We start from the raw sequence: 115,343 nt of genomic DNA on the forward strand, positions 1-115,343 counted from the left end.
AGTTTTGAGCCTCATTGCGAATGCCGGAGGAGTGCGGCAATCTGTTTATTGAAGCAGCAAGATTTGAGCATCAGGTCATATCAAGATGAAAGAATCAATAACCAAGATTAAAGAAATATGGAGACAAAACTTCCAACCTCAAAACCATGCCACTTTCCAACTTCATAACCATTCAATCCCTATATAATGTTTTACCACTATCTCAAAATCGCATCTAGGAATCTCTGGCGAAATAAAGTGTTTTCGCTGATCAATATTATGGGACTGGCAATCGGAATGGCTGCCTGTCTGCTTATTTTTAGGTATGTGGATTTTGAGCTAAGTTACGATGACTTCCGAAAGCCCACGATTTACCGTTTATCGAGTAATGCCTATATGCATGGGGAAATAGTGGGAAAACGGGCCCAGACCGCTCCTGCGCTGGCACCAGCCTTTCATAGGGATATTTCGGAAGTGATTCAGGCAGCCCGCATCGTACATACAGCTCCATTGATGTCAGATCCCGTTTTTCAGGTAGGAGATCGGAGTTTTCATGAAGAAAAGATCTATTATGCAGATGCTTCATTCCTCTCCATGTTTTCCTATCAGATGTTGCGGGGCGATGCCAAGTCGGCACTTACGCAGCAGGGAAGTGTAGTCTTGTCTGAATCAATGTCCCAAAAATATTTTCCCGATGGGGATGCGGTGGGAGAATCCCTTGATTTTCATATGGGGGAGATGGGGCAGACGCAGTTGCTTATCAGTGGGGTTTTTGAGGATGTTCCTAAGAATTCCCACCTGCAAACTGATTTTATTATCTCCTTCAATTCCCTGCCCTGGAACCTCAATGAGAACTGGGATTGGGGGAATTTCTATAATTACATAGAGATTCTACCGGAAAGTGACCCAGAGGCAGTAAAACAAAAAATCCATGGGGTGCTTGAAAAATACAGAGGGGAGACAATAGCCGAATGGCGTAAAGAAGGCTATTTCGAGGAGTTTGATCTGCAGCCCATCCAGGGAATTCACCTGGACTCAAATCTGGAAGCAGAGGCAGAAGTAAATGGCAGCCGACGTACGGTGTCATTTTTAACCCTTATTGCATTTTTTATCCTCGTGATTGCTTGGATCAATTATATAAACCTGACCACTGCCAAAGCTATGGAGCGGGTAAGGGAAATCGGGATACGAAAAGTAGTGGGGTCAAGCAGAGCACAATTGATGCAACAGTTTTTGGCAGAATCATATTTGATCAACTTGGTGGCGGCACTGCTGGCAGTGATAGTTTCAAACCTCCTGATGACTCCCTTCCACGCCCTGACCCTGGGGCACTTTGCAACAGGATTCGATTTAAAAATGGGATTGGGCATCATCGTCTTATTTGTTTTCGGGACATTTATTTCGGGATTGTATCCTGCGATAGCACTGTCCTTCCAGCCTGTGCGGTTGATAAAGGGGGATTTAAAAAACTCCAAGGGGGTTCAGCTCAGAAAAGCATTAGTGGTGTTCCAGTTTGCGGCGTCTATTGCGCTTATAGCAGGAACTTTCGGTGTACGGGAGCAATTGCACTTTATGCGGCATCAGGACATGGGTCTGGATTTGGAGCAAACGCTTATCCTGAAGGGACCCGGTATTAAAGATTCAACTTATCAGAGCCAGCTTGCCTTTTTTAAAAATGAAGTACAAATGCTGCCAGAAGTTCAGAGGGTGAGTGTGTCCTCCAATATTCCTGGACAACAACTTAGCTGGGGAAGGCCTTTTTATCCACCTGCAACCCCTGAGTTCAGAAAAGGAGTGAATATCGTAGCGGTAGATGAGGATTTCTTCGAATTATATGGCAGTACATTTCTTGCGGGACGCAATTTTTCCACAGAAATCCTCTCTGATCGGGGTGCTGTGATTTTTAATGAAACAGCCATCCGCCAGCTAGGTTTCAGCAGTCCGGAGGAAGCGGTCCAACAAAAAATCATTTGGGATGAAGCCGAAAACGATCAGCACACGAAGGAAATCTTGGGGGTGGTTAAGGATTTTAATCAGCAATCTCTGCATAATGAAGTGGAACCCATGGTCTTTGCATTGAAAGAATATCTGAATGCTCCTTGGGCTGGGGAATATTATTCTTTGAAAATCACTTCAACCGATTATCCCAATGCATTAAAACAAATCCAAGCTAATTGGAGCGAGGTTTTTCCGGGCAGTCCCTTTGATTACTTTTTTCTTGATGCCTATTTTGATAGCCAGTATAAATCTGACAGGCAATTCGCAAAAGTTTTCAGCTTGTTCGCAGGTTTGGCTATACTGATAGCGTGCCTGGGTTTGTTTGGGCTATCCTCATACATGACTTTGCAGCGCACAAAGGAAATAGGGATACGGAAGGTTTTGGGAGCTTCAGTGCTTACCATCATGTCCCTACTTTCCCGGGAATTTCTCAGGCTCATAGGCATAGCCAGTATAGTCATACTTCCGGCCGTATGGTATTTTATGAAAAAATGGCTGGAAAATTTTGCGTACCGGATGGAGATTCATTGGTGGTTACTGGTGTTACCAGTGGTTCTGGTCTGGTTCATGGCTTTGCTTACGATCAGTTTCCAATCTGTGAAAGCAGCACTGATGAATCCGGTGAAGAGTCTGAAGAGTGAGTGAGGAGAGTACCAATGATCAAGTATCAATGAGCAATTTTCAATGCTCAGGTGTTGAGACCCTTGAACATTGAACATTGAGTTTGGGCATTGAACCTTTGGATCTTTATCCAATGAGTTTTTCGGAGTTTTTGATTGCCTTGGGCGAAAATGATTTATTGGATCTTTTGGAAAGTGAGGATTGGGTTTTGATCAAAACCTTCAGTTCCAAATTTATTCAGTTGCTAAAGCAGTATTATTATATCGGAGGCATGCCTGAAGCTGTTCTGAGGTTTTCAGAAAATGCTGATTTTGACGAAGTGAGGCAAATACAAAAGCGGATTTTAGATGCTTATGAACAGGATTTTTCCAAGCATGCACCTCATGAAATTGTGCCTAGGATCAGAATGCTCTGGAATTCCATCCCGGCACAATTGGCCAAAGAAAACAAAAAATTCATTTATGGAATAATCAAACAGGGTGCCCGAGCAAAAGATTATGAATTGGCAATGTCCTGGCTGATTGATTGTGGCTTGGTACATAAAATCAACAGGGTTGCCAAACCGGCGATTCCTCTTAAAGCCTATGAGGATTTAAGTGCCTTCAAGTTGTTTGTGGTGGATGTAGGCCTTTTGTGTGCGATGGTGGATGTGGATGTGAGAACTTTGCTGGAGGGAAATAACTTGTTTGAAAAATTTAAAGGGGCATTGACTGAACAATTTGTAATACAGCAATTGATCCTATTGAAAGAAATATCAACCTATTATTGGTCTGCGGAAAAGGCTACTGCTGAAATAGATTTTTTGGTACAGTTTAATGGTCAGATTATTCCTATAGAAGTAAAAGCGGAGGAAAACCTGAAAGCTAAAAGCTTAAAACTGTTTTGTCAAAAATATAAACCAACTACAGCAATCAGAATATCTATGTCTAATTTCAGAAAAGAGGATTGGCTGCTTAATTTGCCCTTATATGCAATTGGTAATTTGCCAAAGGTGAAGTAGCAACACCGTAGAACGAAGACGTTGGCCGACTCCCCCTTGGACTTCGAAATTCCACATGAAAAAGGGTTTTCAGTAAAAGTGGCAGGGGGATTTTATAAGTATTTGAGAACTTTCAACTCCTACACCCATGCCCGTGTCTTCATAAAAAATGTACAGCCTTATCTGGATAAGCTAAATCCTCTCATGCTTGAGGTAATATTTTTAAAGCAAAAAATCATTGATTCCCAGCAGAAAATAAATCATGTCTCTCAAGAAATTAGAATGGGGAATATGATGAAAGTGGATTGGGTACTTTTGTTCAGTATTCTTTCAAAAACCGGATACCATGAGCTTTAAAAACATTGAGTTTGGCAGAGATTTTTTGGTCTTTGCGGCCGTACTGATAGCCGGCTTATCGTCAGTTGGATGTTCAAAAGACAGCGATGCCAATCCCCAACCAGAATATTATTTCCGTTTCAAGGTAGACGGTAGTACGGTGGACTATTCCGACTTGGTATCCCAGGCCTTTTATCCCGGTACTACATCCGTAAATTACTATGTTGAAGAAAGTGATATCTACCAATCGATGATTTTCTCCACGGCCAATGTTAATGAAGTCTTGAAAAATGCCCTTCAAATTGTGACTTGGCACCGGGAACCCTTCAGCGTCAACGTTACCTATAGCACTACCGGATCTGCCTCCAGCCAAAACGTTCCACATTTCTTTCAATTTGGCTATTACGACAGCAGCGGCACGCTTTATTTTGCTAGGGAGCAGAGCTATTATGAGCCAATAAGCCTGACCGCCACGGATGCAACCATCCGGTTTACCGAAATCAGTGATACCCGTATCAAAGGCACTTTTTCGGGCATGTTGCACAATCACAACCAGACCGTGTGGATAACCATTACAGAAGGGGAGTTTCAGGTGCCTTCCCAGTTCCCACAGTAAGGACATTGTTGTAAGGTTCAGTTCCGGTTTTCGAGGATAACCACTGCATAAGATCATGAAAACAAACAGACATTTCATCAATGCAAAAATCGCAGGATATATCTTGATACTGCTATTGCCCGGCTTCCGCAACATTTATGGACAAACCCCGGAACAAACGCAATCTATAAAAAGAGTCCTTTGGGTAGCTGAAAGACTTGTTCAAAAAAAGAATGCTCCTTGTCATCTTTTTGTGGTTTTCTTCCAAAGTCCACATCTGTCCCCTGAGAGTCGAGAGGCAAGATACAGCTTGTAATGAAATACAATGCAGTTCGTTTTTGATAGTGTCTCCTAATAGTTGAATTGCACGCCTGTGGGCATAATTGTGCGCTTTTTGATTTCGAACTGATTCAAAATGATGTTCTAAGGCTTTTAAAGGCTGTTTTGACTGGCATCGTTGTGGAAAGGATTAATGTGCCCTGATACGGATTATTGATTTGATTCATAGCCCGTTGAGCGATCACATTATTCCGAGTCCTTATGCATTGCTATCACATAAAATCAATAGTTCTGGTCATTGCCCTGACTGCCTTTTTACCAGTACTATCCTGGGCGCAGGTAAGCTATTCGGCAGTTAAAATTCACAACCTTCATCCCAAACCCATAGTGAAAGTTACCATAAACGGCAAGCCAGCTTATCTCCTGCTGGACACAGGCTCAGACATAGACCTCCTGCATAGTAAAGCAATGAAGAAATATGACTTTTCAATTTATACAAGAAACAGCGACTCCAGACAAATGCTTGCCAGCGTGAATGGCGTGGAACGCACTTTTGATTATGTCTATGACCTTGACCTGATGATCGGAGAAAAGCATATTTCCGGTAGTTTTATTTCAATGGATATCAGTAGTATAGTTACTTCTATCAGTAATAAGACCGGGATGACTATTTCTGGCATAATTGGTTCTGAAACGATGAAAAACTATTGCTTTATCATCGATTACGAAAAGGCGGAGGTGATGCTGAAAAGCGGGCGGGAATAGCTATATTCATCATTTAGAGCAATGGTTAAGTCATGCAGCCTTTCGGCATACCGTGATGTGGATAAATACCCCAAACGCTGCCACTGCTCCCTCATGTCTGCGACAACATGTTAGTTGAAATGGAAATATCAGAAAAAATAGCTTTAACCAGGAAGAAGAAAGGACTTAGCCAAGAGCAATTGGCAGAAGCGGCAAAGGTTACGGTTCGGACCATACAGCGCATAGAAAGTGGGGAAAGCATTCCAAGAGCATTTACCCTCAGGACTTTGGCAGAGGCTCTGGAAATAAATTTTGAAGACTTGGTCACCATTGGTGAAGTACATAGTAGTGGTTTTTCAGATGATTCAGTTGCACTTCAGACTAATTTTGACCCGGATGACGAAAAGCATACGCTCCAAGTCATTTGCTTAGCATGCTTTAGTTATCTGGTAGTCCCCTTTGTTCATTTTTTGATCCCCGCTTATTTTTTGAAAAAATCAGGGAGTAGCAATCCCAGAACAATTACTGTTGGACGGACTGTTATCAGACGGCAGATTTATTGGACGGTGGCACTTTCCCTTGTATTGCTGCTTACCTCAGGTTATAATTTTATTGTCGCTGTATATTTTGAAGAATCATACCTGCTGCATTACTTATGGCCCTTTTTTGGAATGTACATTTTGAATTTCTTCATTATTCTCCACAGTCTCATCCGCGTAAATACGAGGGATGATGAACCTGCCCTGGCTGCATAAAACAATCGGAAAGTAAGCAATGTCAGGTGATTGTCGGGTGGATTACGTCTTGTTGCCCCGTTTTCAAGCCTAGTTTTGCACAGGACAAAACACAGACAAAAAATGAGGGAGTTAAAAAAAACAGTACTGGCGATAGTATTCTTTTCCATCTTTTCCGGCAAGGTACTCGTAGCCCAATCTATACCAGCCAATCAACTGGTTTTGCCGTCAAAAACGTTTGTGTTGCCGTTTTTCTGGCAAGGAGATACCATCGGCTCAAAATGGGAAGCGAATGCCGCTATGCTTATTCCCGTGAATTTAAAGGACTGCCCACGTAGATTTTATATGCAGTTTGACTTGGGCGCTCCATATTCTTTGCTGTATGGAAATAAATTGGAGGCCATTGAATCGGAATTCCCTGGCTCATTTCCTCAGGAAGTGATGGACGGAAAGCTTGCAAACTTTTCCTTTAAAGCAGAGCAAGTGCCTATTTTAGCTAAGGAGATTGAAGTGAAGAAGTTCGATGATTCGGCAATCGATTGGCAAAATGAAGATGGTGTGGAAATAATCGGGACTATCGGGGCTGATCTGATTGATGACAGGATAGCAATTATTGATTACCCGGATAAAAAGCTCACCATTTCGCAGGCGATCCCGGAAAAGATCGGAGAGGATATGTCCTTATCCGATTTTATATATTCACATCGGCGTGTGTTATTGCCGGCAAAAGTGAATGGCAAAGAGACCCTTCTTTATTTTGATACCGGCTCCAGCATGTTTGAATTGCTGACTGACAAGGAAACAAGTGAGCGGCTTGCCGCACCTGATGCAAGTCCTATCCAATTCACAGTAAAATCATGGGATAGGTTTTTGACTGCCAATAGCCTGGCATCAAATAGTATCATAGAAATTGCGGGTGTTTCGATTCCCGTCACTTCTTCCACGTATATCGAGGGAATTAGTGATTCTCAGATCGAACAAATGTCTAAAATGGGAATAGGGGGTATGACAGGAAACAAGCTCTTTTTGAACTATAGGTTAGTACTTGATACCAAGAATCATAAGTTTGGACTTATACCTTCATTTTAGAAATAGCAAGGAAACCGAACTCACAGATCATGAAGGTCAGGGCGGAGACTGACCCGATGGAGAAGTCTTTTAATTTTCCAACTACAACCTGTTTTTGATAGTGGAGGCTTATTCTGACCGTAAGCTGTTTACCGGGTTTGCAACAGCGGTTTTTATCGCCTGCACACTGATCGTCAATAAAGCAATGAGAACTGCGCCGGCCGCAGCGGCAATAAACACCCACCATTGAATAGTGATTTTGTATTCAAACCCATTCAGCCAGTTGTTCATTTATATTGCTTAGGGAGAAGGTTTTGCTCTTCAACAGATTTCTCCAACCGATCTTGAAATAGCTTCTGTACATGCTCATGGTAGTATGCTGATTTGGAATTGAAATAGATTTGATGAATCCTGGCCGGAAGTATATGAGCACACTCCAGGAAAATTTCCATCTGGCCTTGCGGGGAGTGTCTTTCACTTCCTTGCTAAACACCTCTATGAGATCCCCTTCGATCTCCTCAAGGTAATCCTCCCGGCAAAACCAGCGGAGAAAGGCGAGCGCTTTTTTGGGAGGTTGCATCAGCCAAAAGTGATTTTGGGAATCCTGTTGTAGATATTGCTTCTCAGGGCAAACTGCTCATCCAAAACCCGCTTACCCAATGCTGTAATGACATAATACTTCTTCCGTCTGCCGCCACGCGCTACGGTAATGCCGCCAAATCTTGATTTGACGTAATCCTTTTCCTCCATTCGCTTCAACGCAACATGCACCGCACTGATGTTCAGGGATTTTCCCAGTTCTTTTTCTAATCCGGAAAGGATCGATACGCCGTATGCCTCATCGTGCAGTGCTGCTACCATCAGCAGTACCAGCTCTTCAAATTCGCCCAGTGAATGTTGTGCCACTTTGGATTTATTTACTTAACAAAAGTGAATGTAATATATTTGATTCATATTTGTTAAGTAAATGAAAAAATATTTTTTCTGTTGCGCTGCTTCAACGGGCTAAGACAGATAAGCCTTCGAGGCCTTTCAATTGCTGTGCCTAGGTTTGTGTCCGCACAAACCGCATTTCCACTATCCAGCTTCTCCCAAAGCCGTGTGGTTCGGAATTACGAAACGGAGAGAGAAATATCGAATGCAGAACGTCGAATAACGAATGTGAGTGCCGTAATGCACTTCGATATTCATTATTGGGAGCACGGTGTTCGATATTCCTGAATTGATGATTTTGGCTAGTTCAGTCATGAAGGCTAGTACGGACACTGACCTCGGCAGAGTGATTGTGGCCAGTGGGACACGGAGAGTTAACTGTTTGACCCATAGTTGGCAACCTGCAACTGAATTGATTTGCCCGACTGCGGACATTATTGTCCGAACTTTTTCCATCCAAGAACGACCCTGACCCTTTGAATGCGGGTTTTGGCCGATTTGGCATGGCATGAATGTGGACAGACAATTCTCTGACTCTTAATCTCTCTTCGTCAGACAGACTCTATCAACAAAACTATGTGGATCAATTACTTTAAAATCGCCTATCGGAATCTACTTCGGAACAAGGGGTTCTCGCTGACCAATCTGCTTGGACTGAGCATAGGCTGTACCAGTGCGATATTTATTCTGCTGTGGGTGTACGATGAACTTACCTATGACAAGTTTCATGAAAACTACGGGGAGATCTACCAGGTCATGGCACACCGGGACTACAACAATCAGATCTTTACCGATCAAAACATGGTGTTTCCGCTTGGTCCCGCCATTGAACAAGAGCTGCCGGAGGTAAAGCATGCGGTGGTTTCCACTTATCCCGAATCGCACATTTTGTCAAATGGAGACCGTAAATTCCGGGAGAACGGGATCACAGCCAGTGAAAATTATTTTGAGGTGTTTTCCTGGCAGTTTCTGCAGGGAAATCCCAAAACGGCGCTTCCTGATCCCAGTTCCATCGTGCTGACAGAATCATCTGCCAAAGCCCTTTTCGGAGAGGAAGACCCCCTGCATAAAACAGTGAAAATAGACAACTCCCATGAATTGACAGTCACTGCTGTCCTCCAAGATCTTCCGGGAAACTCCACCTTTCAGTTTGACTACATCCACGCATTCAATCTTTCCGATGCAACACTGACCCGGGCGATGAGCAACTGGACCAGTTCGTCCTGGAATATTTTTGTGCAGACCGTACCGGGGACTGACCCGGAGATCTTGTCCGAAAAAATAAGTGAGCTGAAGATTCAGAACAATCCCGGTGATAAGGGAATCAGTGAATACTTCGTCTTCCCGATGGCCAAGTGGAGACTCTATGGAGAGTTTAAGGAAGGAGTCAACACCGGAGGGATGATCCAGTATGTACGGCTTTTTTTCTTTATCGCTGTGATCATACTCCTGATTGCCTGTGTCAATTTTATGAACCTTTCTACAGCCCGGTCCGAGCGCAGGGCAAAAGAAGTGGGGATCCGAAAAACACTGGGCTCGGACAAAAAACAACTGATTCTTCAGTTCTTTTTTGAATCTACCATTTTGACAGTAATGGCCTTCTTTTTATCAGTACTGGCTGTTTCCCTACTGATGCCCACATTCAATCAGCTGGTCGAAAAGTCCCTTTCCTTGGAGATCACTTCTTCTGTTTTTTTGATGATTGCCCTGGCAATCCTGCTCTTTACCGGAGTGATAGCAGGTAGCTATCCCGCCTTGTATCTTTCTTCGTTCAATCCGGTCAAGGTCCTGAAAGGGACTTTTCTAGTGGGTAAAAAAGCGGCTTTGCCCCGGAATATTCTCGTGGTGGCCCAGTTTGTGGTCTCTATACTGCTGATTTCCTGTACCCTGATCATCTACCAACAAATCCAGCATATCAAAGACCGGGAAATGGGATATGATCCCAATAATCTCATCATGGTTTCCACTACAGATGACACCGGGAAAAACTTCGACGTAATCAAAGATGAACTCCTCAAGACCGGGACGATCCAAGCGGTGACCCGGACGTTTTCTCCCATTACCAGCATCTGGTGGAGATCTCCAGCGCCTGAGTGGGAAGGCAAACCCACCGATATGAATCTGCTGATGACTGGAATGAACTCAGATCTGGATTTTGCTGAAACGATAGGGGTCAGGATGCTTCAGGGCACTGACTTCACCGGGATGCCGACCGATTCATCGGCTTTGATACTCAATTTGGCTGCCGTGGAGGCCATGGGACTGGAGGAACCCGTCGGGATGCAAATGAGATACAACAATTCTACCTATACCGTCATCGGAGTCACAGACAATGTGGTCATGGATTCTCCATTCAAACCTGTAGATCCGATGATGATATTTTTTAATCCGGATCAAACCTACTCCATCAGCATACGGCTCAGGGAAGGGACGCAGGTACAGGCTGGATTACAGGCTGTAGAGGAAGTTTTTATGAAATACAATCCATCCGCACCCTTTGAATATCAGTTTGTGGATCAGGAATTCGGAAGGAAATTTTTGGCCGAGGAGCTGGCCAGTAAGATTACGACTATTTTCTCCGGTCTGGCGATTTTCATCTGCTGTATCGGTTTGGCAGGACTTGCCTCTTTCACCATAGAAAAGCGTTTTCGTGAAATAGGCATCAGAAAAGTCTTGGGGGCTTCCATTTTCCAGGTTTTATTGCTGATTTCAAAGGATTTCCTCAAGCTGGTGCTGATTGCATTTTGTCTTGCGGTACCTTTTGCCTATTGGAAAATGGACCAATGGCTGGAAAGTTATACTTATCATATCAGTATCAGTCTCTGGGTCTTTGCAGGAGTGGGAGTGATGGTGATGATGCTGTCATTGGCAGTGGTCAGTCTGAATACCCTCAGAGCGGCTCTGGCCAATCCTGTGGACAGCCTGAAGAGTGAATAATGGAACAAAGTAAATGTGTCAAGTAATAGGAAACTGAGTGGAGCATGCGCCTTGGAGCCTCCCAATCTTGCAACTTTAGAATCCGCTCAGAACAGACAAGCCATTGCCTCCTTTAAATTCTCATAGAGATCATGTGGAAAAACTATCTTAAAATCGCCTTTCGAAACCTAAGGAAAAACAAATTGTTTTCCCTGCTGAATATTTCCGGCCTTTCTATAGGAATGGCCGTCTGTATCCTAATCATGCTGTTTGTGAGCTACGAGCGGGATTTTGACGGGATCCATACCAAAAACATCTACCGGCTCAACGAGGTGCAGAAGTGGGAAGGCATGGTGGCTCCCCAGAATGTAGCACTGTCCATGTTTCCCATGGGGCCCACATTACAGGAAGAGTTTTCCGAGATCCTCAATTACGTCAGGGTCAGGGAAGGTGGGGAGTTGAGACTTCTCCGGGATGATACACCCTTGATATTGGAGAGGAACTTCTGGGCGGATTCTTCTTTTTTCCGGATTTTTGATTTCAGACTGATTGAGGGAAACCCAGCTACAGCCCTGGCCGAACCCAAAAGTCTAGTCTTGACAGAGAAAAAGGCGAAACAGATTTTCGGAGACCAGTCCCCTATGGGCAAGGTGCTGACAGTAGCCGAACAGGACAGCGCCTATTTTACAGTCACCGGAATTGTGGCAGATATCCCGGAAAACTCCCATCTGAGATTTGATGGTCTGACCTCTTTCAGTACCTATGTGGGACCTCAGCATATGGAAAACTGGGGTGGCAATTGGTTGACCACCTATCTGGAACTCACACCTGGTGCTGATCTTTCAGCTTTGGAAGCCAAGTTTCCGGATTACCTCCTTTCACATATGGGGGAGGAAAGGGCCAAGGGATACGAGCTTTTCCTGCAGCCTCTCAGGGAGGTTCATGCGGGCTCCACTGACATTACCCATGACTACATCAATTACCAAAAATTTGACGGAACCTACACCCGGATATTTTTCTACATCGCGCTGATTGTGCTGTTCATCGCCGGGATCAATTTTGTCAACCTTTCCTCCGCCAAGTCCATCAGCCGCGCAATGGAAATCGGGGTGCGCAAAGCTTCCGGAGCTTTGAAATCCCAGTTGTATTTTCAGTTTATCAGCGAGTCGATCCTGATCAGTACACTGGCGATGATGCTTGCTGTGATCATGGTCTATCTGTCTTTGCCTTATCTCAATGAGTTCAGCCAGCGAAAGCTTGAATTTCCGTTGTTTAGCGACCCGATCGTTTTGACATCTCTGATTTTTGGCGCGGTTGCCGTGGGAATACTCTCAGGAATATACCCAGCGGTGTATCTGTCAAACTTTCATCCGGTCAAAGTCCTGAAAGGTTCGCCGGTGTCAGGAAAGCGAAAGTCCGATTTCCGAAATGCACTGGTCGTTGTCCAGTTTAGCTGTGCCATTTTCCTGATCATTTCGACCTTCTTTGCCACTCGGCAAGTGCGTTTCATGCAGGAGAAAGACCTAGGGTTTTCGCATGATCAGGTTGTTACGCTTCCAATGGGAGGGCGCTATTCCCCGAGGTACGATGTGTTGAAAGAAAAACTGCTTTCCAATACCCTGATTGAAAATGTGACCGCATCGGGTCAGCGTCTAGGCAATAATCTACACCAGTCGGGAATAACTTTTCATGGGAATGGACCTGCCAGAAGCCTTACCACCTCAAGGGTAGTTGTGGATCATGATTTTCTGGACGTTTATCAGATCGAACTGATCGCCGGCAGGAATTTCAGGGATGACGAAGCGGATTATGGAAAGGCCTATATTATCAACGAGTCACTTGCTCAGGAACTGTTGGAGGATGTAGGGGAAGTCAAGCCCATCGAATCTCTGATCGGTCACAGATTTGGCTTTAGCGGGATGGACTCTGCTGCGCAGATCGTCGGTATCGTACGGGATTTTAATTTTAATTCCCTGCATCACAAGATCGAGACGCTCACGCTTTTTAACCATAAACAGTGGGGCTATGACGAAGTCTCTGTGAAGATAAGCGGAAATCGGACTGCCGAAGCTCTCGCTCATATCGAATCAGTCTGGAGTGAGGTGATCCCGGAGCGGGATTTTGATTATGAATTTTTGGATGACCACTTTACTGAACTGTACCGTGCAGACCGTACTGTAAACGCAATAGTCGGAATGCTGACCTTGCTGTCGATCCTGATTTCCTGCCTGGGACTCTTTGGACTTGCGACCTTCACCACTGAGCTGAGGATAAAGGAAATCGGTATCCGTAAGGTGCTCGGAGCCTCGGTAGGCGGGGTGGCAGCGATCCTTTCCAAAGATTTTGTCAAACTGGTACTGGTCGCTCTTGTCATTGCTGTTCCTGTATCCTGGTATCTGGTGGATCGCTGGATTCAGGATTTTGCCTATAGGATCGATATTGATTGGTGGGTGTTTTTGGTTGCGGGCCTGGCGGCTGTGTTGATTGCCTTGCTTACCGTGAGTTCACAGGCGATCAAAGCGGCTTTGATGAACCCGGTAGACAGTCTGAGAAACGAATGAGCAGTAGCAATTCAGCATCAAGAAGCAAGAGGGCCTTGATCCGAAACACAAGATAAAAACAATCCCTTTAAACCCCATGCACCATGTGGAGCAACCTGACTAAAGTATCGATAAGAAACCTGCTCAAGCATAAGTCGCTTACCCTGATCAATGTATCTGGCATGGCGGTGGCGCTCACGGCGTGCATGCTGATTGGACTATACATTTTTGACGAGTTGCAGGTGGATTCCCGACTGGCGGATGGAGACCGTATCGTGCGGGTATCGACTAAGGTGGAATCCACCGACTGGGCAGGAACTCCCGCACCTCTCTCCTTAGGCCTGTCTGAGGATTTTGCTGAGGTAGAGGCGAGCGCCCGGTTGATGAAGTTTCCGGAGCTGGATCAGATGCTGCTTCGCTATGAGTCAGGGTCGGAAGTGAAGCAGTTTTACGAATCCAGGGGTTATTATGCCGATTCAACATTTTTTGAAGTCGTGGCCTTCCCGCTGCTCAAGGGGGACGCTTCCAGGGCTCTAAGGACACCATCCGGCATCGTGATTTCCTCCCAATTGGCAGACAAGATCTTTGGGGATGAAGATCCCATCAATAAACCCTTGACAGTAGGCTTGCCTTTTGGGGACTTTGACTATACAGTGACGGGCGTCTTTGATGCCGACTTTGCCAATTCCCATATCGATGCCAATTTTTTCCTTACCATGGAAAACCAGGACTTTGGCCGTATTATCAGTCAATGGACTAACTGGGCCAGCAACAATATCTTCTATACTTACATCAAACTCAGACCTGATGTTGACCATGACCTGTTTGAGCAAAAGGTAAACAGTTACTTTGTGGTGAAAGCCGCTCAGGATATGAAAGCGATGGGAATCACGAAGACCATATTTTTCCAACCCTTTCGTGATATCTACCTGAAGTCTTACGCCGAATATGAGCTCGGGCGCAAGGGCAACCTGGGCAATCTTTACATCTTTGGCACAATCGCCCTGTTTATTCTGCTGATTGCCTGCATCAACTTTATGAATCTGACCACGGCCCGCTCGGAGCGTAGGGCCAGGGAGGTTGGTATTCGAAAGCTCCTGGGTGCTGACCGCACTGCACTGATGGGACAGTTTCTCACAGAATCGGTGATGGTGGCCCTGATAGGATTGTTGATTGCCGCGGCCCTGGTTCCTTTGGTTTTACCAGTGTTTGGAGAGATGATCGGCCGGAATATTACAGGTCATGTCCACTGGACTCCTTGGACTGCTTCCTTGATTTTGTGTATTGTGGCAGGTGTGCTGGCTGGGATGTATCCGGCATTCTTTCTTTCCGGCTTCAAGCCCGTTGCGATCCTAAAAGGCCGGTTTATGGGTAAGATCTCCGGTATATCCCTTCGTGAGGTCTTGGTGGTCGTACAGTTTTGTATCTCAGCCTGTCTGATCCTGATGGTTTTTGTGATCAAAAGCCAGATGAATTTTGTCCGGACTCAGGATCTGGGCTTTGACAAGGAGCAGCAGATCATCCTTCCTCTCCGAAGCGAAAAGGCCATCCAGAGCTTTGATGCGATGAAAAATAGCCTGACTCAAGGTTCACAGTTCAAATCCGTAACCAGGGCCTCGACCTATCCGGGGGTAGAATCTCTGGAAGATATGCTGTACTACACTGACGGAAAGACCAGCGAAGATGTCGTACATATCCGCCATTCCTATGTAGGTGATGATTTTATTGAAACCCTGGGGTTTGATCTGCTAGCCGGACAGAGCTTCACGCAGGCATTGACTACGGACCGGCCGCTGATCATTCTCAATGAGTCGGCAGTGAAGGCCTTGGGGTACGAGGTGGAGGAGTCGATTGGAAAAAGAATCCACTATGATTGGCGCGGGGAAACGGTGACGCTGGAGATACATGGGGTGGTGAGGGACTTTCACTTCCAAAGTCTGCATCGGGAGATAGAGCCCTTCGGATTCAGAAATGGCGCGAATGGCGGCTATTTGATCGCGAAATTTTCCCCGGGAGCGACTGGTGAGGCCCTGACGGCGGCACGCAAGGCTTGGGAGGCGGCGCAGATTGCAGAGCCCTTTACCTTTTCATTTCTTGATCAGGACTTTCAGCGCAACTATGAGCGTGAGGAGCGTACCTCTAATATCATTGTCTCTTTTGCGTTTTTGGCTTTGTTTATCGCCTGTTTGGGTCTATATGGACTCACTGCGTTTATGACCGAGTTGAAGACCAAGGAGATCGGCATCCGCAAGACACTGGGAGCAAGTGACTGGAGCATCATAAGCCTGCTGTCCAAGGATATCGGGAAAACGGTCCTGTTGGCAGTGATTATGTCTGTGCCGATTGGAATATACCTTTCAAAAAGCTGGCTTGCCAACTTTGCCTTTCAGATCCAGGTGGAGTGGTGGTACTTCCTGTTGGCGGGACTGGTTGCTCTGATTATAGCCATGCTGACGGTAAGCTTCCAGTCGCTCAAGGCTGCATTTATGAATCCGGTGGAGAGCCTGAAGAGCGAGTGATGAGAGTAAATTAGTATCAAGACATAAGTAGGGCTTGCTGAAAAAGTCTCAGCTATACCAGGCTTGCCTGCTCTCAGGGAGGCGAGCCTACCGGACAGGAAGGTTCAAGGCGGTCGAGTGATGATGTTTGCTTATACTTCGAATGATTCCAACTTAGAAGATGGTATGGCTGAGGCTAGCTGGAAAATCTCAGTTATGGGTTTGTCTGATGCATGGATAAAGACCTTTTACCCTCAAAAAGCTTGCACTTGCTGAAAAACTCTTCTCATAAAAAGAATGTCAATCATTCAGAATTATAGTTTTTGATTAATTAGTAGCGTTTTTCAACATGCCCTAAGTATCAAGATTATAGAGCCGGGATTTAAGAATCCAGAACCAAGATCCCTAGGGTATTTCAGTGCGAACGACGGACGAGTTCCACAAACTTGAAAATTGATTTCATACCTTTTCATTCCTTATTTCCGAAACATATGGAATTTTCCAAGCACATCGGGAAGACCATCCTTTTTACTGTTTCGGGCATAGATCTGACCGCAACAGTCCAAAATAAGGTTCAGTATGGCATCGTCCATATTGTGATTTTCGGAAATATTCCTGGGGATTTCTGCGTCCTTAGAGGTGGATGATCCCCAATGCAAAATAAGATACAGTAGATCAGGAAGAGAATATTTTTCAAAAATATTACGTAGAAAGTGCCAAGGATCAATTTCCGGCATCAACCTGTTTGTTTCCGGAAGAAAAGGGAATGTTTCTGTCGGGTGGCTTCCGGTTTCCGTTTTCCGATTAGCTTGACCAACTAATGGCTCAACAGAAGGCTCGTTTCGGATAAGATGTGCTGCATGGAGAAGTCGGGAAAAATCATTGACAAAAACATTGACACCTTCTTGGGGATCCCAATAGGCAACGCTGCTTTTTCCTTTTACAGAAAGAGAGAGTGTCTCAAGGAGGTAATGGGCTTCATAAATGGTATAGCGGTCTTTGAAGAAATGTAGGATATAGTCCAAAGGAGCGAACTGCTGCCCAGGTGGAATAGCATCTGGTAAAGGGTATCTGACTATCGGAAAGCGATCTTTCGCTTCCATAGCCTGAGTTGACTTCTGCGTGAGGTTGTAATCGATGACAAAGTGCATAATGTGAAAACCTTGGAAGGGTTTTTCTATTCGATTGCGGAATTCAGCTCGAATTTCTTTCGCTCCTCAGCGCATAATCCCAATAATGTGCCCAAGCATTCGTTGATTTCATTTTCTGTGCTATCCGCCACTTTATAAGAGCCATTGTATCGAGCCTTGCAATACGCTCCGTCCAAAACGGAAAGCGCCTCTTCCTTACCGCTAAATAAATCGGATAGCTCAGGGATATACTTCGAGCACAGTCTTAGTAGAACCTTTAGCTCATGGGTCTTCTTCTCTAGTTTTTCCCATGCCACCAACAGCCCTCTTAATGCCAACTCGGCGGATTGATGTAGAAAAAACAACTTCATTTCAGAAGAGGTAGTTTGTGCTATACGGAAGAACTCCTCAGATTTTTCAAGACTTTGGTTGAGGCGGGCCAAGGCAGCAGCCTTGATGGTTTGGAGGTTTTCATCGGAAACCTGAGGCAATCCTTCAAACGCTTTTTCGAGATATACAGGGGATGAAGAAAGGATTTTTTCCAGGAAGAATGGGGTTCCATCGGCCATGCACTTTGTCAAATAACCTACATTGATGCAGTGGATTTGATAGGAGGGTCTGTCCTTTAGGAGCAGACCGATCACCGCTTCAATCTGATCATGCTCGCCTGGGGTATGAAAGGGGAGTAAGACATACAGATCACTTGTGTTTTTGTTTTCGTGCAGATAAATAGCCTTGGGGCACAGCAGTATTTTCAGTGCGTCGCAAAGAATCTGGGACTCCTTTTTGTCTTGGGGGGCATTTGCCAAACCTTGGTTCACCTTCATGCCATAACGGATATAGGCCATCAGCATTTCCCAGAAATACAGGTTGTTTTCCACTTCTTCAGAAGTGTCCAGTTGCTGGACAGAATAGATGACAGAGCTTTTGTGGAGATCCCACAATATATTCTTAATGGATTCCTCGCTATAGCTTTCAAAGAGTTCAAATGGTTCGAAGTCAAAGGCAGTAGGTATCATGATGTTTTTGTTTTTGAGTGGTCAAATAGCCTGGTGTAGATGATATAACAGGCCTCAGTCAGCCTGATAAAGTCCTCAGAATGTTCCATAAAATCTTCAGCGTTTTCTTCCGCACCGCTGAAATTACAGATTGCGTAATCCCTCATCTCGTTCCATTTTTTCACCCATTTTTTTAGGGATTTTTTCAGGAAGAACCTCTTTAGAACAATCCAGGGATTTCTGATTTCCTGTATATCCAATCTGCTGGGCAATAAATAGATGTACTCTGATAGGTTGGGCGAAGAAGCCAATTCTCGATGCGGAACAAGGTCTTCTAAACAGGGGGCATCTACAGGCTCCAAGTAGCAATTTTCGTAGAGATAGTGTGCTGAGTAAATTAGTTTTAGGAACTCATTGCCAAAATAGGCGTGGTCTCCAGGCGTCAAGCCCTTATAGTCCGGTTTTCCGGATAACGCATTCTTAAAGATCCTCATTATCGTGTTTTTCCATGAATCGATATTCATCATGCTGATGAGAAGATCATATAAGACTTCTTTGCAATGCTCATGAGACTTGCATTTAAACTTTGAGGGGTAGGTTTTGTAGAAAGTGTTCATCAGATAGCGGGTTTGATGGTTTTAAGATTACTTCCATATTTTGATTCATTCGGATGTTCGGGTAAAAAGGAGGTATATTTCTTCATGTTTAGCTTATTTTCTACGCTTTGATTTGTTGCAATATTTCAGAAATGTAAATGGGTATCCAGAAATGCTTACTTTGGGAAACCTAAAATTTAATTTGGTGCCTATAATCATTATACTGCTACAGCTAAAGAGTTGAATAAGTATAAAGTGACCTTTTCGCTTGATGTTATGAAACAAGCTGATTGTCCGTAAATATTTATAAATTAGTTCAATCCGGATGATTAAGTGATTGTCGGTGTTTTCCGAGCCATCCGGATGCTGCTGGGGATCCAGCGATTATCGTCGTCTGCCAAAAATGCTTTTTTGGTTCTTTTTGGCTATATTTCTATAGCTGTCTTAAAGATGGTTGTTTTTATCTAATAAATCAAACTATAAAAGAGAAATTTTTCAATTATGTCGGAAATTGTCAAAAGAATTGGTGATTTCGCTCATGAAAAGCGAATCAGCATTCGTCAAATTGAAAATGCGGTTGGCTCCGGCAACGGAACTTTGTCCAAGGCAATCGGGTCAAATAAAGATATTCAGACCAAATGGGTTTCGCTGTTCATAGAGAAGTTTCCAGAAGTGAACCCTATCTGGCTTTTGACTGGGAAAGGGGAGATGTTGAGCACCAGCTTGCCTGTGGCCAGTGACGTGGTGGAAGAGCCCAAAGAGGAGTTTGTGACCAAAGAGGGGATGCGGCAAAAGCAGGAGGTAATCGAAGCGCTTAAAAGGCTTGTGGACTCTATGGAGGGGCAGCTCAAAGACAAAGAGCGACTGATCCACATGAAGGATCAATTGATCAGGGAATTGGAAGGGAAAAGGACTTGATTCGGGATATGCGGTATTGCTGATTTATCCTCCTCCTTATGGTCAACTATCCATGGACATATCTTTCCAATCATATTGGAAGAAAAATCAATTTTAATAGGATCAATGGGCACTGACCACGGCGGGGTGTGGGGAAATACCTTGGATAAAAACTATATCTGGGAATCAATGAACCCTGGAAAAGCTGTTCGATATTTCTTTGCATTTACCCAAAGATTCCTTCATCAGTTGGATTCACTTTTGGTTTTCCCAAAGGCAATCAACAAAGCTGAAAGAATCAAAAAAGACAACAGTGCTAATAGTCCGTTTGTCATCGCAGCGGCAAAGCTCAGTTTGCCCTCATCGATAAACGGATAGGGGTAGAAACCTGAATCCATGGGAAATGGTATAGATGACATATACCAGTGGATAGATCATCCACATAGGAAGCCATTTATAGGAAAGAGAACGTTTTGGAACAAACTTTATCCAAAGGAATAGAAAGAGCAGGGGAACGACGGTGTGAAATATTTCCGGTACTATCAGGTTAAGGCCACCGAAATCAGCGAGCGGTCACAGGATGATGTTATAAACCAGTCCTACGATTGAAATATATACTATGATGGCAGTCTGTGTGGTCTGTTTGCTGAAAAACTTCTTTAATGTGGAATGAGAGGTTCTATTTTGCCATGCCCATTTGGTTGCCCCTATTCACTCTTATTCCAATAGATCTTCAGGTTGTTGGTGGATCTGCCGGAAGCGATCAGGTCCAACTTACCGTCTCCATCCAAGTCTGCTGCCTGTAGGTCCTCGCAGGCCATTCCGTTTTTGTCTATCCAGATTTCCTCATACTCGGAGAAGGAGCCGTTTTTGGGGATAAATAGTTTGATTCCGAATTCACCCGCTTCATTTGGGAGCCGCCACCCTACGGCGATCTGATCCCATCCCAAACCCAAAAAATCACCCACAGCGAGTGCGTGACCGTCTTTGAGCTGGGTGTCAAGGACATTTCTTTTTGGCCCCTTTGATTGTAGATCTTGGCCAAAACCTTCATAGGCGACCAGTGTGGTGCCATGCATGGGCTCTATAGTGGCGAGAAATTGATTTTGTCCCGTTCCCTTCCCTAGCCGAAGTTCTCCTGCACTGGGGGCTGTAGGGAGTCTGAGTTTTTCTTTTTCCCAAAAGGAGGATGAGCGCGTTAAAAGATTTACCCCTTCTTTTCCTCCCAAGAGAACTGCATTGTCCGATGCGTCACCTATAACATCCAGGTTATGGGTAAGATGCATGCTTTCATCAATTACTTCGTAGTCCCATTCTTGCGAAGGATCTTCGGGGAATTCATACGCGATTACTTTGACCCCTGCGCCCTCACCATTTGCATTTCCTCTGCCATGGAGTGGAACTACTATCAGATGGGCTACAGTGCCATTCTTTATCCATCGCATTCGATGTGTGGTCGGTTCATGATGGAGTTGTTTTGGTGACCAGGTTAGTGTTGGATCATCCGGTCGGATGAGGTAAAACACCGCGCCGGACTTCTCAGCGTCCGAAGTTTCACCCGGATTCCATTGGGCGCCTACCGCCACTTCTACTTTTCCGTCTCCGTCTATATCCTGTGCCGCAATGCAGACATTGTCCGACTGGGTGAGATTTTCAGCCATCACATGTCTTTTCCAGTCTCCGTTTCTATACCACACAAAGTCATTTTTGTCAGCCAGAAGTATATCGGGTTTGCCGTCCCCATCTACATCCCCGATGGCAACCCCATAGCCTATTGAGATTTCGGAATCGATGATCTGCGGTTCAAAAACGGGTTCTTTTTGCATTTGAAAAGCTAGAAACAGATAGAATATGGGAATAGACAACATGGTTTTCTGGGCTGGTACTTTTTAAATATAAATAAAGTAAGAGATATTTTTAACTCTTAAAAGGTTAATTGTCAGGTTCCTGTCTTCTTTCTTTTTAGCTTCTATGGGAATAATAAAGCAGGCAGCTCAGGGATTTAGGAGATCGTACGCCTGCGCCTCAAGTGATTGATGCTGATTGAATAATTTCTGGAGCTCTCCGAATAGTTCTTCATCGGATTCCCATTCACTGGAAATTCCGGTAATTATCCGGCGATTGATTTCCAGGGATTTGGTCAATAAACCACAGAGCCGAGAGATGTTTTCCTGCTGGTAGTGGGGTGCGGCATTGAAGGATGGATTGTTGAGATTCGAGATGTTCAAGACAAGAATGGACATAGGCCGTCATGTTTAGATGATAAATACCAATGAATATCCAGAGACAATAATCTACACTATAAATAGTTCATGGATATTTGAAATACTTATAGATCGTCAGACCGAATCATGAGTGGTAGTCCTAAAAATGACAACGGGATCATCTGAATGGAGCAATTCGGAATATGGCTGTAAAGCAGCTTTGGCGTATAAGGTCGATACAAATTGTTGAAAGATCGACTCTTTTTATTATATTTCTATAAGTAGATGAAATATCGTGATTTATATCTATAAAAGCAATAGTAAATAATTTATATTTCTATAATGTCGGTAATTGTCACTAGAATAGGAGAATTCGCTTTTCGGAGCAAAATAAGTATCCGAACCATTGAATCAGCCATAGGGTCAGCAAACGGCACGCTCTCTAAGGCTGTCGGAACTGACAAGGATGTGCAGACCAGATGGATTGTAGGGTTCATGGAAAAGTATCCCGAAGTGAGCCCTACCTGGCTTTTGACCGGGAAAGGGGAGATGCTGAACGCAAACCTGCCAGTCTCTCATGATATGGTGGAAGAACCCAAGGAAGAGCTGGTGACCAAAGAGGCAATACGCCAGAAACAGGAAGTGATAGAGGCACTGAAAAAGCTTGTGGATTCCATGGAGGGACAGCTAAAAGACAAGGAACGGTTGATCCAGATGAAAGATCAATTAATTAAAGAATTGGAGGGGAAGCGTATTTAACAGAGATTTCAAATGTATTCCAATGCCCAATTTGCTGAAATCTTCTTATTATTTACCCTTACAGGTCACTATTGATGACAGGGAGCCTGTTGCGTTGGAAGAAGAATTTCGGAAACTGGGAAATATGATCATTCATCGCCAGCGTTTGGCGGTAGGCGACTACCTTTTTGACAGAGACTTTTTGGTAGAAAGGAAGACGATCCCTGATTTCTGTCTTTCCGTGAAAGACGGAAGATTGTTCAAGCAGGCTGGGAAACTGGCCGGAAGCCGCATTCCCGGATGTATTATCCTGGAAGGGAAAACCAAGGATTTTAAGAATACGGATTTTTCCCCGCAGGCCCTTCAGGGAATCCTACTCTCCATGTCCCTGGCATTCAGACTTCCTGTTTTACGGACTAAAAATATCTGTGAAACAGTACAGGTTATGTTGCAAAGCTTCAAGCAACTTGCGGGGGATGGCCTGGGAGAACATAGATTTTATCCCAGACCCATCTCGGCAAAAAAACGAAAAGACCCTTTTCTGGTACAAAAAATCCACATTCTGGAAGGGTTTCCGGGAATAGGTGCGGATAAAGCAGAAAGGCTGCTGATGAAATTCGGAAATCTTCAAGCAGTGTTGACAGCCTGTGATAAAGAGTTGCTGAGTGTGCCCGGCATAGGGGAAAAGACCGTAAACAGGCTTATTGAAATTTTGAGGAAATGAATGGCATGAGGAAGAAGTGGCCTTGCCTGAAAACAGGAAAACTGCCTGATGTCAGTGGGTTTTCCCAGGTTACTTGGTTCCATAAACATCTTTCTAATGGGGTACAGACTATTTGACATTTCCGGGACTGATGTTACCCATCACGACCTACAAGACAAAGGGGTTTGGTGCATTGAAGGCGCAAGCAAAGAGGAGGCTTTTGTCCGGCTGTACGGAAGCGAGCTTGACTTGGTTATTAATCCTGAAAAAAACACCAACCCTTATGCCCCTGACTTACTGAACACAAAAAATGGGAAACTGGGAGATTTAAAAACCCAAAATACGCCATTCTTTCAGGCGGGCAGTAGATTTGGGCTTAATCCTCAACATACCGTGGTTTTTAATGGGAAAGACAGGGATAGATACAGAGCTCTTTATCCTGAAATTGAGATCTACTTTGCGGTGGACTGGCAGGTTATTTCCTTTGAAAGCGGCAATTCTAAAGTAAATGTCGAAGCAATGGTAGGGGTATGGTTTATACCTTTTGGTGAATTGGACAAGATGTTGGAGAAGGCATCATTCCATTCATACCGACAAAGAGTGTATGACAACAAAGGCAACGCTAAGGGAAGTTACGTGTTGGATTTGAGGGATCCTGCTTTCAGGAACGTTATCAAAGGTTGATACCGCTTGACAGAAATGGGTGTGAATACCTTGCCGATTATAGATAAATTAGCTCAGTTTGGATTGGGAAATTTGAAATAATTCGACAGAACCATTTAGAGTTGTGGGAGAAGTCACAGTCTGGCAAGGACACCCAGCGGAACAGGTCAATACGATGAGGGAGCACCTTATTAAACTTAGGCAACAAGGCATAAATTCGTTAAACGATTAAAAATGAATTATACAATGACAAAAATTATTTCTAGTCCTTCGTGCGGGAATTCCCCCAAAATGGAGTTTCTGAAGGAATTCAATATAGCATTTGCCAAAGGAGACGTAAATTTCCTGATCGAAAGTGTCACTGATGATATTGTTTGGAATATTGTAGGGGACAAACAAATTAAAGGCAAGGTGGATTTTGCCGGGGAGTTGGAAAAAATGAAAGGGTATAAAGCCAGCGAACTGGTTCTTGACCAAATCTTATCGCACGGAAAGGAAGGAGCTGCAAATGGAACAATGAAAATGGAGGACGGGAAAATATATGCATTTTCTGACTTTTACCGTTTCAAGGGAGCCAAAGGCGTGAAAATCCAATCAATCTCCTCGTATATAATAGAGGTTGCAGGTTTTATTAAAGTAAACTCCTGAGGATAGGGTGAAATTATAGGGGCAGATGAAAATATATACGATACTAACATTAGGATAAATGCTTTTTTGCCAAATGGCAAATACCCAAACCAATTTCCATATCGGGGAAACTAAAGGTTTTTGAAGAAAATGCCCCTGTGAAAATCGAGAGAGAAAAACCTTGTTTTGGACAACTGCTATCTCAAAGGGGGCAATTTGAGTTAAGCGGAAGTTTTGAACTAGCGTCCACACCCGTACATCTTGCCATCGGCAATGGAAATGATTTCTTTTACTCCCCTTTATTTATTGGAAATGAGCGGATAGTGATCGAAGAAAATATCGAAGATTTTCCTTTTGATCTTCAAACCGAGGGATCAGCCTATGATGGGTTGAGGTATGACTTTGGTCAACTGGAAAAGGATTTGATTGTTCAAAGAGATGAACACCTTGCCGAAATGTTTTCGCTACGGGTACAGGGCAAATGGAACGACAGTTTGGAAAATGCATACTGGGGCAGATCAGGGCCTTTTGGGAAAATACGGACTCTTGATATCGAATTGGACAAAATCAGGGAGGAGTTTATTGATGACAACATCAATTCCTATTATACGCTGTGCCTCTTTGGGGTGTGCAAGACCGAATACCCCGGACCCAAAATTATAAATCTAATAGAAAAATTAGATCCGGAACTCAATTGACTCAGCCTATGCCAAGTCAATTGAGTCCCGTCTTATAAACCCAGATTTATCTGCCGGCGATACCTACTATGATTTTTCAGCATACAAGAATGAAACACAGATCAAATTTTCGGTTTTTTTTTCAAGGCAAATATGTGTTGCTGGATTTTTCCACTTTTTATTGTGGCTGGTGTCTGAAGGCAATTCCTGCACTAGGGGAAATTAAGCGGTGTCACAATGAAATGCTGGAAATCATCACCTTTTACGTGGACAAGAACCCTGTTGGGCTTTTAGGAGGAGAATTGATCGGGGATTTCACCAATACTCCTTTTGCAAACTGAACGATAGAGTGATTGTATTGTCTTACCAAGCCTATACTACCAATTACCTTTTTTTAACTTTGGCAAGTGAAATCATATAGAACCAACTGCTTGAGAGATGTCAAACAATCTTGAATTCCTCCACTTCGATATTTTTTCGGCAATTATTTTGGCAGGTTCAGTACAAGGGCTGTTTCTGTTTTTGCTGCTTATTACCAAGCAACAAAAACAGCCTTATCACAATTTGATTCTGGCAATGGTAGTCCTATCCTGTTCTTTAATCCTTTTTGAGATTTTTTTGGGTTATAGTGGGTTAATGTATCAGGTATTGTTTTTAGTAGACTATTCAGAACCTTTAATATTTGCTATGGGCCCACTCATTTTTCTTTTAGTCAGAAGTATGGGGGGCGAGCAGTACAGGAAGGCCGAATGGTTGCACTTTTTGCCTTTTGTATTTTATTTCCTTTATCACATGCCCTTTATGTTGGAAAACGATGACGTCAAGTTCAATGCGTTCCTCTGGGCGTTTCATCCTGAACGGGCACCTATAGACGCTGTCCACAAATTCCCATTTGATCCACTGCATATCAGGCGCAACCTGAACATCGTAGCGCTTATTCATTTTATCCTGTACCTTTTCCTTACTGTGTACAAAGGGAAAAAACTCCGGCAGAATGCGCACATCAATCCATATTTTCTATCCTGGATTAAGGTATTGCCAATCTCGCTTTTTGTTGTGGTTATCTTATACTTTGTTGTGAAATCAAGCTTTGAAAATGATCTGGGAGATCACTTACTGGCTTCCTTTCTCACTTTGCTGCTCTTCTTTATCAGTTATAAGATGTTGACAGATTCCGGTTTTTTTCAACCGCTGGCTCAATTGAAATATGAAAAATCCACCCTAACTGATGAAGGTAAATTAACCATCCTGAATAAGTTACAAGCGTTAGAGCTGACAGACTTTTTTCTTGAACCTTCCATCAGTCTTTCTGAATTGGCCAAACGGTTGAATACAAGCCCGCACTATTTGTCACAGGTACTTAATGAGAGTATAGGCAAAAGTTTCTTCGAGTATGTGGGAGCGCTCAGGATCATAAAAGCGCAAGAATTACTTTTGGATCAGAAAACCCGGCATCTGAAGATTGATGAAATTGCCGAGATGAGCGGTTATCTTTCAAAATCAGCTTTTAGCGCGGCTTTCAAAAAACTGACAGGCACCACGCCGGGAGAATTCAGAAAAACAGGCAAAAGTTCAGGTGCTATTTTATAATGCAGTACTCCTAACTGATCGGAAAAGTCAATTGAATCCTGCTGTTTGTCATTTCTTTGTCAAAAAAAGATATGACAACACAGATGAGATTAAGACGCTATGAATTGGATTGGTTAAGGGTAATAGCCTTTGCCCTACTTGTTTTTTTTCATACAGGTATGTTTTTTGTAAGTTGGGACTGGCACATCAAAAATAACGTGATCAGTGAGGCTATTGAATGGCCTATGATTTTTCTGAGTCAATGGAGAATGTCTCTTATTTTTTTGATATCAGGCGCCGGGGTTTATTATGCCATGGGATATAAAAGTCCTAAGATGTTCGTAAGGGATCGTCTTAAAAGGATACTCGTCCCTCTAGTGGCGGGGATAATCCTTGTGGTACCGCCACAGGTTTTTCTGGAGCGCTTGGCTCAGGGCGCCGAATTTGGCTATTTTGAGTTTTATCTGACTTTTCTAAAATTTGAGCCTTACCCCAATGGAAATTTCAGTTGGCATCACCTTTGGTTTTTGGTCTATATACTAGTTTACAGCTTGTGTTTTTTGCCTTTGCTTCATCAAATTCGCCAAAAGAACTTTTCATTTAATTGGGTAAGCAGTTGGATGATCATCGTATTGCCGGGATTGTGGCTCGGTATAGGTGAAAGCTGGTTGAGGCCTCTTTTCCCTACCACAGGTGCATTTATCGATGATTGGGCAAATCATTTTCTTTACATCAGCATTTTTGTTTTAGGCTTCATATTAATAAGTTCCGAATATCTGCAGGAGAAAATCCAACGCTTAAGATGGTATAGCCTTGGAGTGGCTCTTTTGCTTATAAGCATACTCTACAGTCAGTTCTGGCTATCCAACACGGGATTTGTTTTAGTCGGAGAGGTTGTGTACCGGTATATTGTCTCACTCAATCGCTGGTGCTGGCTTATTGCCATTTTGGGGTTTGCAATTCAGCATCTCAATAAGAAAAACCGTTCGCTTAAGGTATTGAATGAAATGGTATATCCATTCTATATTCTTCACCAAACCGTTATTGTTATTCTGGCTTTTTATTTCAAGGATATGCCTTGGTCCGTAGGCGGGAAATTCAGCATTATCTTAATAGGGACCTTTGCTATCTGTTATGTACTTATTCGGTATTTGATTATGAGGGTCAATATGTTAAGGCTTCCTTTTGGACTCAAACCCTATCAGAAACTGAAAAATCGAAATGTGGTCTTGCAATCCGACAAGCAAGTGCTTCAAAAATCGGGCGTAAGTTAAGTTACACTAAAACGTAGGGCTGTTCAAAAATCCTTTAACCGGGCTTTAGGTTTAGTAGTAGCCGCTGTTCCCATTTGATCGATGGGAACAGCGGCTATATGAGGAGCTATATCTCATTTTGGATTCTCGAATGAACTATAGGGAGACTTTTCAGACGGATTAGGCAGGGTGCTTGTAGCAGTAGCATATTCTGCCCTAGTATGAGGATATGAAGGGGGGAGCTGTCACAGAGATAACATTTCCCGGATAAGGACAGCCCAGATGCCTATCTGGTTTATTTCAGTTTTTTTACCGGGGACAAGGTGAGCTATCTTTCTATTTACTCTGTCCAAGTGAAGAATCTGTCAACTATTACTTTCTTAGTTTTTGGGGAGAGGAGAGTCTTTTCGTACCAAGTGCGTATTTCACTAGTCAGAAATCCCCAATACCCACCGTACATCAAATGGATCCGTGAGCTCAATCAGTTTTTGGTCATCGTGATTCCCGTCAAAAGACTTCGTTTCATCACCCAGCAGTTTTTCAATTAGCTCCCTTCTTTCATCCCTGTCTTTGCATCCTAAAAAAATAGAAATATAGTTTCCCAACTTTCTTCCTTCGTTGTGTACCAGATCCGAGCCGTGGATGGTTATCCCCTCTGCAAGCAGTGATCCGCTCACTACAATTTCCTTATTGGCAGGCAACTTATTTTCAAATGATTTCAACCGCAATACACCTCCAAAGCAAGATTGGTAAAAGGTGAGTGCCTTTTTACAATTTCCGGAGAAGGTTATAAAAACGGCACTCATTGCTTTATAATCAGTATGTGCTATCATGTTGGATTAAATCAGGCATCCGGAATTTCAGGTTCGACCAGTTTTATCAATTTCTCCAGGGATTCCTGCCAGCCCAGGTAGCACATTTCAGCTGGTATAACATCTGGAATTCCTTCTTGTAACACCTTGAGCTCAGTGCCACAGGAGACTTTTTGAAGCTGTATCGTGGTTGTCATTTCGCCGGGGAGATTAGGGTCGTCAAACCTATCGGTATATTTAATAAGTTCGTTGGGCTTTATTTCCAGGTATTCACCCCCAAAGGAATGGCCGTTTCCGGTACTGAAATTAATAAAGGTCATTTTAAACGATTCCCCTACCTTAAAATTCATTTCCTGCACCGTGCAGAGAAAGCCATAAGGAGGAAACCAAAAGGAATTGGCTACAGGGTCTGAAAATGCCCGAAATACCTTTTCAGGGCTTGCTTTGATTACTCTGTGTAATGAGACTGAGTTGTTTTTCATGATTTATATAGTTTTATTTTTAACCAGTTCATTTTGATTGTCCATGCTTTTGAATCTTGCCGTTATAGATATAGGAAACTGCAAGGATGCCCAACACTACAAGAGGCATTAACATAAATCCGATGTTTTGATCTACACAGGCATGGCTGATAAACGCATAGATCAAGCTAAAGGTCAAGCCTGCGTAAGCCCACTCCCTAAGCTTGGCGGGCACGCCGGGAACTGAAATAGCTAGTACTCCCAAGACTTTACTGAAAATAAGGGCATAGGCAAAGTAATCGGGGTAGCCCAACGGCTTGGTGCCTGCATTCACATATTCCGGTGCAAATAATACAGTGCCAAGTGGCATTACTCCCTCCCACAGAAGGATGATGGTAGTTGCCGTCCAAAAGATTGTTTTGTTTTTCTTCATGATAAGAGGTGTTGGTTATTGATTTTTTGATTCCACATAGCTTACAAAACTGTTTAAAATAGCCTGCCATCCTTGTCTCTGAAATTCAGGATCATTTTCGGTTTCCGCATCAAAGGTGGTTTCTATAAGGGTCTCACCGTTTTGTCCAGAAAACAACGTGGTAGCCTTTCTTCCATCACTCATTGTATAGGTGATCTCCTTATGCAGCTCCACGGTATCATAGGTTCCTTCAAAATCGAATCCGAAACTCCCATCTTTTGCTTCCATTCTATTCTTGAACTTTCCACCGGATATCAGGTCGTTTTCACTACTTGGGCAATGCCAACTCGGATCCGGGCTGTTCCATTGCACAATGTCGGCAGGGGTATTCCATGCCTTCCAGACTTTCTCCACAGGAGCATTTACTGTGGCTTCTACTTTAATCCTGGTTGTTTTGGTCATGTTATTTAGTGTTTTGTGTTTGTTAGATTTTATGATGTAAAATTACTGCCGCCCAGGCGACCTTATATGTTGTGAAAATGACAATATCAGGGGTGGATAATGCCAAGGCAATGCTTATCTTAGGTTGATTTTTAATTTAAATGCAATGCGGATTTCAGTCTTTGTCCCTCAATATGGGGTAATTGAGGCGGTGACGCCACCATTTCGAAGTTTTAATACAGCCAATGAGTTTTTGACAACCTTCGGTAAGAAGCCCGTTTTCGAGGTGGAATATGTGGGCTTAAATGAATATGTACCTGCCAATAATGGAGAATATACCATTAAAACGAATAGGTTGCTTAAGGAGGTTTCATACACTGATTTACTGATTATTCCCCCCACATTCGGAGATACTGAAAAAGGAATACAAGCTAATCTTGAAGCTATTCCTTATTTCAAAAGCCTGTATGCGAACGGAGCCCGTCTTGCCAGTTTATGCATCGGGGCTTTTCTATTGGCGGAAACAGGCCTGCTAAATGGTAAAAAATGCTCTACCCACTGGGCACATGTGGAGGAGTTCAGGGGGAAATATCCCGAAGTGGAAGTGGCGGACGGAGCGATTATTACAGAACACGACAATATCTACAGCAGTGGGGGAGCCAGCAGTTTATGGAATTTAATTCTGTACCTCATTGAAAAGTATTCCGATAGGGAAACCGCGATATTGATTTCAAAATATTTTGCCCTGGATATGGGGAGGGACAGTCAGTCACAGTTTGCGATCTTCAGAGGCCAACGGTCCCATGAGGATCAGGAAATCCAACTCGTGCAGGATTATATTGAGGCCCATTATGAAGAAAAAATAACGGTGGAATGCCTGGCAAGTTTAATCAATACCAGTAGAAGAACCTTTGAAAGAAGATTTAAGGCGGCCACCAACAATACCCCAATAGAATACACACAGAGAGTGAGAATTGAGGCGGCCAAAAAATTCTTTGAAGCCTCCAGAAAAAATGTATCCGAAATCATGTTTGATGTAGGCTATACCGATACCAAAGCCTTCCGGGATATTTTCAAAAAAATCACAGGACTTACACCCATTGAGTACAGAAATAAGTTTGCGCGTGTGGGGTATGAGGTTTGAGATCTAAATGGGAGTTTTTTAGGGAGCATCTCAGCTTATGTGGAGCATATAAGGGGCATTTTACAGGGTCAAACTCCTTCTCCTAAAGGCAATCCGTTGTATCATTTATCCACCTGTTTGATCAACCGCACCCTCCTTCAATAAAGATGTCACCAGCTCTACGGTTAACGGTTTCTTGCCCGCTTTTTCCCTGAGGGAATCAAAAGCGTATCTAAAGTCACATCCCTCTTTGTAAGCACTGCATCCATAGGCTGTTTTACCCCTGATTATTGTTCCTTTTTTGCACAAAGGGCAGGGAATGACCGGAGGAGTTTTTTTAGAAGCAGGAGAATTGGCCGGTTTCTTTTCTTCCAAAACGAGTTGCAACCTGTCATTGAAGCGTAGCAAACCTTCTTTTTCTCCTGTAGGGGTTTTGAATCCTTTTAAGTGGACAGTGGATCCTTTCTGGAGCAAACGCAAGTATTGATTCTCTGATATTTTCTTTCCTTCGAAGGAAAAAGGAAGTAAAAAACCGCATCCTTTTTTGTAGGCACTGCACCCATAACTCGACTTTCCTTTTAGCAAAGCCCCTTCCTTGCATTTTGGACAAGAATGACCCAATATTGCAGTTGCCGTTGTTTTTTTTTCTTTTTCAGGAGCCTTGATTTCAGTGGGTTGGGATAGTTTGACATGATTTTGCTCCATCATAACTTCGACCACCAGTTGCGCCACCATTTGCTTCATGTTGTTTACAAAAGCACCCGCATGAAAATTCCCTTTTTCTATCTCTTTCAATTGCTTTTCCCACTGTCCTGTCAGCTCTGCTGAGGTCAGCAGGTTGTTCTTGATGATATCGATCAATTGCATGCCTGTTTCGGTGGGCAAAATCTGCTTTTTATTCCGTTCAATGTATTGGCGCCTGAACAGGGTTTCGATAATATTTGCCCGGGTAGAAGGGCGACCAATGCCGTTCTCTTTCATTAGCTCCCGCATCTCTTCGTCGTCCACTTGTTTGCCGGCAGTTTCCATGCCTCTCAACAGGGTCGCTTCTGTATAGTGTTTGGGTGGTTTGGTTTCTTTCTCCAGGAAAGAAGGTTCATGCGGTCCTTTTTCCCCTTTTTTAAAGATGGGGAGCTCATCCTTCTCTTTTTTATCTTTACCGTCAGCTGTCTCAAAAACAACCCGCCAGCCTTTTTCTAAAATCACCTTTCCGGTTGTCTTGAACGGAACAGTATCCACTTTTCCCAATACTGTGGTATTGGCCACCACACAATCATCATAGAACACCGCTATGAACCGCTTTGCGATAATGTCGTACACTTTCAGGTGATTGCCGTGCAAACCAGCTTCCATGCCTGTAGGAATAATGGCATGGTGATCGGTTATTTTTTTATCATTGAAAACCTTGGTGGATTTTTTTAGTTTTTTGCCCAAAACAGCTTGAGTCAACGATTTATAATTCGTTAGTTTCTCTAAGATTCCGGGCGTTTTGGGGTAAATATCATTTGGTAAAAAGATGGTATCTACTCTTGGGTAGGTGATTGCTTTTTGTTCATAAAGTTGTTGGGCAATTTTAAGTGTTTCCTCGGCAGAAAGGCCAAACTTGTTATTGCAGTACACCTGTAATCCTGTGAGATCAAAAAGCTTTGGTGCGTATTCCTTCCCTTTTTTCTTTTCGATGGAGATGACTTCAAAATCATGTTCTTTTACTGTTTTGGCAAAAGCCTCTCCCTCTTCTTTCTTCAAAAACTTTCCTTCCTCACAGTTAAACACAGTTTCTCTATAGACCGTTTGTAACTCCCAGTAAGGTTGTGGCTGAAAATTTTGGATTTCTTTAAATCGGTTCACGATCATGGCCAGGGTAGGTGTTTGGACTCTACCTATGGACAGCACTTGTTTGTATCCGCCATGTTTGACCGTATATAAGCGCGTGGCGTTTATTCCCAACAACCAATCCCCGATTGCCCTGGAATATCCCGCATAATACAGATTATCGTACTTGGCAGAAGGCTGCAGTTTTTCGAAGCCTTCTTTAATGGCCTCTGCGGTCAGCGATGAAATCCATAAGCGTTTGACTTCCCCCTTGTACTCTGCCTGTTCGATCACCCATCGCTGGATCAGCTCTCCCTCTTGACCGGCATCCCCACAGTTGATAACAAGAGTGGCAGTCTCAAACAGTTTTTTTACAATTTCAAATTGCTTCTTGATCCCTGGGTTATCTACAACTTTGGTTTTGAACTTCTGGGGAAGCATCGGAAGGTGACTTAGGCTCCAGCTCTTCCAATGCGGTTCATAATCGTTCGGTTCAAATAAGGTACAAAAGTGTCCGAATGTGTAGGTTACGATATATCCATTCCCTTCATAGTACCCATTCTTTCTATCAGTAGCTCCAAGAACAGCTGAGATTTCACGGGCGACACTTGGCTTTTCGGCAATACAAACTATCATCTGAAGCAAAAATAGCTAAAATAGCATGAGCGTGACGGGCTGCTGGCGTAGTAAAGTATTGGAAAATAAAGTAAACGCTGTGAGCCAAACTGTTAATGATTATTCTTCCAAACGATGATACAGATGGGAAATGCTCATTACATATTCCTGGCCTAAGATTAGGTCGAGATGAAGGGGGGATGATCATTTATCCAAACTTGCCTAAGAAATCTTTTTGACTCAGTCCATATTTTTCTTTGCCACCGTCCAGCCTGAGGAAGTAGCCAATTCCGGAGGATTGGAAGAGAAAAGCTTTCCTGCCTCTTCATCCCCTTTCAGTTGCCACTTATACCAGTTAAGCGCTACCCGTGCAAATTCACCACCATATGGTTGTCCATAGGTCCCACCATGCCCCACGTCCAGATTGCCCATGAATATAGGGATATGATTGATGCGGCTGAAATCGTCCGTTCCGTTTGCATAGGCGATGTCAGATTCCCCACCAAGTAAATAAAGGGTAGGGACTTTGATGTTTTGCAACTGATCCTTGTTGACCTTGGGCATGCCGGCCATTCCTGCGCCTGGGCTCCCCAATACGCCACTGTTGAATACGCCAACCGTAGTGATTCTGGGGTCTCCGGCCACTTCTATGGTTTGCAGCCCCCCGCAGGACATACCGCTCACGGCAATGTGTCCGGTGTCGATTTTTTGGTAATAGGGACTCTTAGGGTCATTATTTTGTGCTGTGGCCCAGTCTATGGCATCCAGTAGTTTTTGCGATTTGGAGCGCACATCCGTCTGTTTGGGCATGGTACCGATTGCTACGACCAAAAAACCATGGGAAGCAATTTCATTCAGGAAGTTGACATGCTCCCAAGGGGAATCGTAGCAGGCACCATTGCCCCAAGCGATCACTTGAAGCTTGTTTGCTCCTCCAAAAGCATCAAGCTTCTGGGGCCTAAAGATGGTATGCGTGGGCAAACTGGGCTCTGATTTCATCAGTGCAGGATAAATGCCAGTACCTCCGTTTTCAATGATTTCGCTTACTGTGCTTTCCTGAAAAACAAGGTTCTCTGAAAAGAAAGGCAAGGCTTTGGTTTCTATACGTTCAGCTATGCGGTTGAGATGGTCACCTTCGTAGCTTTCATAGAGATGCTCGATCTGGTAAGCGTCCAAAACCTCATGTAGCTTTTGGGTAGCCTTGCTGATGCCGCTATCCTCTGTGCCGGCATCCATTCCTATGGCTTTGAGCCTTTTCAGGTTTGGGATGTATTGATCTAGGGTGGTAAGCGTACGGCTGGCGATGATCTTATTGATAATATCCTGTCTTGGTGATTCTTCCTTCACGGGGAGATCCAGATAGAATGGGGGATTTTGGGGATTTGGCGCAAATGCCGCCGATGTGGCGAGAGCCGCAATTTCGAAAAATGAGGCATCCTGTAGTTGATCTGGGGTTAGTTTTTCCAACTTGGATATCATCTCAGGATCGGTACTTGCTCCACCGTCCATACAGCAAGGGCTAAGGGCATAGATCGCGGCAAAAACATCCGGATACTTCATGCCAAGACGTAACGTGCCAAAGCCTCCCATGGAGTGTCCCGCAAGTCCTCTGCTGGCCTTATGGGGCAGGGTTCTGTAATTGGAGTCTATGTAGCTCACCAGCTCTCGGGTGATGAAGGTTTCCCAGTCGCCTATGGTGGCTGAACTTGCGTACATGCTTCCTTTGAATTTGTTGTAAGCATTGGGCATCACCACAATCATCTCTTTGGAACCTCCAGAAGCGAGGGACTGCTCGATCACATCCTGGAGGTTGATCCAATGATTTTCCCACCCAAACCACTGGGAATCTGTATCGGTAAATCCATGTAGCATGTAGAGCACGGGGAAATGTCGGTCAGGATCAGTTTGGTAGGAAGGGGGGAGGTACACAGTCACATCCCGATCTACAGGATCCCCTATGAGGTTGCCTTCCAGTGCGCTGCTGTGTACTTTGATCCGCTCTTTGCTGCCTTTTTGAGCCTGGGCAGCAGTCAATCCAAAGCATAGGAGCAGGGTGAGTAGAAACGTTTTTTGCATGGGTCTAATGGGTTTAGGTTTTACGTAAAAATAGGTCAAACTGAGAAGTTCTCCTATCCACAGGATCAACTATGGGGCATTTATTATGCAAGTTGGGATTGTGACAACAGGATCAAGGGCCTAAATGAAAAATATATGCAACTGGTTGTGCGGCAGCTTAAAAGTCGATACCAAACCAGAAAAACCATCTTGACAAGCGGGCTCTGAATTTAAGAAGGATGGAATTTATCAGGGACAATTTCCAGCATTTTCAAAAAACAGTTTTTCCATTGACTTGGTAAAAGACAAACGATTGGGGTGTTGAGCCTGATTCCGAACTTTTCTGAAATTGACCTGACCTGGCTTTTTCTGAAAATCAATTTCAAAGCTGTTTTGACAGATAGATCTGGCTTTTCTAACAGAAAGGAGATAAACGCTAAGTATTTTACCTTAAGCCCAAAATCAAAAGACGACTGTTTTCTATTAATGCATAACAGAGCAGACTTGACGCTTGGTGGGGGCAAGAAACTTTCGGGACTTACTTCATACAGAAGTTTTAAGTCATAGAAAGTATGATATAAAACGATATAGGGATTGTAGAGCTTACCCGAAAACAGCTTTTGTGCAGGCTCTAACTGAAGGACAATAGACCCTCTAAGGAAATGTTCAACACTCCCAAACATCAGAATTTTGAAAATATCGGAAGTAATACCGTAAGGGATATTGGACACAACCTTAAAGTGCATCTTGGGAACCTCAAAATCTCTAAAATCACAAGCAACAACTTTGACATTATGGGCATTGGAAAACATTTTGCGTAAATGTTCAACTAACGCCATGTCTTTTTCAACAGCTACAACATTGTTGGAGATTTTTGATAAATGAACAGTGAGAAACCCCTTGCCTGCCCCAATATCCAAAACCGTATCTTGACTACTTATATTTGCTTGTTTTATTGCATCTTCTATTAGCGCTTTGTCAATAGTAAAGTGCTGACCCGTAAAACGAACGGGCAATTTCTTTTTTGTCATTGATTACTACTTGCAGGTGAATACTTGAATTCAAATCGCGAAGAAGTGAATAGACAGTATTACCCGACAGAGCAACTACGACAAAGCAATGCCACCAAAAAATGACGGCACACACAAAGCATAGACTGGTTGTCTTGACCTAAAAATTTGATTGGAATTTATTCAGAACCGCCTATCACTTAGATAGAAGTCCATAGTCTGCAAAGACAATACATAGAGATGTTATTTTAAATTATACGACTGCAAATTTAGTAAAATTTAATGGTAAACAAGAGAAAATGAGAGCCGACCGCATAACAACTAGGTTTTTGTATGTACGGGTCTCCCCGTATCAAGTTCGGGTCAGGCTGTATATAGCGGTTTGTAAAGCATAAAGTTACTGCTCTTTGCGCCGCTAGCCTCTTTCTGCTGCTTTTAACAAGCATTTGTCTTGGGGTGCAGTGGATTGTGTTTTTAATCACACCAGCTCTTATACTTGACCGTTGGAAGACACGCTATACCGACTCAACAGTGGATTTTCTTAGCTCATTTGATTTTTTCCTTGGTTCATTTAATTGTGGTTGAGCCTTGCTTTGGTGTAAAATACTTTTACCTCATCAAACATTTAAAATAAGTAGAAAGATGAACAAAGAACTTGTGTTTTTAAGAACATTCGCCGCGGTTACGGCTATTGGTGTGACCATCCTTACGACATCAGCATTCAAAAATTCCGGCAACCAAAGATTCAGTGAGATTGACGTGGAACGCATCAATATCGTGGAAAAAGACGGTACGGTAAAAATGGTCATTACAAATGTGGATCGTTTTCCGAACGGAACTGACATAATCAATGGCAGACCGACTAATGAGGGTAGAAAGAAGCGTTCGGGAATGTTGTTTTTCAACGAAGAAGGCATTGAATGTGGTGGGTTTATTTATGACGGAAGAAAAACGGAAAATGGTCACACAGCTGGACTTTCTTTAACCTATGATCAATACGATGGGGATCAGGTAATGCAATTGCTTACACAAGATGTAGAGCAGGGCGATAAACGATTTGTAAGCAGTACTTTGGCTTTCAACGACCGTCCGAGCAAAGAATCGCAAATCAAAACGATGGAAATTATGAAGGAACTTGAAACGCTTCGTAATTCAGATCCAAAGGCAATGGAGGAAAAATATAAAGAATATGAGAAACAAGGCTTGGTTGGAGGTGTTCCCCGTGTGATGCTTGGCAAATCCAGAAGCCAGAATAACGGGCTTTTTCTTTTTGATGATAAAGGGATGCCGAGGGCAATGTTTTTTATAGACAAGGACAACAATGCCCAGTTGGAGTTCTTTGATGAAAAAGGGAATACGATAGCTTCATTTCCCGAAAAGAAAGACTAAATAAAGACACAGAAAATAGTCCTGTGAAATCATAGGGCTATTTTTTTTGTAAATTGCCCTATCAAATTCTCAATGAAAAATAGTATCCGTAAAATACATCAAAACCGGTATTTTTTGCTGTTCATTTTGCTGTTTGCTTATGTGCAGTCTATATACACACGCATTGTGGGAAGACAGCAAATCAACGCTTATACGTTCACGCCGGAAGCGGCTTTTATGTCCTTGGTTGATGCAGGAATATTGTTTTTGATTATACTTTTCTTTATCAGGAAGTGGCAAAAAAGAGATGTGTCCGACACCAAAACCATGGTTAAGATCTTTGGCTCATCATTGCTTGTATTCGTTGCTTTAATGCTGCTAACGGGATTTCTGATTGCGTTGGCTTTTGGTAACGTAGTGCGAAATTTTAACCCGCAAACATTAACGGTTTCATTGTTCTCAGATTTTTTAAATGGAATTATTTATGGCAGTTTTTTCCTGGTCTATTACTATTATCAAAGCAACAAAACACACCAGCAGAAGCTTACGGCCTACAACGACGCGCTGGCGGAAAGCAAAATCAACCAACTCAAGACCCAGCTCAATCCGCATTTTCTGTTCAACAACCTGAACGTACTGGACCAACTGATAGAGGAAGACAAACATAAAGCGTCCGATTTCCTGAATGAATTTGCGGAGATTTACCGTTACGTGTTACAATCAACGGATAAAGAATTGATTTCCATTGGGGAAGAAATTGATTTTGCACGGCAATATTTCAAACTCATCCTGCATAAATATGGCAATGCTTATCAACTGCATATCGATGGTGAAAATATAAACGGTTTTATTGTTCCGATGACTTTGCAATTGCTCCTTGAAAATGCAGTGCAGCACAATCTGGGAACGAAGGATGATCCGGTTTGTATTCAACTAAAAATTGACGAAAATATAGCTGTTTCCAACAATACAAATCTGAAACGAATCAGCAAGCCCCCATCAGGACGGGCATTGAAGAACCTGGAAGAACAATACGGACTGCTTTCTGAAAGGCCGATAGAAATTCATCAAACGGAAAATGTTTTTTCGGTCAGTATTCCCATCATCCACAAGCAAAACGCATGACAACAATCCTCATCGTAGAAGACGAAATCCCGGCAAGAAAAAAACTCAAACGTTTTATCGAAGGATTGGATTCGCCCACGGAAATCATAGCGGAATTGGATACGGTACAATCTGCCATTGAGTTTTTGAGCCACCGTCAACCCGACCTTGTTTTTTCGGATATAGAATTGCTGGACGGTAATGCTTTTGAGATTTATCGTCAGGTTTCCGTTACCTGTCCCATCATTTTTACCACGGCTTATGACCGGTTCTGGATGGATGCCTTTGACGGCAACGGTATCGCTTATCTGTTGAAACCCTTTTCCAAAGAGCGTTTCCAAAAAGCCTGGGATAAATTTCTGCTGCTCAAACATTCCACCTCGGAAGAACAAAACGCTATCGCCGGTTTGACGCAGCTTATCAGGGAGAACTTTTCGCAGAAGTCCTATAAAAAGCGTTTTACGGTCAACACGCATCAGGGCATTTACTTTTTGGACACGGGAAACATTTTGTTTTTTGAAGCCAACGAAGGTGTGGTGTTTGCTTATGACCATCAAGGAAAGAAGCATCTGCTGACCGAATCCACGTTAAAGGAAATAGAAGGGCAACTTGATTCCTCGGACTTTTTCCGTATCAACCGCAGTGAAATTGTCCATAAACGTTACATCCAAAAAATAGAACGCTACAACAAAAACACGCTTGCCATCAATTTAAAGGGCTTCGAGACCTGCCTCAAAACCAGCCAAAACCAAACGGCCGCATTTAGGGATTGGGTGGAGAAATAAGAGCGTACGTACAACAACCGGGTTTTCTTCGCATGCAAAGCACAGCTTGGCTTGCCCGCAGAGGCCGGGAACGATGAAGCCGTTTCCCGATAGCAATCGAGTCATAATGCCAGCTCCCGATTCCCGGGAGCTGTAGTAAATTTCAAACTCGATTATCTGCCTAAGAAAGCTGCTCTATTGCTACTGCAATCGGTGTAGTGCCATCGTGCATACTTATTACTTTTTTATGCGAGGATGTACTTTTCAATAGTTCTGAAAGCATTTCAGCTACATTTTCTATGGAATTTTCTCCATGATGGTCTATGTTCACCTCGACTAAACCAGATCCTTTGGTCTCTATTAATGCACCAGGCTGCAAAATCGTAAAGTTCAATTTGGTTTGGTTGATCAAGAACAAATCTGCATAATGCTTGGCCAGATAATAATCTGTAAGATTCTTGAGGCCTTCTACTTTCCATTTGGAAGGTGAGAGGGAGTGGATAGCACTTAACATGATGTATCTTTTAATCCCTCTGTTTTCTGCAGCCTGCATTGTTTTTACCGCCCCATGCAGATCTATCTGAAGTAAGTTTTTCCCTCTGGATCCGGATACAAAGTAAACTGCGTCCACATCCTGCGGAAAATTCTTGGTAATTACATCCAGCTCTTCTGTAATATCCAGTTCAATTTGCCTATAATTGGAGTGTGCGAAAAGCTTGTTGTTCTGCCTGGAAGTACCGATTACGGTATGACCTAGGTCTAATAATATTTTGGTTAAGTTTTTCCCAACCCGTCCACTCGCCCCTATTATCAAGATCTTCATACGATTAAGTTTAAGATTAAATTTTATGTGAATATTTCCTTTTTGGATAGCTATGAGATGTAAGCTATTTCTATGTTGATTTTTCTGGAAACTACCATAACTGATGTAGGATTCTAAAAGGTACTCCTAGATATAGTGACTACCAAATGATAATTAAAAACAGAAGCTTTTTAAAACGATCATTTTAACCACCGATCAGGATAGGATTTATTAAAAATCCTGAATGGTTGGTCTAATTACAATTTCGTTGATATCCACATCAGCAGGTTGTTCGATTGCAAAAGTGATTGCACGTGCGACACTTGAGGCAGGAATAGCCACCTTGTAAAATTCATCGACACCTTCCGAACTCTCTTGATGGTTGGTTCCCAACTTTAACTCTGAATCCACTGCGCCTGGCTCAATAGTAGTCGTACGTATGTTACCTCCCACTTCATGCCTCAATCCATCGCTTATTGCCCGAACAGCAAATTTAGTCCCGCTGTAAACACTTCCTCCCGGACTAAAAACTTTAATCCCGGCCACAGAACCTAAATTGATAAAGTGTCCTGAATTCTGTTTTTGGAAAATGGGCAAAGCGGCGGCGATTCCATAGAGAACACCTTTGATATTAACGTCAATCATAGCATCCCATTCATCAGTCCTGACCTCTGACAGGGGAGCAATGGGCATTATGCCTGCATTGTTGATCAATACATCAATTTTACCGTAGGTGGCAATGGCTATATCAACTAAGCGCTGTACTTGCTCCTTACTGGTCACATCTGTTACCTGATATGATGCTGTACCTCCTTTTGAGGTAATATCTGTTACGATTTTTCTCAATCTATCTGCACGTCTTGCCCCGAGCACCACTATTGCCCCCTTTTCAGCAAGATGCTTTGCCGTTTCTTCCCCCAGACCGCTACTGGCCCCGGTAATCACGATCACTTTGTTTTTAATGTTATTTTCCATCTTATTCGTTTTTAAAGATTTATTGGGTTGGTTAAAACAATTTCCCTGGTTTCCAGTAAAGGCACAATTTGTCCTAAGACCAGCTCTTGAAAATGGGACGAGTTACGGTGCTCCGCCACAGCAGCTTCACTACTGTATCCTTCGAATAATACCAACGTGTCCGGGTCTGACTTACTTTGGTGGATTTTATAGAACAGATTGCCATCCTCTTGGATACTCTGATCATGTACTGTCTTAAGTAGGGCTAAAACATTTTTGAGCTGACCTTCCTTTACTTTCCATGTAGCAAACACATGTACTGGATTATGATTTTCCATTTTGATTTTTTTTAAATTAATATTTTTATTTTCACATAGAATGGCAGATGCCACTTGGTAAACATGTATTGACCTCCTAAGATTTTGAAGGAGGCCAATACAGTTCTCCTGTTAATTTTGGACGGACTCCAATAAAGAAATCATTTTTTCAGCCACTCCTTTGGCTGAGGCTGGATTCTGGCCGGTTACCAAGTTGCCATCCACAATGCTGTGATCGGACCACGGTGTCGCGGCATGAAATTTTGCCCCTTGTTGGGTTAGTGCTGTTTCTAGTAGAAAAGGCACATCTGCTAGAGCATAGTTGTTTTCTTCCTCGTCAGTAAATGAAGTAATGTTCTTGCCGTCAATGAGGTAAGATCCATCGCTTAGTTTTACATTTAATAAGGATACCGGGCCGTGACATACAGCACCTATTACAGCATTACGTTCGTACGTTTCCTTGATGATTTGTTTAAGAAGGGCATTTTCCGGCATATCCACCATGGGTGCCAATCCTCCTGGGATAAAAACCGCATCATAACTGCCCACATCTGCATCGGAAAGTTTACCTGCCTTTTGCATCGCTTCCCAGCCCCTACCTGTTAGAAAGGCAAGATTTGCAGGGTCGTTGGCTAAATTAAGAGCGTCCAAATAGGGTGTGTCACCGGTTAAGCTGGCAAAATCTATCTGATAATCCGCTTGTTCAAACTCTGCATAAGGGTGAGCGACTTCAGGAAGAAATGTTCCTGTCCTCCTGTTGTTTGGGCCAATCGAATTGGCATTGGATACGATAATTAGAATTTTCTTTTTCATTTGTGTTTCGTTTTTAATGTTTGTTTTTTGATTTTCTGAGATGCTTTCCTGTTGATTTTGTGCATATGCCGAGAAATAGACAAGTGCCAGGGTAATAATCATGAGTCTTTTCATTTCCGTTATTAGTTAGCTGTTGCTGATTTATTTATAGTACAAATTTACAGTGGCACACCCTCGGAAGACGAGGAGGGAAATCACAAAAAAACTGTGATCGAGATCACGGTTGTGAAGGTCTTGGCCTATAAATCCCTGATATTACCCTTGGTTTTTATAAACCGCAATGCTGTAATAATTCAAGGCATTGGCTTTCAATTTTGTTTTCAAGCCGAAGCTGGTTTAGGTTTTGCCGTACGCTTCCATTAATTTCCAGCTGATTAAGACGATAGCAACGAACCTGTTGAAAAAACCACTAAAGAGTCAAATCAGTCCTTTTTATCGCGATCAGTTAGACTTATCTTCAAAACACCGATGATTTAGGGAAGTGGGTTTTGCTTATTGGATTTTGACAACAGAATCAATGGTTAGAAAAATAGTTGCGGTCATAAGAACAATTCAGTAAATGGATAGATTACGTAAGCATATAGAAGAAATAGTCTCGATTAGTGATCAGGAATTTGAGCATATAAAGACATTTTTCACTTTAAAAAGAGTTCGAAAAAATCAGTTTCTTATTCATGAGGGAGATGAGGTGAAGCACGAGTTCTTGGTTTTGTCAGGGATTTTCAAGGTTTTTTATGTGGATGAACTCGGGAAAGAATACATACTTCAGTTTGCGAAGCAAAACTGGTGGATGTCAGACTATCCGGCTTTTTTTAAAGCACAAAAGGCGGACATGTTTGTGGAATGCATTGAAGCCGGGGAGGTTTTGGTTTCTACCTTGGAATCAAGAGAAAAAATGTCTTCGGATATTCACAAAATGGATCAGTTCTTCAGGGTAAAGCTAACCAATGGTTACGTTGCTTTGCAGCAAAGAATAAGATCTTTGTTGACAAACAATCCACAGCAGCGCTACGAAGAGTTTGCTGTGCTATACCCGGATCTGATGCAGCGTATTCCTAAAAAGCTTATTTCGGAATACTTAGGCGTAAGCCGTGAAACATTGAGTAGGCTTTATTCCAAATAAATAACATGTAGTCATTTATTGATATGAAATCGACAAAGATCCCATCTGGTCTTAGAAAAACAGTTATAAACGGATTAAAATATATGTCCTTTATGATCTGCCAACTTATCCGAGAGAATATTGGAAAAGGAACTTTTTATCTCAAAAAACCTGAGGAGTTCTTTTCCTGATCCAATAGTTGTCGTTAGGCCTTAGCGTTTGGCAAATGGTGGAAATGCTGGCCCGTTCTTGGGCAGATGTAGCTAACTAGCAGTAGAGGAAAATCGGCCTTATTGGATATGAGGTGTTTATTAATGGAAAACTGAAGAAGATTTTTTAGAAATTGAATATGGAGTTAAAAGATCTTGGGCAGAAGATCAGCGATTCGCCAAGCAGTGAGTGGTTTGCCAATGAGGTTATTTAATTTTCCTGAGTTGGAAAACACCGCAATTCCATTACATTTTCTCCTATTTCCCCAAAAAATACCCCAGGATCGACTGTTAAGAAAATGTCTTGGGGACATTTTTAAGGAGAGACCAGACAGCAGGGGAGGAGAGATGAGCCTGCCTTGCCGGTAGGCAGGCGTTAAAAATATCTTCTATGGAGAGATTTAGCGAAGAGCCAGGCTGCGGCAGGTTTCCTATCATTTTATTCCATTGACCTTGATCCCATCTGGAACAGCAAAAAACACCCTGGAACTGGTGAATGAATCCAAGGCCAGGTTGGAGGATATCAGGCAAGTGGATGAGCTGGAATCATTTGTGACCAAAACAATGAAAAACTCAGGCGTAATCGCAAATCTCGATGTTAATTATTTATTAATATATTGGCAATGTTTAAAGAAGGGATTCATTTCTAATTTTGGCCATGAGTCGTAGCTGCGTTATACTGATTGCCCTTTTTCTGTCTTTTGCCCCGATCTCAATTTCCCTTGCCCAAAAACTTAAATTCAGGACGTATCTGGTAGAAGATGGTCTCTCCAACAATTCCGTTAACCTTCTGGCCAATGACCCGTCCGGTGCAATTTGGATAGGGACCTGGAACGGGTTGAATTTATATGACGGCAGGACTTTTCTGGTCTTCCGCCATCTGCCAAATGAGCCCAACAGCCTTCCCGGTAATTATATCTATGGTGTGGAAATAGATAAGGATGACCGGGTTTGGGTATGGTCAGATCCGAATATCCTCAGTTTGTTTCAACCGGACAGTACTTTCTCTCATTACAGATTTGAAGATAGGATAGATCATGTTTTTCTCACTGCCCATAGCAAGATTGCGGTACAGGTAGCTGATTCCCTCTTTGTATATGATGGGGAGATGGATGGGTTTCAGGCATGCCCTTCCTGTACCCCGTTGAAAAAATCCTCAGACATACCCATCCCGGTTTCTATTTCCCACCTGGGCTTCTGGGATTCAAAAAAAGATAAAAGAGGGAATACCTGGTATGCTAGTAAAGATCAGGGGCTGTTTTTCCAACCTTATCACGTGGAGTCCCGGGAGTCTAATCCTGAGCATTATATCGCTGACGCTTTTAACCCTTACGGACTTAGAAGCAATGAGGTCACCGCTGTATTGGAAGACCATTTCGGGAACATTTGGCTAGGCCTCAAGGACGGCGGGGTGGCCAGGGCATTGAGGCATACTGATGTTTTACACCACATCTACCCACACCCCAAAATACATCCCAACCTGCCTGGAGAAGCTGTAAGAGCAGTGGTGGAGGAGGGTGATGGAACACTATGGGTCGGTTACTACAATTCCGGGATTTATTTCAGAAGACCTGGGCAGGAAAGTTTTGAAAAACTGTACATTACTTCTACCCAATCCGGTTCTGACTGGGAGAGGATCAGAAGCCTATATGTGGATCAGAATGGGATGGTATGGGCTGGAACCTATGCCGGAGTGATTAAAATCAGGAATAGGAAAGTAGCAGAATTGGTTGAAGAGGGTAATACAGAATTTTTCCACAGGAGGGTATATGGATTTGCGGAAGACAAACAGGACAAAAAGCTATGGCTAGGTTCTTGGAATGGCGTATCGCTATATAATCAGGAGAAGCAAAGCTTTGAGGGGTTTGCAGGGCAGGATCAGCTGGAAGGGTTAAATATCCGGACATTGCTCTATACGGACAGCACCTTGTTTATATGTACAGAAAAACATGGGGTAGTCTTGTTTAAAGAGGGAAAGGTCACATTTTTTGATCGGTCAAAAGGACTGTTGGATAACAGTGTATATTCTGTTTTTAAAGAAGAGGATACAGATAGGTTATGGATAGGTACCCATAGCGGGGTGACGCTCTGGGATGTGAAAACGGACAGTGTCTCCCATATCACGGAGCAGCAGGGCTTGATGAGCAATTTTGTGTATGGAATGATGCCCCATGCCAATAGCATGTGGGTGGGCACGGCCAAAGGAATTGCCAGAATCAACAGGGAAACCCTGGAAGTGTGGGCATTGGACCCGGAGGAGGGATGGCAATCGTCGGAGTTTTCTGAGGGAGCGTATTTTAGGAGTGGGAGAGGACTGATGTATTTTGGTGGGGTAAATGGGCTGAATAGTTTTCATCCCAATGATTTTCGCTCGGAGATAGCGCTACCTAAAATCCTTGTGTTTCAGCATGAACTCCCGGCCAACGCACCTTATTCAGCGTCTTTTACTGTTTCTACCATTGGTTTTGGAACAGATCCCAACAACAGGATACGCTATAGGGTGCTGCCGGGAGAGCCGGATTGGAGCGAATTGGCCACGAATGGGATCGTGATGTTATCCGGACTGCCGGAGGGATCATATAAACTGGAAGTTAAAAATTCCCTGGCGAAACCAGGCGAAGTCGTGACTAAGGAATTTACCGTTTTGGTGCCCCTGTGGAAGAAACCGTTGTTTTACTTTTTCATGGTGATTTTTGTATTGGGAGTGGCAGGCTGGTGGAGGTTCAGGACGGTGAAAAGAATCCAAAGGAAACTGGAACTGAAAATCCAGGAACGAACCAAGGTGATCGCAAGACAGAAGGCAGATCTGGAAAATGCAAATCAGGTGCTGGAAGCGAAAAACAGGGAAATCGAAGAGCAAAAAAAACGATTGCAGATTCTTCACAGTAAACATCAGAATGCCGGTTTTGAAATGGAGAAGTTTACTGGATATGTAGCGGGGCAAATCAGGAAACCCCTAACAGATCTGAAATTGAGTATAGATAGCGCCACATTCAGAGAACAGAAGATCAAAAACGGGATAAGTCTTCAATTGGACAGAGTAATGGACTTGTTCAATGAAATAAACGGATCGGGCAGATCAATGGAGCTTGGGCAAGTCACCCCTTCTCTGACCATTCTACCTGAGCTGTTCCAGCATCTGAACCTAGAAATTGCAGGAGCGATAAAAGAAAACCATATCCAATACAAATACAGCGAGAATCTGTCAGCAGGTTGGGTTTCGTTGGATGTAATGAGGCTCAAGCTTTTTCTGCGGAATGTATTTAAGGAACTTCTTAAGTTTCTTGATGAGGATGCCGTGTTGGATGTTCGGGTGGTCACATTAGATGCCAACCTACTTATCCGGGTGGATACTACCAGTTCTACCTTAATGGATGCCATAGATACCTTCAGCCAATACGGTATTTATATACAGTCTGCCAAGCATCTTCTGGCAGAGATGTCGGGAGAAATGCAAATTTTGCCCAATGAGTCATCAGTGGCGATCCGGATCCAGATACCAATTCAGGAAATAGAGACAAAAAACCTGAACACATCGGTCAAAAACTGGAAGCATAAGGCTCTGGCTGATGAGATTCCTGAAGGGAAACAGATTATCCTGGTTTATGGTAAGCGATTTGAAGCTGATGGTTTAGTCAAGGTGATGGAAGAGGACTCCTTGTTTTTTATACAAGAGGATGACCCGGACATGGTGTCATCGGCGCTGAATACGATCAGTATTGACATGCTCATACTGTACAATGAAAAGGTAACCGAGAATGTGGCCAAGATTATCAGTGCGGCGAATCTATTTCCCACACTTCCGATTTTGTTCATGTATGAGATCCTTTCCTATGGGCAGCAGGAAAGGTTGCTGGATATGGGGATCAAAGATTTCATCCAATTGCCTACAGGGAAATCCTTGATAAGCAGAAAAATAAAAAGTTTGCTTGCTGAAAGTATCGATAAGGGGCGACCCTTAAAACTGGAAAGCATATTGTCGCAGGATGAGCCAAAAGTAGAGCTGAGCCCAAACGAAAAATTGCTTCGGGAGGCTTTACAGGAGATCAAACAGAATTTTGATAAGCCCTCTTTCAAGGTAGAGACCCTATACGGGCATTTGGGTGTGTCTAAAATCAAACTCTATAGGATTTTCAAGGAGATCCTCCATTTGGCACCCTCTGATCTCATCCAGCAACTTCGGATGGAAAAGGCTAATACCCTGCTTCAAAAAAGCCAGATGAATGTAAGCGAAGTAAGTTTTGCATGCGGATTCAATGATCCCAAACACTTCAGCAAGATTTTTAAGAAATACTATGGGTACAGTCCCAAGACGTTTCAAAAATTGGATGCCACAGGGGATCCTTTAGGCATGGCGTAGGGAGCCGGATGGACTTATATTTTTTAGATTTTGCGGTGATTCGTTTTGGTCTTTGACCGGCCAGTGGATTACGTGTGATTTAAGTCTTTATTAAGGCATTGTGTCTGAAATAAAAGCAGACAAATAAGGTCTGGACGGTACTAATTTTTGCAACAATCCTCCTCTTTATTGCAACAAAAACACCCTAAAACTCCCCATGTGTTCTTGAAATTTGATTGAACCAAAAATTTTAATCATTCTATGAAAGCAAAATTTTACTGCTTATTCCTTTTGTACGTTCTGTCGGGAGGTGGGCTTTATGCGCAATATGTTTTGAAGGGAGTGGTAGTCGGGAAGGCAGACAAGGCACCCTTTCCCGGCGCCACGGTGATCGCAAATGGGGACATATATAAAGGAACGGTGACTGATGCCAAGGGTGAGTTCACACTTGATCTTTCCGAGGAAAGTGGTGAAGTCACTGTCTCGTTTATAGGAATGCAAACAGTGACTGTGCCATATCAGGCCTCGGCCTTTCTGAGCGTGGAGCTGGCGGAGGAGACAAATTCCTTGGATGAGGTAGTGGTGATTGGTTATGGTACTGCCAAGCGTAGTAATCTTACGACTTCTGTTGCTTCCTTGGAAAATGTCCCCAGAACCGTGGATAGGCCTATTTCCAGTCCCCAGGAGATGCTTCAGGGGCAGGTGGCAGGGGTTACTGTAGTTTCAAATTCAGGAGACCCCGGTTCTACTCCCAGTGTTATCATCCGCGGGAGAGGAACATTCAACAATGAAGAGCCTCTTTATGTAGTGGATGGAATGCCATACTATGGATCTAGGATAAATCCCAATGACATAGAGAGCATGGTGGTACTGAAGGACGCCGCGGCAGCTGCTATCTATGGAGCTCAGGCAGCTTCCGGTGTCATTGTAATTACCACTAAAAGCGGTAAATCCGGCGCTCCGAGGGTCTCTTTAGACTTCTATCAAGGATGGCAATCAGCCTACCAGACTCCTCAGGCCTTAAATGCTGCTGAATATTCCCAGGTATATACTCAGGCGGCTATCCACGCAGGAGCCACCCCGAATCCAGCCCATGATCCTAATGTCAATCCTTGGGGGCAGGTGACCAGAACCAATTGGATGGATGAGATTTTTAGGACGGGGGCTATTACAAATGCCAATCTTCAGATAAGTGGAGGAAGTGATAGGGCCAGATACAGTACTTCTTTTGGCTATCATAAAAAAGAAGGATTACTGTTGAATACGGATTACGAATTGTTTTCTCTCCGGTTGAAGGGAGACTACGAAATCACCAACAAGCTAAGGGCGGGACAAAATGTGTACTTGAACCATTCGGCAGCTTATGGGGCAAATACCAGCAGCAGCTACAGTGGGGCGATCATCAATGCGATCTATATGAATCCTGCCGCGCCGGTATATGATGAGCAAGGTCAGTTTCACGGGACAGTTCCTTTCGAGCTTTCACAATTTGCGGGGGCTTATGGGGATACGTATAACCCGGTTTCCTTACTGCTTCGTCCCACTAGGAAGGCACCTAGATTGAATGTCAATGCCATCACCTATGCAGAGTACGATATCTTGGAAGATCTGACGTTCAAATCAAGCTTTTCTCTGGATTTGTGGAACTGGAGTGACCGCACGTTCTCACCAAGAGCCCCTGAAATCGGCCGTCCAAGCAACATGAACTACCTGGATCAGAGTGCGGGAAGCTCTACCCGATGGATCTGGGACCAGCAGCTCAACTACAATAAAACCTTTGGAAGACACAACCTTGGTCTTACGGCGGTATATACCGCACAGTTTAGAAAAGAAGAGTCCCATAGCTTCACAGTTCAGGATTTTGATCGGGAGGACGAGTGGTTCCAATATCCTGGAAACGCCAATACCATACTCAACGTGCCTGGTTACAGCGCATTTGAGGATGCATTGACCTCAGCTATTGGGAGAGCCACTTACGACTTTGACGATAAGTATTTCATCATGGGAAGTATCCGACGTGACCAGACCTCGCGGCTGGCCCCATCTACCAAGACTGATTATTTTCCTGCTGTTTCCGGTGCCTGGAAGATTTCTTCTGAATCCTTCTTTCAGAGTAATTTGATAGATCTTTTGAAGATCAGGGCTTCTTGGGGTCAGGTCGGCAATATTTCATCTGTGGGCTATTATGCGTTTAATGTGCCGATGTCAGCGGGTAACAATGTTATTCTGGGCGAACCGGGAGTAAGAAACAGGCATATTTCCCTCAATGAGATAACCAACTCCAATCTTAAGTGGGAAAGGTCAGAAACCTTGAATTTCGGCCTTGACGCATCCCTTTTTCAAAGCAAATTGCAGTTTACTGCTGAATACTATGAAAAATATACCCGTGGGTTGATTCTGAGAAATTCACCGGATCCTCATTCCGGAGTACCGACCGGGGCGCTCTCCAATGTGGGTACAGTATCCAACAAAGGCTTGGAAATGAGCCTTAATTATAGCGGGAATGTAGGTGAACTGACCTACCAAGTGGGAGGGAACTTCTCAACCATCAAGAATGAACTGGTTGATCTGGATGAATTCACCAATGATTTTATCCAACATGGTGATAACATCAGGGCATCTGTATATCCATTCAGAAGTGAGCCGGGCCAGCCGCTCTATTCCTATCATTTGATCCCTAACACCGGGATCTTCCAGAATCAAGAGCAGATAGATTCTTATCTCAACAGTGATGGGGAGAAAATACAACCAAATGCAAGACCCGGTGATCTGATATTCCAGGATGTAAACGGAGATGGCAGAATCAGTGATTTGGACAGGGTGTTCATGGGTAACGCCATGCCTGATTTCACTTATGGAATCAACATTTCTTTGGAATATAAGAAATTCGATCTAATGGTATTCGGGCAGGGAGTAAGCGGCGTGGAGTTGTTCAATGGCTACAAACACACGGCTTACAATGCGGGACTTCAGGGATACAACCTGGACAGAAGGGTACTGGATGCTTGGACTCCCCAAAATCCAAACGCATCCATCCCTGTATTATCCACACAGGATCCCAACAGCAATTTTGGCACAGCCTCAGACTGGTACCTGGAAAGCGGTGATTATTTCAGGATCAAGAATGTTTCGTTAGGCTATACCTTTTCTCTCGAGCAGTGGAAAACTGGCTCTCAGATAAGACTCTACGGATCTGCTGAAAACCTGGCGACTTTCACCAAATACTCAGGGTTGGATCCTGAAGTAGGATCAGGGACTGTCATAGATAACGGCATTTTCCCATCCCCACGAACCTTTACCGTCGGGTTTAATATGAATTTCTAATCCATAATTAGTACTATCATGCAACTAAGAACATATACATTGATTTTGACCCTTCTGATGTTGGGTTCATGTAGTGATGATTTCACTGATCTCACACCTTTGGGAAATGTAACTACGGGTAATTTCTGGCAAACTGAAGAAGATGCCATTACCGCTGCGAACGGACTCTACCAGCACTGGGATGATGATGACTTGTTTGGAAGGGGGATTATGTATCTCATCGCAGCCTGTGATGATTTTCACCAAGGAAGAAATGACGCTGCTGCTGCGGCAATCAGGAACTTCCAGGCAACAGGACAGGAAGGAAGAATAGCCAATATTTATCCTAAAATGTACACAGTCATCCAGCGAGCCAATACAATTCTACGGTATGTGCCTGAGATGAACATCGATGCCTCACTGAAAAACAGGGTGCTGGGAGAAGCATACTTCGCCAGGGCACATGCCTATTTTTGGCTGGCTCCAAGATTCGGTGACCACAGGGCGGGGATTCCTATCGTAACGGTGGAAAATATGGATGAAACCACCTTTACCAGACCATCCCACGTGGTTGAAAACTATAGCTTGATGGAGCAGGATCTTAAGCAAGCAGCAGAGTTGTTGCCTTACTTAACTGACTACGGATCATCTGATCTCGGAAGGGCACACAAAGATGCCGCACACGCTTATCTGGCCAAAACGTATTTGCTTTGGGCACAGTATGACGATAGCAAATGGGCGAGTGTAGTCACCTACGCTGATTTGGTTATCAGTTCGCCTACAGGAAGATCTCTGATCAATACGGGGAATCCTTCAGAGGATTTTGCCTCGGTTTTCTATGTGGAAAACAACTTCTCCTCGGAGTATATATTCTCCACCGTATCAAGCAATGAACGGGGCCAGATCCTTCCCGGGGTAATGCTTGAAAACACAGGATGGGGACTCTACAATGGTTGGGGCACATTTTCCCCTACACTGGAATTGTATAATGCTTTTGAAGAAGGAGACCCACGGAAGAAGGCCACACTCTTGGAGTTTGGGGATACATTCGAGTTTCTGGGCAACTCCAGAAGATACTATTCAGGCAACTCATGGACGGGTATACAGGTAAACAAATACATGCAGCCCTACAGGACTCCAGAATCAGTGCATTTAAATCCCAATGGTAATTATCCTACCACTAATCTGAATATTCCTCTGATCCGGTTTGCTGAAGTCCTTTTGCTGAAATCTGAAGCACTGATCATGATGGGACAGAATGGTGACGCGCCGCTCAACCTGGTAAGACAGCGAGCAGGATTGGCTCCGATATCAGGTGCTACCCTTGCGGATCTTAAGCAGGAAAGAAGAGTGGAGCTTGCCGCTGAATATGCTGACAGGCACCTGGATCTGGTAAGATGGGGAGATGCCCAGGCCGCTTATTCCAAGCAGGCTACAGGAAGGAACCATTCGGAAAAAACCAATCCCGATTCAGGATTTGAAGTCTATGAGACCTGGCCTGCCAGAAACTTCAATCCAACTATCCATCATGTGTGGCCGATTCCTCCGAATACCATTGCTATTTCCGGAATCTCACAAAACGAAGGCTGGTAAGTTCCATCCGAAGTAACACTTAATTAAAATGACCGGGGAGGGCCCTCCCCGGTCAATCTTCATCTACTCACCTATGCATTCGAATGCCTTATCCTGGAAGTATTGGCTTCTGCTCATCTTATCCGGTTTAGTTTCAGTAGTTGCCTGCGGGCAACAGTCAAAAATCCACAGCCACAACGATTATCTCCGAAAGGCTCCATTTTGGGAGGCTTATGCCAATGGTTGTGCCTCCATTGAAGTGGATGTGATACTGGTCTCAGGAAGCCTCTTTGTGGCGCATGAGCAGGAAAGCATCCAGGAGACCAGAACTCTTGAAAGTCTTTATCTCCAACCGATCCATCAAGGACTGCGGTCAGGCTTGATTGCCAATCCTTTGTCATTTTTCCTGACTGTAGATATCAAATCTGAGCCTTATGAGACACTGGAACAATTGATGCGGAGTGTTAGACCTTATGAGGAGATGATGTATAGTGCTGATCATGGCCGTGGATTAAAACTGGTTGTTTCAGGCAACAGACCTCTTCTGCAGGAGTATGCTGATTTTCCTGAATACATCTTTTTTGACCATCAGGATGTAGAGGATCTGGAGACAATTTCTCTCGACAAAGTCGCAATGGTCAGCCTGCCCTTTGACCGCTATTCCCAATGGGGAGGTAAAGGAAGAATGGTGGCCGAAGAAATTGCCGCTGTCATCCAGACTGTTGAAAAAGTACATCAGGCAGGAAAGCCGATTCGTTTTTGGGCTAGTCCGGATTCCAAATCCGCCTGGAAAGCACTCCATGATATTGGAGTGGATTATATCAATTCGGATAAGCCTTTTGAAGTAAGCAGGTACCTGGCTAATCTGGGACAACGATATGTCGGAAGTTCCATCAAAAGTGAGCTTGTGGAACTGGATTTCGGAAATGATGAAGTACAGCGGCAGGTGGATAATGTGATCCTAATGATAGGGGACGGGAACGGCTTGGCTCAACTGTCCGCAGGAATGTATGCCAACGGGAATGCGCTGAACATCACCAACCTCAAGAATGTGGGATTGGCAAAAACCCAGTCCGCTGATGATTTTACCACGGATTCAGCTGCCGGTGGGACGGCATTGGCTACAGGAAACAAGACAAACAACAGGGGAGTAGGAATAGATAGTAATGGGCGCAATATAGAAAGCTTGGCCCATATCTTATCGAAAAGGGGCTTTGGGACGGGGATAATCAGTTCTGACCATATCACAGGCGCTACTCCTGCCACATTTTACGCACATCAAAAAGACAGGGATTTGATCGGCCCGATAACCGAGGATTTATATGGTAGCAGCTTGAATTTGTTTATAGGAGCAGGGAAGAATGATTTTCTGAGATATCAAAACCATGCCTTGGACAGCCTTGAGGCTAGTGGATTTAGTCTTATGGGAAGTCTGGACCAAGTGGCGGCTTCTACAGACGGAAAAGTAGGATATTTTGCTTCAAATCACGGTCTGCCAAATATTGAGAAAGGGAGAGCAGGATTTTTAAAAAACAGCACAGAGGCTGCAATAAGTTATTTGGAGAATAAGGGAACACCTTTTTTTCTACTGGTGGAAAATGGCCATATCGATGTAGGTGGGCATGTCAATGATGCCAGAATGATTGTGGAGGAGGTAATTGATTTTGATCAGGCAGTGGGAGCCGCTTTAAAATTTGCCAGTAATAACCCCAACACACTTGTGATCATCACAGCCGATCATGAGACAGGTGGAGTCACGATCCCACAGGGCAATGTGGCACATGAGATGGTTGAGTTGGAGTTTTCAACAGAGGATCATACCGGGATTATGGTTCCTGTCTTTGCTTTTGGTCCCCACTCCGGTGATTTTTCCGGAGTATATGAAAATACAGCGGTGTTTGATAAAATCATGACTGTTCTTTTAAAGTATCATGCCAATACTAAAGAATGATAACTTATAAGTAGTGAGGAATTAAAAAAGGAAGTCCTTTTTATCGAAATTGAATCTTTTCTGCACCTACGACAGGACTGTAAATAAATATCGTCCGTGCCCATGGCACTTTCCCAGATCAAATAATCATAACTATTCCAGCCGTTGAAACGACTGGCAATAACTCGAACCGTCCTTACAGGACTTTGACAGAACAATCGATCCTTTCAATTTATCAGGATCTCGATTAAGAAACACTAGAGAACCCTTGGAGGGGGTGGGACATGAGTTACATCAAAGGGACTGGGAAGCTATGATAAATGCCGTTTTCCGAGCATACGTCAGCTGCTGAATAGGTTGATGACGTAGATTTGGTAGTTTATGTAAGGAGTATCGTAATTTATCCTTGTTTGATAAGTATGCGGCTTATTGATGGTGTTCGAACTGGAAAATGTGATTTAGCTTCAGAAAGCTATTTGAAAACAACATAAAATACGCGATTTTTAGAACGGCATGAATCGGAAACAACATGCGCTTGCCGCCGTGTGCCGAATAAGCGAAGCAGGAGCCATTTAGCCACTTTGGGCTTCGCTAGTCAAGCTGGAGTGGATAATGCAAACCTTTACAGTATCGTTTATAGCAGCAGTTTTTATACACTACTAAATCTTAGTAAATGGAAAGGATCGATAGTTGGAAATACAATGAATTCAAGCAGGTAGGCAAGGATTATTCCAGCGAAGAAGAAGTAAACGTATATGAATCAAGTCATGCCGATTTCCGGGATATTAAGCAGGAAAGTGTCGAATTGATAGAAAAACTGAAGCTCAAAGCAAACGATGTCTTGGCTGATTTTGGGTCAGGAACAGGGATTTTTGCCATGGAGGCAGCTAAAGTCTGCAAAAAGGTTTTTGCAGTGGATATCTCAAATAAAATGTTGGCATACTCTAAAAACAAAGCCATCCAAAATTCCATAACCAACATTGAATTCTGTAATTCTGGATTCTTGAATTTTAAAATTGACGACGAGAGCTTAAACTTCGCCACATCTACTTTCTCTTTCCACCATTTGCCGGACTATTGGAAAGGAATCGCACTGGAGAGATTAAATAAAATGCTGGCTTATGGGGGCTGCTTATACATCAAGGACGTTGTCATTGAAAAGAAAAATTCCACAAGAAACATCCAGGGGTTTATTGACAGGCAAGAATTCCTGGGTGGTGATTTTTTAAAAGAGGATGCGGAAGTTCATTTTAGGGAAGAATTCTCTACTTATGACTGGATATTAGATGGATTACTGGAGCGCTCAGGTTTCAAAATATTGGGCAAAGAGCTTTATGACGGGGTTATTGCAGAGTATTTATGCGTAAAGGAATAAACTGAATAGGTCTCGGTAGGGGAATTGATGAGTGGAAAAATACAAACAGCATACCCCTTCCACCTCCTGTGTTTTTTCCTATTTTCAGATGGTAGTTCATATCATGCCTAATACCGAAGGCAGGATAAGTCCATTTGAAGGGCTCCGGTACTACGACTTGAAACGGTGGAAAATCGCAGGTGAAGTCCTCAACAATGTGGAAGACGGTGTCATTCCTTATAATTTTGAAGATAGATTTTATGAATGGCCATTGCCTCAGTCTGAAATAGACAAGAGTAATGGCGTCTTGATCCAAAATGAAAACTATTGATTTTATACCTTTGGTTTCAAGGAATAACCTCATCCGATAAACCACTTCAATCGGAACAGCTGCGGGATAGGGAATCACTGTCCTACAGCTGTTCCTTACTTTATTCAATACTGGAATTACTTACAATTGCTATAACTAATGCTTCATCATAAAATAAAAACAAGCTACGCCGGCCTATTCCTTATTGCTTGCTTTTTCTGGTCAGGGACTATACTTGGTCAGGTGGAAGAAAGACAACGGCCTGAGGAATGGGAAAACCTAGTTAAGGGAGGAAAGTTTATAGACCTATTCCAACCAATTCCTCCTATTGGTCAACTTACATCCAATACTTGGGGAAAAGCAGATGTAGTTCCTAGGTACATCGATAATGGAATTGAGGACAATGAATGGTCTTATTGGGGCGGGAATATCCTGAAAGGGGAGGACGGTAAATTTCATATGTATGTATGCAGGTGGAGAGAGGATTCTCCAAAAGGGCATCACGAGTGGCCAAACTCTATTGTGGTGCATGCCGAATCAGATTCGCCAATGGGGCCTTTTAGGGTGGTAGATGAAATAGGAAAAGGGCACAATCCTGAAATTTATAAAACTGACGCCGGCGATTATGTTCTCTATGTGATTGATGGCAGGTATTCATCCCGAAGCCTATATGGCCCATGGGAATACAGCAAATATGAATTTGATCAACGGGATAGGCCTATAATTGAAGGGTTGTCAAACCTGACTTTTGCCAAGAGAGAAGACGGTTCCTACCTAATGGTGTGTAGGGGAGGAGGAGTCTGGTTTAGTAAAGATGGCCTAAGCGCTTTTTATCAAGTTACGGACAAAAGAGTTTACCCGCCGGTTGACGGCAGATTTGAGGATCCTGTTGTCTGGAGAGACAATATCCAATATCATCTGATAGTGAATGATTGGTTGGGCAGAATCGCCTTTTATTTAAGATCAAAGGACGGCGTGCATTGGAAAACTGATCCAGGGGAGGCCTACATGCCAGGCATCACCATTTATGAAGATGGGACAGCCGAGGATTGGTTTAAATATGAACGGATTAAGATATTTCAGGATGGTCTGGGAAGAGCGACCCAGGCAAATTTTGCGGTTATAGACACACTGAAAAACGAAGACAAGCCAAATGATTCACACAGTTCCAAAAACATCGGTATCCCGCTAGCAGTTGGGCTTCAATTAGAATTGCTCAATAAGAAGCCAATCACGCGCCAGTCCAACAGCATGAAGCTATTGGTGAAAGCGGAAAGAGGATTTAATCCACTGGAAGAATTGGATCTGAATAGTCTTCATTTTGGGACAAGTGAAGAAGTTGATTTTGGAAAAGGTGCTAAAGTAAAAGCATTTAAGGCTAAAGGAGATGATCTTCTAATCACATTCGAGGGCTTGGGAAATGGGTTTAAGGAAGATGATTTTGTGGGAAAACTGATTGGAAAGAATAAGGATGGCCAACTGGTTTTTGGCTACTCAAGATTGCCCTGGGTGGATTATAATCCCGCTATACTATCTACAAGAAAACCTGTGGTCAATCAAAGCACGGTCACTGTTCCGCTTGAGAACTTTGGCCAGGTAAAATCAAAATCCTCTACAATAAAAGTGTGGAGAGAAAATGACGGAGAATTTGAGTTGCTTGCCACAGGTAAGACCAAAAGCTTAAAGCCATTTGAATTAGTAAACAGTAAACTGGATAATCTGACATCTCTCTCAAAAGGGGAAACGATTGATCTCAGAATTTCAGTCACTTCCAAAAATGCGCAGGAAGAGATTTTTGAGATATCCACCGTTGTTGAGTGAGGGAGTCTCAAATTTTATAAAATTATATATATCCGTTTTTTTACCAGTAAATCAATACAGGCGTCACAGGATTCGGAAAACACCAGTGTAGAGCTGGTGTTATTCAGCATGCCCTATAGTACCTGACCCACTAGTAACTTTGCCCACCAGCGGACAAAATTGTTCGGTGGATTTCCTGCAATGCGTTGCCTTTATTGCCAAATAGGCCAATTCGAAGGGTTGCAAATGGCATGGAAGTAGAAGAAAGCAAGAATCAAGAGCCAAGAATCAAGAACCAGGAAGGACAATGAAACCTTCCCGTCTTTCAACAATAGCCATGTGGAAAAATTACTTTAAGCTTTCGATTAGAAATTTACTCCGTAGCAAGACCTCTTCCTTCATCCATATTGCCGGGCTGAGCATTGGGTTGGTTTCCACCTTGATGATCCTGTTCTATGTTGATTTTGAGCGCAGTTATGAAGATATGCACTCCAATGCTGACCGTATCTTTCGCATCACGCTGGATATTTACAATGGAAATGAATTTGTTCTCAATGATGCCCAGACCTACCAGTTGCTGGGACAAGAGCTAACGGAGCAAATGCCAGAAGTAGAAGATTATGTGCGGATGTTTCCAATGGAACCTATAGAGTTTAAAGCTCCTTCCACAGATGTAAAGAGCTATGAGTCCAAAGTTTATCTGGTAGATGAGTCTATACTGGATATTTTCTCATTTGATTTTGTCAATGATCGGGCTATCTCCAAGTTTTCGGAGCCTTTTAAGGTGATTATTTCCGAGACATTGGCCAATAAGTATTTTGGAAAATCTGATGCGGTGGGGGAGATGCTCCAATTTCCTTATAATCCCACTCCGCTGGAAGTAGTGGCGGTGATGCAGGATCTGCCTCAGAATACCCATATGAAATATGATTTGCTGATGTCCCATGTGACACTTCCTATTTTCGAAGAATGGTATGCCGGTAATCTTTGGAATGCTAACAATGAGTTCACCTTTCTTTTGATGAATGAAGGGGTGGATCTGGCTGACTTTAACGAGAAACTGGTGAAATATTCTAAGGACAATGTGCAAATGGAAAATGAGATTGTTCTTGCTGAACCCATCAAGGATATTCATTTGTACTCCAATAAGACCTATGAGCCGGAGGTAAACGGCAGTGCCCAGACCGTTAATTTCATGTTTCTGATAGGGATACTGGTGATGGCTTTGGCTTGGATCAATTACATCAACTTGTCCACGGCCAAGGCAATGGACCGGGCAAAAGAAGTAGGGGTGCGAAAGACGATTGGTTCGAGCAAAATGCAATTGATCATGCAATTTTACAGTGAGGCTTTTTTGATCAACTTGATTTCAGCGGCAGTTTCAGTTATTCTATTCTTATCACTTTTACCCTATTTCAAAAATTTCAGTGGCGTAGATCTTTCGGTACATCATTTCGGTGAACTCAAACTCCTGCTTTTGGTGATGGGATTGGTACTTTTCGGGACCTTGTTCTCCGGATTTTATCCGGCTATCATGCTTTCCGGGTTCAAGCCAATGCTTGTCTTAAAGGGCAAGTTCAGTAATACAGGTAAGGGAGTTGTCCTTAGAAAGAGCTTGGTTTATGTGCAGTTCATCGCATCAGTGGTTTTACTCTGCGTATCATTTGCAGTATTTAAGCAAATGAAATTTCTCAATTCCCAGGATCTGGGTGTAGCAATAGACAATACTTTAGTCATTCGTACTCCGCAAAACGTGGGATCCGATTCCTTGCATACTAACCTGATCCAAAAATTTGAAAACCTGGTTGAACAAAAAAATTGGGTGAGAGCTGTGACCCAAGCCAGTTCCGTACCTGGATCTGAAACAAAGGATATGAATTCTACCGGTAGCGTTAGTAAACTGGGAGAAGATGAGAAGGAGGGAGGTTATACCTATTACCATTATGGTGTAAAGGAAAATTACCCGGAAGTCATGGGACTGGAATTTCTGGCGGGAAGTCCCTTAGAGCCTGAGACTCCTTCCGAAAAAGTGTTGATCAGTGAAACGGCCATGCACCAGCTGGGTTTTAATTCACCTGAAGGGGCAGTGGGTCAGAAAATTTCCTTTTACAGATCTGATAAACCTGCTGAAATTCATGGGGTATTTAAGAATTTCCACCAGCGATCACCCAAGGAAGCTTACATGCCATTGATGCTATGGAAAGATAATACTACACGCAATTTTATTATCAAACTGAATACGCAGGATTCTCAAATGGCTGTTGCAGGTCTGGAGGATCTTTGGAAGCAGGTATATCCGGGGTTCAGCTACGATTATTACTTTCTGAATGATATGTATAATGCCCAATATCATCAGGAACAGCAATTTGGAAAAACGGTTTTGCTATTTACGTTCTTGTCTATTGTGATTGCGGGGTTGGGATTGTATGGTTTGTCGGCGTTTATGGTGCAGATGCGTACCAAAGAGATAGGAGTCAGGACGGTATTGGGAGCTTCGAAACCCTCTTTGATGTGGATTCTATCGAAAGGCTTTCTTGGAATAGTCGGGTTGTCTGGCCTGATAGCTATTCCCATTTCCTACTACCTGATACAATCCTGGTTAGGAAATTATGCCAACCGGTTTGATGTGGGCTTGGACTTGTTTGCTATTCCCTCGGTCTTTATTCTGTTGGTGGCAATGCTTACCGTAGGGAGTCAGACACTGAAGTCTGCCTATGCCAATCCTGTGGATAGTCTGAAAAGTGAGTAGTTAGTAAAAAGTATCTAGTAGCCAGTAGCAAGAATAAAGGTGATAATACAACCTTTAGATCCCAATAACTATGAGGGACTCTTAGGGAGACACTATAAAACCAGAATAAATGTAGCAATAGTACACACCTAAACACACAAACCCATGAGTCACATCGCCATTCCTATCCCGAACCTGCCAGGAAAACAAAACATTGATATCCAAGTGATCATTAACAATGAGGTAAAGTCGCTGCATTATAAAGTAGAGTTATTCTACTGGGATGAATGCCAAAATCCCACTGCCCATCGGGCGGATTGTATCTCCGAGATGCTGACCAAGCATGATCCCAACTGGACCGTGTATTATATCGGAGCCCCCACGGATAAATTTGTCCCCATCACATTTGTGGATAGAGAAAGCAAGAAGTGGATGCAGGTAAGGTGATTAAGTAGCACGCATTAGTAAGCTAGTAGCAAGAGCCAAGAATCAAGAGTCTAGAACCAAGAACAAAGATAAGTTCGCAGTCCACAGATGCCGTTCGTGTGACACGAACGATGGCGTAATAGCAAGAGCCTAGAGCCAAGAATCAAGATGCTGGATTTTCAAGGCAGCTAGAAAGGTAGTGGAGGGGATAATTGAATTGTGTGCTGTAAATGAGATAGGAGTCGGAATAATAAATATCGAATAGTGAAGGCTGAAACCTAGAACCAGCCTCACTATTCAAGTCTCATGACTTAAGCCTATCCAAAACAGTCTCCCGACTGTCGCTGAAAAACCTCATCAAAGTTAACTTCTTGCTTGAGAATCAACTCTAATCCGTGGCCTCTGCGAAATCCTCCGTGACCACCGTGGTTAAATTGTAAACCCGCATGGTTAAAGTTCTATACTTGGCCTTAAAGTCCTCCGGTAGCTTACTTATCCGCTTGTTTGGCATAGCCAAATACCTTTTGGAGCAAAGGCGAAGACCGGGAAGAGATGTCTTCGCGGATTTTCAATTCCTCCTTGGCTATTTCTACAAAGAGCCCGTCAATGGCTTTTCTCGTCACATAAGCGGTGAGGTCGGTATCCACTTTTTTCACAAAGGGCACCTTGTTATAGCGGGTCATCACATCCTCCCAGTACTTGGTGGCATCGGTTTTTTTCAGACTACCATCTATGATGGGTGAGAATTTCTCCGTGAGCGCAGGAGAAGTGGTGGTGTTGAAGTAGTTTGTGGCAGCATTGTCCTCTCCCAAAAGGATATTTTTCACATCGGCAATGCTCATTTGTTTGATCGCATCCGTAAAAATAGGTTTGGCTTCCAGAGCTGCATCTTCGGCGGCACGGTTGAGACCGGTGATCGCCTGATCTACCAAATTGTCCAAGCCCATCGAGCGTAGGGTTTTTTCCACGTTTCTGGCTTCTTCGGGGAAAAGGATCTTCACATCCAGATTTCCCAAGTATCCATCCTTTGCACCTAGACGATCTGCGCTGATTCCCGTTGCTTTTTCCAGCGCTTCTTTCAGACCGGAGTTGATCTCAGCGTTGCTGGGAAGTTTGATCGTCTGACCAAAGGAAGCCGTGGCGGTGGTGAAAGAAACCAAAGAGGCTAAGAATAAAACAAAATAGGAGGTAATTGGAGATTTATGAATCATGGGATAGTGTTTAAGTGGATAGTATGGTGTGGTTTCCGCAGATAGACGCAGAAAAGGTAGCGGATGTTCGAAGGTTTAGATAATTGCGCATTTCCGTAAACCTTCCTTTATCTGAAAGTGTATAATAAGAATTCCCGCAGATTCCCACAGAAAAGGCCGCTGATTTCCGCTGATCTAAATGGACACCACCTCTCATTTGGTCTTTGTTTAATTTAAAAGGTCTAGTTCAAAACAGTCCTGCAAGATTAAGGATTTTTATAGAAAGCACTGTACTAATTCTTACAACAAGCTTTCAATCACCGCCGGAAAATGTTTGTGCTCCAAGATATGAACTTTTTCGGCTATGGAATCAGGTGTGTCTGAGTCGGTAACTGGGGTGGAAGCCTGGAAAATTATTTTTCCTTCGTCGTAGTTTTCATTGACCAGGTGGATAGTGATCCCAGTCTCGGTGTCACCTGCGGCTTTTACCGCTTCGTGTACAAAACTTCCATACATCCCTTTTCCTCCGTATTTCGGTAAAAGAGCTGGGTGTATATTCACCATCCTATCGGGGAAAGCTCTGGTCAAATCGACTGGTATTTTCAGTAAGAACCCTGCCAGAATCACCCAATCGATATTTTCAGATTGGAGTTTCTCCAGTAAAATACCGGCATCCATCTCCTTGCGGGAGAAAATAAATGTGGGAACGTCGAATTTTTTTGCCCGCTCCAGTACAAAAGCTTCCGCCTTGTTGGAGGCAACCAGCGCAATTTCTGCTTTTTCAGAATTCTGGAAATGGGCCATGATTTTTTCGGCATTGCTACCGCTTCCGGAGGCAAGGATTGCGAGGCGTTTCAAGGTGTTTGATTGGTTTGGTCTAGCACGAAATTAATGGAATTCTCCCATCGGGCTGGTCAACCTTTGAGGTTTTTTACCTCCAAGGTTTTTTTATGATCAAATTTCAATACAGAAACCCGAATAGCCATAATGGGATTTTTTTGTCAAAACCTATCTCCAGTTCATCCAGTGCCAAAAAACTATTCTCAACTCCTTTGATTTGTTCTCCGTCTTTTGATTTTCCGCCAATTTCTACTGTCCAAGTTTGATCAATCAGAAAGTCTCCTTTTGTGCTTAGTTCAAGCTTATGGCCGGTATTTGATAATTGATTGGCAAAAAACGTTTCTCTAATTGTTCCGGAATTAGGTTGCGATTGAAGGGCAAAAGCAAAATTTGTGTTTTCGAAATAAATTTTATCAGGCTTTTGCAAATAGTTGATTCCCCGATTTTGTTTGTTAATCATCCGGATGAGCTTAGCGTCTTGCAAATGAGCTAGAAATGAATAGACGGTCGTTCTGCCCAAACCTAACTTTTCTGCAATTTTTGAAATATTTGGTTCGAAAGGCACTGAAACCGAGATTACACCGAGTAGTTTTTTGATTTTGGCAATATTGGATGGGGAATATTCTTTTGCGAAAGCTAGATCGCTTTCAAGTACGGTATTGATGATTTGGAAAACCCGGCTGCTGACACTTTCAGGTGTAACTTGATTCACTATTGGGAAATATCCATAGTTGAGATAGTTCTTGAAATTTGGAATAGCATGGAATTTAGAAAGTAAAGTGGACGCTATTTCCAGATGGTTTGTGATCAATTCCTCTAATGGAAAACTCGGTAAATCTAACTTTTGTGTTAGTCTCAGATATTCTCTAAAAGAAAGCCCCTCTAGGTTTTGGGTGATTAATCTTCTACTCAAATCTGATTCCCCTCTATACAGATCCAAAGCTGAAGAACTGGTGAAAATTACTTTTAGATTTGGAAATCCATCGTAGATAAGCTTAAGTTCTCTGGACCAGTTTTTATATTTATGTACTTCGTCAATTAATAGAAGTTGGCCTGAAACGGAATAAAATTGTGAAGCTAGCTCAAAGAGCGAATTTTGATAAAAATAGGGGTGATCCGCCGTTACATACAGTTTTTGGGTTGGATTGAGCGGGGAAGAAATTAAATATTGAAGCAGTAACGTTGTTTTTCCAACGCCTCGAATTCCCTTTATTCCAAGTAATTTTTCATCGCCTTTTATTTCAGAAAATAGATATCTCTTCCAATCTAAGGAGATTTGGGAAATGAGATTTTGTTGGAATATATAAAGCTCCTCCATTGCATTGTCTTGAGTTCAATACAAATATATGGTAAAAATGTCTTAGGTTCAAGACAAATATTGGGTGGAAATGTCTTGAGTTTAAGACAATTTAATAGTAACCCTTCGATTCCACTCGGTGTGTCTGAATAACCTTTGAGGTACATTTCTAACGCTAAAGATCATTTTTTGCCTATTTTTCAATCTTCAAATCTTCAAATGTCGAATATCCGATGATGAATTTCGAATGTCGAAGTTTTGACAACTGATCAATTGGAAACTGACTACTTTAATCCCTCACTTGTCCATTTCCCCTTATAATCCACTTATAGCTGCAAAGCTCTTTCAAAGCCATTGGGCCACGGGCATGGAGTTTTTGGGTACTGATACCGATTTCGGCTCCCAGTCCGAATTGAGCACCGTCGGTAAATGCAGTGGAGGCATTGGCGTAAACAGCCGAGGCATCTACTTCGAGTAGAAAACGATCAATTACTTCTTTGTTTTCGGCGACAATGGCCTCAGAGTGTTTGGAGGAATATGTTGCTATATGATCCAGCGCCTCGTCCAAATTCGCAACGGTCTTGATGGCTAATTTCAGTCCAAGGAATTCTGTTCCAAAATGTGATTCGTCAGCTGGTGAGATCAGTTCATTACTGTCCAAAGCAGCAAAGGATTTTTCGTCCGCAAAAATCTGAACCTTGCTTTCCAGCATCGGCGCAATTATGTCGTTCAAAACAGGTAGATGAACTTCATGGATCACCAGGCAATCCAAGGAGTTACACACGCTTGGTCGGCGGGTTTTGGAATTGAAAGCAATCTCTGTTGCTTTCTCCAAATCAGCTGATTCATCCACATAGGTATGGACTATTCCGGCACCTGTTTCTATGACAGGCACTTTTGCATTTTCCCTTACGAAATTGATAAGCCCCTGTGAACCCCGAGGTATAATCACATCCACAAAACCCACAGCTTCCAAAAGTGCTTTGGTAGCAGCCCGGTCTGCTGGTAGCAGTTGGAAAGCATCGGTTGGTAGCTCATTAACAGCCAATACTTGATGGATCAAGCTCATGATGGCGCGATTGGAATGATCTGCATTTGATCCTCCTTTCAGAACTAGGCCATTTCCCGACTTCAGCGCTAGTGTAAACACATCAAACGTCACATTTGGCCGAGCTTCGTAAATGACTCCTATTACTCCTAGAGGAACGGTCGTTTTCTCCAGAGAGAGTCCGTTTTCCAGCGTTTTGCTCTCCAAGACGTGATGCAATGGACTTGGTAGGGCGCTTACTTGGATTATTTCACCGGCGATATTCTGGATTCGCTCTTCGGTAAGCAAAAGCCTGTCATACATAGGGTCATTGCTATCCATGCGATCCAGATCCTTTTGGTTTTCTTCCAGTAGCAAGTACATGTTCTCCACCGCCGAAATTGCCAGGTTATGTAACACCTGGTTGACTTTCTCATTGCTGAGCCCGGTCAATTTTCTTGCTCCTTTTTTTACTCCTTCAAATATATGTTGGTACTCAGTCATAATCGAAAATATAGAGGTAATCGTAATGGATTAATGCTTTTTGGTTCTTTTGGCCAACTCTTTCGCTGGCTATGTTGGAGGAATACTCTGCGCGGCCAAGCCCGATTTTATGCCCGGATTCATCGCGGATAAGCAAGATATCTCCCTTGGAAAACTCACCTTCCAGTTTAATGATTCCAATCGGCAATAAACTTCGGATTACTTCGGAGGTAAGGGAGATTTTTGCACCTTCATTGATTGTAACTTCTCCTACGTAATAATGTTCTCCATGTGCCAGCCATTTCTTTGCGCCATGCTTGGCTTTCTGCGGCTCAAACCAGGTGCAACGCAAGGTTTTGTTTGCAAATTCACCCAAAACATTGTCCCGCTTGCCGTTGGCAATCACCACTTGGATGCCCAGATCTGCAGATTTTTTGGCCATGGCATACTTGGTAAGCATTCCGCCCCGTCCAAAAGATGATTTGGAAGCGGATATGTAATTGGATACTTCGGGCATGCTGGAAGCCACCTTTTCTATAAGTTCGGAAGTGTGCTCAGAAGGATTTCCCGTGAAGATTCCGTCCACATTGGTCAGCAGTACCATCGTATCCGCATTGATCATAGCAGCCGTAAGACTTGCAAGTTCATCGTTGTCGGTGAACATCAACTCTGTGATGGTAACGGTGTCATTTTCATTGATAATGGGTAAAATACCCTGTGAAAGCAATGCCTGTACGCAGTTTTTCATGTTCAGGAAATGCTTTCTGTCGCGGAAATCCTCCTTTGTTACCAAGATCTGGGCAACTGGCTGATTATGCTTTTCAAAGAAGTTTTGGTATTGATTGATCAGGCGGATTTGACCCGTAGAAGCCCATATTTGTTTTTTGAAGACGGGATTGAGTTTCTCGGGAAGCGGAATAGCCTGCCTCCCAAAAGCGACTGCCCCGGAACTCACCAGCACGATTTTCTTTCCACGGGAAGTCAGCTCCTGGATTTGGGCCACGAGTTTTTCCATTCGTTCCAGATCAGGAAGGCCGTTTTCCTGAGTCAGTACATTCGACCCGATTTTGATTACAAGTAATTTGCTGTCTAGCATTTTTGAAAAATTTGCCTGAAAATAGGGAAGATTTGGGACTTATGACCTTGAATTTAAGATTTACGGGTCTGTTCCGCGATTTATCAGGAACATGAGTGCTTTACCTTTTATGATTTCGGTTCATAAGCTCTCTTGATTTATTACCTAAAGTTTAGCCATGCTCATCCCCTTTATAAATCCACATGGGTTCTGTATCTCCTGCTTTTGTAAAACCGGCTTTTTGGTAGAAATTGATTGCTTTTCCGTCGGCTGTTAACATCTGCATATGGAAATGCCCATACTTTTCCTGCATTTTACTTATAATCATCTTTCCGATCCCCTTTCCTTGAAAATCCGGGTGAACAAGTAAATGAGGGTAGTAAACGACGAGAAAACCGTCTGAAATAGCATTGCCAATTCCGACAAGTCTGTCCTTGTCCCATGCTGAGAATAGGGAATGGGAATTCATTAGTCCTTTATAGAGCTCACTTGGTTTGTCTGCAGAGCTCCAGTTATTGGCACGATATAATTCTAAAATGGCTTCAATCTTTATATTTCTCCTATCGGATATAATTATTTCCATATCGTTTTAATTAGTTACAAGAGATTGTATATAGCTGTATGTAGTTTAACTTAAAAATAGGATGAGGCTCTGGACAATTATTGAAATTCGTGGATGGTTAATTCGGGTAATTCACAACCCCAGCTTACAATAACCCCATGCTCAGCGTCCCCACGAGCATCAAGACCTTGGCAATGGCACTTAATTGCGTAAAGTGATCCTTGCGGTCAGCGATGTAGATTCTGTACATAAAATACATGAAGAACACTCCGAGTCCACCGAAGTAGATGAAAATAACCGTTAGATCTAACTTGAATGTCACCACCAATATTGCGCAGACAAACACAGCTGCAATCAGAAAAATCACAGCTTTTGTTTTTCGGAATCCAATCACGATGGGCAAGGTGCGGCAGCCATGCTTTCGGTCTCCCTGTCTGTCTTCTATATCCTTGATGATCTCCCGGATAAGATTGAGGAAGAAGGCGAAAATGGCATAGGTGAGTACCAATAATTCTGACTTTTGGTAATGGAAGGCAATCAGATAAATGGATACTCCTGTCAGTAGGGCCACAGTGAAATTCCCGATAAACGGTTCCCTTTTCAGCTGGTTGCTGTAAAACCAAAGCAAAAACGCAGCGGCAAAATTGATTAGGCCAACGGTGGGACTGACGAGAAGACCCAATCCAATCGCCGTGAAATTCAGCAAGGTGTGAAGCAAGAGCACTACTCTGCGCTTGATCCCCTTTCCGACTACCACATTCCCAGGCCGGTTTACATAATCGATTTTGACGTCGTAATAATCATTGATCATGTAGCCGGCCGCAGTGATCAGCAGGGTTGAAAAGATGATCACATAGAGCTTGTAATCTTGGAGTATAGGCAAACCTGAACGGGTGGTTTCTACTAAAAAGTATGCTGTCATCAACTGTGCAAATGCTACCATCAGCAGATTGATTGGTCGGCTGATCCGAAAAAGGCCGCGGATGGAAATGGTTCTTTCGACAGTCATGGTATTCATATATCAAAAATAGATTCAATTCCGTTCACATCTAGGGAAATAACTTGGTATGTGGAAATTATAGTTTTGCCTAACCGCAGTGGGTGCGGAGATTTATGCGGAGGACGCAGGTCCATTTGTTTTAGATTGCCTGAAACAATGCGCAAGTGGCATAGATGATTATTGTCAACTGTCTATCGACGGACATATGGGGATTAAGTTTGGTTTTAGTGCAGAAAAGTTCTGTGGGGGAAATGTAGATAGTAAAAAGTAGATGTGAGAGCTGTCGATATGGATACTAAAGAATCCTTATAGTTCAGTCTATAAAAAGCGAATTTGATCGGAGATCCATAGAATATGCTCTCCGATCAAATTTGACATTAAAAAAGCGCTTATTATTTAAGGCTCGGGCTTTCAAAGCCCAATTTTTTCAATCCTTCCTGTACTTCCGGAGCTCCCATAAATAGTTTCCACCCCAGCCCGGTTCGGTAATTTTCTATCATGGCCACCATAGGCCCCTGGTCTATGGCCAAGTAGCGCTCAGGATAATAGTCATGCTCAGGACTCATGGCATCATAGAATCCATATCTTCCAAGTACTTTTTTGCCATAGTTATAGTAGAGGTTTTTGATCACTTTCATTGATTCTTCTGGCGTATAAGGAATGGAAGAAATTGCTGCCGTAGGGGAGATCACTCCGGTATCATTTCTAGGGAAATGGGCATTGTATCCATTGATAGAGTAGGAGGCAGTAAGCCCCCACAGATCTTCACCATAGCCTGCAAATCCCCCTGGGTTTTCCACGGCATGGGCTCTGTTGATCAGGGTGTGATTGGTGTTTAGTTGCTGGTAATCAGCATATTGATCTGCAAGTCCCATAGGGTTCAATCCAAGATATGAATAATGAGCCCAAAAAAGCGGACCGCCCTTTTCTTCGGCACCGTTGTGCTTTAAGATCAAGTCGTAGCCGAAGGCTTCATTGTCAGATTTGATGGCGCCACTTCTTGCCCATCCTTTATGATATGCGTCCGGGGTTATGCGATGTGTGGGAGAGGAGGCCGCCAGGATATAAGTGATCAGACATTCATTGTAGCCTTCCAAAGGGAAATTCATGTCCCAGGCATATTCAGGCGACCAGTGCCAATACAAAACATCCTGACCATCTTGTGTGTACCAGTTCCACTCCATTTCTTTCCAGAGTTGATCGATGCGGTCAGCGACAGCTTTTTGGCGCTCATCACCGTCTTTGAAGTACTCCCGGACCGCGATCAGACCCTGCATCAAAAAAGCGGATTCCACAAGGTCCCCTCCATTGTCTTTTTGACCAAATGGCTGGACTTTTCCTGTCTCTCCATTGATCCAGTGGGGCCATACGCCCTTAAAACGGTCAGCATTCTCCAAAAAGCCCACTATTTTTTCAAATCGTGCCACACCTTCCTCCTTGGTGATCCAACCTCTTTCCATTCCGGCTATCAATCCGAAAATACCCATACCAGATCCCCCTGTGGTGACAACATGGGCATCGTTTTGAGGATACTCACCGTCAATGTGAATCCGCTCCGGCCCCATTCCAGAATTAGGCTCGGCTCCATCCCAGAAATACCGGAAGGTATAGAATTCCACCATATCCAAAAGCTCCTCATCTGTCATTTTATGGGTTTTGGCAGCAGCTCTGCCGACTATGGTAGAATCCTCCCCGGAATATGCCCTAACTTCATAATCCAAGGCTAGCTCCATGCCCAGATCATTAACAAAATCCAAGTAAATGGTGTCTTTTACGACGGCCCGTCTGGTATAGTGATCCTGATCCATGCTCACCCAGACTCCATAGGAATCTGCCTCTGGTGATTTTTCCCAGGCCAGTTCTACATGGATGTCGTAAGGAGTAGCCTTTATGGTTTCAGCCCGCTGTTCTGATTTTTTGCAAGCAAAAGAAAGTATAGAAAGAGCTATAAGTGAACGTAAGAAAAGGGGCTTCATAGTTTCTGAATAGGATGAAAATGAGAAAAAGAGACTCCCGCCCCAGCAAGGAAAGCAGGAGTCAGGGAGATTAATACCCCGGGTTTTGGGTGATTGAGCCTCCGCTAATGTCTATTTCGGACTGTGGCACGGGATAGACTTCGTGCTTGCCGGGAGTCCAGGTGATTCCCAGCTCCGCAAATACTTCCTGTGCTCTTCCCTGCCTTACCAGATCAAAATACCTGTGTTGCTCCATGGCCAGCTCCACTCTTCGCTCATGATAGATGGCGTCCCGTAGGGCGGACTGATCAGTCATGGTCAAGTCAGGCAAAATATCCTCATTTCCCTGTCTGGCCCGCTCACGGACCATATTTACATATTCTAGTGCCTGAGAAGAATTCCCGAGTTCATTCGCTGCTTCCGCTGCGATCAATAGGAGATCTGCGTATCTGAACAAGCGGATGTTTGCCCCGCTGTTTCCAAATCCGGATGGTGGTCTTTCGGGTAACCATGCTTTTTTGCTGAATCTTGCATTTCCGGCCATATTTTGATCAGCGCTCACCACTTCGCCAGAGGGCAAAGTGTCACCATCGTTGATAATAGTAGCTTCCAGTCTTGGATCATTTTCCTCATATGCAGCCATTAGATCATCGGATGGCCCATTAAACCCCCATCCGTTATTAGGATTGCCACGGATTCCTTGTACCTCATTGAACTGGGAACCTCCTCCTCCGGCTTCCAGTGCCACTGTGGATACTTCGAAGATACTCTCAGAAGAATGTTCACCTTCTCTTCTGAAAATCGCCTCGTAATCAGGATAAAGGGAGTATTCTCCACTTGCTATGACTTCCTGGGCCACGTCAAATGCTTGTTGAAACTCGTTTTGGAAGAGATGCGCTTTTGCCAAAAAAGATTTGGCCGCTCCTGCCGTGGCTCTTCCGAGCTCCGAAGCCGGATATTCGGACTTTTCAGGCAAGTTGGCCGCCGCAAACTCAAAATCTTCTTCGATGAACTGGTAAATCTGCTCTTTAGACACTCGTGATTGGGTATATTCATCCGGGTTCAACGGACGTTCTATCAGCGGAAGGTCTCCATAAGTCCGTACGAGGAAGAAGTAGAAATAGGCTCTTAGAAACCTGGCTTCACCGATGAGTCTGGTTTTCAAGTCCTCATCCATGTCGATTTCCGGTACATTGGTTATTACCTGATTGGCACGGAATATTCCCTGAAAGTATCCTGACCAGATACCATTGACTGCAGTATTGTTGGCATCAAAGGTGAAGTCATTGATGTCCTGAAGAAATCCTGCATCACCGGGAACAGAGCCCTTGTCTGCATCATCTGAAGCTATGTCCGTAATTCCTATGTAGGAAAACACATGGACATTGAAACTTCTGAGATGTGCGTAAATAGCATTCACAGCCTGAGTGGCCTGCAGTTCATCCTTAAAGAAATTCTCTGAAGTCAGTTCGCCCAAAGGGGCTTTGTCCAAATAGTCCTCACAGGAGGTTAGACCCAAACCGCAGAGAATGCCGAGTCCAACTACTATTGATTTATAGTTTAGTTTATTTTTCATGGTTTGATTGGGTTTAGAAGCTGGCAGATATTCCTAAGTTAAATGTCCTTGCTAGCGGATATAAACCGCTGTCATATCCGGTTCCGATCACAGATCCCCCGCCGATCTCAGGGGTATATCCTGAATATTTGGTCAAGGTGAATACGTTCGTCCCTGATAGGTAAATCCTGAAGTTTTGGACTTTGATTTTGCTAAGTGCCACATCGGAGAAGGAGTAGCCCACCTGGATATTTCTCAGGCGAATAAATGACCCATCTTCTATGAATCTGTCTGAGACTTCGTAGTTGTGTCCACCGTTGGTGATTCTAGGTTCAGAGTCGCTGGTACCTTCCCCGGTCCATCTATCCAAGTAGCTTGTTTCAAAATTGTAGGTATTGAAACGGGTTTGTTTTTTTGCATTGTAGATCTCGTTGCCGTACGTACCGTTGAAATCCGCCCGTAGATCAAAGCCTTTGTAATCAAACCCCAGGTTGAAACCGAAGATGAGGTCAGGGATAGGACTTCCCAGGATTACCCGGTCATTGTTGTCCACGACGCCATCGTTATTAGTATCCTGATAGATCAGGTCACCAGCTACCTCCGGCCCCCGCTTGGGGATGGATGAAAGATCCGCTTCGTTTTGAAATACGCCTACTGTTTTGTATCCATAATAATGGCCGATGGACTGTCCCACTATTGTTCTGGATCCTAGAAAACCGCTTATTCCCACTGCGCCTCCGAAGATAGCTTCATTACCATCACCTAAGTTCAACACCTCATTGTTGACCGTAGAAGCAACGATGCCTAAGTTATAGGCAAACTCTCCTTTCTGGTCCCTCCAGTTCAATGTCAGGTCAATACCGGAGTTTTTAACGCTTGCCGCATTTATGACAGGATTGTTGGCTGAGCCCACGTAGGCAGGAATGGGCACAGAAACCAAAATATCATTGGTTTTGCGGGTATAATAGTCCAACTCCCCCGTTAGTTTCTCATCAAAAAAACCAAACTCAAATCCTATATTGGAAGTGACTGTTTCTTCCCATTTGATAAACGGGTTGGCCAACCTTGTCAATGTAGCGCCGTAGATCAATTCTTCATTGACTCCAAATACGGCATTCTGATTGCCGGTAACCACCGGTCTGCCCTCGTAAAAGGCAATTTTATCATTTCCGATTTTACCCCAGCTACCGCGGAGCTTCAGGTTGGACAGGAAGGACTGATCCTGCAGAAACGCCTCCTCAATGATGTTATAACCCAGTGCCACCGATGGGAAATTGCCAAATCGGTTTTCCCTTCCGAACCTGCTGGAGCCGTCCCTTCTGAAAGTACCGGTGAAAAGGAATTTGTTTTTGTAGGTGTAATTTGCCCGAAAAAGGTAGGAAAGCATAGCCCAGTCTCCCGCGGAATTGTTGTTTGTCTGAGTGGTCAGTTCACCTGCATTGAGGTACCAAAGTGAGGGGTCTTCGCCAGGCAGGTTTCTTCTCCCGCCTCCTAGGGTCTCTGTATAGAAATCCTGAGTAGTCACACCTCCCAACAGGTTCAATCTGTGATCTTCCCATTCCTTATTGTAGTTGATTGTGTTTTCCCATAGGATATTTCGGTTTCTCACATTTTCCACATTCACGGAATTCTCCGGGTTCTGCTGGGTAGGGGAGACAAAATATACAGGTGTAAAGCTTTTGGAATCCTGAAAAGCGAGATCCAAGCCTACATTACTACGGAAAGTGAAATCCTTCAGGAACTTCACATCCATAAAGAAGTTCCCTACTCCGCGGTAGTTGTTGGTCTGATTGTTTGAGTTGTACTCGAATTGTGCCGCAGGATTGCCTACCGGCGTGGTATTGGTATAGCTCCCGTCAGGTTGGGTAGGGGCAAAAATCGGATAAGCCCTATAGGCGTTTCCTACCACGCCTGGTTCATTCTGCTGATTGAAATAGATGAAGGAAAGATTGTGGCCGAAAGTCACCGCATCACTCATCTTATATTGGTTGTTCAGGCGTATCGTCAGCCGTTCAAATTCGGATTCTTTAACCACTCCTTGTTGATTGAAGTAATTTGCGCTCAGGTTAAAATTTGTTTTTGCCGAACCTCCCGTAGCGCCCAAACTCACATTATTGATAGGGGCGTTTCTGAAGATGTAATCTTGCCAATCTGTCCCTTCTCCATATTCATTGACGTTGTAGATGGGGTCGTTACCCACATTTTGCTCCAGCTCATTGGCCAGTTGGGCAAATTGCCGGGCATTGACCAAGTCTATTTTATTGGCGACTTGCTGCACCCCGGTATAGGCATCCACGCTGATTCTGGTATCTGTGTCAAATGATCCTTGCTTAGTGGTGACGATGATGACTCCATTTGCACCTCTGGAGCCATAAATTGCGGTAGCTGAAGCGTCTTTCAAAACCTCCATGGATTGCACATCATTTGGATTCAGGAAATCAATATCATCCAACAGCATCCCATCCACCACAAAAAGCGGGGAGGAGTTATTCAACGTACCGACCCCCCGGATACGCACTGTCGACCCTGCACCGGGTGCCCCGGAGTTTTGGGTGATCTGCACACCACTGACCCTACCTTGTAGTGATTGGGTCACATCTGACACGGGAAGTCTGCTGATATCCTCGGATTTTACGCTGGATATGGCACCTGTGAGATCGCTTTTCCGCTGAATACCATATCCCACGACCACAAACTCATCCAGATCACCAAGATCCTCCTCCAATGAAATATCTATCGTAGATCTTCCGTTGATCGGTATTTCCTGAGTGGTAAACCCTACAAAAGTAAAAACAAGTACGGCATCGTTCGGAGCCTCCAATGCGTACTTCCCGTCCAGGTCTGTCACTGTTCCATTGGTGGTTCCTTTGATGACCACATTTACTCCAGGCAGAGGCTGCCCCATATCATCAAGAACGGTACCGGTGATCGGCACGTTTTGTCCAAACGAATCATGGACGATAACTATAGAGAATAGGAGAAAGGTAAGTAGAAAATACCTGCGGAAGCGCAGGGCAAATTCCTTCTCGTGTAGTAATTTTTTCATTTGGCTAATCGGGTTTGGTTTTATGTTTTCGTTCAAAGAATGCGATACTCCGCAAACAGTAAATGAAGCTATAAACCCGGTGCCAGCAGGAAAAAAATTAATAGGGAAATCAATTGGAAAAAGATGTTAAAATCCATCGTTTTTAGACGGGAATTCCTGCTTTGTTTTCAATGAAAAACTGCCTATTTGAGTTGGAATGGATATTTATCTAAATCCAATCACGCTTCGTTATCAGGATTCCAGATTCTTGGTTTTTCTCCGAAATCAGTTCAATTCATGTGATCTTTCCAGAACTATATCTTCCCATTCTGGCTGATGGATTCCTTTCATCTCTAACTGCAGTTTTACCTTTACCCTAAAGCTGCTGATGGCGTTTACCCGCAAGTCCAGCAGTTTTGAAAGTTCCTCTAGGGTGAGTTTGTCATGCTCGGAGATCACAGTATAGGCTAGGTAAAACGCTTTCTCTATTGGAAGACGGATACCATGAAATACTGTCCCGGCAGTAGCGGATTCTATGTGACCACAGCGCGAGCAGCGACGGTGAAAAATCTTGGAACTTTTAGAGAATTTTCCATGATTGCAGGTCTTGCAGCTGAAGCCATTTTCCCACTTTACCTGCTCCAAGTATCTTAGACAAGAGCTAGAATCGGGAAAAATCTTTGTAAAATCGGCATAGCTCATCCTTTTGTTGGTAATTCTAGCCTGCAGGTTTTCCCTTATCTGGGATTTCAGCTTCCAGATATCCTTGTCCAATAGCGCGTTGATACGCTTGATCTCCTCGTCTTTTTCCAGAATCTGCTGATTGAATTCCAGCAGCAATTGATTCTTGTGGGCCAATTCCTGCGTACGCTCATTGACACGCTGTTCCAACTCTCTATTTACTTTTTCCTTGAGTTTGGCATTGGTTTCAGCCTGGCGCAAAGACCGGAGCATCGCACGGTCCCGGTTGTCTTTTAGGATTTTCACCCGGTCCCCGAGAGCTAAGGTGAGCAGAAGCATCTCCACCAAAAATGCAATATGCAAGCTGTAATATAAAACTGTGCTATGTGGGATAATAGCGGTATGTACCATGGCTTTCAGCCCAACCCCCACAAACAAAACCCCATAAGCGATCACAAAAAGCCGGGCCACGCTATAGCCTTTCACCCAAACATAGATACTTGAAAATAAAATAAGGAAGAAGGGTACGATATCGTAAATCTGGATTTCCAAAAGAACGGGAAAGAATGTCAGTCCCAAAGTGAAAAGAACAGTCTTGGCAATAAGAAGGATATGGAAGCAGCGGTGCATGCTGGGGAATCTTCTCTGCAGGTTGAGGAAGTGAGTGGAGAAAAGCAACGCAAAAACTATGATCAGAAAACTGAAAAGCCCGGAAGCAGGCTGGTTCCATTCTGGGCGGCTCGGCCATAGGTACTGAAAGGCAATGCCGTCCACGCATGCCGCAAAGGTGCCCACACTCAGCAGATAGAAGACATAATATAAATACTTCACCTCCTTGATGGCCAGATAAATCAAGCCATTGTAAAGGGAGATAATCAGAATCATCCCATAGAAAATCCCATATAAAAAATACTCGTTCAGAGCATAATAAATGAAACGGTTGTAAGAGCGGAAAGCAATGCGGATATCCGCTTTCTGGGAGGATCTGATTTTGAAATAATAAGTGTCAGTCCCCTCCGACTGGTTTTCTACAGGAATATGGAAGTTTTTATGGGAAAAAACCCTGTCGTTGAACGGAGCTTTATCCCCCAGCAGTATTTCTTTAAATCCATTTCCTACTGGGATATAGGCCGTGATTTCATCAATAGTCTGATCATAAAACTCCAATAGCCAATTTTTCTTGCTGCCAGGGGTTTTCTGGATGGCAACTTTCACCCAGTAGGTCTTATTAGTTGAAAACTGATGCTTGTTGAAGTCGGGATTGATCTTCAGTCTTGCCGCCATCTTCGGGGATAGAATATCCTCCAATTCCATTTCATTGCTTTCATCCTCGTAGAATGTCAGCCTGTCGATGGCATAGATCCGCTCGTCCAACTGGTCATTGATCTGGAAGGTATAGTTGCCGGATTGCCCATAAACGTGAGCCGCAACATAAGGCAGCATGAACAGGGCAATGGAAAGGATCCTAAGACAAAGCTTGGTCATGAAGCAATGGGTTTAAAGGGACATTGAATTCAAAAAGGAAGCCTGAATTCTTCTCTTTACATAAAAGTGGACCGAAAGCGGCAGTGTATAACCATAGCATTGCCCACCAAATAGATATTTGGCTTGTTGTCCTCTAATAAAGCTGTTTGTCCAGAATTGATTTAATGGAGATGCAAATCTCCATAGATTGACTATAATTACCTAACGTAATTTATCAACTAACCCTACTATGATGAGAGCAAAATTCACGCCCTGTTTTACCCTACTGATTCTATGGAGCAGTTTACTTTGGGCCCAGGAGAAAAAGCCTATCCAACTAAGTGACCTAATAAATATTGTTACGGTATCTGATCCGGAAGTTGTCCAGGATGGGAAGCAGGTGCTTTTTGTGAAAAGCCTCATTGATTCCACAAAAGAAGATGGTTATTCGTATAAAAGCCAGTTGGTATTGATGGACCTTCAAAATCCGGATGAAATCAAAATTCTTAACAGGCCGGCTACGAACCTGTCCAATTATACAGTTTCCCCAGATGGAAAGAAATTGGCATTTGCCCGGGAATGGGAAGGGAAATCGCAGATTTGGATTTTACCTTTGGACGGTGGGGAAGCGCAGGTGCTTACTTCAGGGGAAAATGGTGCTTCAGGGCCTGTTTGGTCACCTGACAGCAAGAAAATCCTCTATTCTGTTTCTGTACCGCTGTGGGCAATTGAAGGTGATCCTGTCTGGCCAAATCCCCGACCTGGACGCGAATATGGAGACGAACCGAACTACCACGCAATCAAGGATGGGTTGGTAAAAGATGAGAGAAAACCAAACATGGATGGAGATATCAAGGAGTTAAGGGCATGGTTGGCTAAAAATGCATCGAAAAATGACCCGAGGGTGATCGATCGATTAAATTTTCTCGGTGAGCGGGGCCTCTCTACTGATATTGATTTCAGGCACCTGGCAGTCATTGATGTAAAGACTAAAAAATCCGAGAGATTAACGTCCGGTTACCAGAGTTTTGGATCGGCAACATGGTCACCGGATGGTAGCTATATTTTGGCCAGCAGTGTGGAGAGCAATGGGCACCCTGATGTTATTGAAGATTCGGATATTTATAAAATCAACCTTTCTGATAAGTCCGTATCAGTCTTTTTACAAAAGGAAAACTACCGTTTAGGTGGGGCTACATTTTCACCTAATGGCAAATTAGTCCTAGTGTCAGGACAGAATACTGAAGATAGGGCATTTAATCAAAGTCTGATAGGTACAGTGAAGGCTGATGGATCAGAGCTAAGGTGGTTTACTGAGGAGCTTGACAGGAGAGTAGGCGGGGCAAAATGGTCTGATGACAGTAAATCGATCTTTTTCTCAGGGCCTAATGAAGGAGGAGTTACACTATACAGTGCAAATGTCGCCAGCGGTAGAATATCCAAAGTTTTAACCGGGCCGATTGGAATAAACAGCTTTGATGTGCATGGGGATCAACTTGTATATGCAAAGACAGAAGTGGCCAACCCAAGTGAGCTGTATATCTCCTCCCTCGATGGAAAAAATGAAAAAGTGCTTACTGACTATAACAGTTCATGGCTGGCCGATAGATGGGTTTCGGTCCCAGCGGCCCATCATTTTGAACAAGACGGATTCGGAGTTGATTATTGGGTGATGCCTCCTTTTGGGTTAAAAGATGGGACTGAACATCCTACGGTGCTGGAAATGCATGGAGGGCCTACTGCCATGTGGGGGCCTGGGGAATCCAGTATGTGGCATGAGTTTCAGGTACTGGCAGGAAAAGGCTATGGAGTGGTTTACGCCAATCCCAGAGGCAGTGGAGGATATGGTAAAGCATTCCAAAAAGGGAACTATCAGGACTGGGGGGATGGCCCGGCAAAGGATGTGTTGGCAGCACTGGATAAGGCTGGTGATGAATACAAATGGATAGATAAAGATCAGTTGGTGCTGACCGGAGGCTCCTATGCCGGGTATCTTACGGCGTGGATTGTGGGTCATGACCACCGCTTCAAAGCTGCATTGGCACAGCGGGGAGTTTACGACCTTACCTTTTTTATGGGAGAGGGTAATGCCTGGAGACTGGTGCCTTATTATTTCGGATACCCTTGGGAGGATGGGATAAAAGAGCTTCTAGATTATAATAGTCCTCAAAGTTATGTGCAAAATATCCAAACACCGCTGATGATTTTCCATGGGGATAATGATCTACGCACAGGGGTGAGACAGTCTGAGCTGCTGTATAAAAGCCTGAAGATAATGGGTAAACCAGTGGAATATATACGCTATCCCGAGGAGGGACATGAGCTTTCACGCTCGGGTGCAGTACATAGGAGATTGGATAGGATCGGCAGGATAGTGGAGTTTTTTGAGCGATACGTGACTCATACAAACTAATATATTAATAAATATGTATATCCGCTTTTCTGCCAGTAAAACAATAAAAGCATCATAGGATTCGGAAAACCCCAGCGTCAAGGCCACTTCGGTCACCCGTCTTCGGTCTTCCGTCCAGTAAAGCAAAGAGAATATGGTTACTGGCATCATTGCGGATAATCACATTAATAAAACCCCCTTTGTTGTAAAAACAGAGGGGGGTTAATTTTCATATATAAATGAGGCGGTCTCATAAGTAGGTTGTCTTGTCAGGCTGAATAAGAAAAATTTAGAATTTACAAAAGAGTAGTGACAGCAAGGTAATTAGGCACAAATTAAGGTTATCCTGAGCGAAGTCGAAGGGTTCTCGACTTAGCTCGAACTGACACAATACCCGCTCATTCAGATTAAATCCGTCATTGGTAGCGAAGTCGAAGCCTTTTGCGCACTAGTCAAGCCCATTCCGACTTCCGCACAACGTGCCAACTATGAGTTATTGGAAAGTCTCTGATTTTAAAATGTACTGCTCACTTCAATCGATCAAGACGCCCTTTTTTCTTGATTAAGTTTTTATAATCCCATTGGATAGTTTTTGCTTTGTCCAGCCACAGCTTCAGTTTTGATTCATCTATCTGATGAGCCGAAGTATAGAAAATGGAAGCATCTTTAAATTTCTGACCTCTGACGTTTAAGGCTTCTTCTTCAAAACCAGCTCCGCTCCAAAACATCAGTCGGATACCGGGTTTTTGTTTGCTAAAACCCACAATAGGATTTCCTTCCAAAAACCATACAGGGTGGCTGTGCCAAATCTTACTTTCCGCATCGGTCAGGAATTTGTCTATCGCTACCGCAAGCAAGTCGCAGATCTCTTGGTCTAGTTCAGTCTGACGCTGGTTATAGTCTTTGATTTCTGCATTCATTTAACATCTAGCTGGGTATGCGAGTCAAAATATAAAAAACAGTTGACTATTTCTTAGCCTCAATTAATCTAAACAACAATTCCGGTTCGTCTGTGGTGATGAAATCCGGTTCCTGATCCAGAAACCATCGTAAGTCCTCTTCTTTATTAACAGTCCATGCATTTACTGTAAGTCCTAAATCTTTGGCTTCCTGTATCCATTGAGGGTTGTTTTTTAGCAAATTGATATTGTAGTCAAAACCGAAAAAACCAGCTTCTTTCAGTTCTGCGGGTGTTTTGTCCCCGGTCAGGTATGCTACATTCGCTTTTGGATCCATTTCTATGGCTTTTAGCCCTCCTTCGTAGCTGAAAGTGATGTAGTCCACCCACTTCTCGGCTTTCATTTTCTTCACAGCCAGTACGGATTTCTCTGCCACTTCTTGGCTACGTTCTACTGATATTTTGGAAGGCTTGATTTCAAAAATCAGCTTGGTTCCTTTTTGTTTTTTTCCTGCTTTCAGGTATTCTTCTACCGTAGGGAGATTTTCTCCATTTGCAAGCTTCTTGGTCAGGAGTTCCTTATAGGTTGAGGTTTCTATTTCCATACCTTCGAAATCCGCATCATGATTGACTACCAATATCCCATCCGAAGTCATCCACACATCAAACTCGGAACCTTCACAACCCAGTGCTACTGCCTGCTTCAATGAAGCAATAGAGTTTTGGGGGAGTCCATTTGCTTTCCATGCTCCTCGGTGGGCGATGACTTTATTTTTGTGGAAGGATTTTTGGGCAAAAGAAGCTGAACTGGCTAGTAAAATTGTAAGCAGGGTGAAAAGAGCGAATCGCATGAAAGTGAGTTTTAGTAATCTTTCAAAAGTAAAAAATGAGAGCTAATGAACTATCCCGTTTGAAATAATTCATGAAAACTTAATGGTTGTTTTTTTAATCGCAGAACGAACGGAGAGTTTCGCAGAGGGCGCAGGTTTGTTAGTACAGAGGAAATGCCGCCAATTGGTTTACAAATCATTATGTCCCAGCGGGACATCTGGTCGGTAGCAGATGGTTTAATTGAAGATCTGTATCGTTCCGTAGGAACGAATGGTCATGTCTTTACGAGACGTTCCTGCGGAACGACCTTTCCTTAATCATCCTTTTTGCCACCTACCAACCGTTCCTATGGAACAAAAATCGATTGATTGAGCTATTGTATGTCTTTTTCTGTAGAGAGAGAGAGAAAACAATTTGAGTTCGACACCCTTCGGGGTCGTGGAAATCTTCGCTATTGAGATCCACGAGTTCCACCCGTGGTTATTGAGAGGTTTGACCACTTCGTGGTCATTACTAATTTGAAACTTTATTTCATCTGTTTATAATTGATATTTTGTGGTCAGATGGAATCTCGCAGGGTTTATAATCATTCCTTTGTGTGTCGCTTGCGTCAGCCTACCTGCGGAAGGCAGGCTCGATTTCATCGGATTATAATTTAATTTTTAAAGGACAGAGCATCTCGTGCGGTGAATAATCATCCCTCTTTGTGTCCCTTTGTCATGCATGCCTGTATTCTTAGGTAGACTCTATTGCAAACAAAAATAATATGGGTGATCCTGAAGGGGTCCAACCATAAATAGCATGGGTGCAATCCATGGTTTAAATGATTGATCATTGATAGTTCGACACCCTTCGGGGTCGTGGAAATCTTCGCTATTGAGATCCACGGGTTCCACCCGTGGTTATTGATAGGTTTGACCACTTCGTGGTCATCTCAAGTTTGGCTAATTTCTAGCATTTGACCACTTCGTGGTCATTACTCATTTAAAGCTTGATTTCATGGGATTATAATTTGTCTTTTAAAGGACAGGTAGCCTATTCCATCCACTGCGGCGCATAGGTAGAATCTAAGCCTACATTATAATCATCACTCTGTGTATGTCATCCTTCGTCATACCTGTCTTTATTCTCAGGCATACTCGATTGCAAATACATATAAAACGGGTGATCCTGAAGGGATCCAACCATAAATAGCCATGGGTGCAACCCATGGTTTAAAAGATCGACCATTTGATAGTACGACCCCGAAGGGTGTCGAACTTTGTAGCAATTCAAGGGCACTGGATTTAAAATAAAACACCTTGGGATTGTGGAATCCCAAGATGCTTTACCTCTATCTCTTTCTTAAAGACTTACTTTTGCTGCTCTAGGTAAGTAATCAAAGATGCTAGCTCCTCAAAGGAAAGTGAGTTTACCAAGCCAGGAGGCATCATGGAAGTTTCCATCACCTTACGGGTTTTGATGGTGCTTTTATCCAGTTTAGTGGCTGTACCGGTGATGTCCTGAAGCACTACCTCATCGGCGGTCTCTGCTGTCACAAACCCCATATAGGACTTATCGTCTTTGGTGTCGATCAGTACAGATGCAAAACCTTGTGATATGGAAGCATTTGGCTTTAGTATAGATTCAGTAATCTGGGAACGGTTCATGATTGAGCCGATTTGACCCATAAACGGACCTTTCAAAGGCTGCCCTTTTTCTATGCTATGACAGGCTATACAACCTTGGCTTGTGAAAAGTGCTTTTCCTGTTACTGGGTCGCCTTTGATGTCCTGCACGGCAATCATTACATCCTCAATGGAAGATTCACCCACCTGCCCTTTTTTGTTTTTTATTTTCTCCAGATCCACTTCTGTCTCCTGGATTACCAAGTTGGTTTCTGCCTCCCCGAACTCCTCAATGTCCATGCGGTTTCGTTCGTTGAGATCAGCGAAAAATTGTCTCTTCGTAGCCTCAAAATTAGCACGCTCGTCTAGTAAGAAGTCTTTAATTTGGTCGGAGGATTCCCAGGTGATTGCTTTGTAATAAGGCCCATGCGTATCCGGACGGGTGCCCCACCACCAAGAACCGTCGTAAGGAGCCTCTTTCTTATACAATCGGGAAAGTGTCCCTAAGATCTCCATCTTCAGCTGTAAGTCATCGGTGTCTTGGTAGGCTTTGATCAATCCATCCACCGCTTTTGGATCATGCATATAGCGAAGCGCCCACAGTGCAAGTGCGGATTTATCAGATCCTATGGCATCTACTGTGGCATCCACGGCATTTAGAGCTACCAGGGATTTTACAGCTACATGTGGAAGAACTATGGCGGAGTTCGGGGTGGCATGTGGTCCTTCGGTTCCTTTCTCAGGTTGCTTGAATGAATCAGGGACTTTTACTTTCAATAATTCGGTAGCTGCTTCAGGATTGCCGATTCTTCCCAATGCCACAATGGCGGCGGACTTCACGCGATCATTAGGATCGGTGACGCCTGCTACAAATGGGTCGAGAGGAACTCCCTGAAGACATGTTTTGCGGTCAGCAAGGGCTCGCAGGGCAAACTCCCTTACTTTCTCTTCTTCGGCCAATTTGAGCAGTTCGTCCCTTCCATTTGCACAAGTCGCCTGTGCGTAAGTGTAGATCCCCGCAACCCTGGCTGCTAGAGGCAATGACTTGTCCTTGGCTATAGAAAGGGCGGCATCTCCGGCTTCATCTGGGAATCGAGCCAGTAACTCCTGTTGGGCATGGAAGCGGGACACGGAGTTGTTTGCTTTTAGTAGCTCGGTTAGTACCTCGATAGAAGCAGAAGATAGCTCAGGAATAGCTTGGTAAGTCCAGTCTTTTGGTACCACGCGAACCACGTAGCCTTTTTCTTCACTACCATAATATCCTGCTCCATCCCAGGCGGCCAGGAACATTCTACCTGAAGCATCCACGTCTATATCTGTAATCTGCGCAAGCTTGATGAATTCTTCGTCCTGTTGGGTGAAACTGGGTCCATCCATAGCCACACGATGGATATACAAGTGGCTTCTTCCCCAATCAGCCATCATCGGCACATGGTTGTACTTGGCTGGCCAGCGATCATCATCCATGAAATAACTGCCTGTACCGGAGCCTCCGCCCAGATCGACCAATGCGGGAATAGTCTCTTCCGTGAAGTTTTTAAACAGAGTAGGATAGCCGTATTCACCGGATTGGGTATAGTGGATAAAGCGAATATTCCATCCCCCTCCGTCATTGGTATTGCCACGGGTGTAGATATTCATAAATGGATCAATGGCCACATCGTAGATATTTCTGGTGCCATGGATGTATTCTTCCATCTCGGTGCCGTCTGGCCGCACCCGAACTATGCCTCCACCGAGCATGGTCAGTTGGGTCCCGTCACGGTCGGTGGCATTATGAAAACCAAAATCTCCCACAGCAATGTAAATCCAACCATCTATACCCATCCTTATCCCATTGGTAGAGTGATCGGTACCACGTGAACGGATGGATTCCGTGGAGGAGATACTTTTGATAAGAATTTTTGAGGGGCCATCAGCCACCCCGTCCTTGTCCTTGTCTTCAAAGACAACCAAATTCATTCCTTCAGCTTCTCCTGTTTCTTCGGAGAATTGGGTATGAAGCACAAATACCTGATCTCTTACAGCCATGATACCCCTGGGATTGTCCACCTTGACAAACTCCGTGTGGGAGTCCAGTTCGCCATCATTGTTGCTATCGACCAAGCGCACAATAGCGCCTTTTCCAGGCTCTTTACCCAATGAGCCCATCATATCTATGCCTACAAATACATGACCGTAGGGAGAAACCGCCAGGGCGGCAGGGCTGGGAACGATGTCTGGCCCTGCGAAATTTGTCATGAGCAATTCCGTACTGTCAACACCATGTTTTGCAGTGTCTAAAGGGAATTGGGGGTAGAAACCGATGAGCTCTTCTAGATCAGCTTTTCTATTGTCGGGTGATGAGCAAGCAAATGCTGAAATAGAAATAGCTGCGGCAAGTACAGGAAATGATATTTTAGACATGCTAAAAGTAAAATTTGAGAATTATTATTTGAGGATCGCTGCTTTTGGTCCCAAATATATCAGGTTTACCGATAGATAGGCTGCTATATATCAACAGAAACTCAGTTCCTGTGAATTCTGGCATATTTGTGCAGCTTAACGGTTGAAGGGATATTCATTTACCCAATTGAATCCCCGCTGCATCAATAGGTAATCCGATTTCTTCTTTCTTGAGGTGGTGATGTCCATCTGTTGTTCTCCCAAAGTGACCAAAAGCTGGTATTCCCCTTCAGAATTTTCCAGGATCTTGAGGAGGTAAGGGTCTTCTTGGTTCGCTGAGCGTACAAAGTAGATTTCCCCTTCTTCGTTGAAGTCTTCAATGGTGTAGTAGTGATCATTTTTTCCGGAGGTTTTTACATTCATGCTGTTTTGGTCGATCATCACGTTTGTCCAATAGACCCCTGCGCTGTCAGGCAAGTTGTTTCTGGAAAAGGTATATGCGCCTTCCCACTGATTTAATCTACTTGTCCTCATAGACTGAGATATAAAATGCCCAGCGATCAACATAAGTGGAAGTAATACTGCAAAGATTAGTTTTCCGGCTAACCATAGTTTGCGTTGTGCTCTGGTTTTCCAGACAATACCAGGTGTATAAAGCCGTGTGTGTTTTTGGAGGATGAAAAAGTCAATTAATGCCTTCACCGATGGGACGAGAATCAACAAAGAAAATAATAACAGGTGGGAGGACATCAGCTTTACAGGGACATCAAAGCTGAAATTCACCAACACAATATTCGTAGTGACTGCGACTGACATCAAGGCACCAAGTATGGCTGTCCGTCGGAAAAGCAACAATAATCCTGCTGAGATTTCTGAAAGTCCCATGAAGATCTTATAAGTGTCCGAGTAACCAAAAAATCTCCAGGCCAGTCCCATAGGTGAAGATTCCCCGAAAGTCTGCTCCAAGGTATAAATCCCAGGGCTGGGAAACTGTCCGATCATGAATTTAGCCACACCATAGGATATCAAAATCAACCCGACATGATAGCGGGCATAGATGATTGACCAGGAGAAGAGTTTACTGACCCAGGGCTTTTTCCGAAAGATCATCAGAATCAAGATAGTCAAAACTAAGGCGATAAGGGGGAAGCTGATCAACTCCATGTAGTTGAAAGTAGTATCACCGCTGCCATTCACTTGGGGTTTTTTGAAGTCAGGCTGCCCCAAAACCAGTCTTGCTATAACAGTCGTAATTTCATCTCGGACTGCCACAAAATACTTCAGGAGAAATTCATTTAGAAGAGGAATGAAATAAAAAGGGGAGGGAAACGCATAGACCAGGATGTATGATGCGATCCAGGTTTTTAGAAAAAGTTTTGGACTGAAAGTTGATTTCATAGGAGCTGGTTAGGTCTATGTAAAATAAGAAAGGATATTATTTGATTCTATTTTCAAAGAGGAAAACCCCGTTCTTATTGGCGATGATGATGTCTGGTCGTCCATCCTTATCCATGTCTTCCACGGTGATGTTCAGCCCCGCTCCGGAGTCATTGTCAATGATGTGCTCTTCGAAAAATGGGGCTTTACCAGGGGTGATTTTATAGTACAGTAAATAAGGTGTGTCCGCATCTCCTGCATCATTTCCATTATGTGCCAAATATCGCTTTCCGGTGATCCATTCATCTGTACCGTCCCCATCCAGATCAGCCATGATGGTAGCATGGGTCTGGGCGGTAATCTCGCTGATAAGATGGGTTTCAAAACTTCCATCAGCCAGCTGCTCATGCCACCAAATGCCCAACGCATGGGCAGAAGCGCTGAGTATATCATTTTTCATGTCCCCATTTACATCCAAAACCTGCATGTGTGAGGCTGGCTCGCTGATCTGTACTGAGTGGAACTTCCAGTCCCCTGATTTCTGATCAGTTTTTCCTTCAAACCAACCCTCAGAAATAACCACATCATTGATCTTGTCCCCATTGATATCCCCAAAGCCCAATCCATGGGAAAAACGGTCAGTTCCGGTTACATTTTCTTCCGAAAGCGCATGGCGCTTCCATGCTGCTTCTCCCGGAGTAGTAGGGGCCTGGAGCCAGATAATCTGTCTCTTTTCATAGTCTCCACAGAGTATATCCAGCCGTCCATCTCCATCGATGTCTATAAATCCCGGTGATTCTATAGAAATCCCCACTGAATCCGCGATAATATGCTTCTGCCAGTTATTGCTTTCTGTCTTTGGGTTTTCAAACCAATAGGCCGGAGTACCCGGATAGTCAATGATCACCACATCGTCCCAGCCGTCCAGGTTGACATCCATTCCTAGGTTGAGAAAGGAATTACTGTATTCTTTCCAGGGGTCAAAGATCTGTGAGGGGGAGATTTCATGGCGAGTCCAGTCAGGTGCCTCAAACCAGTAATAGCCAGCCACGATATCCAGTTGTCCGTCATTGTTTATATCTGCCACCGCTACGCCTTCTGAAAGGAAATCCCTAGTAATCACGGTTTTCTTAAAGGCGGGCTCATGTTGATCTTGACTAAAGACAGTATGTGTGAAGAAAGAAAAAGCCAGAATGCCAATCACACTCAAACTTGTGTTATTAAAAATTATACTTTTCATAGTGCTTTGTTAAAGTTCTGATTGATTTTGCCGTATTGCTTTTCCGTTTAATGATTACTGTGGGATTCTGATTTTGCTAGGGAATTTCTATGTTTTTGAAAGGCGGCGGATGCTTCTGCAGTGTTTAACTCTTCAAGTTTCCTCAGCGTATATTCCAAAATGAGAGGATTTTTAGCTTTTTCAGCCAACCCTACAGCCCGCTCTGCATCCAAGTCAACCAAGGGCTCTACCGCATACCAAAGCAGGAGTGGCAGGTTGTGATCATCCAGATCTTCGGATCGTTGTACCAAAGCCTCCATTACTTCCCAGCGTGTTTCAGGTGCCAAGCGAAGCATGGCAGAAGTCAGGTACAGCCGAACCAGAGCGGATTCGTCATTTTTTGCAAGTGCCGTGAATTGCTTCAAGGTTTCCGTTGATACGGTTTTGTCTTCTGTTTCTAGTTGGATGGCCCAGCTTCTCAGGTTTTCATCGGGATCTGCCATCAGTAATCTTAGTTCATCTTCCGACAGCCCATTCGTTACGTGCAGTGTCCAAAGTGCCCTTAAGCGATTTGAAGTTTTTTGGTTGTTGGTCAGAATCTCTTTCAGAACCTTATGGGTCTCTGGAGTTGCACCCCGCTCCTGTAAGATGGTTCTTGCCTGTCTTGCATACCATTCGTTTTTATGGGTTTGGTAGTTCGCTAGTTCCACGCTACTCGATTTGGATAAGTCTATCTGAATCCATTGATCATCTTCGTGGGAAATCTTGAAAATCCTTCCCAACGACTTGTCATGCACATCAGGATTTGGGCTGTGACATTGGTTTTGATCGTACCAATCAATAGCGAATACGGAGCCATCCGGGCCATATTTGAAATTGAGCCATTGCGACCAGGAATCATTCATGGCCATAAAGTCATTTTGATGCTCGGCCACATAGCCTGAGCCTTCCCGTTTAAGCTGGTCAATGTTCAGGCGGGAACCATTGATGTTATTCATGAAAATGTTGTCACGGTATTTCTCCGGCCAAGTATCACCTCCTAGGTAGATCATGGCACCTGCATGAGCATGTCCGCCACCAGCGGAAGCAGACCTGAAGTTGCCCGCATGTGGGCCGCGATCTCCGACCCAATGCACATGATCCGCAATGGTTTTGATGTCATCGTAGGTGTAGGGATTAAAATGTTCTCCGGCCTGTCTTTGATAGCGGGCGCCCTGGATGACATGATATAAGTGTGGGATTACGCAGACCGTGATAAATGGGTGGCCTTTGCTGTTGAAATCTATTCCCCAGGGATTGCTGCTTCCTTCAGCAAAAACCTCAAATTCATGCCGTGTCGGGTGATAGCGCCATACGCCGGCATTGATCTTTGTGCGCTCAGAATCCGGAGCTCCAGGCTTGCCCACATTGGAATGGGTGAAAACGCCATGCGTGCCATATAACCAACCGTCCGGCCCCCAGCGGAGATTGTTCAGTACTTCGTGGGTATCATCAGTGCCCCAGCCATCCAGTAGTTTGACTGGCGGACCGCTGGCTCTATCATTTTCAAAATCAGCTGGGATAAATAGCAAATAAGGAGCCGCCCCCAGCCAGACACCACCCATTCCGACTTCGATTCCGCTGACCAGATTAAGTCCTTCGGCAAATACCTTTCGGGAATCCAACATACCGTCTCCATCCGTGTCCTCAAAAATCAGGATTCTGTCTTTTCCTTCACCTTCTGGAGCCGGAGTAGGGTAGGTGTGTCCCTCGACTACCCAAAGCCTCCCCCGATAATCCAGCGTAAAACTGATCGGTCGGATCACATCAGGTTCTGCAGCGGCCAAAGTTATTTTAAAACCTTCCGGTGGGGTCATAGCTTTTGCAGCTTCTATCCCAGAAAGCCCAGAATTCAACACCGGATCCAAAGGAGGCAAGATGATGATATCTTCCGGCTTTAGTTCGTTGGAGAAGGAAGGGCGATTTGAATGAAACTCAAAATTGTCAAAATTGATGTGTGCCCAGGTGTCATGAGCTACGTATGGGATTTCAGAAATCCCGGTTTCATTGTCGATGATTCGGATGAAAATGAATTGGGATAAGAAGGCAGTTAGATCCACCACTACCGGCTGAAGGGTTGCCCTGCCTTGTCCTGTGGAAGTATAGATTACTTCTTCAGATTCAGCCAAAACAACTTCCACCCGAGTGTCTGCCAAAGCTCCTCCCGACACCATGAAACTAGCATAAGGCTGGGACACCTCAAAGGGAACTGAAGTGAGTGTCCCCGTCTGTTTGTAATTCACTGTTCCGCCACTACTCACAAAGTTTTTTCCCTCAAAATTTATTTTATCCTCCTTTGCGTGCAGGGGCGAAGGGTCAGTATTGATAATCGGGTTTGCAAATGCATCACCTAAAGCTGTCCAGTCTTCAAGAGTACCCGTTTCGAAATTTAGGTTGAGGGGCTTTCCGTCTTTGTGAGGTGTTGTTCCTTTTACGTTGGTTTCTTCTTCATTTCCCTCGATCAGTATAAATTCCCCAACCATTCCCGCAGCTCTGTGACCGGGAATCGAGCAATAATACGTGTCATCGCTTGCGGCTATAAAAGTGATGCTGGTCGTAGATCCTTCTTCCAGAATAGTTTCACTTTTGATCCCCAACTTCTCCATGGCGATATCATGTGTCATGGTTTCTCCATTGGTAATAGTGATAGTCACTCTATCTCCTTTTCTTGCTTTTAACGTGGGGTTTCTGGTGCCATCAGGAGCAAAATAGCCAAGCATAGTAGCTTGGAGTTGGAATTCAATTTCAGTAGCCGGGATTGGTGTACTGGCCGAATAGGCCGTGTTGGATTGCGAAAAAGCGTAAATAATCACGCAAAAAGCGAAAGGTATCCAGCTTTTGTTCATGCGGTTTTGGGTTAATTGATAATTGTTGGATTATTGAATCTGCCTTTAATCTATTCCTTTTGAGGCAGTTATTCAATATAAATTTTCTTAAGCGGTACATTCTGCATAGTAATATGGACTACTTATTTCGGACCCTAAAGACTCATTATCGTTTGATGGCCCATTTTCTTGCCTTTAAGTGAAAGTTTTTGGCTGTGGTTGTCGGAGTGTGAAATAAAATTAACAGTCTCTTTCAAGTTTGATTTTTTTCTAAAAACCTGAGTTCGAGTTAAAACCGTCACTGCGGGGCTTAGCCGGGGATTTGTGGGGAGGAAGCCGCAGCAGTCCTCGTATAGCAAGATTGCCGCGCCCTTTCCGACACACAATCTACCCTAAAGGGCTACCGATGACGTTATAACCACTTTCGATTGAATTGCATAAATCGAACTGAGGCTAAAAGTGCTTTTAGAAGTACTTAAACCGCATTTTCCAGGTTGAAAATTTAGGATTAAGGTTATGAAGAGTCAATACATTTTGATTTATCTCAAAAAAGTTTGGGGAGGGCACAATCCAGTTAGGCTATACCCTTCGTAATTCTTTACAAGTTGCCTGAAATGGGGTTTTTGAGAACAGGCAACTATTTCTTTTAAATGAAAAACCATAACCGGATTATTAACCTAAACAATCAGAAAAATGAAAAATGAACTATTCAAGCCTCAGGGATTGGTCAAGAATGCCAACCGCAGGCAGTTTTTAAAAACAGGCTCACTTTCAGTGGCCGCAGCAGGATTGATCTTAGTCGGCTGCAAAGATGTAGAAGATATGGATCCGCCGATGATGGGTGATGGCGTAAATCTAGGTTCCGGTGACACAGGGATATTGAATTACGCCTATGCCCTGGAGCAATTGGAAGCAGCTTACTATGCCGCGGTGATGCAGGGAAGTTATTTTGCCAATGCCAGCGCAGAGGAAAAAACCATCATGGGTGATTTGGAAAAGCATGAGCGGGCACACCGGGAGTTTTTCAAGGCAGCATTAGGTGATGCGGCGATTGCTGAATTGGAGTTTGATTTTAGTTCGGTTGATTTTAGTAGTAGATCATCCGTTTTGGCAGCGGCCAAGACCTTTGAAGATTTGGGAGTGGCAGCCTACAATGGAGCGGGGCAATTTTTGGAGAGCGGTGATTTGCTTCTAATTGCTGGAAAAATTGTCTCCGTGGAGGCTAGGCATGCAGCTGCTGTCAGGGATTTGATTAATCCCGGTTCCACAGATTTTGCAGGAGATGATCTGATCGACGCAAATGGACTTGAGCGCACACTGAATTTCACTGAGGTACTTACCGCTGCCAGTTCATTCGTTACCACACCGATTGACTTTAGCCAATTGCCTTCTTAATCCACCACTTTAAAACAACACAAGACATGAACTTACTGAAATTATTAGATAAAATGTGCCCGGATACGAATAGTCCGGAAGGAAAAGATATGTTTTTCTCCAGAAGAGAGGCCTTCCGCCAGTTTGGGGATATGAGTAAAAAAGTAGCTATGGCCGCAGTACCATTGGGTATTCTTTCTGCCTTGCCGAAAGTAGCTAAAGCTGATACCGCTAGCTTGATTGAGGTATTGAATTTTGCATTGACCTTGGAGCACCTTGAGTATAGATATTATCAGATGGGTATCGAAGCAGGAGTGATCGATAATGCTGATTTGGCGATTTTCACCAAAATCAGAGATCACGAGTTGGCACATGTGGACTTCCTGAATGAAGTGATCGCCAATGTATTGATGGGAACTCCTGTCCCTGAGCCTGATTTTGACTTTACCGCAGGAGGTAATTTTATGCCATTTGATGATTATCCTACATTTTTGGCTCTTTCGCAAGCATTTGAAGATACCGGAGTGAGGGCTTATAAAGGGCAGGCGGGAAATGTCATGGAAAATGATGTGGTATTGACTGCCGCACTTTCTATTCACTCAGTGGAGGCTAGACATGCTTCTATGGTGAGAAGAATGAGAACTAAAAAAGGACAGGATGATGTCAAAGGATGGATAACCAATGCTTCCATCGGTAGTCTTCCAGCCGTGACACAGGCTATCTATGCCGGTGAAGACAACCTCACACATGGGGGTGTAAATGTCGTTGATCTTACGGGTATAGATGCAGGTGCAGTATCAGAAGGCTGGGATGAGCCACTTAGCAAAGATGCGGTGCTTGGAATAGCTTCGCTTTTCCTCGCATAAAGATCGGTTATTAGTTGGGGTTGAGTGGTTTGATGTCACTTCCGTCTGGGAGTGGCATCTTTTTTTGTTTTAACCGCAGGGGACACGGAGGTCTCGCAGAGGTCGCAGTTTGTTTTACCGTTGTCCTGCCTTTCGAGAAGCTGGATTTTTTGCCTGAAGTTTCAGAATGTCCTTGCCCAAAAATTCATGTTTTACATAAGTTACAAACTTTTCCAAAGTTTTGAACTTTGGAAAAGTTCACCGACGATTTAGTAGTCAAAGCCCAATTTTATATAAGATGCAGGGCTGCAACCTTGGATGATCTTTTAAGTCAGGGTGCTCGAAGTCGCATTCGTATTCCATTCCTATTTTTTGCATCACGCGGATGGAGGCAGCATTTCGGGAAGAAGCCAACGCATAAACCTGGAGCACATTCAGATTCTTGGCGAATTCCAGGCATTTGGCTGCTCCTTCCGACGCTATTCCCTGATTCCAATACTTTTTTTGAATCCTCCATCCAATATCCACACATGGTGTAAAATGGGCTGGAAATGTCTTAGTCCCTAGTCCAATCATCCCTACAAAATCCCCGCTTTCCAAGAGGTCAACAGCAAAGTAACAATGACCCCGCTCTTTGTAGAGCGCATTCATGCGCTTCATCATTGCCAGAGATTCCTTGGTGGAATACGGCTTTTGGAAATAATACATCGTCTCAGGGTCAGCGTTCATGGCTGAAAATTGCTTGAGATCGGAAGGGAGCCAGGTACGAAAACCAAGTCTTTGGCTATGAAATAGGTAAGGTGAATCCATATCCGAATTTAGAAGTTTGGATAATTTTTCGCATAAAAGTTGGATTTAGAAATTTCATTTGTAGTTTAGTGTCATAATACACTATGACAGTATGACGATATGATAATTTCTATTGAAGATTTAGATTTTTCCTACCACCAGTCGAAGAGCTTATTTGATGGTTTGAATTGGTCAGTCCCGAAGGGGTCGGTGGTAGGACTACTTGGGAAAAACGGATCTGGGAAATCCACTCTACTGCATTTGCTTACAGGATTGCTTTTTCCTAAAAGCGGATCCATCCAAGTCGATTCTTGGATCCCTAAAGACAGGAAACCGACCTTTCTGGAAGATGTTTTTTTGCTTACGGATGATATGGCCTATTCTGGGTCAATGCGAATAGCCACTTACGAGAAAGTAATGGGTGCCTTTTATCCAAAGTTTGATTCATCGCGGTTTGACCAGATTTTAAATGATTTTGGCTTGGAGAAAAATACCAAGTTGCATAATCTCTCACTTGGAGAGCGGAAAAAAGTGTTTTTGTCCTTTGGGCTAAGTACCAATTGTCGATTTCTTTTTTTCGATGAGCCTACCAATGGGTTGGACATCCCCTCTAAAAGTGCCTTCAGAAAAATAGTGGCCGGCAATCTCCATGAAGATCAAACCATGGTCATCTCCACACATCTGGTGACGGATGTGGAGAAACTGATTGATCGGGTGGCGATTTTACACCATGGTAAGATACAACTGGATGCTGATTTATTGGACTTGTCGGATCACCTGCAGTTCGGTTCAGCGACAAATGCCCCAGCAGATGCGCTGTATGTGGAGAAATCTGGGACAGGATATCAGTTCATCAGATCAAGAATGGATAATGAAGCACAGACCTCCATACAGCTGGAGCTGATTTTCAACGCGGCTATAAATAAAGGTCTGGATGATCATATAATTTTTCAACACCAAAAATCTGAAATGCTATGAGAAGTAATTCAATAAATTTTCATCGTCTTCAAAACTTGTTGCGACATGAGTGGGCATTTCAGAATAAGTTTTATCTGATGGGTACAATTGGAACTTTCTTACTATCATTTGGAGTGTTTTTAACAGTTTGGTTTAATCAATATTCTGGATTTCTATGGCGTTCAGTAGATTATAACTCGATCTTTTTTAATGGTTTTATATTTCTTTCTGTGCTTGGAATAAGTCAAAGTTTTGTTGAGATGAGGGAGAAAAATACATCCATACGCTACTTGACCCTTCCAGCAAGCACCATAGAAAAATATCTCATTCAGGTTTGTATGCGATTGGTTTTACCTTTAATTCTTTATCCTATTGTCTTTTGGCTTGGCACAAATTTGTCAGTTGATGTATATTATTTCATTCAGCATTCGCTTCTAGAAAACACAGCACTTCCTGAGATTGAAAAGGTAGAGGTTTTGTATTTGTACTGGATTCCAAGCACAGATATGGAAATGGTATACTGGGTCATTTTTGGATTAACCTTTTCAATTCCTACACTCATGTTTATGGGTGGGATATTATTTGGTAAATGGAATTTTATTAAGATGCCACTTGCTGTCGCAATAATACTTGCGTTGTTTTTAGGAAGTTATTATGGGTTGAGTTGGCTTGTAAATGCCAGCCCATTTGGCGCAGGTGGTAATTATTCTATCCGAATTGATAATCCGGAGGTAATGGATGGTGTACCCTTATTGATATTTATTTCATCAATTTTGGTTTGGCCAGCCTTGTTACTGACATTATTGTTGCCCTATCTCAAACTCAAAGAGCGGGAGGTTTAAGATGGAATTCAGCGAAACAAAGAACATCTTCCTCCAGATCCGGGATTGGGTGGCTGACCAGATACTTCAGGGGAAAATCACGGCCGGGGAGAAGATCCCTTCGGTACGGGAGCTGGCTGTGGATATGGAGGTAAACCGCAATACAGTCATGCGAAGCTATGCGCTGATGGAGGAGGAGGGAATCATAGAAAACAAGCGGGGAATAGGTTTTTTCGTCGCCGCTGATGCGAAGCAGAATCTGCTTCACATGCAAAAACAGACGTTTTTGAAGGATGAACTTCCTGCTATTCTACATCAGATAGAAGTACTTAAACTCAATTCCAAGGATCTGCAAATCCTAATCCAAACCATTCAATCCAACGACCATGAAATCAAGCCTGACTAAAAAGACACGGACTAGGATGATTATCATCCCAGCGAGATTCCATGTGACCATTAAAAAAAAAATATAAACACATGAAAACCAGTAATAAAATCATTGTTTCCTTTTTGGCTTTCGCTTGGCTGAGTATCGTGGCTTCACTGTTGATTTCCCATCAATTTGCTGATCTGGAAAACAGACCGGGTGTTCGTAGAGTAGTGACGAAATCAGAAACATTAGAGCCGTTCTCGGTAGTAGTTTTAAATCAGACTGAGGGCTTGAATGTAACCCAGGGAGATGTTAATCAATTGCATTTTAACGAATATTTCGGAGCTGATGTGATTCAGCCTGCGCCTGAAGTTGTGAAGGAATATACTATCCTAAATGATACGCTTTTCATCCAGAATCTACCAAGGCCAAGCAATGGGGACTTTAGGTTGGAAGTAGCAGGTCTACAAGGATTGGTGGTTACTGATTCTAAAGCACTTGAGCTGGGAGCTTTCCATCAGGATTCCCTCAGGGTCTATACTGATGGGAGTGAGGTGTTGCTTTCCCGGGAGTCCGATTTTTCCTTTTTCTATCTGGGTTTTCCCGATGAGTCTAGTCTTATTTTTACTGATATTAAGGGGTTTAAAATGAACCTGAAAGATAAGGTATGTGAACTTTCAGGCGATATTGGAAGGATTTCTGGAGAGCTGACAGGAGATTCTGAGTTGCATATTTCCGTTAAAGTTGGCCAATTGGATGTGAAAACTTCAGATGGCGGAAAGGTTATACTTAAGTAAAATATGTTTAGTTTTAGGAGGTGTTCAGTTTTTAAATTTTTAATTAACTAGTTATGAAAAATATTTTTGTACTGCTGTTTCTACTAATATCTCTGAATTGCTATGCTCAGGAGGCAGATAAATTCAATCTTGGGTTTGAGAATCAAGTTGAGGGAAATGTCCTTTCAACTGGTTGGTTTAAGTGGGGAGAATATACATTGAGTACGGATTCTATTGCTTACTCAGGGAAGAAAGCAGGAAAAATAGCTTCAAGTGAAGCAGGGGGCGCTTTTGGAAGTATTGTTTATAAAATCCCAGCAAAATACAAAGGGAATACCATCAAGCTTGAGGGCTATATGAAGATCAAAGAGGTTGAAAATGGATTTGCGGGACTGATGCTCCGAATTGATGGTGGCGGTAGTTCTTTGGCTTTTGACAATATGCAAAACCAAAATATTTCGGGAACAAAAGATTGGCAGAAATACAGTATTACCCTGCCTTATCCTGAACAAGCTGAGAATATATTTTTAGGAGGAATACTTGCTGGGAATGGTGAGGTTTGGTTTGATGATTTTGTTGTGAGTATTGATGGAGAGGATATTCAGACACTTCCAGAGGTTAGAAGAGAAGTCACCAAAGCAAGTCTGGATCATGAATTTGATCAGGGCTCAGGTATTGAGTTTGGAGAATTAACAGCTGAAAATATTTCTGATTTAGAGCTTCTAGGAAGAGTTTGGGGCTTTTTGAAATATCATCATCCTGAAATAGCAAAGGGCAATTATAACTGGGATTATGAATTGTTTCGGTTTCTTCCAAAATATCTGGAAGCTACTGATGCAGAGGAAAGAGATCGTCTCATCATTAATTGGATAGATGCTTTAGGTCAGCTGGAAAAGTGCGCAAGCTGCAAGCCTACCGATCAAAACGCCTATATCAAACCTGATTTCACATGGATTGAAAATCAAGATGAAGATTTACGGGATAAATTGAGGACACTTTATAACCATCGAAGCCAAGGAAGTCATTATTACATTAAAATGGCAGTGGGCGTTGGGAATCCTGAATTTAATAATGAAAGTTCTTATCCAAGCATGTCATATCCTGATGCTGGATTTAGATTATTGTCACTTTTTAGATATTGGAATATGATCCACTACTTTTTCCCGTATAAACATCTAATGGACAAAAGCTGGGACACCGCTATTAAAGAGTATATCCCGTTTTTTCTAAATGCAGAAAATGAACTGGAGTATGAATTGGCAACTCTGCAGATCATAGGTGATATTCAGGATACGCACGCTAATTTATGGCGCGGAGGGGATAAAATTGATGAGTGGAAAGGAAGGAATTATCCACCGGTTCACGTTCGTTTCATAGAAGACAAACTAGTTGTCATAGACTATTACAAAGCTGATCTCAAAAAAGATATAGGGTTGGAAATTGGTGATATAATTACCAAGATAAATGGGCAAAGTATAGAGGAAATAATAAAGGAAGAATCCAGATATTATCCCGCATCTAATGTGCCTACACAATTGAGAGATATTTCTTCGGACATTTTACGTTCAAATTTGAATGAGATTGAGATATCCTATATTTCCGGCTCCTCTGCTGAGCAAACAAAGACACTAAAATTATATCCTCAGGATAGCCTAGGGGTATATAGATGGTATAGGCCGAGTAATGCCAAGTCTTTTAAGATGCTGGACAACAATATTGGTTATGTCACCTTACAGACTATTAAGGAGGAGGATATTTCTCAAATAAAAGAAGAATTTAGAGACACCAGGGGGATTATTATTGACATACGCAATTATCCATCAACCTTCGTTGTCTTCAGTTTAGGCTCATACTTTTTATCTGAACCTTCACCCTTCGTCAAATTCACTGGCGGAAATATTAACAATCCCGGGGAGTTTAATCTTTCTGATGCGTTTACATTACCAACAAGTGGAGATACATATCAAGGCAAGTTGGTCGTACTGGTAAATGAACTTTCCCAAAGTCAGGCAGAATATACTGCCATGGCTTTCAGGGCTGGGGATAATACCACTATTATCGGGAGTACCACTGCAGGTGCAGACGGTAATGTGTCCACAATTTTACTTCCGGGTGGACTTCAGACGTCAATCTCTGGTCTTGGGATTTATTATCCCAATGGGGAGGAAACCCAGCGGGTTGGGATTGTACCAGATATTATTGTCGAGCCTACTATTGAAGGGATTAGGGAAGGCAGGGATGAGTTAATGGAAAAGGCGATAGAAATACTACTTCGAGATTGAAGATTTGTAGTGGAATAACTTGTGTCCAACAAAAACTTAGGTGCTTGATATTTCACCATGTTTTTTCCTCATCCTTCTTTTCTTTCGTAGCACTTTCCAAGTTCTCTTAAATGGCCGCTGAGAAGGATATTTCCTATTCGAAGTCATATTATTGAATATCAAGGCAACCAGCAGCAATATCAAAGAACCTGTCAAAACAGGGGAGAGCACATACATGTATCCCAAGGCTTTTACTTTTTCAGACCCAATCACTGCTATTAGTGCTGTAGCCCCGCCTGGAGGATGGAGTGTACGTGTCATCTGCATCAAAACTATAGACAGCGCCACTGCCAAGGGGGCGGCAAGCCATAATGTATGAGGAAGTAGCAGATTGACTGTAACTCCAACCAGCGCTGAAACTACGTGACCGCCCACGAGGTTTCTTGGCTGTGCCAATGGGCTTCCAATCAGACCATAAACCAATACACTGGAAGCACCAAATGAACCGATCAGGAAGAGGTTTTCATGATTAGACAAACTGCTGCTGTGAAAGTATGTGATCAAGCCAATTCCTGCAAAAGCACCTATAAAAGACCAGAAATGTTCTTTGGCATCAATAAGGGTTTCCTTATAAAAAACGTAGCGTGAAACCCGGATCCCCCGCTGGATTTGCTTTTTCATTCCGATAAAATCTGAAAATCCATTTTTGTAATTTGTGGCGAAAATCACTCAAAAAATCAAATTTCATCGATTCTTGGCGGTGATTTTAGGCAAAACTACGGTAGAATTGAGGGGATCTTATAGAAAATCCGGGAAAAGTGAATAGTTTTTAAATTTTCAATCATTCAATCAACTCCACGATCACTTCGATCTCTACTGCCATATTATTGGGCAAGGCCGCTACACCGACAGCTGAGCGTGCATGCTTGCCTTTTTCTCCAAAAACCTCCACCATCAAGTCGGAAAATCCATTGATCACGGCAGGTTGCTTGGAGAAGTCAGGATCAGAATTGACCATTCCCAATACTTTCACAAACTGCTTGACCTTACTCAGGTCACCTGTTGCAGCTTGGAGCACGGCAATAATTTGCAAGCCGGTTTCCCGGGCAGCCTGATAGCCTTCTTCTACCGTGAGTTCCGCACCGACTTTCCCGATTACATCAGTTCCAGTACCTGATAAATAAAGCATATTATCTACCTGTTTCCATTTTACATAGTTAGCGATGGGGATTCCGACTTCAGGAAGCGTCAATCCCAGTTCTTCCAGACGTTGTTCAGGAGTTTGGGCTAGCGTGTAAAAGGAACAAAGAAATAAGGGGATTAAAAGGAATGGTTTAAAGAAGTTCATACCTGGTGTTTTTTTGTGTTTCTAAGCTAAGGGAAACTTTTTACTTTTGGTCATCTGTAGCTTTGAAAATTCATATTATGGAAAACATCATGGAAAACATCATGGAAAACATCCAGATTTTACCCTATTCATCTGCTTTGAACCCATTTTTTAAGTCCATCAATCAAGCATGGGTAGAGCAATACTTTTCCATGGAGTCTTTTGACATTGCACAGCTGGACAATCCCGATGATACTATAATCAAGCCAGGGGGGACGATTATCTATGCCAAACTAGGAGAAGAAATCGTAGGTACAGTGGGGTTGCATAAAGTTTCGGACACGGAATTTGAGTTGATCAAAATGGGTGTAATCAACAGTGCCCAAGGCAAAGGTATAGGGATGGTTTTGGCAAAGGCTATTTTGGCAAAAGCAAAAGAAATGGGGGGAAAGAAAGTGGTACTTTATACCCATTCCAAACTTTCTGCAGCCTTAAAAATCTATCAAAAATTGGGGTTCAGGCCAGCTGATCTGGAAGAGGGAAAGTATTGCCGCTGTGATACTAAAATGGAGTTGGTACTTTGAATTTCTAAACTGAAATATGTAAATCCGCTTTTCTGCCAGTAAAGACATTGAAGCATTTGAGTTATTGGGCAACATTAGAATTGTGGCTATTTCGGTCATCGGTCATCCGGATGGCTGAGCAATGAAAATATATTTACTGGCATCGTTGCGGATAATCATAAAATGAAATCTCAAATTCGGTTTTACCAGAACCGGAACGCTTTTTCATTCACACGGTTACGGAAGAAGAAGTTGTCCCAGATATCCGGTGAAAGGTATATCTCCACTCCTAGATTTACTGTCATATAGCCATCGTATCGATGGTCCAGCCCCGACCCTCTACGGATTCTTCCTCGGCTGTTCAGGATTTTTTCTATGTCAGGAAGTCCGTTATCGTCCAAGAAACCGGGGTTTCTGACCGCCAATCTCAGGCGATCAGGATTGTCTCCAGTCACATAATCATCCACTAGATCCAGATAAAATTCACTGATATTGTACGCCGAAATATCATCTAGGTAGTCTGTGAGTGTGAACCTGTAGTTACCTTCCAGAAATAGATCCATATAGACGTTGATCTTGTATTTCAGTCCCAGGCCCATGGGAAAAGTGATGATGTATCGCTCGTATGGGTTGTTTTCAAGTTGCAACGGGCGCAGATCTACCCATCGCCCATCCAGTTGGGTCTCGGGGTTGTTGGTAGATAGTCCAAGGCCGGCAAAGATGTAGGGGTTCCAGAGCGAGCGGTGGATATTTGGGAGTTTTACCGGAAAGAGATAATATTCTACCATGGCAGTGGCTTCCCAGTTCTGTGCCCTGAAATTCAAATTTCTAGGGGTACGGAAGGCTCTTGGATCAGAAGGAGGATCTGAGCCGGACATTTTAATATAAGAGAAATCCATTCTGGCGCGCAGGTGGGTGCCAAATGTATAATGGGCGGCAATATTGGCATTCCAGTCAGGCTGTATGCCTTCACTATACTTCCAAAAAGAGTACAATTCCCCAAAATATTGCGTGGCTCCGGCACTGGCAGAAAAAGACCAAGGCTCCTCGAACTTGTATCTATAGAAACTCTGGGAGTAGGCCAGGGTGCTTGAAAAAAATAAAACGATAAATATGTATTTGTTCATAGCTGGCCATACATGATTTCTCCAAATTGGGATCTTGGATGGAAATTAGACTAATTTTCCAACTTTTCAAATCCCGATTTGAGATGCAGATCGCGTTGAGGAAAAGGAATTTCTATGCCCTGTTCACCGAATTTTCTGAAGATGGCATAATATAATTGGCTTTTCAACACTTTTGGGCGGTTGATATACTCCGAGGACCATACTCGCAAAATGAAATTGATACTGTTGTCACCATAGCTATCAAAGAGAACATCAGGTGTAGGGGTGTTCAGGACTCCATCGTTTTCCTTAGCTGCTTCCAATAAGATACTTTTCACCTTTTCGGGATTTTCTTTGTAAGATACTCCTACCGGGAAGTTGAAGCGAATGTTACGGTCATTGTGAGACCAGTTGATGACTGGGCTGTCAATAAACTGGCTGTTGGGGACAATTATCGTGATGTTGTCATTGGTGACCACAGTGGTGGAGCGGGCGGAAATTCGGATTACATCTCCCGTCACATCGCCTACTTCTATTCTGTCTCCTACTTTTATGGGTTGCTCAAACAGGATGATCAGGCCGGAAATGAAATTATTAGTGATGTTTTGCAGACCAAAACCTATACCCACACCCAAGGCACCTGCCAGAATCCCGAAAGCACTAAGATCAACACCGTTAGTCTGTAGGATAGAAAACACCCCCGCTAAAATCAATACGTACTTGACTATCATTCCAATAGAGGCCCGGGTACCCGATTCTATCTGGTATCTGCTCAATACCTTTTGAACCAATAAGCGACGGATCCACTCTGTAATAATGAATAAAACAATAAAGGAAATTATCAAGGTAAAGATTAAGCCTATGGTGAGCTTAGAATCTCCCAGACTGACCAGACTGTAATTAAGGATTTCTTCGATCCACTCAATAAATCCGGTAGCTTTTTCCTTGGCTACCTCTTTGATTCCGTCCTGCATAGGTATTGATGTGCTGTTGTAAGGATATGCCATTCATAAATAGAATGGGCTATTAATCTAATACAATTCTTTTAGAACTTATAGGAGGATAGATTGTTCTTCTGGTTTGTGGATAGGATGTGCGTGAAATTTATTGATTCATTTTGGCTAATTTTGGAGCATGAGTAAGCAAAAAGAAGAGCTGGAGCATAGGCTAAAGCTCAGGAATATAAAACTCTCGGATTACGATGACATCCGGGAAATCATGGTTTCTATTTATAAAAACCAAGGAGGTGCGTGGACCAAAGAAGAACTTAAAAACCAACTGAAAGTCTTCCCTGAAGGCCAGATCGGGATTGAGGACAACGGAAAGCTTGTGGCTGCGGCCATGAGCATAGTGGTGGATTACATGAAGTTTGGTGACAATCATACCTATGATCAAATCACAGGTTTTGGGAAGTTTGATACCCACGACATAGATGGAGATACGCTTTACGGTACTGACGTTTTTGTGCATACGGAATACAGGGGAATGCGTCTAGGGAGACGTCTATACGATGCCCGTAAGGAGCTTTGTGAAAACTTAAACCTGAGGTCTATTATCGCTGGGGGAAGAATTCCCGGGTATAAAAACTATGCAGAGGAAATGACGCCACGTAAGTATATAGACCTGGTAAAAAACAAGGAAATATACGATCCGGTATTGTCTTTCCAGATCGCAAATGAATTTCACGTTCGGAAGGTGATCACCAAATACTTGCCTTCCGATACTGATTCCAGGGCGTATGCCACGCTGCTGGAATGGATCAATATTTATTATGAGAAAGATGAAAAGCTTATCGGCAATAAAAAATCCATTGTCCGTCTTGGCTTGGTGCAGTGGAAGATGAGACGCTTCTCCAATGTAGATGACCTGATGCAGCAGGTGGAGTTTTTTGTGGATACCGTGTCGGGTTACAAATCAGATTTCTGCCTGCTTCCCGAATTCTTCAACGCACCGTTGTTGGCCGAGTTCAATGACATGGAGGCTTCTGAGGCAATCCGAAACCTGGCTGACTACACTGATGAGATAGTGAGCCGCATGAGCGATCTCGCCGTGTCATACAATGTCAATGTGATCGCAGGGTCTATGCCCGAGTATGATGGAAAGAAACTTAGAAACGTAAGCTATCTATGTCGTAGAGACGGGACGCAGGACAAACAATATAAGCTTCATATCACCCCTGATGAGGCTTCTTACTGGGGGCTCCAAGGCGGAAATGGAATCAATGTCTTTGATACCGATGCCGGAAGAATCGGTATCTTGATCTGTTATGATGTGGAATTCCCTGAGTTGGGAAGAATTCTGGCTGAGCAGGAAATGGATATTTTGTTTGTTCCGTTTTGGACAGATACCAAAAATGCTTTCCTACGTGTAAATACCTGTGCGAAATCCCGTGCGATAGAAAATGAGTGCTATGTGGCTATCACAGGGTCTGTAGGCAACTTGCCAAAAGTGGAAAATATGGATATTCAATATTCCCAGGCGGCAATTTATTCTCCTTCGGATTTCTCATTTCCCCATGACGCGGTAGTGGCCATGGCATCAGAGAATGAAGAAACCATCATCGTGGCGGATGTGGACCTGGATCTTTTGACCAAGCAGCGGAAAGCAGGAAGTGTACGAAACCTCGAACAGAGAAGGCTCGATCTTTATTCTATACAATGGAAACAGAAAAAATAATAGCTGATTACTTTGCCCACTTATCAGAGGAGATTTGGGAAAGGGCAGCAAACATAAAACTCCTCATCACAGACATCGATGGAGTGATGACGGATGGGGGTATTATCTATGACGATAATAAGCTGGAATTCAAAAAATTCAACGTGAAGGATGGCTTGATCGTCTATCACCTCCGTAAAAGCGGACTGATGGTCGGGGCAATCACAGGGAGGGAATCCTATGTGGTGCAGAATCGTTGCGAGGAGCTCAAGTTTGACTTCCATTATCATGGCGTAAAAAACAAAGCAAAGAAATTTGACGAAGTATTGGAGACACTGGAGCTTCAGGCTGAAGAAGTCGCTTTTATCGGCGATGACCTGATCGATCTTCCTATTTTGGCACGGGCTGGTTTCGCAGTAGTGCCGCAAGATGCGCTGGAATATGTGAAGCCTATAGCCCATTACGTCTCACGCTTCAAAGGCGGGGAAGGCGTGTTCCGAGAGGTTGGAGATATTCTTCTGCATGCCGGCCACCAATTAGTCCCCTTGATTGAAACTTTATCCCTACAGGAAAATGACAAGAAATAACAAATCCATGCGTATCACTGAGTCAGTGATCCTAGGTGAAGAAAAACCAGTGTTGTTTGCCGGGCCGTGTGCTGTGGAAAGCTATGATATTTGTCTGGAAATAGGAACCAAAACCAAAGAATGGGCAGAGCAGCACGGTTTTTCCTATGTATTCAAAGCCTCTTTTGACAAAGCGAACAGGACATCTTCAGGATCCTTTAGAAGCATAGGAATGGACAAATCACTTGAGGTATTGCAGCGAGTGGGAAATGCACTCAATGTGCCATTGGTGACAGATATTCACGAAAGTTACCAGGCGAAAGATGTAGCGGAAGTGGTGGACGTTTTACAGATTCCAGCCTTTCTAAGCAGGCAGACAGATTTACTCTTGGCTGCAGGGCAGACGGGCAAAGCCGTTAAAATAAAACGTGGCCAATTTATGGCCCCGGAAGATATGCAGTATGCGGTAAGCAAAGTGCGGTCAACAGGAAACGAGAATGTCTGTCTTACTGAACGGGGTTTTTCACTAGGCTATCACAACCTGGTTGTGGACATGCGCGGTCTTCCGATTATGCGTCAGTTTGCACCAGTGGTGTTTGACATTACCCATTCTGTGCAGCAGCCTGGTGGCCAGGGAGGAAGCAGTGGAGGTCAGCGGGAATTTGCGCCTATTTTGGCCAGGGCAGCAGCGGCAACCGGTATTGATGGGTTCTTTATTGAGACTCATCCAGAACCGGCCAAAGCTCTCAGTGATGGGCCAAACTTGATACCCTTGCATAAAATGGGTGAATTTCTGGAGATGCTTAAAGCCGCTTGGACACTGGGCAGGAAATATCAGGATTTTGAGGTGCAATAGTTAAATTGTCCATGTATGATCAGCTAAATTTATATAACCTAGCTGTTCGGAAGCCCGAAGACGGAAGAGAGAGGTTGGGAATTAATGCTGACCAAATTCTATCATACTTTATCCTTTTACCGACAAAAAAGCGGATATGCATAATTTGAAAAATGTAAAGCTTCAAAAAATTATAATTGTATTGCTCCTGAGTTTAACTCCGGGGCTTTTTTGTTTTGCCCAGAACACAGGGTTGAAAGATAATATCCGTATCCGACTGGAGCAGGATCAGCCGGATATTCCGCTGAATGTGCAGGGAAATGAACTGTTTGCCAAGGGTGATATTCACCAGTTTTATACCAATCGTCTGTTTGAACCTGTCTGGATCCAGGCAGGGGTTTTGACTGAACTGGCTTATGAGCTCCGCTTTGAAATCATGCAAAGCAAGTTTGATGGACTCAATCCCTCCGACTATTATCTCGATCATATTAATTCCATCTTTGAGCAGTTTGAAGGTAATAAGAAGACAGGTCAAGCAAATGGACTCGATGAGTTGACAGGAATTGAACTATTGCTTAGTGATGCTTTTTTTCACCTTGCGGCACATTTGGAACTAGGCAAAGTCAATCCCGAATCCCTTAAGGGCGATTGGGAGATTACCCGTAAGACCTCTAAGGTTTCTTATCCTGAATTGTTGTCCTCAGCCTTGGCCCAGCAGCAGATCCGACAGTCTCTGGAGACTTTATACCCCAATATTACAGTTTATAAAAAAGGGAGGGAGGTCATCCGTGCGATCGATGAAATCCGGAAAAAGGATACGCTGAACTGGAAGGCGGTGAAAGTGGTAAAGTCTATTAAGGTAGGGGAGACGAATAGCAGCATACCTAATCTGCGGGAACGTTTGGTTTTTTGGAAGTATCTGGAGCCTTATGCCTATGAAGATGAAAAAGCGTATGACTCTACCATGTTTCTGGCAGTTCAGAAGTTTCAGGAGAGAAATGGATTAGAACCAGATGGAGCATTGGGTAAAAATACGGTCTATGCACTTAATCAATCCCCGACATACCTCATCGATAAGGCCTCTGTCAATATGGAAAGGCTCCGCTGGCTTCCCGACACCCTGCGGGGAGCAGAAATGATCCTGGTGAATATTGCCAACTATCAGCTAGACTATCTCAGCAACCGTGACACCCTCTTTTCTACCCGTGTGATTGTAGGCACGAAGTACCATAAATCACCGATTTTCTCTTCGGCTATGAGCTACATCGTATTCAGTCCTTACTGGAATCTGCCTACCTCTATCGTACGAAATGAAGTGATGCCTGCCGTGCGCAAAAACCCGAATTACCTTGTGCAGAAAAATATGGAAGTGGTCACTTACTCCGGTCAGGCAGTAGATCCAAGTTCCGTGAATTGGAGTGGGAAATCCATCCCATATATGGTTAGGCAGAAGCCAGGTGAACATAATTCCCTAGGTCTGGTGAAGTTTATGTTCCCCAACGAGCATAGTGTCTATATTCATGACACACCTGCCAGAAGCCTTTTTTCAAGAGAAGACCGTGCGCTTAGCCATGGCTGCATCAGGATCCAGAACCCTGCTACTTTTGCGCAGCTTCTGCTTAAAGGCAATGGAGCCTGGACACCCGAAAAGATCAATGCGGCCATGCATCAGAAGCATGAGCAGATCGTGAGGTTAGACCGAAAAATCCCCGTGGTATTGCTTTATCTGACTTTCTGGGCTGATAGCAAAGGACAAGGTCATTTTAGGCAGGATATTTACGACCGGGATGCTGAGGTGCTAAGCGCCTTGAGAGAATAAGATTGTTGGTTCTTCTACTCTCTGCAGGCAAAGAGGGGACAAGGAAATACTAAGTATTAGCAAATAGCATCTACCAATGTGGTGTAAGATCTGGGCTTACAGGAGGAATGTCTTTGGATTAAGACTCAAATTCTTGGATAATGCCAAGCTTAAAACCCCAATCCGGGTAATTGCTTTCTCGATTTCCATTCCCATCTGAATTCATTTGTTAAGTGTTGTTTTTTTTAAGTATCTGATAGTGAGGGTTGATTATCGGTTTCCAGGTGGGCTTAGCCCGAGTGGATTTATGCGTACGAACTTTGACCCATAAAAGGAACAAACATAGAAACCTTTTATGAATAAGAAGATAATTCTGTCTATAGCAGCAGTAGTAGTTTTGGCCTTAGGACTGATTTGGTTTTTCAGCCAACGAAGATCCGATCTGAAAGATGAATTACAAGCAGCATTAAGTGGTGGAAAACCAGAGATTGTGACCCAGTCAGAATATACCCAGGTCTTAAAAGAATTTTACGAGGCCAGGGATTATATGGAAGTTTGGCTCTTCAACGGTTCACTGTCCAAAGCAGGTAAAGAACTCCTAAATCAGATTGAGAATTCAAAATATGATGGCCTACAGCCAGATGAATACCATTTGGCAGAGATCCATGCCCTTTTTTCTGATCCTGATGGAAAAAGCAAAAAAATCCGAAATCTATCGTCGGAAGAAAAAGTAGGCTTAGAACTGATGTTAAGTGATGCGTTTTTGACTTTGGCCCATGACCTGGAGAATGGTAAAGTGGATCCATCCACCCTAGATCCGGATTGGAAGTTTGAGAAGAAAGAATCAGAAATTGATTATCTCTCCTTGCTTCAAGACGTAGGAAGTGGGACATCGGTAGAGAAAGTAATTGATCAACTTTATCCACAGGCCGAATTATATATCAAAGGAAGAGAAGCAATAAGAGAGCTTTATCAGATCCACCAAAATGATACACTAACCTGGGAGTTTGCACAGGTAGATGATGTTATAAAAGTGGGTGAGGAGCATGCCGCAATACCAGCTTTGCGTAAGCGATTGATTTTTTGGGATTTCTTGAGTCCATATGAAATGGAAAACCCTAATCTTTTTGACTCCACCATGTTTGCAGGCCTTCAGAAATATCAGGAAGCCAATGGCATGAATCCTGATGGGGTAATCGGATCCTTGGTAGCCGAATCATTGAATAAATCCCCCCAGGATCTCATAGACATTGCTTCTATCAATATGGAGCGTCTTCGCTGGATGCCAAAAATGGACTGGGATCAGGAAATGGTCGTCGTGAATATCGCCAATTATCAGTTGGATTATCTCACTAAAAAAGACACGGCATTTACAGCTAAGGTGATTGTAGGCAAGGAATACAGTGAATCGCCCACATTCACCGCGCCGATGAGCTATATTGTATTTAGCCCCTATTGGAATATTCCAGAGTCCATTACCAAGGATGAAATCATTCCCTCCATCAATAAAAATCCTAACTACCTGGAGCAAAAGAATATGGAAGTGGTGAGCAGTAGTGGAGAGGTAGTAAGAGCTTCGAAAGTCAACTTATCAAAAGAAGAGGGCTATAGGGTGCGCCAAAAGCCAGGGGGGGACAATTCACTGGGGTTGGTGAAGTTTATGTTTCCCAATGAATACAATATCTACATCCACGACACGCCGGCCAGAAGTCTTTTTGAAAAAGAAACCCGAGCTCTGAGCCATGGTTGTATCCGAATTCAGAACCCTGAGCAATTTGCAAAGATTCTTTTGGATAGTGAGGAATGGGATGACGATAAAATCCAGGAAGCCATGCATCAGGAAAAAGAAAAAGTGGTAGATCTGGACAGGAAAATACCTGTTGTGATACTTTATATGACCTTCTGGGCGGACAAAGACGGAAAGGCCAATTTCAGATCAGATGTGTATGATCGGGATCAGGCTCTTTTGAAAGCTTTGCGAAGCTCCAAATCAAGCTTGGATAAGGCTTGATTTGGTAAGATAAGTATCGTCATTTCCATAGATGAAAAGTAAAGAGCCGTCTTTGATCATGTCAATGGCTTTGGCAGAAAGCTCACTTGGGAGTGCCGGGCAACCTAAGCTTCTTCCAAGTCTTCCTACAGATTTGGCAAATTCTTCCCGAGCATAATCTGCCCCGTGGATTACAATAGCGCGGTTTCTTGCCTGATCGTTAAAGCCTCTTTCCAAACCGTCCAGCCGAAGTGAATACCCATGTTTTCCAGAGTAAGTTTCCGCGGTTTTGTAGAAACCTAAGCTGCTTTTGAAGGACTCCGGCTGATTCGAAAAAGCTTTTGCCATGAGATCACCGGAATTTCTACCATGCGAAACGACCGAATTTAAGAGGATTTCTCCCCTTTCCGGATCGATGATCCACATACGTTTGGCGGTGGAGGGCATGCTGAAATCAATTACGGTCAGCACTTTTGACTTGAGGTTGTCCTTCATTTTCATCCAGCCTTGAAAAGCTAAGGCAAATATTTCTTTGGAAGGTAAAGCACCTGTGGTGGTTTGTAAACCATCGTAAATTTCAGTTACCGGATCGATGACTGTATTCGTGATGGGGATATTTTTATGTATTTCTGAGTTAGGGAAGACTCCTAGGAATAGGAGGAGGGTGATCGCAATGGTTTGGTTTAGCATAAGCATCTGGGTGATTGTGCAAATTTAGGAGCATGTCCTGAGAATTCAAACGAACTTGGACTCAGTATCTTATGATTGAAGACATAATTTTAGTGAAATTTCATTGGAACCTTCTCCACGCTTTTGTGGGTTCTTGACTTGGTAGGGAATTAGGGGTGATTTTGGTACCAATTATAATTCTTTAATTTTGCGTTCCGAAAATTAGTCCACTGTGAGTCAGTGCCATCCTTGTACTGTAACAGATAGATCAGAAAATAATTCAAACAAAAACAGATAAGCGGCTGTTTCAGCATTCCATGAAAGTATCAGTATTCAGAAAAGAACATTTCAACGCAGCCCACAGACTTCACAATCCTGAATGGTCAGATGATCAGAATCAAGCAGTTTTTGGTAAGTGCAATAATCCTCATTTTCATGGTCACAATTATGAATTGGTCGTAAAACTAAGAGGGGAAATAGACCCTCGGACGGGCTATGTATATGATATGAAAGTGCTCAGCGATCTGATCAAAGAGCATGTTTTAAGAAAATTAGATCACAAAAATTTAAACCTGGATACCGATGAATTCAAAGAACTTAATCCCACCGCTGAGAACATTGCAGTGGTTATTTGGAATATTTTAAGGGAAAAAATTGATCGAAAATTCGAGTTAACGATTCGACTTTATGAAACAGAAAGAAACTTTGTTGAATACGATGGGAATTAATATCGCTCGGGCATCTGCCGAGGATATTGGGGATGAGCATGTAGGGACTTCCCTGGAAACGCCTCTCAGAGAAGATGCTTTCGAAATGGATGATGACCTGAAGGTTGAATTGATCGAGAAGCACTTCCGCGAAATCATGCATATCATGGGCTTGGATCTGACGGACGATAGTCTCAAAGGAACTCCGCATCGTGTGGCAAAGATGTATGTGAAGGAAGTGTTCAGTGGGTTGAATCCCAAGAATAAGCCAATCGCAAAGCTTTTTGAAAACAAATACAAGTACAACGAAATGCTGGTGGAGAAGAATATCACCTTCTTTTCCCACTGCGAGCATCACTTCGTGCCTATTCACGGCAAAGCCCATGTGGCCTATATTTCCAACGGATCGGTAATTGGTCTTTCCAAAATCAACCGGATCGTACAGTATTTCTCCCAACGCCCTCAGGTGCAGGAGCGGCTTACCATGCAGATCGGAAATGAGCTGGTGGAGGCTCTGGGAACGGATGATGTGGCTGTGATCATGGATGCAGATCACATGTGTGTGAGCTCTAGAGGAGTGAAGGATACAACAAGTAGCACCCTTACTTCGTTCTATTCAGGTAAGTTTGAAAAAGACGAGCAAACTCGAAATGAATTTCTGAAATACATCAGTTTGGAAAGGTAATTTTGAAACACTAAACCAACATAAGAAACCGGGCTGAAAGGCTCGGTTTTTGTTTTTTACCGCAAAGATCACAAAGAAAACGCTGAGAAACGGATCAGTCCAAAAAGTTGGGGATTCACCCGACAGCGTGCTGTGAAAATTTGTATGGATAAGCTTTTGATTTCCCCACTACCCTGTTTCATTTCCCTGGAATGAAGAACCTGTTTTTTGAGCAATGTGCTTGTGCTCCCTGTATAACCCATACGATAGCCAACTACCCTATGGCCAATACATGTCACAGGGCTGATCACAAATACCTTTACACTACTGATCGTGCCGTTGGCACTCTGAAAATCATATAAACTATATACTTTACCCAGAATTGCATTCTGGGCATTTACAGGCCTTGCCTTTGGCAAGGGAAATTATTTTGCGGGAAATGTTGATTTAAGCGTTTGTGCCAACGGCACAACAGGTAACCGCCCTGAATGCAGCAAAGCGAAATTCAGGTTTGGGAAATCCGAATGAATTCGCCAAGAGTGCCAACGGCACGATCGGTAAATGCTGAAAAATAGCATTGCTAATCCGATGGTAATTAATGTCAGACTGATAAAAAGTATTTCCCATGTGTTATCAACATAACCTCCAAACCCGTAGAAAGTATCAATTTTACGGAATAGATGAAGGATGCCAATTGCGACAATTGCTTTTCCGGCGGCATTCAATTTCTTCATTTTCGCATTTCGCAGAATACGTGCTATTTACAAACATTTTCAATTATGATTGCCAAAAATACGTCCGACAGGATGATTAGCGACATATCCCATTTATCTCTTTGATCCTACTTGATTCGAATGTCACAGCACCTGATTGTTTATCTACCAAAAAAATAAATTCGGTTATCTGGATTCTGTCACACAATCCGAAATCTCCATATGCTACAAAGGCTGATTTTAAATCATATCGGATCTTATCCGTATATTCCTCTAAATCATATTCTAAAACTTTGTTATTGGTTCCGATCAAATTATTAGTCCAGAGGTGTTCGATAAATTCTTTCGTAGCTTCCTTATGCCAGGTTGAACAGTTTCACTGCATTTTGATCAGCATTCCTACTCCATTACCAAGGTTATGGGAAATCAACGCAAATAGGATACTGCCGCTTTTGATAGTAATCCAGCCCAAGATCAACCCATAACACGAAGCCCAGAGAAAAGGGATGAGATGAAATACTAGCTCAAAATTTTCTGTAATAAAAAGGCCATGTGCCATTCCAAATAATAGAGAGGTTGTCCATATAGCTGGGTTGAGAAAAATATTCTTGCTTTTCAACACCTTAAGTAAAAGTCCTAGCATTATGCCCCGGTAGGCAATTTCCTCGTCTATTCCCGGCATGGAAAATTGAAATAGCAGTGTTTCTAGATCAAATTTCTTGACGGGGGATAAATAGGCATAGACGCAATGGATCAGCAAAAGGAGAACTATAATTCCAACTCCAGTGTAAATGAATTTCTTTTCCTGCTTAAAAGTCAAAAAGTAATCCGACAATGGGAATTTCCTGTATATCGACAGGAAAATTAAAGAACCTAAAACGGCGTATAGTTTACCTGGCCAGTTCCAATTCCCATTACTGATTTTTGTTTCAGGATATGCAAATGGAAGGTTTAATAAGATTGCATTGAGCAGATAAAAAACGACAAATGATCCTAGAATCTTTAGCGTTTCTGGGTTCCTGTTTTTCATAAAGATTATGATGATCGGAGATACTATTACAAATTGAAGGAAATTTTCTGCTATAACTCTAATCATCGCTCTTGTAATAGTTTCGTCATATTTTGGGTCCAAGGAATTATGCTAGAGCCAAATTAACGTTTCTTCCAAGATGATTTCGTATGAGGAAAATATTTTCGAATTTCAAGGCGAATTCTTTGCCGACAATTTTAAAGTAACTCAACTGATGAATATGAATTGGAAAGTGCTTAAAAGCGAAAAAGACTATAATAAAGCTTCACGAAGGTTGATGGAGATTTTCCATGCTGAGCCAAATACTCCGGAAAATGATGAGCTTGAACTTCTATTGGTGTTGGTTAAAGATTATGACGATAAACATTATCAGCTTCCAGAGCTTGATCCATTAGAAGTGATAAAGTACAAAATGAAAGAAATGGGAATTAAGGCAAAAGATCTTGAACCAATGATTGGTAGCAAAGGCCATGTTTCAGCAATATTGTCTGGCAAGCGTGAAATCACACTTAAAATGGCTCAAAAGCTCAAAAATTTCTTCAGCATTCCCTCGGAGGTATTCCTGCATAGTTCCTGATCTTGGACAGAT

97 protein-coding genes are annotated in these 115,343 nt (G+C 43.4%); 50 read left to right on the forward strand and 47 right to left on the reverse strand.

Translation table 11 applies throughout. From position 1 onward, the window contains the following. Positions 1-186 precede the first annotated feature (186 nt). The 7 genes from LZF95_RS00385 (at position 187) to LZF95_RS00415 (ending at position 7,354) form a co-directional block, all read left to right on the forward strand. The gene (locus LZF95_RS00385; RefSeq protein ID WP_233752934.1) at positions 187-2,622 is read left to right on the forward strand and encodes an ABC transporter permease; all 2,436 of its coding nucleotides are present in this window, start codon (positions 187-189) and stop codon (positions 2,620-2,622) included. A 109-nt stretch (positions 2,623-2,731) separates the two neighbouring features. Continuing rightward, positions 2,732-3,598 carry an ATP-binding protein gene (locus LZF95_RS00390; RefSeq protein ID WP_233752935.1) on the forward strand — a complete coding sequence of 289 codons (867 nt, stop codon included), beginning with the start codon at positions 2,732-2,734 and terminating at the stop codon, positions 3,596-3,598. 36 nt (positions 3,599-3,634) lie between these two features. Further along, a complete protein-coding gene (locus tag LZF95_RS00395; protein WP_233752936.1) occupies positions 3,635-3,934 on the forward strand; it encodes a hypothetical protein in 300 nt (99 codons plus the stop codon). Continuing rightward, the gene (locus LZF95_RS00400; protein ID WP_233752937.1) at positions 3,924-4,529 is read left to right on the forward strand and encodes a hypothetical protein; all 606 of its coding nucleotides are present in this window, start codon (positions 3,924-3,926) and stop codon (positions 4,527-4,529) included. The genes LZF95_RS00395 and LZF95_RS00400 overlap by 11 nt, the downstream gene beginning before the upstream one ends. Positions 4,530-5,048: 519 nt before the next feature. Further along, positions 5,049-5,552, forward strand: coding sequence for an aspartyl protease family protein (locus LZF95_RS00405; RefSeq protein WP_233752938.1), 504 nt, complete (start codon positions 5,049-5,051; stop codon positions 5,550-5,552). Between the two features lie 119 nt (positions 5,553-5,671). Next, positions 5,672-6,286, forward strand: a complete 615-nt coding sequence (locus LZF95_RS00410) for a helix-turn-helix domain-containing protein (RefSeq protein ID WP_233752939.1) — start codon at positions 5,672-5,674, stop codon at positions 6,284-6,286. A 102-nt stretch (positions 6,287-6,388) separates the two neighbouring features. Next, entirely contained in the window at positions 6,389-7,354 is a 966-nt protein-coding gene (locus LZF95_RS00415; protein ID WP_233752940.1) for a hypothetical protein, read from the forward strand. Positions 7,355-7,462: 108 nt separating this feature from the next. Here the strand turns inward: LZF95_RS00415 and LZF95_RS00420 are convergent, their stop codons facing one another. From LZF95_RS00420 to LZF95_RS00430, 3 genes are read right to left on the reverse strand one after another with little or no spacing between them, the layout of a single operon-like run. Next, positions 7,463-7,624: a hypothetical protein gene (locus LZF95_RS00420; RefSeq protein ID WP_306422243.1), complete on the reverse strand. Its 162-nt coding sequence runs from the start codon at positions 7,622-7,624 to the stop codon at positions 7,463-7,465. Next, complete coding sequence (locus tag LZF95_RS00425; protein WP_233752941.1) at positions 7,599-7,913, reverse strand: permease prefix domain 2-containing transporter; 315 nt, start codon at positions 7,911-7,913, stop codon at positions 7,599-7,601. Before LZF95_RS00425 ends, LZF95_RS00420 begins: the two co-directional genes overlap by 26 nt. After that, a complete protein-coding gene (locus tag LZF95_RS00430; protein WP_233752942.1) occupies positions 7,913-8,239 on the reverse strand; it encodes a helix-turn-helix transcriptional regulator in 327 nt (108 codons plus the stop codon). Before LZF95_RS00430 ends, LZF95_RS00425 begins: the two co-directional genes overlap by 1 nt. A 603-nt stretch (positions 8,240-8,842) precedes the next feature. On the opposite strand from LZF95_RS00430, the gene LZF95_RS00435 reads away from it, so the two are divergent. The 3 genes from LZF95_RS00435 (at position 8,843) to LZF95_RS00445 (ending at position 16,241) form a co-directional block, all read left to right on the forward strand. Next, positions 8,843-11,203, forward strand: coding sequence for an ABC transporter permease (locus LZF95_RS00435; RefSeq protein ID WP_233752943.1), 2,361 nt, complete (start codon positions 8,843-8,845; stop codon positions 11,201-11,203). Positions 11,204-11,334: 131 nt separating this feature from the next. Further along, complete coding sequence (locus LZF95_RS00440) at positions 11,335-13,743, forward strand: ABC transporter permease (RefSeq protein ID WP_233752944.1); 2,409 nt, start codon at positions 11,335-11,337, stop codon at positions 13,741-13,743. Between the two features lie 83 nt (positions 13,744-13,826). Continuing rightward, positions 13,827-16,241 carry an ABC transporter permease gene (locus LZF95_RS00445; protein WP_233752945.1) on the forward strand — a complete coding sequence of 805 codons (2,415 nt, stop codon included), beginning with the start codon at positions 13,827-13,829 and terminating at the stop codon, positions 16,239-16,241. Between the two features lie 455 nt (positions 16,242-16,696). On the opposite strand, the gene LZF95_RS00450 is transcribed toward LZF95_RS00445, so the two are convergent. Genes LZF95_RS00450 through LZF95_RS00460 form a run of 3 tightly spaced genes read right to left on the reverse strand, consistent with a single transcriptional unit; the run spans position 16,697 to position 18,965 of the window. Next, entirely contained in the window at positions 16,697-17,371 is a 675-nt protein-coding gene (locus LZF95_RS00450) for a hypothetical protein (RefSeq protein ID WP_233752946.1), read from the reverse strand. A 26-nt stretch (positions 17,372-17,397) separates the two neighbouring features. Beyond that, entirely contained in the window at positions 17,398-18,369 is a 972-nt protein-coding gene (locus LZF95_RS00455) for a HEPN domain-containing protein (protein WP_233752947.1), read from the reverse strand. Continuing rightward, positions 18,366-18,965: a hypothetical protein gene (locus tag LZF95_RS00460; protein ID WP_233752948.1), complete on the reverse strand. Its 600-nt coding sequence runs from the start codon at positions 18,963-18,965 to the stop codon at positions 18,366-18,368. The genes LZF95_RS00455 and LZF95_RS00460 overlap by 4 nt, the downstream gene beginning before the upstream one ends. Positions 18,966-19,445: 480 nt before the next feature. On the opposite strand from LZF95_RS00460, the gene LZF95_RS00465 reads away from it, so the two are divergent. Continuing rightward, positions 19,446-19,862: a hypothetical protein gene (locus tag LZF95_RS00465; RefSeq protein WP_233752949.1), complete on the forward strand. Its 417-nt coding sequence runs from the start codon at positions 19,446-19,448 to the stop codon at positions 19,860-19,862. Between the two features lie 224 nt (positions 19,863-20,086). Here LZF95_RS00465 and LZF95_RS00470 read toward each other — a convergent pair whose 3' ends face one another. From LZF95_RS00470 to LZF95_RS00480, 4 genes are all read right to left on the reverse strand, one after another. Beyond that, the gene (locus LZF95_RS00470; protein WP_233752950.1) at positions 20,087-20,260 is read right to left on the reverse strand and encodes a hypothetical protein; all 174 of its coding nucleotides are present in this window, start codon (positions 20,258-20,260) and stop codon (positions 20,087-20,089) included. Next, positions 20,202-20,387, reverse strand: coding sequence for a Pr6Pr family membrane protein (locus LZF95_RS27715; RefSeq protein WP_368670756.1), 186 nt, complete (start codon positions 20,385-20,387; stop codon positions 20,202-20,204). Before LZF95_RS27715 ends, LZF95_RS00470 begins: the two co-directional genes overlap by 59 nt. A 161-nt stretch (positions 20,388-20,548) precedes the next feature. Then, positions 20,549-21,709, reverse strand: a complete 1,161-nt coding sequence (locus LZF95_RS00475; protein ID WP_233752951.1) for a VCBS repeat-containing protein — start codon at positions 21,707-21,709, stop codon at positions 20,549-20,551. Positions 21,710-21,835: 126 nt separating this feature from the next. Beyond that, positions 21,836-22,084: a hypothetical protein gene (locus LZF95_RS00480; RefSeq protein WP_233752952.1), complete on the reverse strand. Its 249-nt coding sequence runs from the start codon at positions 22,082-22,084 to the stop codon at positions 21,836-21,838. Positions 22,085-22,387: 303 nt separating this feature from the next. Between LZF95_RS00480 and LZF95_RS00485 the strand changes: the two genes are divergently transcribed. From LZF95_RS00485 to LZF95_RS00525, 8 genes are all read left to right on the forward strand, one after another. Then, positions 22,388-22,804, forward strand: coding sequence for a hypothetical protein (locus LZF95_RS00485; RefSeq protein WP_233752953.1), 417 nt, complete (start codon positions 22,388-22,390; stop codon positions 22,802-22,804). A gap of 22 nt (positions 22,805-22,826) precedes the next feature. Further along, the gene (locus tag LZF95_RS00490) at positions 22,827-23,507 is read left to right on the forward strand and encodes an ERCC4 domain-containing protein (RefSeq protein ID WP_233752954.1); all 681 of its coding nucleotides are present in this window, start codon (positions 22,827-22,829) and stop codon (positions 23,505-23,507) included. Positions 23,508-23,603: 96 nt separating this feature from the next. Continuing rightward, positions 23,604-24,170, forward strand: coding sequence for a hypothetical protein (locus LZF95_RS00495; protein WP_233752955.1), 567 nt, complete (start codon positions 23,604-23,606; stop codon positions 24,168-24,170). 225 nt (positions 24,171-24,395) lie between these two features. Next, positions 24,396-24,797, forward strand: a complete 402-nt coding sequence (locus LZF95_RS00505; RefSeq protein ID WP_233752956.1) for a nuclear transport factor 2 family protein — start codon at positions 24,396-24,398, stop codon at positions 24,795-24,797. 137 nt (positions 24,798-24,934) lie between these two features. Beyond that, positions 24,935-25,474: a hypothetical protein gene (locus LZF95_RS00510; RefSeq protein ID WP_233752957.1), complete on the forward strand. Its 540-nt coding sequence runs from the start codon at positions 24,935-24,937 to the stop codon at positions 25,472-25,474. 89 nt (positions 25,475-25,563) lie between these two features. Beyond that, complete coding sequence (locus LZF95_RS00515; protein ID WP_233752958.1) at positions 25,564-25,794, forward strand: hypothetical protein; 231 nt, start codon at positions 25,564-25,566, stop codon at positions 25,792-25,794. A 97-nt stretch (positions 25,795-25,891) separates the two neighbouring features. Beyond that, positions 25,892-27,043, forward strand: coding sequence for an AraC family transcriptional regulator (locus LZF95_RS00520; RefSeq protein WP_233752959.1), 1,152 nt, complete (start codon positions 25,892-25,894; stop codon positions 27,041-27,043). Between the two features lie 71 nt (positions 27,044-27,114). Further along, the gene (locus LZF95_RS00525; RefSeq protein WP_233752960.1) at positions 27,115-28,296 is read left to right on the forward strand and encodes an acyltransferase family protein; all 1,182 of its coding nucleotides are present in this window, start codon (positions 27,115-27,117) and stop codon (positions 28,294-28,296) included. 407 nt (positions 28,297-28,703) lie between these two features. On the opposite strand, the gene LZF95_RS00530 is transcribed toward LZF95_RS00525, so the two are convergent. The 4 genes from LZF95_RS00530 to LZF95_RS00545 are packed head-to-tail and all read right to left on the reverse strand — an operon-like array spanning position 28,704 to position 30,422. Continuing rightward, positions 28,704-29,108, reverse strand: a complete 405-nt coding sequence (locus LZF95_RS00530) for a VOC family protein (protein WP_233752961.1) — start codon at positions 29,106-29,108, stop codon at positions 28,704-28,706. Positions 29,109-29,119: 11 nt separating this feature from the next. Beyond that, positions 29,120-29,569: an SRPBCC family protein gene (locus LZF95_RS00535; protein ID WP_233752962.1), complete on the reverse strand. Its 450-nt coding sequence runs from the start codon at positions 29,567-29,569 to the stop codon at positions 29,120-29,122. A 28-nt stretch (positions 29,570-29,597) separates the two neighbouring features. After that, on the reverse strand, positions 29,598-29,981 hold the full coding sequence (locus tag LZF95_RS00540) for a DoxX family protein (protein WP_233752963.1): 384 nt from the start codon (positions 29,979-29,981) through the stop codon (positions 29,598-29,600). Positions 29,982-29,996: 15 nt separating this feature from the next. After that, positions 29,997-30,422 carry an SRPBCC family protein gene (locus tag LZF95_RS00545; RefSeq protein ID WP_233752964.1) on the reverse strand — a complete coding sequence of 142 codons (426 nt, stop codon included), beginning with the start codon at positions 30,420-30,422 and terminating at the stop codon, positions 29,997-29,999. Positions 30,423-30,567: 145 nt separating this feature from the next. Here LZF95_RS00545 and LZF95_RS00550 point away from each other — a divergent pair, with 145 nt between their 5' ends. Then, positions 30,568-31,545, forward strand: coding sequence for a GlxA family transcriptional regulator (locus tag LZF95_RS00550; RefSeq protein WP_233752965.1), 978 nt, complete (start codon positions 30,568-30,570; stop codon positions 31,543-31,545). Positions 31,546-31,650: 105 nt separating this feature from the next. On the opposite strand, the gene LZF95_RS00555 is transcribed toward LZF95_RS00550, so the two are convergent. From LZF95_RS00555 to erm, 3 genes are all read right to left on the reverse strand, one after another. Then, complete coding sequence (locus tag LZF95_RS00555; RefSeq protein ID WP_233752966.1) at positions 31,651-33,972, reverse strand: type IA DNA topoisomerase; 2,322 nt, start codon at positions 33,970-33,972, stop codon at positions 31,651-31,653. A 219-nt stretch (positions 33,973-34,191) separates the two neighbouring features. Further along, a complete protein-coding gene (locus LZF95_RS00560; RefSeq protein WP_233752967.1) occupies positions 34,192-36,027 on the reverse strand; it encodes an alpha/beta hydrolase-fold protein in 1,836 nt (611 codons plus the stop codon). Between the two features lie 209 nt (positions 36,028-36,236). After that, on the reverse strand, positions 36,237-37,037 hold the full coding sequence (gene erm / locus LZF95_RS00565; RefSeq protein ID WP_233752968.1) for a 23S ribosomal RNA methyltransferase Erm: 801 nt from the start codon (positions 37,035-37,037) through the stop codon (positions 36,237-36,239). A 621-nt stretch (positions 37,038-37,658) separates the two neighbouring features. Here erm and LZF95_RS00570 point away from each other — a divergent pair. The 3 genes from LZF95_RS00570 to LZF95_RS00580 all read left to right on the forward strand — a co-directional run bounded on the left by LZF95_RS00570 (position 37,659) and on the right by LZF95_RS00580 (position 40,273). After that, positions 37,659-38,405 carry a hypothetical protein gene (locus LZF95_RS00570; RefSeq protein ID WP_233752969.1) on the forward strand — a complete coding sequence of 249 codons (747 nt, stop codon included), beginning with the start codon at positions 37,659-37,661 and terminating at the stop codon, positions 38,403-38,405. A 72-nt stretch (positions 38,406-38,477) separates the two neighbouring features. After that, positions 38,478-39,509: a sensor histidine kinase gene (locus LZF95_RS00575; protein ID WP_233752970.1), complete on the forward strand. Its 1,032-nt coding sequence runs from the start codon at positions 38,478-38,480 to the stop codon at positions 39,507-39,509. Further along, positions 39,506-40,273, forward strand: a complete 768-nt coding sequence (locus tag LZF95_RS00580) for a LytTR family DNA-binding domain-containing protein (protein WP_233752971.1) — start codon at positions 39,506-39,508, stop codon at positions 40,271-40,273. Before LZF95_RS00575 ends, LZF95_RS00580 begins: the two co-directional genes overlap by 4 nt. A 160-nt stretch (positions 40,274-40,433) precedes the next feature. On the opposite strand, the gene LZF95_RS00585 is transcribed toward LZF95_RS00580, so the two are convergent. The 4 genes from LZF95_RS00585 to LZF95_RS00600 all read right to left on the reverse strand — a co-directional run bounded on the left by LZF95_RS00585 (position 40,434) and on the right by LZF95_RS00600 (position 43,138). Next, complete coding sequence (locus LZF95_RS00585; protein WP_233752972.1) at positions 40,434-41,075, reverse strand: NAD(P)H-binding protein; 642 nt, start codon at positions 41,073-41,075, stop codon at positions 40,434-40,436. Between the two features lie 210 nt (positions 41,076-41,285). Then, positions 41,286-42,029, reverse strand: coding sequence for an SDR family oxidoreductase (locus LZF95_RS00590; protein WP_233752973.1), 744 nt, complete (start codon positions 42,027-42,029; stop codon positions 41,286-41,288). 11 nt (positions 42,030-42,040) lie between these two features. Then, positions 42,041-42,346 (reverse strand): putative quinol monooxygenase, encoded by a 306-nt coding sequence (locus LZF95_RS00595; RefSeq protein ID WP_233752974.1) that lies wholly within the window; start codon positions 42,344-42,346, stop codon positions 42,041-42,043. A 111-nt stretch (positions 42,347-42,457) separates the two neighbouring features. Next, positions 42,458-43,138 carry a type 1 glutamine amidotransferase domain-containing protein gene (locus tag LZF95_RS00600; protein ID WP_233752975.1) on the reverse strand — a complete coding sequence of 227 codons (681 nt, stop codon included), beginning with the start codon at positions 43,136-43,138 and terminating at the stop codon, positions 42,458-42,460. Positions 43,139-43,697: 559 nt separating this feature from the next. On the opposite strand from LZF95_RS00600, the gene LZF95_RS00605 reads away from it, so the two are divergent. The 10 genes from LZF95_RS00605 to LZF95_RS00650 all read left to right on the forward strand — a co-directional run bounded on the left by LZF95_RS00605 (position 43,698) and on the right by LZF95_RS00650 (position 62,232). After that, a complete protein-coding gene (locus LZF95_RS00605) occupies positions 43,698-44,261 on the forward strand; it encodes a Crp/Fnr family transcriptional regulator (RefSeq protein WP_233752976.1) in 564 nt (187 codons plus the stop codon). Positions 44,262-45,107: 846 nt separating this feature from the next. Continuing rightward, positions 45,108-48,809, forward strand: a complete 3,702-nt coding sequence (locus tag LZF95_RS00610; RefSeq protein ID WP_233752977.1) for an AraC family transcriptional regulator — start codon at positions 45,108-45,110, stop codon at positions 48,807-48,809. 240 nt (positions 48,810-49,049) lie between these two features. After that, positions 49,050-52,112, forward strand: a complete 3,063-nt coding sequence (locus LZF95_RS00615) for a TonB-dependent receptor (RefSeq protein ID WP_233752978.1) — start codon at positions 49,050-49,052, stop codon at positions 52,110-52,112. A gap of 18 nt (positions 52,113-52,130) precedes the next feature. Next, the gene (locus LZF95_RS00620; protein WP_233752979.1) at positions 52,131-53,684 is read left to right on the forward strand and encodes a RagB/SusD family nutrient uptake outer membrane protein; all 1,554 of its coding nucleotides are present in this window, start codon (positions 52,131-52,133) and stop codon (positions 53,682-53,684) included. Between the two features lie 73 nt (positions 53,685-53,757). Beyond that, complete coding sequence (locus LZF95_RS00625) at positions 53,758-55,614, forward strand: alkaline phosphatase (protein ID WP_233752980.1); 1,857 nt, start codon at positions 53,758-53,760, stop codon at positions 55,612-55,614. 652 nt (positions 55,615-56,266) lie between these two features. Further along, complete coding sequence (locus LZF95_RS00630; RefSeq protein ID WP_233752988.1) at positions 56,267-56,968, forward strand: class I SAM-dependent methyltransferase; 702 nt, start codon at positions 56,267-56,269, stop codon at positions 56,966-56,968. Positions 56,969-57,071: 103 nt separating this feature from the next. Then, complete coding sequence (locus LZF95_RS00635; RefSeq protein ID WP_233753001.1) at positions 57,072-57,278, forward strand: RagB/SusD family nutrient uptake outer membrane protein; 207 nt, start codon at positions 57,072-57,074, stop codon at positions 57,276-57,278. 138 nt (positions 57,279-57,416) lie between these two features. Next, positions 57,417-59,078 (forward strand): glycoside hydrolase family protein, encoded by a 1,662-nt coding sequence (locus LZF95_RS00640; protein WP_233753002.1) that lies wholly within the window; start codon positions 57,417-57,419, stop codon positions 59,076-59,078. A gap of 316 nt (positions 59,079-59,394) precedes the next feature. Then, complete coding sequence (locus LZF95_RS00645) at positions 59,395-61,806, forward strand: ABC transporter permease (RefSeq protein ID WP_233753003.1); 2,412 nt, start codon at positions 59,395-59,397, stop codon at positions 61,804-61,806. A 144-nt stretch (positions 61,807-61,950) separates the two neighbouring features. Beyond that, positions 61,951-62,232: a hypothetical protein gene (locus LZF95_RS00650; protein WP_233753005.1), complete on the forward strand. Its 282-nt coding sequence runs from the start codon at positions 61,951-61,953 to the stop codon at positions 62,230-62,232. A 467-nt stretch (positions 62,233-62,699) separates the two neighbouring features. On the opposite strand, the gene LZF95_RS00655 is transcribed toward LZF95_RS00650, so the two are convergent. The 11 genes from LZF95_RS00655 to LZF95_RS00705 all read right to left on the reverse strand — a co-directional run bounded on the left by LZF95_RS00655 (position 62,700) and on the right by LZF95_RS00705 (position 78,386). Further along, positions 62,700-63,422 (reverse strand): DUF4197 domain-containing protein, encoded by a 723-nt coding sequence (locus LZF95_RS00655; protein ID WP_233753013.1) that lies wholly within the window; start codon positions 63,420-63,422, stop codon positions 62,700-62,702. 279 nt (positions 63,423-63,701) lie between these two features. After that, a complete protein-coding gene (purN, locus tag LZF95_RS00660; protein WP_233753016.1) occupies positions 63,702-64,259 on the reverse strand; it encodes a phosphoribosylglycinamide formyltransferase in 558 nt (185 codons plus the stop codon). A gap of 103 nt (positions 64,260-64,362) precedes the next feature. Further along, on the reverse strand, positions 64,363-65,559 hold the full coding sequence (locus tag LZF95_RS00665; protein WP_233753023.1) for an ATP-binding protein: 1,197 nt from the start codon (positions 65,557-65,559) through the stop codon (positions 64,363-64,365). Positions 65,560-65,827: 268 nt separating this feature from the next. Then, positions 65,828-67,069: a glutamate-5-semialdehyde dehydrogenase gene (locus LZF95_RS00670; protein ID WP_233753025.1), complete on the reverse strand. Its 1,242-nt coding sequence runs from the start codon at positions 67,067-67,069 to the stop codon at positions 65,828-65,830. Continuing rightward, the gene (proB, locus tag LZF95_RS00675) at positions 67,062-68,144 is read right to left on the reverse strand and encodes a glutamate 5-kinase (protein ID WP_233753031.1); all 1,083 of its coding nucleotides are present in this window, start codon (positions 68,142-68,144) and stop codon (positions 67,062-67,064) included. Before proB ends, LZF95_RS00670 begins: the two co-directional genes overlap by 8 nt. Before the next feature lie 151 nt (positions 68,145-68,295). After that, the gene (locus LZF95_RS00680; protein WP_233753033.1) at positions 68,296-68,706 is read right to left on the reverse strand and encodes a GNAT family N-acetyltransferase; all 411 of its coding nucleotides are present in this window, start codon (positions 68,704-68,706) and stop codon (positions 68,296-68,298) included. A gap of 124 nt (positions 68,707-68,830) precedes the next feature. Next, positions 68,831-69,694 carry a geranylgeranylglycerol-phosphate geranylgeranyltransferase gene (locus LZF95_RS00685; protein ID WP_306422245.1) on the reverse strand — a complete coding sequence of 288 codons (864 nt, stop codon included), beginning with the start codon at positions 69,692-69,694 and terminating at the stop codon, positions 68,831-68,833. Positions 69,695-70,077: 383 nt separating this feature from the next. After that, positions 70,078-71,661 (reverse strand): glucoamylase family protein, encoded by a 1,584-nt coding sequence (locus LZF95_RS00690; protein WP_233753040.1) that lies wholly within the window; start codon positions 71,659-71,661, stop codon positions 70,078-70,080. Positions 71,662-71,731: 70 nt separating this feature from the next. After that, positions 71,732-73,216, reverse strand: a complete 1,485-nt coding sequence (locus LZF95_RS00695; protein WP_233753047.1) for a RagB/SusD family nutrient uptake outer membrane protein — start codon at positions 73,214-73,216, stop codon at positions 71,732-71,734. 13 nt (positions 73,217-73,229) lie between these two features. Further along, positions 73,230-76,241 (reverse strand): TonB-dependent receptor, encoded by a 3,012-nt coding sequence (locus tag LZF95_RS00700; RefSeq protein WP_233753049.1) that lies wholly within the window; start codon positions 76,239-76,241, stop codon positions 73,230-73,232. 264 nt (positions 76,242-76,505) lie between these two features. Then, complete coding sequence (locus tag LZF95_RS00705; protein ID WP_233753051.1) at positions 76,506-78,386, reverse strand: 7TM diverse intracellular signaling domain-containing protein; 1,881 nt, start codon at positions 78,384-78,386, stop codon at positions 76,506-76,508. 229 nt (positions 78,387-78,615) lie between these two features. Between LZF95_RS00705 and LZF95_RS00710 the strand changes: the two genes are divergently transcribed. Beyond that, complete coding sequence (locus tag LZF95_RS00710) at positions 78,616-80,778, forward strand: S9 family peptidase (protein WP_233753059.1); 2,163 nt, start codon at positions 78,616-78,618, stop codon at positions 80,776-80,778. Positions 80,779-81,284: 506 nt separating this feature from the next. Here LZF95_RS00710 and LZF95_RS00715 read toward each other — a convergent pair. The 6 genes from LZF95_RS00715 to LZF95_RS00740 form a co-directional block, all read right to left on the reverse strand. Further along, the gene (locus LZF95_RS00715; RefSeq protein ID WP_233753061.1) at positions 81,285-81,677 is read right to left on the reverse strand and encodes a DUF1801 domain-containing protein; all 393 of its coding nucleotides are present in this window, start codon (positions 81,675-81,677) and stop codon (positions 81,285-81,287) included. Between the two features lie 46 nt (positions 81,678-81,723). Then, on the reverse strand, positions 81,724-82,506 hold the full coding sequence (locus tag LZF95_RS00720; RefSeq protein ID WP_233753062.1) for a glycerophosphodiester phosphodiesterase family protein: 783 nt from the start codon (positions 82,504-82,506) through the stop codon (positions 81,724-81,726). A gap of 1,332 nt (positions 82,507-83,838) precedes the next feature. Continuing rightward, positions 83,839-86,499, reverse strand: coding sequence for a HEAT repeat domain-containing protein (locus tag LZF95_RS00725; RefSeq protein ID WP_233753064.1), 2,661 nt, complete (start codon positions 86,497-86,499; stop codon positions 83,839-83,841). Positions 86,500-86,634: 135 nt separating this feature from the next. Beyond that, a complete protein-coding gene (locus tag LZF95_RS00730; RefSeq protein WP_233753066.1) occupies positions 86,635-87,876 on the reverse strand; it encodes a hypothetical protein in 1,242 nt (413 codons plus the stop codon). A gap of 37 nt (positions 87,877-87,913) precedes the next feature. After that, the gene (locus LZF95_RS00735) at positions 87,914-89,095 is read right to left on the reverse strand and encodes a VCBS repeat-containing protein (RefSeq protein WP_233753069.1); all 1,182 of its coding nucleotides are present in this window, start codon (positions 89,093-89,095) and stop codon (positions 87,914-87,916) included. Between the two features lie 47 nt (positions 89,096-89,142). After that, complete coding sequence (locus LZF95_RS00740; protein WP_233753070.1) at positions 89,143-91,959, reverse strand: PVC-type heme-binding CxxCH protein; 2,817 nt, start codon at positions 91,957-91,959, stop codon at positions 89,143-89,145. Between the two features lie 672 nt (positions 91,960-92,631). Between LZF95_RS00740 and LZF95_RS00745 the strand changes: the two genes are divergently transcribed. Both LZF95_RS00745 and LZF95_RS00750 read left to right on the forward strand, forming a co-directional pair. Continuing rightward, positions 92,632-93,333, forward strand: coding sequence for a ferritin-like domain-containing protein (locus LZF95_RS00745; protein ID WP_233753071.1), 702 nt, complete (start codon positions 92,632-92,634; stop codon positions 93,331-93,333). A gap of 26 nt (positions 93,334-93,359) precedes the next feature. Beyond that, positions 93,360-94,178, forward strand: coding sequence for a ferritin-like domain-containing protein (locus LZF95_RS00750; protein ID WP_233753072.1), 819 nt, complete (start codon positions 93,360-93,362; stop codon positions 94,176-94,178). 255 nt (positions 94,179-94,433) lie between these two features. Here the strand turns inward: LZF95_RS00750 and LZF95_RS00755 are convergent, their stop codons facing one another. Continuing rightward, positions 94,434-94,967, reverse strand: coding sequence for a GNAT family N-acetyltransferase (locus tag LZF95_RS00755; RefSeq protein WP_233753073.1), 534 nt, complete (start codon positions 94,965-94,967; stop codon positions 94,434-94,436). 99 nt (positions 94,968-95,066) lie between these two features. Here LZF95_RS00755 and LZF95_RS00760 point away from each other — a divergent pair, with 99 nt between their 5' ends. From LZF95_RS00760 to LZF95_RS00780, 5 genes are all read left to right on the forward strand, one after another. After that, complete coding sequence (locus LZF95_RS00760) at positions 95,067-95,924, forward strand: ABC transporter ATP-binding protein (protein WP_233753074.1); 858 nt, start codon at positions 95,067-95,069, stop codon at positions 95,922-95,924. Further along, positions 95,921-96,745 carry a hypothetical protein gene (locus LZF95_RS00765; RefSeq protein WP_233753075.1) on the forward strand — a complete coding sequence of 275 codons (825 nt, stop codon included), beginning with the start codon at positions 95,921-95,923 and terminating at the stop codon, positions 96,743-96,745. Before LZF95_RS00760 ends, LZF95_RS00765 begins: the two co-directional genes overlap by 4 nt. A gap of 1 nt (position 96,746) precedes the next feature. Then, complete coding sequence (locus LZF95_RS00770; RefSeq protein WP_233753076.1) at positions 96,747-97,130, forward strand: GntR family transcriptional regulator; 384 nt, start codon at positions 96,747-96,749, stop codon at positions 97,128-97,130. A 71-nt stretch (positions 97,131-97,201) separates the two neighbouring features. Next, a complete protein-coding gene (locus LZF95_RS00775) occupies positions 97,202-97,891 on the forward strand; it encodes a hypothetical protein (protein WP_233753077.1) in 690 nt (229 codons plus the stop codon). A 53-nt stretch (positions 97,892-97,944) separates the two neighbouring features. Further along, a complete protein-coding gene (locus tag LZF95_RS00780; RefSeq protein WP_233753078.1) occupies positions 97,945-100,152 on the forward strand; it encodes a S41 family peptidase in 2,208 nt (735 codons plus the stop codon). Between the two features lie 36 nt (positions 100,153-100,188). On the opposite strand, the gene LZF95_RS00785 is transcribed toward LZF95_RS00780, so the two are convergent. Next, positions 100,189-100,812: an HPP family protein gene (locus LZF95_RS00785; RefSeq protein ID WP_233753079.1), complete on the reverse strand. Its 624-nt coding sequence runs from the start codon at positions 100,810-100,812 to the stop codon at positions 100,189-100,191. A 160-nt stretch (positions 100,813-100,972) separates the two neighbouring features. Beyond that, positions 100,973-101,479, reverse strand: a complete 507-nt coding sequence (locus LZF95_RS00790) for a RidA family protein (RefSeq protein ID WP_233753080.1) — start codon at positions 101,477-101,479, stop codon at positions 100,973-100,975. Between the two features lie 77 nt (positions 101,480-101,556). Here LZF95_RS00790 and LZF95_RS00795 point away from each other — a divergent pair, with 77 nt between their 5' ends. Further along, positions 101,557-102,042 carry a GNAT family N-acetyltransferase gene (locus LZF95_RS00795; protein ID WP_233753081.1) on the forward strand — a complete coding sequence of 162 codons (486 nt, stop codon included), beginning with the start codon at positions 101,557-101,559 and terminating at the stop codon, positions 102,040-102,042. Between the two features lie 182 nt (positions 102,043-102,224). Here LZF95_RS00795 and LZF95_RS00800 read toward each other — a convergent pair whose 3' ends face one another. After that, positions 102,225-103,148 carry a DUF6089 family protein gene (locus LZF95_RS00800; protein ID WP_233753082.1) on the reverse strand — a complete coding sequence of 308 codons (924 nt, stop codon included), beginning with the start codon at positions 103,146-103,148 and terminating at the stop codon, positions 102,225-102,227. A gap of 50 nt (positions 103,149-103,198) precedes the next feature. Then, positions 103,199-104,101, reverse strand: a complete 903-nt coding sequence (locus tag LZF95_RS00805) for a mechanosensitive ion channel family protein (RefSeq protein WP_233753153.1) — start codon at positions 104,099-104,101, stop codon at positions 103,199-103,201. Between the two features lie 160 nt (positions 104,102-104,261). On the opposite strand from LZF95_RS00805, the gene LZF95_RS00810 reads away from it, so the two are divergent. The 5 genes from LZF95_RS00810 (at position 104,262) to LZF95_RS00830 (ending at position 110,992) form a co-directional block, all read left to right on the forward strand. Next, positions 104,262-105,803, forward strand: a complete 1,542-nt coding sequence (locus tag LZF95_RS00810; protein ID WP_233753083.1) for a bifunctional GNAT family N-acetyltransferase/carbon-nitrogen hydrolase family protein — start codon at positions 104,262-104,264, stop codon at positions 105,801-105,803. Further along, complete coding sequence (locus tag LZF95_RS00815) at positions 105,785-106,369, forward strand: HAD family hydrolase (protein WP_233753084.1); 585 nt, start codon at positions 105,785-105,787, stop codon at positions 106,367-106,369. Before LZF95_RS00810 ends, LZF95_RS00815 begins: the two co-directional genes overlap by 19 nt. Beyond that, positions 106,356-107,204 (forward strand): 3-deoxy-8-phosphooctulonate synthase, encoded by an 849-nt coding sequence (gene kdsA / locus LZF95_RS00820; protein ID WP_233753085.1) that lies wholly within the window; start codon positions 106,356-106,358, stop codon positions 107,202-107,204. Before LZF95_RS00815 ends, kdsA begins: the two co-directional genes overlap by 14 nt. A gap of 136 nt (positions 107,205-107,340) precedes the next feature. Then, positions 107,341-109,002, forward strand: coding sequence for a murein L,D-transpeptidase (locus LZF95_RS00825; protein ID WP_233753086.1), 1,662 nt, complete (start codon positions 107,341-107,343; stop codon positions 109,000-109,002). 334 nt (positions 109,003-109,336) lie between these two features. Then, positions 109,337-110,992 carry a murein L,D-transpeptidase gene (locus LZF95_RS00830; RefSeq protein WP_233753087.1) on the forward strand — a complete coding sequence of 552 codons (1,656 nt, stop codon included), beginning with the start codon at positions 109,337-109,339 and terminating at the stop codon, positions 110,990-110,992. On the opposite strand, the gene LZF95_RS00835 is transcribed toward LZF95_RS00830, so the two are convergent. Continuing rightward, the gene (locus LZF95_RS00835; RefSeq protein WP_233753088.1) at positions 110,972-111,661 is read right to left on the reverse strand and encodes a murein L,D-transpeptidase catalytic domain family protein; all 690 of its coding nucleotides are present in this window, start codon (positions 111,659-111,661) and stop codon (positions 110,972-110,974) included. The genes LZF95_RS00830 and LZF95_RS00835 overlap by 21 nt on opposite strands. A gap of 296 nt (positions 111,662-111,957) precedes the next feature. On the opposite strand from LZF95_RS00835, the gene LZF95_RS00840 reads away from it, so the two are divergent. After that, on the forward strand, positions 111,958-112,368 hold the full coding sequence (locus LZF95_RS00840; protein WP_233753089.1) for a 6-carboxytetrahydropterin synthase: 411 nt from the start codon (positions 111,958-111,960) through the stop codon (positions 112,366-112,368). Beyond that, entirely contained in the window at positions 112,328-113,032 is a 705-nt protein-coding gene (gene folE, locus LZF95_RS00845; protein WP_233753090.1) for a GTP cyclohydrolase I FolE, read from the forward strand. Before LZF95_RS00840 ends, folE begins: the two co-directional genes overlap by 41 nt. A 68-nt stretch (positions 113,033-113,100) precedes the next feature. Here the strand turns inward: folE and LZF95_RS00850 are convergent, their stop codons facing one another. The 3 genes from LZF95_RS00850 to LZF95_RS00860 all read right to left on the reverse strand — a co-directional run bounded on the left by LZF95_RS00850 (position 113,101) and on the right by LZF95_RS00860 (position 114,754). Next, a complete protein-coding gene (locus LZF95_RS00850; RefSeq protein WP_233753091.1) occupies positions 113,101-113,430 on the reverse strand; it encodes a hypothetical protein in 330 nt (109 codons plus the stop codon). 6 nt (positions 113,431-113,436) lie between these two features. Beyond that, positions 113,437-113,745 carry a hypothetical protein gene (locus LZF95_RS00855; protein ID WP_233753092.1) on the reverse strand — a complete coding sequence of 103 codons (309 nt, stop codon included), beginning with the start codon at positions 113,743-113,745 and terminating at the stop codon, positions 113,437-113,439. Between the two features lie 355 nt (positions 113,746-114,100). Further along, on the reverse strand, positions 114,101-114,754 hold the full coding sequence (locus LZF95_RS00860) for a CPBP family intramembrane glutamic endopeptidase (protein ID WP_233753093.1): 654 nt from the start codon (positions 114,752-114,754) through the stop codon (positions 114,101-114,103). A gap of 220 nt (positions 114,755-114,974) precedes the next feature. On the opposite strand from LZF95_RS00860, the gene LZF95_RS00865 reads away from it, so the two are divergent. Then, positions 114,975-115,331 carry a type II toxin-antitoxin system HigA family antitoxin gene (locus tag LZF95_RS00865; protein WP_233753094.1) on the forward strand — a complete coding sequence of 119 codons (357 nt, stop codon included), beginning with the start codon at positions 114,975-114,977 and terminating at the stop codon, positions 115,329-115,331. The last annotated feature ends 12 nt before the right edge of the window (positions 115,332-115,343 follow it).

Source organism: Algoriphagus sp. AGSA1, assembly GCF_021390545.1.
Lineage (GTDB): Bacteria > Bacteroidota > Bacteroidia > Cytophagales > Cyclobacteriaceae > Algoriphagus.

Coding starts and splice junctions, on each gene's coding strand:
- LZF95_RS00710 (WP_233753059.1), top strand. CDS start 78,616: ATGATGAGAGCAAAATTCACGCCCTGTTTTACCCTACTGATTCTATGG.
- LZF95_RS00420 (WP_306422243.1), bottom strand. CDS start 7,624: ATGAACAACTGGCTGAATGGGTTTGAATACAAAATCACTATTCAATGG.
- LZF95_RS00790 (WP_233753080.1), bottom strand. CDS start 101,479: ATGAACTTCTTTAAACCATTCCTTTTAATCCCCTTATTTCTTTGTTCC.
- LZF95_RS00835 (WP_233753088.1), bottom strand. CDS start 111,661: ATGCTAAACCAAACCATTGCGATCACCCTCCTCCTATTCCTAGGAGTC.
- LZF95_RS00680 (WP_233753033.1), bottom strand. CDS start 68,706: ATGGAAATAATTATATCCGATAGGAGAAATATAAAGATTGAAGCCATT.
- LZF95_RS00625 (WP_233752980.1), top strand. CDS start 53,758: ATGCATTCGAATGCCTTATCCTGGAAGTATTGGCTTCTGCTCATCTTA.
- LZF95_RS00810 (WP_233753083.1), top strand. CDS start 104,262: ATGAGTAAGCAAAAAGAAGAGCTGGAGCATAGGCTAAAGCTCAGGAAT.
- LZF95_RS00470 (WP_233752950.1), bottom strand. CDS start 20,260: ATGTCATCTATACCATTTCCCATGGATTCAGGTTTCTACCCCTATCCG.
- LZF95_RS00490 (WP_233752954.1), top strand. CDS start 22,827: ATGCCCAATTTGCTGAAATCTTCTTATTATTTACCCTTACAGGTCACT.
- LZF95_RS00555 (WP_233752966.1), bottom strand. CDS start 33,972: ATGATAGTTTGTATTGCCGAAAAGCCAAGTGTCGCCCGTGAAATCTCA.
- LZF95_RS00530 (WP_233752961.1), bottom strand. CDS start 29,108: ATGATAGCACATACTGATTATAAAGCAATGAGTGCCGTTTTTATAACC.
- LZF95_RS00685 (WP_306422245.1), bottom strand. CDS start 69,694: ATGACTGTCGAAAGAACCATTTCCATCCGCGGCCTTTTTCGGATCAGC.
- LZF95_RS00620 (WP_233752979.1), top strand. CDS start 52,131: ATGCAACTAAGAACATATACATTGATTTTGACCCTTCTGATGTTGGGT.
- kdsA (WP_233753085.1), top strand. CDS start 106,356: ATGACAAGAAATAACAAATCCATGCGTATCACTGAGTCAGTGATCCTA.
- LZF95_RS00775 (WP_233753077.1), top strand. CDS start 97,202: ATGAAAACCAGTAATAAAATCATTGTTTCCTTTTTGGCTTTCGCTTGG.
- LZF95_RS00475 (WP_233752951.1), bottom strand. CDS start 21,709: ATGTTGTCTATTCCCATATTCTATCTGTTTCTAGCTTTTCAAATGCAA.
- LZF95_RS00740 (WP_233753070.1), bottom strand. CDS start 91,959: ATGAACAAAAGCTGGATACCTTTCGCTTTTTGCGTGATTATTTACGCT.
- LZF95_RS00780 (WP_233753078.1), top strand. CDS start 97,945: ATGAAAAATATTTTTGTACTGCTGTTTCTACTAATATCTCTGAATTGC.
- LZF95_RS00690 (WP_233753040.1), bottom strand. CDS start 71,661: ATGAAGCCCCTTTTCTTACGTTCACTTATAGCTCTTTCTATACTTTCT.
- LZF95_RS00840 (WP_233753089.1), top strand. CDS start 111,958: ATGAAAGTATCAGTATTCAGAAAAGAACATTTCAACGCAGCCCACAGA.
- LZF95_RS00815 (WP_233753084.1), top strand. CDS start 105,785: ATGGAAACAGAAAAAATAATAGCTGATTACTTTGCCCACTTATCAGAG.
- LZF95_RS00505 (WP_233752956.1), top strand. CDS start 24,396: ATGACAAAAATTATTTCTAGTCCTTCGTGCGGGAATTCCCCCAAAATG.
- LZF95_RS00465 (WP_233752949.1), top strand. CDS start 19,446: ATGTCGGAAATTGTCAAAAGAATTGGTGATTTCGCTCATGAAAAGCGA.
- LZF95_RS00765 (WP_233753075.1), top strand. CDS start 95,921: ATGAGAAGTAATTCAATAAATTTTCATCGTCTTCAAAACTTGTTGCGA.
- LZF95_RS00590 (WP_233752973.1), bottom strand. CDS start 42,029: ATGGAAAATAACATTAAAAACAAAGTGATCGTGATTACCGGGGCCAGT.
- LZF95_RS00705 (WP_233753051.1), bottom strand. CDS start 78,386: ATGACCAAGCTTTGTCTTAGGATCCTTTCCATTGCCCTGTTCATGCTG.
- LZF95_RS00485 (WP_233752953.1), top strand. CDS start 22,388: ATGTCGGTAATTGTCACTAGAATAGGAGAATTCGCTTTTCGGAGCAAA.
- LZF95_RS00425 (WP_233752941.1), bottom strand. CDS start 7,913: ATGCAACCTCCCAAAAAAGCGCTCGCCTTTCTCCGCTGGTTTTGCCGG.
- proB (WP_233753031.1), bottom strand. CDS start 68,144: ATGCTAGACAGCAAATTACTTGTAATCAAAATCGGGTCGAATGTACTG.
- LZF95_RS00670 (WP_233753025.1), bottom strand. CDS start 67,069: ATGACTGAGTACCAACATATATTTGAAGGAGTAAAAAAAGGAGCAAGA.
- LZF95_RS00735 (WP_233753069.1), bottom strand. CDS start 89,095: ATGAAAAGTATAATTTTTAATAACACAAGTTTGAGTGTGATTGGCATT.
- LZF95_RS00520 (WP_233752959.1), top strand. CDS start 25,892: ATGTCAAACAATCTTGAATTCCTCCACTTCGATATTTTTTCGGCAATT.
- LZF95_RS00805 (WP_233753153.1), bottom strand. CDS start 104,101: ATGCAGGACGGAATCAAAGAGGTAGCCAAGGAAAAAGCTACCGGATTT.
- LZF95_RS00640 (WP_233753002.1), top strand. CDS start 57,417: ATGCTTCATCATAAAATAAAAACAAGCTACGCCGGCCTATTCCTTATT.
- LZF95_RS00595 (WP_233752974.1), bottom strand. CDS start 42,346: ATGGAAAATCATAATCCAGTACATGTGTTTGCTACATGGAAAGTAAAG.
- LZF95_RS00600 (WP_233752975.1), bottom strand. CDS start 43,138: ATGAAAAAGAAAATTCTAATTATCGTATCCAATGCCAATTCGATTGGC.
- LZF95_RS00445 (WP_233752945.1), top strand. CDS start 13,827: ATGTGGAGCAACCTGACTAAAGTATCGATAAGAAACCTGCTCAAGCAT.
- LZF95_RS00760 (WP_233753074.1), top strand. CDS start 95,067: ATGATAATTTCTATTGAAGATTTAGATTTTTCCTACCACCAGTCGAAG.
- LZF95_RS00455 (WP_233752947.1), bottom strand. CDS start 18,369: ATGATACCTACTGCCTTTGACTTCGAACCATTTGAACTCTTTGAAAGC.
- LZF95_RS00825 (WP_233753086.1), top strand. CDS start 107,341: ATGCATAATTTGAAAAATGTAAAGCTTCAAAAAATTATAATTGTATTG.
- LZF95_RS00800 (WP_233753082.1), bottom strand. CDS start 103,148: ATGAACAAATACATATTTATCGTTTTATTTTTTTCAAGCACCCTGGCC.
- LZF95_RS00435 (WP_233752943.1), top strand. CDS start 8,843: ATGTGGATCAATTACTTTAAAATCGCCTATCGGAATCTACTTCGGAAC.
- LZF95_RS00460 (WP_233752948.1), bottom strand. CDS start 18,965: ATGAACACTTTCTACAAAACCTACCCCTCAAAGTTTAAATGCAAGTCT.
- LZF95_RS00830 (WP_233753087.1), top strand. CDS start 109,337: ATGAATAAGAAGATAATTCTGTCTATAGCAGCAGTAGTAGTTTTGGCC.
- LZF95_RS00580 (WP_233752971.1), top strand. CDS start 39,506: ATGACAACAATCCTCATCGTAGAAGACGAAATCCCGGCAAGAAAAAAA.
- LZF95_RS00450 (WP_233752946.1), bottom strand. CDS start 17,371: ATGCACTTTGTCATCGATTACAACCTCACGCAGAAGTCAACTCAGGCT.
- LZF95_RS00745 (WP_233753071.1), top strand. CDS start 92,632: ATGAAAAATGAACTATTCAAGCCTCAGGGATTGGTCAAGAATGCCAAC.
- LZF95_RS00700 (WP_233753049.1), bottom strand. CDS start 76,241: ATGAAAAAATTACTACACGAGAAGGAATTTGCCCTGCGCTTCCGCAGG.
- LZF95_RS00570 (WP_233752969.1), top strand. CDS start 37,659: ATGAACAAAGAACTTGTGTTTTTAAGAACATTCGCCGCGGTTACGGCT.
- LZF95_RS00650 (WP_233753005.1), top strand. CDS start 61,951: ATGAGTCACATCGCCATTCCTATCCCGAACCTGCCAGGAAAACAAAAC.
- LZF95_RS00410 (WP_233752939.1), top strand. CDS start 5,672: ATGGAAATATCAGAAAAAATAGCTTTAACCAGGAAGAAGAAAGGACTT.
- LZF95_RS00405 (WP_233752938.1), top strand. CDS start 5,049: ATGCATTGCTATCACATAAAATCAATAGTTCTGGTCATTGCCCTGACT.
- LZF95_RS00865 (WP_233753094.1), top strand. CDS start 114,975: ATGAATTGGAAAGTGCTTAAAAGCGAAAAAGACTATAATAAAGCTTCA.
- LZF95_RS00635 (WP_233753001.1), top strand. CDS start 57,072: ATGCCTAATACCGAAGGCAGGATAAGTCCATTTGAAGGGCTCCGGTAC.
- LZF95_RS00695 (WP_233753047.1), bottom strand. CDS start 73,216: ATGAAAAATAAACTAAACTATAAATCAATAGTAGTTGGACTCGGCATT.
- LZF95_RS00550 (WP_233752965.1), top strand. CDS start 30,568: ATGCGGATTTCAGTCTTTGTCCCTCAATATGGGGTAATTGAGGCGGTG.
- LZF95_RS00785 (WP_233753079.1), bottom strand. CDS start 100,812: ATGAAAAAGCAAATCCAGCGGGGGATCCGGGTTTCACGCTACGTTTTT.
- LZF95_RS00585 (WP_233752972.1), bottom strand. CDS start 41,075: ATGAAGATCTTGATAATAGGGGCGAGTGGACGGGTTGGGAAAAACTTA.
- LZF95_RS00560 (WP_233752967.1), bottom strand. CDS start 36,027: ATGCAAAAAACGTTTCTACTCACCCTGCTCCTATGCTTTGGATTGACT.
- LZF95_RS00730 (WP_233753066.1), bottom strand. CDS start 87,876: ATGAAATCAACTTTCAGTCCAAAACTTTTTCTAAAAACCTGGATCGCA.
- LZF95_RS00655 (WP_233753013.1), bottom strand. CDS start 63,422: ATGATTCATAAATCTCCAATTACCTCCTATTTTGTTTTATTCTTAGCC.
- LZF95_RS00515 (WP_233752958.1), top strand. CDS start 25,564: ATGAAACACAGATCAAATTTTCGGTTTTTTTTTCAAGGCAAATATGTG.
- LZF95_RS00630 (WP_233752988.1), top strand. CDS start 56,267: ATGGAAAGGATCGATAGTTGGAAATACAATGAATTCAAGCAGGTAGGC.
- LZF95_RS00860 (WP_233753093.1), bottom strand. CDS start 114,754: ATGAAAAACAGGAACCCAGAAACGCTAAAGATTCTAGGATCATTTGTC.
- LZF95_RS00415 (WP_233752940.1), top strand. CDS start 6,389: ATGAGGGAGTTAAAAAAAACAGTACTGGCGATAGTATTCTTTTCCATC.
- LZF95_RS00855 (WP_233753092.1), bottom strand. CDS start 113,745: ATGAAGAAATTGAATGCCGCCGGAAAAGCAATTGTCGCAATTGGCATC.
- LZF95_RS00755 (WP_233753073.1), bottom strand. CDS start 94,967: ATGGATTCACCTTACCTATTTCATAGCCAAAGACTTGGTTTTCGTACC.
- LZF95_RS00535 (WP_233752962.1), bottom strand. CDS start 29,569: ATGAAAAACAACTCAGTCTCATTACACAGAGTAATCAAAGCAAGCCCT.
- LZF95_RS00390 (WP_233752935.1), top strand. CDS start 2,732: ATGAGTTTTTCGGAGTTTTTGATTGCCTTGGGCGAAAATGATTTATTG.
- LZF95_RS00715 (WP_233753061.1), bottom strand. CDS start 81,677: ATGAATGCAGAAATCAAAGACTATAACCAGCGTCAGACTGAACTAGAC.
- LZF95_RS00545 (WP_233752964.1), bottom strand. CDS start 30,422: ATGACCAAAACAACCAGGATTAAAGTAGAAGCCACAGTAAATGCTCCT.
- LZF95_RS00440 (WP_233752944.1), top strand. CDS start 11,335: ATGTGGAAAAACTATCTTAAAATCGCCTTTCGAAACCTAAGGAAAAAC.
- LZF95_RS00770 (WP_233753076.1), top strand. CDS start 96,747: ATGGAATTCAGCGAAACAAAGAACATCTTCCTCCAGATCCGGGATTGG.
- LZF95_RS00615 (WP_233752978.1), top strand. CDS start 49,050: ATGAAAGCAAAATTTTACTGCTTATTCCTTTTGTACGTTCTGTCGGGA.
- erm (WP_233752968.1), bottom strand. CDS start 37,037: ATGACAAAAAAGAAATTGCCCGTTCGTTTTACGGGTCAGCACTTTACT.
- LZF95_RS00605 (WP_233752976.1), top strand. CDS start 43,698: ATGGATAGATTACGTAAGCATATAGAAGAAATAGTCTCGATTAGTGAT.
- LZF95_RS00665 (WP_233753023.1), bottom strand. CDS start 65,559: ATGGAGGAGCTTTATATATTCCAACAAAATCTCATTTCCCAAATCTCC.
- folE (WP_233753090.1), top strand. CDS start 112,328: ATGAAACAGAAAGAAACTTTGTTGAATACGATGGGAATTAATATCGCT.
- LZF95_RS00400 (WP_233752937.1), top strand. CDS start 3,924: ATGAGCTTTAAAAACATTGAGTTTGGCAGAGATTTTTTGGTCTTTGCG.
- LZF95_RS00720 (WP_233753062.1), bottom strand. CDS start 82,506: ATGCGATTCGCTCTTTTCACCCTGCTTACAATTTTACTAGCCAGTTCA.
- LZF95_RS00575 (WP_233752970.1), top strand. CDS start 38,478: ATGAAAAATAGTATCCGTAAAATACATCAAAACCGGTATTTTTTGCTG.
- LZF95_RS00795 (WP_233753081.1), top strand. CDS start 101,557: ATGGAAAACATCATGGAAAACATCATGGAAAACATCCAGATTTTACCC.
- LZF95_RS00725 (WP_233753064.1), bottom strand. CDS start 86,499: ATGTCTAAAATATCATTTCCTGTACTTGCCGCAGCTATTTCTATTTCA.
- LZF95_RS00525 (WP_233752960.1), top strand. CDS start 27,115: ATGACAACACAGATGAGATTAAGACGCTATGAATTGGATTGGTTAAGG.
- LZF95_RS00610 (WP_233752977.1), top strand. CDS start 45,108: ATGAGTCGTAGCTGCGTTATACTGATTGCCCTTTTTCTGTCTTTTGCC.
- LZF95_RS00540 (WP_233752963.1), bottom strand. CDS start 29,981: ATGAAGAAAAACAAAACAATCTTTTGGACGGCAACTACCATCATCCTT.
- LZF95_RS00480 (WP_233752952.1), bottom strand. CDS start 22,084: ATGTCCATTCTTGTCTTGAACATCTCGAATCTCAACAATCCATCCTTC.
- LZF95_RS00750 (WP_233753072.1), top strand. CDS start 93,360: ATGAACTTACTGAAATTATTAGATAAAATGTGCCCGGATACGAATAGT.
- LZF95_RS00495 (WP_233752955.1), top strand. CDS start 23,604: ATGGGGTACAGACTATTTGACATTTCCGGGACTGATGTTACCCATCAC.
- LZF95_RS00645 (WP_233753003.1), top strand. CDS start 59,395: ATGTGGAAAAATTACTTTAAGCTTTCGATTAGAAATTTACTCCGTAGC.
- LZF95_RS00385 (WP_233752934.1), top strand. CDS start 187: ATGTTTTACCACTATCTCAAAATCGCATCTAGGAATCTCTGGCGAAAT.